The organism is Chryseobacterium balustinum (genome assembly GCF_900168205.1).
GTDB lineage: Bacteria > Bacteroidota > Bacteroidia > Flavobacteriales > Weeksellaceae > Chryseobacterium > Chryseobacterium balustinum.
Map to the genome: position 1 here is coordinate 1 of NZ_FUZE01000011.1, position 115,343 is coordinate 115,343.

A 115,343-nucleotide genomic window follows, 5' to 3' on the forward strand; every position below is an offset into this window, starting at 1 on the left:
AAATCTGAAAATCTAAAAGTATCAGATAAATCTGATATCGAAGAACCGGCACAACAAAAGAAGGCTAAGAAATCTTGGAAGCAAGTTCTAAATATCACCACAAAATCAGATTTAAAAAATGAAACTAAAGGTTCGACGAAGTGGTTAACGAGTCAAATAGATTCATTGAAAACACTGCTTAAAGATTATAGCAGTGTGAAAAATGCACGGAAAAATGAGTTTGAAAAACTGAAAGATTCTTTGATGCTGCAAGCACTGAATAGAGTAGAAGAGGCACAGCAATCATCAAAAAAACAAAACTTTTCTACAACGTATGATTTCGTAGATGAACCGGCGGCATCTTTTTCAAAAATCGTAATGCCCCTTAAAAACAAAATTACAGTTACGTCTTCTTACGGGACAAGAACACATCCTATTTTCAGAACAAAAAAAAACCACAACGGTATCGACTTAAAAGCCAGTTATGAAAATGTTTATTCCGTTTTGGACGGAATTGTTACTGCAACAGGTTGGGATTCTAAAGGCGGTGGAAATTACATTAAAGTAAAACATTTTAACCGTTTCGAAACCTCGTACCTACATCTCTCAGAAATATATTATCGAGTTGGAGAAAAAGTAAAAGCGGGATTCATCATTGGAAAAAGTGGGAATAGCGGAAACTCTACGGGTCCACATCTGCATTTTTCGGTGAAAGAATTTGGACAGAGCATCAATCCTTCTCATTTCTTAAATGACCTCATAAAAGTAAACAATTTAATAGCAAACCATTATGAACACTAATACTTTACCAACAGACGAACTAAAAAAATACGGAATTATCAATGAAGATCTGTCATTCTCTAAAAAACTGAATGCAGATGATATTCAGAAATTTCTGAAGGGATACACCATTGTTGCAGACCACGACGAAAACAGGGCTACTTTTCAGCTTACAGATAATAACACCCAATTGAAAGTTATCTTTTTAGAAAGAGACAAAAGTATTTCTGAAATTCTTGTAAACAGTAAAAATAATATTCAATATACTGATGTCAAGAATGTTTCTAAATCTGCAAATGAACTGAGTTTCGAAAAAAAAGCCTTCATTTTTGACAAAGAAACCGAAAAAGTTGTTGAGTTTGACTTCATCAAAAACGCTACGGAGCTTACTGCCATCATTGCTGATAAAAAGGATACAGAAGAACTAAATCGATATAAAAATGAATTGCTGAAACTGAAAAGTTATCTTTTGGACAAGATAGACCAGTATCCTGAAATATCCAAGGAGATAACGAATGATCTCAGCATCGTGTCCAGAGAGATCAATTCCGTGAACAGCATATCTAACAACCAAAAACAAATTTCCAAAGCAGATAATTCCGACATTCAACTGAATGTGAACGACCCGGATGTGTATCAGGATGCCAATCAAAGAAGAGACGATGACCAGGAGCATGACGAAGAAGTGGAGAAATCAAGAAAGTTTAGAAGGTAAATAAAATGGAAATTAATCTGACCTGGTTTGATAAAAATATAGTTCCGAGAACGAAGGCTTATAAAAATTTTGTGAAGGAAATTGAAAATACTTCACCTGAACAGTTTTTTCGGGACGGAGAGAGGCTGTTTACCGATAAAGAGAAAAAGTTTATGTCCATTCACCAATCTAAGGGAAGAGAAGTTATCATAGGCTCAAATTTTACATTGAAAACAATTTTCAAATCAAATCAGGGTTTCCCTATTGAGGATAAATTTAATACTACCGCTGAATTAGTAAGATTTATTGAAAAGCAGCAACTAGCCAATAAACAGTTGATTTTGCAAAATAACAGGGAGTCTACTGAAATTACTATAAGTAATGAGTCAATAAAGCAGAAATTTCTTTCTGATCTCTGGGCTCAGGAATTGGAGAAAAAAACTGATTTAAGTTCCGGTTTGACCTATACTCAAATTGATGAAAAGCAAGCTCATCATTATCGAAATTATGAAGTAGAAGCCGCAAAGTTATCATTAGAAGTGGTCAATCAAATTGAAAAGACTGATCTGGAAGAAAATGCAGACTTTTTTTCAGATGAAGGCTTTAAAGAAAATTTAATCCCTGCATCTGACCTTCCGGATGGCAGGGTATGGCGCGGCTACGATGATGGGAGCGGATCTCTGAAAAGCCCAGATGGTCACAGTTACTACAGCTATGATCTGCAAACGCAGGAATATAGATTACCGTATGGCGGCAAAGAATGGACAGGTATGAGAGATTTTTATAATGAACCACAAACTTTGCACGACTTTAAAATATATGCGGAAGGAGACCTAAAGGAAAAAGCAGTCAAAAATAATCTTTATCCGAAACTTTCCGAAGAGGAAAAAAATGATATTCTCAATTACAGGATCTATATGAAAGAAAACGAATTCATACTGGAGAACTTGCAGATCACAGCGAACCAAAGAAAAGCTTATTCAGAAAAAATGGAATTCGGAACAACAGATGGAGATTATTCTCTTACACAAATGGACACAATCCCAAATGTTATTGATGGTCATACGTTGTCAAAAAATGACAAATACGAATTGGCTTTCGGCCTATTGGAAATACCGGAATATGGGGAATCCTACGAATTATTGGATAGCGGTGAAATTTTAAAAATCTATCTGGAAGAAGATAGTTTACCAAAAAATCGAATATTAACAATCAACGAAATAAAATTTAACAATCAAAACCCAAACATTATGGAAAACAACAAAGAATTTGATCAGGTACAATACCTAAAAGACCAAATGAAATACCTCGGTTTCGGAGAGGGTGAAAAACTTCACAAAGATATTGAAGAAGGAATTAAATCTGCCAAACAAGATTTTGAAATTAAAACCACGTCCGACAAAACCTTGCCTGAAAACAAAGTAGATTTTACATTGAAATTTAATAAATCGGAAAACGGAGGCGTTTTTCTCAATTCTTATAATGCAACTCTTGAAAATGAAAAAGATGAAAGCATCTCTCATAATTTTTATGTAAACAAGGAAAATACATTTACAGCAAAGGAAGCCGTCAATCTTCTGGAAGGTCGCACTGTGAAAATAGAGTTCACCAATCCAAAAACAGAAAAATTAGAACCTGCCTTTGTAAAGCTCAATTTCGAAGAACCGAAAACTGAAAAAGGAAATTATAATTTCCAGAATTTTTACAAAAATTACGGCGTTGATACTGCCCAGATCATCGAAAAATCCAAACTGATCTTCGATAAGCCTGAATGGAAGGAAAGTACCATAAAATCTTTGGAAAAAGGAAATATCGTCAAGGTAAAATTTGAATTGGACGATAAAGTGGTAGAAGGCAAAGCGGTGCTGAATCCGCAATACAAAAATCTGAATCTGTATGATTCCGATATGAACAGAATCAACACCAATAAAACTTTGGAAGGCTTGGAACAGGATAACAAGCACGAAAAAAACAATGTGAAGGAACAAAGCATTAAACGATAGATAAGACTTACAACCCATCATTTATTTCCCAGCGGTAAGTCAAATTAATTAGGCTGCCGCTTTTTTAATCCCTATTTCTATGAAAAAACTTTTAATACTACCCAGCTTGTTATTTCTTTTTGTAAGCACTTCCTGCCACAAAGAAATCAAATTCGAAAAAGGAGGAATCGATGTTGTCTCCAATGTATATTTTGATGTTTCCAAAAATCTGAACAACATCCAAAGTTTTCATTTGTCAAGCCTTAGTTATTCAGGAGATTCCATTATAGAAAGGATTCCGGATGCTAATGCTCCCGAAATAACCCAACAGATTTATTTCATTAAAGATTCATTGTGCTATACTATTGAAAATGAAAATCCCGGCAAAATTATTCTGTCAGACATTATAAATAAACAAAAGCCGCTTTCGGTTGAAAAGAAAAAAGGAGGAACATTGTTTTCTCAGGAAAAAATCCCCAATTACAGAAACAGAAAAAATTTGAGTGATACGGTTTTGTTTAAGAAAAAATACAAACGATTTGAAATCAACTCACCTTGGATGTACACCCGGTTTTACATTTATCCAACTGATACTATTTTACCGTACTCTATTTACAAACACGCGGAAAAGGACTACTACGGAAGGCTCGAAAGGATTGATTCTTACAATAAAAAATCTGACATATTTGTAACCCTTCAGTTGATACCGAGAAAAAACTGGGACAGTGAAGCCAAAGAAATTTTTGAATTTAACCACTTCATAAAAAACAGAAAAAAGTGAAAGATGAAGATTTTTTTAATGAGATAAATGATGACATTTCTGTAGTTGAAGGAAATAAAAAGGAACTTATTGTTTTCACAAACAGTAAGGATATGCTTTCATTCTTGGAGCTTCTTCAATTGAACAAGCAGGTCAATAATAGAACATTGATTACCCTTAATTCAGGTTCAAATAGCAAAAAGTTTATCAATAGATACCAGAATTATGATGGCAAAATGTTTCTTTGTTTTACCGGGGATAGAACGGGAAATGCAATAACCAGAAAAATTCTTACAGAATTTAATGGCAAAAATATCAAAGACGTTCGTCCGTTATATGAAATTTCTGAAAATGGGAATCAACACCTGACTGAATATTTAGAGAATAAACTCAAGCTTCAAGATAAAAATACTAATTTAGTTGAACCAAAAATTTCTGAAAATGAAAGCAATGCAATTGAATACGGAAGAACATCCGATTCTCAGCAAGTGGGAAACGAAACACCTGAACACAACACTGGAAAACTTAGCCCTAAGATCCAATCCGAGCAAAACGGAAGTTACGGAAGCGGACAAGCAGTGGGCAGCAACAATGCTGGAAATGGACTTGCAGGCACAGAGCGGAGCAATTTGGGAAACCGAGACCGAGGAAGAGGATCCTATGACGACTCACAACAGAATAATGTTGGAGAGACTCAAGGACGTTCCGTGGGCGGAATCGTATCCGGGAGAACTGTATCCGATAGAAGAAGACCCAATGGAGGACTTTCCGAGGTAAGTGAAAATTCAACAAATAATGTAGAGTTAGATACTATTATTTCAAAATATAAAGGGCAAAAACTGAATAATGATCAAGTTGCAGAAGTAGTTTCTGCAACTTGTTTTGTTTCCGACAATCACAAAATCTTTCTGAAGAAAAATCTTAACATCACTTATGACTTAATAGAAATTTGCAACCAATTCCAAAGTGGCGGAACGGCAAAAGAAGGAAGAGGGATTTTAGACGAATATTATACGCAGGATAAAATTGTTGATACAGTTCATAATTTAATTAAAGACCATTTTAAAACTCAAAAAGAAATTTCCGTTTTAGAACCAAGTGTTGGAACTGGAAATTTTAATTATGCTATTCAAGAGCTATCTGTAAATTCTAAAATTACAGGATTTGAAATCAATGAGACCACCGCAAAAATTGCCAAGATTCTGCATCCCGAAGCTGACATCAATCTTCGTTCGTTTGAAACTGAATTCATTGATGAAAAAGGAAATAAAAAGGACTTTTCTCAGCAATACGATTTGGTCATCGGGAATCCGCCCTACGGTGAACACCGTGGGCTTTACAAAGGTTTGGGAGAAGAACCGAAAATTGCTAAATATGAAGATTATTTCGTTAAACGGTCTTTGGATTCTTTAAAACCAAACGGCGTTTTGGCGATGGTACTGCCGTCATCTTGGCTGAACCGTCAAAGCAATTTGAAAAATGCCAATATTTTGGAAGGTTTCCGCTTGCCCAACGGAGCTTTTGCAGGAACACAAATAGGAACAGACATTATCATTCTAAGAAAAAACACTCAAAATATCTCTACTGATATTTCTAATTATTTCGATAATAACCCAGCAAGAATTTTGGGAGAAACCCGAGAAAAAACCAACCGTTTCGGTCGATTAGAAAAATATATTCACGGAAATTTAGATGAAGCTTTATTTAAGATTGAACAGTTTAAAAATAGGAAAGAAACCCAGCGGATCGGAAATCTGTTTGAAGATTTGTTTTTAGAGGAAGATCATACAGTTCCTGTACTAAAAGAAGGAATTGCAGAAATAAAAGATTCTGCGAGGATCGAAAACCACAATAAAAATGAAGTAAGTGTAACAGAAACTCAAGAAAAAATTGAATTGGTACTTTTTAAACTGAATAACATCAAGTTTAAATCTCCAACAATTACGACTGAAATTGGCAAATATGAAAAACTACAAAAAAAGCTGATCACAAAATCAGAAGCATTTTCAGAGGAAAAATTAAAAGAACTGATTGAGAAAAGTGATAGAATAATTTCTATTCACAATACGAGAGCCGGGAACGAATATCAACTTCAAACAAAACCGGAAATAAAGAAAGGTGTTTTAAAATATCAATTCTCCAAACAGGATGAAATTGTAAATACTTCCTTGCAAAATAGTTCTGATATTACCAAAGAACAAATTGAAGCATTCAGAGATACCTCTTATAACGGCACATTAAATAATCGCGGAAAGCACTATCAATTTGCGAACTTCATTGATGGAAATTGGGTTCACGATTTTTATTACACTGAAGGAAATATTTACTCGAAACTGGAACAATTAGAGAGGGATTTTTCTGATAAAAATGCAGTTGGAGGAACAGAAAACCAATACGAAAAACAAAAATCATTATTAGAAAATGTTCTACCAAAAGCGAAATCGCTAGATGAGATTTATATCAGTCCGAACCACGAGTTCGTACACAAATTTGAGTTAGGTCAAATAGAGAAAGACCAATATAATCATGTTACAAAACGTACCGAATCAGTCATTGTAAATTACAATCTTGCAGAAAGATTCAAAGATTTTGTAGGCACTTTGTCAAGTGAAGCCTTTGCGGGTTCTTCAGCTTGGGAAGTGCGAAGTTTTGTAGATAACGAAACAGTTACAGGAAGCGATAAAGAGAGGAATGCGTTAGTCAGAGAAAGGCGAAAAGCTGCTGCGAATGATTTGTTTTACAAGTTTGTTCGGGAAGAACTTTCCGATGATATTAGAAATCGTTTTGTAAAAGACTTCAATCGAAACTACAATAACATTCACGTTCCGGATTATTCTAAATTCCCATTATTTTCCAGAATCTATCTGCATTTCAAAGGTCATGAATTGCGTTTGACCGAAGTTCAGAAGGCAGGAATCGGAAGACAGACCACAAAAGGAGTAGGGTTATTAGCGCACGAAGTGGGTTTTGGTAAAACATTATCAGGAATTCTTTCTATGCACGAAGCAATGGAGAGGGGAAATGCGAAAAGACCAATCATCGTAGTTCCGAATGACAGTATTTTGAAACAATGGGTGGAAACGATTTTTGAAACGATTCCCAATGGGAAAGTTAATGTTTTAGGGAATTTGGGGAAAGATTATGATCTCTCAAAATTTGACAACAAAGACGGAGAAATTACCATCGTTACTTATGAGGGCTTTAATAATATCGGGTTTTCATCAGAAATAACCGAAGAGCTTTCTTCAAAATTCAGCTACATCTCTTCAAGCGAAATGAAAGGCGTTACCCATACGGAAAGGGACATCCAAATTGAACTTCAAAAAGAAAAGGAGATCGAGGGAAAAATGAAGCGTGGAAAAGTATATGATTGGGAAGATTTTGGATTCGACCATTTGACTTACGACGAAGTTCACAATGCCAATCACATTGTAGGAAAAGTAAAAATTGAAGACCGAAGATTTGCTTCCGATTTTAGAAGTCAAAACCAACAGACTTCCAAACTGGGAATCAATACCTGGATGGCTGCGCAATATATTCAAGACAAAAATGATGGCAGAAATGTAACACTACTTTCCGCAACGCCTTTTACGAATAAACCTTTGGAATATTATTCCATTCTTTCTTTAATAGCAAATAAACGTTTGGAAGAATCGGGATATTTCAATGTCAATACTTTCTTCGAGACCTTTATGGAAGCGGATAATGACATGGAGATTGACGCAAAAGGTGATGTGAAGTTTAAAGCCAATGTTCGGAGATTTAAAAACAATTCGCTGTTTCAACAATTACTTTCGGAATTCATTGATATAAAAGGAGAAGAAGACAATCCTGAATTGATTCGTCCCAACAAAATCAACAAAGAGTATAAAATTGATCAGAATGATCTGACAAAAGAACAATATGACTTGCTCAATGAAAATTTCAGTGAAAGTGAAAAGGGAGCAATTCTAACGCATATTCTCAATGCCCGTTTAATTGCGATTTCGCCGTATTTATCACCATACTATGATGATGAAGAGCCTTATGTAAAAGAATTTATAGAAAATTCTCCCAAGCTGAAACAGACGATGGATTTAATTCATCAAAATAAAAAAGACATTCCGGAATCCGGACAAATCATTTATTCTGAATTGGCGGTTGCTCAATTTCCAAAACTAAAAGAATATCTCATTAAAGAAATCGGTTACAAACCCGAAGAAATCGGAATTATCGCCGGAGCGACCAATAAAAATCAAAGAATTTCTATTCAAAATGATTTTAATGAAGGAAAAATAAAAGTTGTTATCGGCAGTGAAGCCATTCAGGAAGGAATGAACCTTCAGGAAAATACCACAGATGTGTATATGCTTACTTTACCCTACAATTTCACGTCTTTGCGACAGATCGAAGGACGAGCGTGGAGGCAAGGAAATAAAAACGAAAATATGAGAATCAATTTTATGCTGACCAATGACAGTATTGATGTTTTTATGCTTCAAAAACTGCAATCCAAACAGGCAAGATATTTAGAAGCAATGAAAAAAGGTGCGGATGTTTTGGATATTTCGGACATCAGTACACAAGAGCTTAAAACATCCATCATTACCAATCCCGAAACCCGAGCCAACATTGAAATCGAATTAATGAAAAAAAGGATTGAAAGTGAGAAAAACAAGCATCTCGCAGATAGTGCTTTTGTTCTGAGGAAATATGAAGATTTCTTAAAAGTGAAAGAATTAATAGCTAAAGCTGAACATTCCTACAATAGGATCGAAGGATATTCAAAAAATGAAGATGTAAATTCTGACTACTGGAGAACACAGTTACCTTCTTATCAAAGGACAATTGATTTACATAAAGCTCAAGTTCAAGAAGTGATTGAAAATCTTGCTGCAAAAGGGGTTAATGTTGCAGAAATTGAGAAGCAAACTAAAGCTACTGAAGAGAAGATTTCTGAATTGGATAAAAAGTTGGAAGAACTACCCGAAACGAAAGAGAATCTAATAGCAAAATATAAAATTGAAAAACAGAATAATTCCAACAACTCGAAGACTGACTTCAAATCAGAACGAGCAGCCGAAAACAAAATGATTTTCAAATTAGATAATGAAGCTTCAATTACATCTTCAAAACCTGAGAATTTATTGAATTATTTAAATATAATGAGAGAAGGCGAAAATTATCAAAATTCATATTTAGGTAAAAGGCGATAAAAGTTAACTAAGTTTTTAGTAATTTTTGAGTTGTCCTGTTGTTAGTTAACATAGTTAGGGCTAACCAAAAATGATTACTTGCCGAGCAGATTTTACTTGCAAAGACTTCTATGATGAGGTTCATGCTGTCCACTACAAAAGATTAGAAAACACGATGTTTTCTAATCTTTTTGGGATAAAGATGATATATCAGCTTGTAGAAAACTTCTCCTAACCTTAGATGCAGCTATTTTAAAAATGTTTTAAAAGATTAAAATAAGTACATAGTTACAACACAATTCGTTCACTATTAGATCCAAAAATACATTTTAGCCCAAAATCAGTGTTTATCTAATTTTAATAATCCAGATTGCTCTTGAATAGCCTCCCGCACCAAATCCATATAGTTTTATTCAAAAATATTATAGATTTTTATTGAATAAAACTACCGACAATTCTATTTCTTAAACTAATAAATCATCAGTGATAATAGTAAGTTGAAATTGAGTTTAAAAGATTTCATGTAGTAAAGATTAACAATGGCTAAAAGGGAAATAATAAAATATCCGATTACTGAAAGCTCAAATAAATTTGAGCTGGAGTCGGTTATGAAATTTCAGGAATTGCCATTAAATGTAGCTATAAAAATGCTAAAGGATTCAGGCACTATCGTTTCTGATGACGAGGCTGCTGAAATTTTACTATTTTTTCATACAATGGTTAAAATTACCATCAAGGAGTTTTTATCACCTGAAGATTAATTCGTACTTTAGTGATTACAAAGTATTTAAATCTTACATTATTCTATTCTTGTAAAGATTCTCTTATCCCACTTTTAAATAAAAAATTATGAAAGTTGCTGATCTATATATTCGCGTGTCAACTGACGAACAAGCAGATAAAGGGTATTCACAACGTGATCAGGAAGAGCGTTTACGCAAACATTGTTCTTCCCTGAACATAACAATTGACAAAATCATTTATGAAGATCATTCTGCCAAAACTTTTGAGAGGCCTGAATGGAAAAAATACCTGTTTAATATTAGAAAAGGAAGAGGTTCTAGACAGAACAAATTCTTATTTTTCACAAAATGGGATCGATTTAGCCGTAATACCAGTGAGGCTTATCAGATGATATCCAACCTTAATAAATTGTGTATTACGCCTCAGGCTATTGAACAACCATTAGATCTACGTGTACCCGAAAATAAACTTTTGTTAGCAATATATTTATCAACGCCTGAGGTAGAAAATGACAGGAGGGCATTGAATGTAACGTATGGGATGAGAAGAGCAATTAAAGAGGGTAGAATGATGGGTATCGCTCCATATGGTTACATCAACAGATGTACAGAAGACGGTCGTAAATATGTAGCTGTTAAAGAGCCTGAAGCAACAAATATGATATGGGCCTTCAAGCAGGTTGCGAAAGGACATCTACCTACAGCAGTTATTCTAAAAGAAATGAACAGGAGAGAAGGCAGAAAGCTGACGAAAAATTCATTTATGGATGGGTTGAGAAATATAGCCTACTGCGGAAAATTATTTCTAAAGGCGTACAACGACGAGGAGGAAAAAATTGTTGAAGGAAAACATGAGGCACTGATCTCTGAAGAACTTTTCATGAAAGTTCAAAGGGTTCTTCATCGTAAAAGCAATAAAGATGATTTTTTACCGGCAGGAAGAATAATAAATGAAGAACGGTATCCTTTAAGAGGATTATTACTTTGTCCAAAATGCGATAAAACTCTTACAGCCAGTAGTGCTAAGGGCAGAAGCAAGCATTACTACTATTACCATTGCACAACCTCATGTGGTTTCAGGCATAATTCTGAAATAGTTAATGATCTTTTTGTCGAAGAACTATCAAAATTTAGATTCAGCATCGGTGCTGAGAAAATATTGAAAACAATTTTAGAACAGAACTTTTCAATAGTTTCAAATGGTCTAAATGATGAAAGAAAGGTTTTGCAGAATAAACTTAATGCTATCGAAGGAAGAATTGACAAAGCGAGAGATATGTATCTTGAAGATAAATTGGATGAAGAAGATTTTAAAAGGATTAAAATGAAGTATAAAGTGGAAATTGAAGAAATTAACTTTAAATTAAATTCATTAAAAAATTCTGGTCATACAGATGATATTGAAAAGAAGATGAGTCAAGCATTAAATGCCATTGTAAACATCTCTGAAAGATATAATAACGCAAGTACAATTGACAAACGCGCAATTGTTGGTTTGATATATCCTGAAAAGTTAACATTCGACGGCGAGTATTTTCAAACCACAAAAATCAACAGTTTAGCTGGTAATATTGCCTTGATTAACAAGGAGTTAGGAAATAAAAAAAACCGACAAAGAAGTGAAAAAACTTCAAATGTCGGTCTTGTGACCTCGACAGGATTCAAACCTGTAACCTTCTGAGCCGTAATCAGATGCGCTATTCAGTTGCGCCACGAGGCCGTTGTTTCCTTATTGTTTAAAGGTTTGCAAATATAGTGCTTTTTTAGTTTCTTTGAAAGATGAAAGCAAATTTTTTACTGATAATCGCATTTTTATTTCTAACCCACTGTAAAAGAGAACAAAAAATATCATCTTCAGATTGGGTAATTGTTTCCTCAAGACTACAATTTAAGGATGATGGAGCAAAATTTGATCTAAAATCAGGTAATTTTAATTATAGTTTTGAAAAAAATAAAGTTCCTTTCCGTAAAATTATACTTTTAAATGCAAGTTTAATGGGATTTGTTTCTGAACTTAAAGCTGAAAATTTAGTTATTGGAATTGCAAGTCCGGAATATATTTACTCAGAAAAAATTGATAACTTATTGAAATCGGGAAAAATTCAAAACGTCGGCAACGAACAGAAATATGATGTAGAAAAAATAATTTCGATGAAACCGGACGCTATTTTTACAAACTACATTGCGAGTTTTGATAATACGTACCAACTTTTGAAAAACAATAATATTCAGGTGATTTTTTTAGATGAATATATGGAGCAAAGCCCAATGGTAAAGACTTCTTATATTAAACTATTTGGAAAACTTTTAGGAAAAGAAAAAGAAGCGGCAGAAAGATTTAATCAAATTCAGAAAGATTATAATGATTTAAAAAAAATAGCTTTACAATCAACTTCAAAACCTAATGTTTTAGCAAATGAAATGTATGGCGATGTTTGGTATATGCCGGGTGGAAAAACATTTACGGCCAATTATATTACAGATGCAAACGCTAATTATATTTTAAAAGATAATACTGAAGAAAAAGCTGTAACGATGAGCTTTGAAGAGGTTTTTGCTAAATCTAAAAACATTCAGTATTGGGTAAACGCAGGAAATCATTTATCGAAAAAAGAGATGCTGAATATCAATCCTTTTTATGGGAAACTGGAAGTTTTCAATAAAGGAAAAATTTATGGTCTTTCAGGAAGAGAAAAACAAAAAGCTAACGACTTTTTTGAAAGTGGAGTGGTACGTTCAGATTTGGTTTTAAAAGACTATATCAAAGTATTCCATCCTGAACTTTTACCCGATTATCAACTGATTTACATGAATGAAGTACAGTAACTCGCAGTATTTTTATATTTTTGCGTCAAGTTTTTAGCTTATGTGGAAAAAAATAAAACAATTTATTTTTATTGTTCTGATTTTGAATGTAGTTTTCATCGTGTGGGGAAGATTTTTCAATCCACCCATCACAATTACACAAATCGGTGGTCTTTTTGAATACGGAAAATTGCACCGTGATTATATTTCTTACGATGAAATGGGAGCTAATGTGAAAAAAGCGGTCATTGCTTCAGAAGACCAGAAATTTTTCAATCATAATGGTTTCGATTATACAGCAATCGAAAAAGCCATGAAAAATAATGAGAAAGGTAAAAAACTGAGAGGTGGAAGTACAATTTCTCAGCAAACTGCTAAAAATATTTTTCTCTGGCAAGGCAGAAGCTGGGTGAGAAAAGGGCTTGAAGCCGTTTATACATTCATTATCGAAAAAGTTTGGACGAAAGATATTATTCTTGAAAGATATCTGAATTCTATTGAAATGGGACAGGGAGTTTTTGGGGTAGAAGCTGCTGCGCAGTACTATTTTGGGAAACCTTCCAAAGATCTTAACACTTCGGAAGCAGCCTGGATTGCAGCTGTTTTACCTAATCCTAAAAAATATGATCCCAAAAATCCATCTCCTTATTTGAGGAAGAAGCACAATTGGATTATGAGACAAATGAGGAATGTAACTTTGAAATAGTATCTTTGCACTAATGAAACTGTTGAGTTCAAGTACAAAAAATTTCGAATCTGTCCTTAAAAAGTATTTTTCTTTTAAGAATGAGACTACTTCGTTGGAGCCTTTAGCTGAGTTTTTGGAGGCAATAAAGAAGACAGATTTTAAAAATGTTCTTAATTTTTTAAAGTCAAATCCGAACTCTGTAAATCATTTCAGGCAATATATTTACAATATTTTTGAAGAAAGACCTTTCAACCTTTCTTTAACGGAAGCCAATATTCTATCAGAAAACGCCTTCTTTCCTGAACTTAAGAAAAGAATTTTAAATAAAATTTTACCACCCGTAGAACACGAAAAAACGGTTTGGTATCTTATTGATAATGTCAGTTTCAGTCCAAAAAAAGATCTTGAGTATTTACACAATATTCCTGAAGATGAGGTTAATGAGTTTCTGAGCATTTTAGGAATTTCAGATTTTATTGAAAAAGCTAATGTGAAAAGCGAACTGATATTTTCGATGAATATTCTTTCGTGGCGTGTTACCGGGATGGCTCTTGAAGTTGATGTGGTAAGAATGGCTCCTGAATACAGAAATTTCGACAATCCTTTTTTGGCATTGCAAAATGAGTTAGAAGCTTTAGCTGAAGATTTTAAAATTAATCCTGAAATTCAGCTTCACTCAAAAGACAGCCGTTACAAGCAGATTAAAATTTACGCTGAGCAATGTCAGGATTTTGTAAATATTGCTTTTAAAAACTCTTCAAAATACGGTATTTCAGGGAAAATTAATCAATCTCTACTTAAGATTCGTCAACAGACACAGAGAATCTCTGAAATTGTCAATTTATTGATTATCGATCAGCCAGAAGATATTGTTATCAAATCTAAACAGTTGATCTTTAATATTCTGAATTATAAATCTCATAAGAATAATATTTCAGATCTTATCAATGACAGTACCCGTTTGATTTCGCATTTGATCACCAATCATACTGCAGAAACCGGAAGTCATTACATCACCTCAAGTCGTAAGCAGTACATGAAAATGTTCTACAAAGCAAGTGGTGGCGGAATTATTGTTGGTGCATTATGCGTTTTAAAAATGCTGTACGGCTTTATGCCCGGAAGTGACTTTTTCCATGCGTTTTTATATTCATTAAATTATGCAATGGGATTTGTAATGATTTATCTGATGGGCTTTACTTTAGCAACAAAACAGCCGGCAATGACCGCTGCAACGATGACCAAAGTTTTGTCTGAACAGGAAAGTACAAAAAATAATTATACCGAATTTGCTGATTTGGTTTCGAAATTATTCCGAAGTCAGTTTATTGCTTTTGTAGGAAATGTACTTCTTTCTTTTCCGATTGCGTTGCTGATTATTTATGGTTTAGATGTTTTCTTCTCGCAAAATTTGGCGGTAGAAAAATCTGATAAATTGCTTAAAGATCTCGATCCTTTTGAATCTAAAGCAATTCTACACGCTTGTATAGCCGGTTTTTATCTTTTTATTTCAGGCATTATTTCAGGGAATATCGGGAACAATTCCGTGTTTTATCAGATTCCGGATCGAATTGCCAAAAATCTTCCGATAAGAAGGATGTTTGGGGCTCGTTTTGCCAAAAGTCTTTCAAAATATTATGCTAAAAACTGGGCAGGGATTATTTCTAATTTCTGGTTTGGAGTTTTTCTTGGTGCAACAGCGCCAGTCGGTTTATTTTTCGGTCTTGATCTCGATATTCGTCATATTACTTTTGCTGCCGGAAACTTTGCAATCGGTTTATACGGAAAAGATTTTACGGTAGATTCTTCAGTGTTCTGGATCTCATTTATTACCGTTTTTATCATAGGATTTTTCAATTTCTTGGTAAGTTTCAGTTTGTCTATGTTTTTGGCATTCCGATCAAGAAAAATGAATTTTGGCGAAGTAAGAGAGATTTATCGTGCAATTTTCAGATATTTCCTAAGAAATCCTTTAAAGTTTTTCATTCCTTTGCAATCGACTTTTGATTTGAAAGCAAATAATTTGGTACAGAATTCAATTCCTACAAAATCTGAAGATCAATAAATTTTTCTTCTCCGAATTTATCCTGAAACTTTTTTAGGTAAAAGCTCTTTCTCATTTTAAAATCGTTTTTCAGCAGAGGCGAATTGATTCTAATCTGAATAATTTTATCGTCTAAATTTACACTTACAATTTCCTGAAAAAGACTTTCATCAAGATAATCTTCGAGGAAATCTTTAACTTCAAAAGCAACCAGCTTATCTTCAAAACCATGAATTCTGGCAAAAGATTTTACCAGTTCAGAAGATTGAAATTCTCGTTTTTTATTTTTTTTCATAAAAAAAAGCTGCATTGAAGCAGCTCTAGTTTTAAATACAGACTGGGAGAAACGGACACTGTACTTTAGGTTCTGTCCATACTGCACACTCATTCGTTCCGCAGTATACTGCACAACATATTTCCCCTCCTACACCAGATCCCTGAATTTTCATTAGGTTTTGTCTGGATAATTTCTTTGATGAAAGAATTTTTTTCATTATAAATATAATTTAGTGAAACAAATATATTAATTAAATCTCAAATATTATACTCTCTTCATTAATCTTCTTAACCACACTTTCAGTACGTTCTCTGTGTGTATCTGTAATGAAAATCTGCCCGAAATTTTCCTGATTGACCAATTTAATTAATTGAGCAACTCGTGTGTCATCAAGCTTATCAAAAATATCATCCAATAAGAGGATTGGCGTTTTATTTGTTAGTTCTTTTATCAAGCTCATTTGAGCTAGTTTTAATGATATTAAAAACGATTTTTGCTGTCCTTGAGAACCTGTTTTTTTAATGAGAACAGAATCCATTTCAAAAAGCAAATCATCTTTATGAATTCCTTTTGAAGTGTAGGTCAGCATTCTGTCTCGTTCTAAACTTTCCACTAAAAGTTCACGAAATTTTCTGTCAGGCTGAGCGGAGTCGAAGCCTTCCAATAAATGAGATTCATAAATAACAGAAACACTTTCTTTTCCACCAGAAATAATCTGATAAAAATTCTGAACAATAGGGTTTAATTTTGCGACAAATTCTCTTCTTTTTTCAAAAATTTTAGTACCGGATTTTGTAATCGGATCATCGTAAATCTCCAATGAATCTTTATCCCAAACTCTGTTTTTTGCAAAATATTTTAATAAAGCATTTCGCTGCTGAATGGTTTTCTGATATTGAATCAAATCATAAAGATATCCTGAATCGGTCTGAGAAATCATCGAGTCTAAAAACTTTCTGCGGCTTTCCCCAGAATCAGAGATAAGGTTTGAATCGTACGGAGAAATCATCACACTGGGTAAATAACCAATGTGATCGGCCATTCTATCGTAACTTTTATCATTCTTTTTAATGACTTTTTTTGCTTCTCTCGGTTGAGATATTTTTAAAGTATCTTCACTGTCTTCATTCTGAATTTCAGCATCAAGGGTGAAAAAATCTTCATCTTTTTTGATGTTGTTAGTATCAGTATTTCCTAAAAAACTTTTTCCTACAGAAAGATAATGCAGTGCATCGAGAATATTGGTTTTGCCAACGCCGTTATTTCCTACAAAACAGTTGATTTGCGGAGAAAATTCAAACTTTTTTTCAGAATGATTTTTAAAATTGTAAAGGGTAAGTTTGTTGATAATCATTTATAAAGTAAAATGTTCGGGATTTTGTCTGGCATCCCAAATTCTTAAAATTCGAATTGTTTCAGGTTTTATAGAGTAATGGATATAATAATTTTCAACTAAAATAGCTCTTATATTCTCAATGTTTGTTTGAATTCCGGAGTCTGGATTTTATGAAATTTGTTTCAGTTTTTGTTCAATTAAAAGATTTAATTTTTTACTGTATACATTTGATTTATTTTTTGAAATCCAAAATTCAAGAACTTCTTTTTTATCAAAAAGAGCTTTAGAAGACCAGACTATTTTAGCCATTCTTTAGTCATTTTTCTTACTTCTTCATCGGTATAAAAATCTCCATTTTCAATGTCTTGTTCAGCTTCTTCAATCATTTTTAGTTGCTCATTGGTAAAGTGAATTTTTGACTGATAAATTGCTGTATTGTCACTTACAATGTTTTTTATATTGTTTTTTTCAAATTCTGAGATGTATTCTTCTATTTTTAAAAGAACTTTAATATCATCAATTCTGATTATTTTCTGAATCAGTCTCAATTTATATTCATTCATATTTTCCATCACTCAAAATTTTAAGTAAAGATAAATAATTAAAAACAAAAAAGGCAAGCCGGAACAGCTTTCAACCCAAAAAGAAAAATACGAATCTCTATTAGAATTCTTTGAAAAATAAACCAGAATATAAGTAAATACCGAGGCTGAAAAAAAGCTCGCAGCAAACTGAATTTTCAAATGAAAAATAGCGAAAATGCAAGCAATGAAAATAAAAACGTAAGCAAGATATTTTGTGTTTTGAATACCAATTAACTTTGGAAATGTCTGAACTGTATCGCTTTTCATATCACGAATATCGAATGGTAAAACTAATGCTGTCACAAAAAAGAAACTGATGAAAAATATAGGAAAATTAAATTCAGGTAAAGTCAGCCATGAATTGACCAGTGCCCAAACTAAACCTACATAAAATACTTTGAGTAAAGGGATTTTCCGGATGTAAGTTTCAAGAAAAAAACTGTTGTATAACAATCCTAAAACCACAATGACAAACCATTTTACCAAACGTATTTCATTATGATTGAAAATAATTAAAGCCGCCGAAATAATTCCAGTAACAATATTTAATAATAAAATTTTGTAAAAATATTTTGTGTTTTGGTATTTCGTGTACAAATAGCCACTGAAATAAGTGATGAATATCAAAAGAGTAGAAGGGAAACGGAATGTGTTTTGCTCAAGCATGAAAAATACTGCGAAAACTGTTCCCATTAAGGATACGTAAAGTTGGCTGTCGATGACAGATTTTTTCAGTACTTTTAAACAATTCATTTATCAAAAATAACACTTATGCAAAGATTTTCCAAGGTTTTGTTCCTTATCCTGTTTTTATCGTGTTTCTCTAATGCTTTCAGTCAGAAGTATTACGATACGCAATGGAAAAAAATACAAGAAAATTATGAAAAGGGAACTTACAAATCAAATCTTCCGCTGGTTTTAGACATTCAGAAACAAGCTATGAAAGAAAATAATACGCTACAGTTGATTCGCTCTCTGAAAGCAGAATTCAGCATTGTAAACCAGACTGTTGATGACGGAAAAAATGATTCGGTATCAAAGTTTTTTGCTAAACTACAAACTACAGAAAAGAATCTGAAAGGCGATGACCTTTTAGTTTACAAGGTTTTGTTATCTGGTTTTATGTTCGATTATTATAATCAGCATTCATGGGAAATCAACGGTAGAACCAATATGAACTCTCAAGACGTTTCGCAAATTGAAACATGGAGCAAGCTTGATTTTAAAAATTATTTAATCCAAAATTTTAAAGAGCTTGACCAGCAATATCAAGCGATGAACAAGCTTTCTTTGGTAAAATATAAAGATATTTTTTCTAATACCGATTACATTGCTTATTTCTCTACTTTGCAGGATTGGTATTCTCTGAAAAAGGTGAATTTCTTGTCGAACAACGAATTGTTTACAAAGAACGAACTTACAGAAAACAGACTTCTAATCAACACAATTTTTGATGAATTAATTGCTAAAAGTACAGGAAATTCAAAGCTTTACTTTATGCATCAGAAACTTTCGGAAAATTGTATTTTTAATTCTTGTAAAGATAAATTAGTACAGCTTCAGAATTTAATGAAAATGAATATTGAAGGTGATTACAAAGTGCTTATTACAGAAGAAATAATAGATGAATTAATTAAAGGGAAAAAAGAAAAAGAAGCGCTTCAGCTTGTCAATTCTATCAAAAATCAATATCCGAAATCTCCTTTTATTGAAAATATTAAGAATAAGGAAAATCAAATTATTAATCCTTTTTTAAACTTCAAATACGAAGAGCAGACTCAGCCTAATCTTCCGATTCATTTGGTTGCAGAGTTTAAGAATGTGAAAGAATTTTCTGTAAATATATATCAAGTGAAAGATAATTTTTTATCATTCATGCAATATGCAAGAAATGCTTACAATGACACCTATTCAAAAGTGAAAAAAACACTCGTAAGAAAAGAAGTTTTTCAGCTGAATGACCCTCAAGATTATCAACTTCATAAAACTTCGATTGAAATGAAGGCACTTCCTTCCGGAATTTATGTTGCCGAGTATGAAGTTTCAGGTTCAAAACCAGAAGAAGGTAATAATCATAACTTTTATTTTTTAGTTTCAAATCATAAAATTATTTATCAGAATATCAACGAAAGCAATAAACTTTCTAATGAATTGAAATTAATCAGTTCTGAAAATGGGAAGTCAATCAATAATGAAAATCTTACATTTTATGAATTTGTAGAAAATAAAACTTTAAATAAAGTTGCCGGTAAAACAGATGAAAAGGGAGTTTTCAAATTTCCGATGACGAATAGTAAAGATTATTACAGAGCGATTTTGATTCAACAGCCAAAAACTAATGATTTTCAGCTGATGCAAATGTATGGTAATAATAGTCGGGAAATATACAATCCGAATAAACAAACCCGTACAAAAGCTCAGATCTTTACGGACAGAGCAATTTACAGACCCGGACAAACTGTATATTTTAAAGTAATTAATACCAAAATAGACAATGAAATAGAATCTGTGGTATCTAATTTAAAACAGAAAATAACGTTGAAAGATGCCAATAATCAGGAAGTTTCGGTGCAGGATTTTACAACCAATGAATTCGGTTCTTATCACGGAAGTTTTATTTTACCAAAAGGAAAGCTGAATGGGAATTTCACAATTTTAACTGATGGAAATTCTAACGGCTACAAATACATAAAGGTTGAGGAATACAAACGTCCAAAATTTGAAGTGACTTTTGATTCTGTAAAAGATGAATATAAATACGGACAAACGATTGAGCTGAAAGGTAAAGCAATGATGTTTTCGGGGGTGGCTTTGAGTAACACCAACGTCAACTACGAAATTAAAAAACAAAACATCCGTTGGAGATATTTCCCTTGGTATCCGAATGATAATGATAACGAAAACTCCATTCTTGGCGAAGTAAAAACCAATGAAAAAGGAGAGTTTACCATAAAATTAGACCTTAAAAAAGACGAAAAAATAGAAGGAATTCAGATTGATAATTATCAAATCAATGCTTCTGCTACCGACATCAACGGCGAAATGCAAACTGCGAATACCAATTTGAAAGTGGCTTCGGTTTCTCATTACATCAAAACGGATGAGATCAAAAATACTTTTGTAGATGAAAACATAAAAGTAAAAGTTGAAACCAAAAATTACAATGAGCAAAATCTTAAAAAATCTTATCAGGTAAAACTTTCAAAACTGGAAACTCCGAACAGGATTTTCAGAGATAACTTCAAAACAGAAGTTCAGAATCTGCCGAAATTTTTAAAAGAAGAGTTTGTTAGCAAATTTCCACATGATTTGTATGATAAAAATGATGAAATAAAAAACTGGAAAACTTCTTCTGTCATTCTGAATGGAGCACAGCGAAGTGAAGAATCTCTCGATCTAGGAAAACTGGAAGCCGGAGATTATCAATTAGAATTATATAATATTGAAGGGAAAGACACGATAAAATCTACTCAAAATTTCAGTGTTTGGGATAAAAAATCTTTGAAACCTACACAGAAAACTTTCTTAACGGTTTTAGAACCAAAAGATGAGGTTTCGAGAGGAGAGAAAGCGAAAGTTTATGTCTATTCGTCAATTCCGAATGCTTTGGTGAATGTTTTCCTGCAAAATGGTTTAGGAAAAACAATTACCGAAGTTCACCAGTTCAAAAACGGAGTGCTTGAATATGAAACTGAAATTCCAAATGATAAAAATGTAACGGGTTTAAATATTCAGTTTCAGTTGGCTTCATTTAATGATATTCAGACCGAAACGGTTGATTTAAAAATTAAAGATACAGAGCAGCCATTGAAAATAGAAACGGTAACATTTAGAGATAAAATAGAACCTAATTCTAAAGAAAAATGGACGGTAAAAGTAGTAGGAAATGACAAAGAAAAAATCAATGCTGAGGTTTTAGCCAATATGTATGATATGTCTTTGGACCAGTTTTCTGTAAATACTTTTAACTGGCAAAAACTGTACAGACCTTATTCATTTATATCTTCTTATGCAATCAATACCGGTCTTGAAGAAAAATATTTTCAAAGCAGAATGGAGTATTTTGATAATAAGGTGGTTGATATTCCTCAGTTTAACTGGTTTGATGGAAATATTTACTTTACAGATTACAGCAGACAATTGGAAACCACAACGGGAATGGTCAGTCAGGAAGGAGTAAAAGCAGCAGCATATTCTGCGCCACCGCCGCCACCAACTGCAGGTGCAAAAGCAAGTACAGTAAGAATGAAATTGCAGAGCTTGAGAGTTGATGATGAAGCAATTGATATTTTAAACTCTGGAAGAAAATTAACTGAAGAGGAAAGAAAACAATATATAGATTCTGATGGAATTTTAGATAATGAAGATTTAAATAAGATAGCAATTCGTCAAAATTTGAACGAAACAGCATTCTTCTATCCAGATTTAAAAACGGATGCTGAAGGAAATGTTAACTTCGAATTCACGTCTCCCGAAGCTCTTACAAAATGGAAATTGATGTTCTTAGCTCATACAAAAGACGCAAGAGCAACAACATTGGAAAAAGAAGTGGTGACGCAAAAAGAGTTTTCTGTTACTCCAAATTACCCAAGATTTTTGAGAGAAGGGGATGAATTGAATCTTCAGTCAAAACTATCAAACTTAACAAGCAAAAAAATGAATGGTTCTGCACAACTGCAGATTTTGGATGCATTTACCAATGAAGACATTTCAGAGAAATTCGGGTTGAGTACTTTGACGGCAGTTTCCGGTTACAATAAAGAACAGGCTTTTTCAGTAAATGAAAACGGAAATTCTGCATTAACCTGGAAAATAAAAGTGCCGAATAATGTTTCATCAATTATTTTAAAAGTCGTTGCAAAAGCCGGACAATATTCTGATGGTGAACAAAAAGCGATTCCGGTTTTACCAAACAGAATGTTGGTGACCGATGCAGTTCCGATTTTTGTAAAAGAAGGCGAAACAAAAACTTTTGTTTTAGACAATCTTAAAAATACAAACTCGACAACCATTTCTAATGTTTCAAATACTTTGGAACTGACGACCAATCCGATTTGGGAAATCATGTTTGCGCTTCCAAGTCTGAAAAATGACCAGAATAGTTCTGCAGATGTAGTCTTTAATAAATGGTTTGCCGATGTTTTGGCTTCAGAAATTTTTAAAGCCAATCCGAAACTGAAAACAGTTTTTGAAGAATATCAAAGCAAAGGGTTATTAACTTCAAATCTTGAGAAAAATCAGGAATTGAAACAATTGTTGCTTGAAGAAACTCCTTGGGTTTTAGAAAGTAAAAACGAACAGGAGCAGATGGCAAAATTAGCATTGTTGTTTGACACGAATAATATGCGAAATGCGATCAATCAGGATTGGAATGATTTCAAAAAACTGCAAAATCCGGATGGTGGTTTCTCTTGGTATCAAGGGTATCCGAGTTCGTACGGAACGTCTCTTTATATTCTTAAAAATTTAGGAAAAATAAACGTTTGGCTAAAAGATAATGTGAAAGACTATCAGTCTTCCGAACAGAAAGAATTGGTGGCAAAACTGATTGGTTATGTTGACAATGAAATCAATAAATACACTGATGTTAAAAGGGAAAATGTAATCAACAACTGGACGTTAGATTATCTTGATACCCGCAATTATTGGGAAAAACAATATCCTTTAAAAGGAAAAGGAGCAACGCTGAAATCTTTAGTAAAACAAAAAGCCCAAACAACCAAAATTACCGATTTTACATTCTTCGGATTGCATCGTGCAGCTTTATTGATGAGCAATTATGGCTTAAAAGATGTTTCGGATAAATTATTAAATTACTTAAAAGAAACTTCAGTAGATTCTAAAACGCAAGGTATTTATTGGAAACAAAATCTTGATGATTGGGGTTGGTTCAGTTCGAAAGTTGTTAATCATGCAGGAGCTTTGGAAGCTTTTAATAAACTAAAGCCAAATGATCAGAAATTCATCGAAGACATGAAAATCTGGTTGATTACCCAAAAAGAAGTCAATTCTTGGGGAAGCTCAAGAGGAACTTCAGAAGTAATTTTCACGATTTTAAATTCAGGAAAATCTTGGACTTCGGCAGAAAGCGACAAAGCAACCATTATTTGGGGCGGAAAAGAACTGAAACCAGAAATTCAGGCGACAGGTTATGTGAAATCTGCTGTGAAAACAGATGTTTTAGATAAGAATTTAGCGACCGTTACCGTTACAAAGCCGGGTGCAGGAATTGTTCAGGGAGGTTTATTTTGGCAATATTATGAAGATTTGGATAAAATAAAATCTTCCGAAAATTATATTTCTGTAGTAAAAGAGCTTTATAAAAAAGTAAAAACGGTAAACGGTGAAGAATTACAGAAAATTTCTCCCGAAACTCCGCTGAAAGTTGGCGACAAAGTAACGGTAAGAATGATTTTGAACACAGATCGTGCGATGGAATTTATTCACATTAAAGATATGCGAGCGGCAGGATTTGAACCGTTGAATGTACTTTCCGGTTATCAATGGAAAAATAGTTTAGGATATTATCAGTCAACCAAAGATGCGTCTACCAATTTCTATATTCAGTATATGCCAAAAGGAAAATATGTTTTTGAATACGATTACGTAGCGAATGCATCAGGGAAATTCTCAAACGGAATCACAACAATTCAAAACTATTATGCACCGCAGATGAATTCACATACAAAAGGTTCGAATGTGGTAATTGTGGAATAGTTTTTGACTCTAAGGAAATTGTAAATTTTAAATCAAACAATTATGAAATTTTTAAAAGCAGTATCTGTAGTATTGATGATGTTTGTAGTAGGTAACGTTTCTGCTCAGAAGAAAAAAACAGAAAAATTTGAAAAGCTTCAGATAGAGATGTTTCCAAAAGCTAAAGAAGGCTTTAAGCAAGTTTATATTCAATTGCCTGTTGCGAAAAACGAAAATGATTTGAAAGTTGAATTTTTTGTAGGTGTTGAAAAATTACTGGATTGTAACAACCATTTTCTAATGGGAAAAGTTACCTCTCAGGATTTGCAAGGTTGGGGTTACAATTATTATGAAGTAGAATCTAACGGAGAAACAGGCGGAACGTTAATGGCTTGTCCGGATCAGAAAAAGACAAAGAAGTTTGTTTCATTACAACCCGAAATTGTAAGATATAACAGCAAATTACCATTGGTTTTCTATGTACCTAAAGACTTAGAGGTTCGATACAGAATTTTGCGTCCCGATGCAGCAATGAAAAAAGCAATTCAGAAATAAATTATTTAAGCTCCATGCACATAGCATGGAGTTTTTTATTTTTACGGTTTTGTTAATAATTCACCGTCCAAATTCAAAAAAAATCTTTAAACGAAACAAAAAAACTGATATATTTGTTTTTAAAGATTTAGACTAAAATGGAAAACGTATTTGACGCAAAAGATGCTCAGAATTATATCAATAGAATAAATAATCTTGTAGAAGAAACGCACGGTTTGTGGGGAAGAATGACGGTAGATCAAATGTTGGCACATTGCTGTGTGTCTTACGAAATGGTTTACGAACCCGAAAAGCACAAAAAACCGGGATCTATTGCCAAGTTTATTTTGAAAACTTTCGTAAAACCAAAAGTGGTGGGCGAAAAAGCTTATCCACATGATTCTCCTACTGCACCTCAGTTTATCATTAAAGAAAGAAAAGATTTTGAAGAAGAAAAAAAGAGGCTGATTGGCTTTATTCAAAAAACACAACAATTAGGAGCTTCAGCTTTTGACGGGAAAGAATCGTTTTCTTTTGGAAAATTAAAATCTCAGGAATGGAATAATATGTTTGCGAAACACCTTAATCACCATCTGAGTCAGTTCGGAGTTTAAAACCACAAATTATGAGAAAAATTTTATTCTTCATCATTTTCATTTCCAATTTTGCTTTTGCGCAGATGCCAAATATTTCCAGCGTTTGGCTCAATAATTCAAAGCCTTATGTAGGAACTATCGGCAACGATAAAGAAGTTATTAAACTTAAAATAAATATTTCTGAGCAGGATAAGAAAAACGATCAGGAATATTTCGTTTCAGGATATACTGTCGTGGAGAATAACTACTCAAAATTTGAAGGAAAACTTAAAATCACCAAATATAAAGATGCTAAGAAAAAAGGTGTTGTTTATGGCGATTATGAGTTGGTAGAAGAAAATAAAGGCAAACATTCCGGAGTTTTTACAGGTAAATTTATTTATACTTTTAAATGGAATAAAACATCCGAAAAAATTCAAAGCCAATACATCGAATTAATTGGCGACTGGAAAAGCTATGACAAAACTTTAGATTTTAAAACACGCTTAAAAAATCAATAATTATGGTAAGAAAAATATTAGCGGTCTTTGCCGGAGTTATCGTAGCTTCCATTTGTATTTGGGCGATTGAAACGCTTAATCATATGATGTATCCTTATCCTGACGGAATGAAGCCGAATGATATGGAAGGTTTTAAAAGCTATATTGAAACCTTACCCTTTTTAGGAAAATTTATGGTGATTGTTGGCTATGCTGTGGGAGCTTTGGTATCGGGATTTATTGCTACTAAAATTTCGAAAGACGGAAAACCTACCGCAGCAATAATTTGCGGAATTGTTTTTCTTGTTTTTACGATTTACAATATGACGGTTTTACCAACACCTATTTGGTTTTGGATTCTCGGGATTTTAGTTTGGATACTGGTTTTAGCGGGATATAAATTAGCTTTAAATAAAAAACAATAAAAAAACATATGAAATTAGGCGTGTTTTCGCTAAGCTTAAGCGTAAAAGATCTGGCAAAATCAAAAGAATTTTACGAAAAATTAGGTTTTTCTGCGATGGGGGGAGGTATGGAAAATAATTATCTCATCATGAAAAACGGAAGTACGTTAATCGGTCTTTTTCAGGCAATGTTTGACGGAAATATGTTGACTTTTAATCCGGGATGGGATGAAAATGCTCAGAATCTTGAGGAATTTGATGATGTAAGAGAAATTCAAAAAAAACTGAAAGAAAGCGGAGTAGAATTAGATAAAACCGCAGACGAAACTACATCGGGTCCGGAACATATTTTCCTGAAAGATCCTGACGGAAATATGATTCTTATCGATCAACACCGTTAATTTGTAATGCGTGTTCCGTGGTTCGATTTCCGAATTCCGCGCCTCGAATCACGCACCTCGAAACCCGAACCTCAATCTCAAATCAAATAAAAACTATATTATGGCAGCAGTAAATGTTTATCTTACCTTCAACGGGAACTGCAGAGAAGCTTTCGATTTTTACAAATCGGTTTTCGGTGGAGAATATCCTTACATCGGAACTTTTGGCGAAATGCCTCCACAAGAAGGAAAAGAAATGTCTCAGGAAGATAAAGACAAAATTATGCACGTTTCTCTTCCGATTTCAAAAGAAACCATATTGATGGGAAGTGATACAGGTGGAGAATGGGCTTCAAGCTTAAAAGTTGGAAATAATTTTTCAGTGTCTATTAATGCAGATTCTAAAGAAGAAGCCGATAAACTTTTTAACGGACTTTCTGCAGGCGGAAATGTTACTATGCCTCTTGCTGACACTTTTTGGGGAGCATATTTCGGAATGTTCGCCGATAAATTTGACATCAACTGGATGGTAAATTATGATGACCCTGCGAAAATGCAACAACATTCTTAAAATTTATACTCCAAATTTGAAATAAATCAAAACAATAACCGGCAATTATCTGTCGGTTATTGTTTTACTATTAAGAAACTAGTTTTTCTTTGCTAAGTGAAATCGAAGATTCGACGAAGTCAAACGCCTTTGCGAACGAAAATATTTTCAAACATTTTAAATAAAACCTTTGCACTCTTTGCGTTTAAAAATATAACTTTAAAAAAAACAAGATGAAATTTACAATTGATGAAATTAAAACCGAACACCAAAAAGTAAAAAGCGGTGCCGATTTTCCGAATTATATTCAACAAATAAAACAACTGGGAGTGTCTCATTACACAACCCTCGTTGCTGATGGAAACACAAAATATTTTGATATTGAAAATAATTTTGCTGAAACAGGAAAAAAATATGATGCTTTAGAAATAACAGAAAATGTAAATCTTGAAAATTTTAAAACCAGATTAAAACTTCATCAACAAGGCGGAACAGATTACCTTACATTTTGTAAAGACTGTGCTGAAAATGGAGTAGAAGGTTGGAAGATGGATCTCAACAAGATGGTCTGCACTTATTTTAATAAAAATCAGAATAATATTTTAGAAGAAAAAGTTCCGTCTTAAAATAATGGGGCAGATATTTCTTTAAAAATTTCGAAATATAATTTTCTTGTTATTATAGATTTTTAATATTAATTTTGTTGAATGTGATAGATGAATAAAATAATTATTCTATCATTTTGAATATTTATTTTGACTTAGAAAATCGAAGCGTTAAGAAAATCAAGGATGTGAACGTTAAGAAAATTCTATTGTTTGAGTGCGGGATAAAATAAGAAATAAAACAACAATCATACATACGCACGAGTTTAGAATTTTTAGTGAGCAGCCTTTATTTTTAGCGAAGAATTTCAAGTCTTGAATTTTTGTTTCTTTTGTTTTAAGACAAAAGAAAAAGTAACAATAAAATTATGAGGTTTTTAAAAAAGTTAGCGGTTTCTGTTTTATGTTTTGGAAGCGTTCTGTCATTTGCTCAGGAAAGTGATTTGGGAGCTTGGTATATGTATTTTGGAAATAATAAAATCAGCAAAAAGCTGAATTTTCATAATGAGATTCAATACCGTAATTTTGATGGAATTGGTGATTTGGAACAATTATTAATTCGTACCGGAATTGGTTATGATTTGACAGAGAATAACAATAATGTTTTGTTGGGTTATGGTTTTATTTTGAGCCAGCCTTACGTAAAAGGTGAAAAGTCAGAAAATATTGAGCATCGTATTTTCCAGCAGTTTATTACAAAACAGAAGTTCGGAAGATTTAATCTGCAACACCGTTACCGTTTAGAAGAACGTTTTTTACAGGATGATTTCAGAATGAGGTTCCGTTATTTATTAGGATTGAATATTCCGATCAACAACAAAGAGATGTTGCCAAAAACTCTTTATGTTTCTGCTTATAATGAGATTTTTCTTAATTTAGACAGTCCTGTTTTCGATAGAAGTCGAGTTTATGGAGCTTTAGGATTTATCATTAATAAAAATATGAGAATTGAAGCAGGATATATGAATCAGCTTCAGGAAAATAAAAACCGTGGACAAATTCAAATCGGTTTTTACAATAACATTCCGTTTACAAGAAATTAAAGTAAAAAAGACTTTGATTCGGTCTTTAAAAACAGAATCTATAAGAGTTTTCAAAACTCAAAAAAACTCAAAATACTTTTTTATAACAACTAAATAATCACAGACCATGATTCACGATTATGTAATTATTTCCATCGCTGTACTTTTATCGGTGATGATTTTGGTGATGGTAGGGCAGAAGCTCAAAGTAGCTTATCCGATTTTTCTTGTGATTGCAGGTTTACTCGTAAGCTTCATTCCGGGAATGCCGCAAATAGAAATTGAGCCCGATTTGGTATTTCTTATATTTCTTCCGCCCATTTTATTTGAAGCGGCCTGGTTTACTTCGTGGCAGGATTTTCATAAATGGCGAAAACAAATATTTTCAATGGCATTCGGATTGGTTTTTTTAACATCGATTGTCGTTGCCTATCTTTCTTCATCAATTATTCCGGGATTGACCGTTGCCATGGGATTTCTTTTAGGTGGTGTAAATTCTCCTCCAGATGCAGTTGCAGCAACTTCTGTTTTAAAAAACATGAAAATTCCTAAAAAAATAACCACCATTTTAGAAGGCGAAAGTCTGATTAATGATGCGTCGAGTTTAATTGTATTTAAATTTGCTTTGGCTGCGGTAATTTCGGGACAATTTATTTTCCGTGAAGCTGTAACCGATTTCTTTACAATGGCGATTGGGGGTGTTGCAGTAGGAATCGGAGCAGGGTTGGTTTTTGGAAAATTTTTAAGATTAATTCCTTCCAATTCCAATATTGATACCGTAATTACTCTGATTGTTCCGTATGTAATGTATGTTGCGGCAGAACATTTTCATTTTTCAGGAGTTTTGGCGGTTGTTGCTGGAGGATTATTGATGTCTTATAATTCGCATTGTTATTTAAGCCATACTTCGAGAATTCAGACCGGAAATGTCTGGAGTGTCATTATTTTCTTAATGAATACCATTATTTTCATTTTGATAGGACTTGAATTGCCAATTGTGGTTGCAGCAATGAAAGATTACACAATTTCAGAAGGTATTTTTTACAGTATTGTGATTGGAGGCGCTATTATTTTTACACGTTTAGCTTACAGTTATGCGATTGTCTACGTTCCAAGACTTTTATCTAAAAAAGTTCGGCAGGAAAATCCAAAACCAGACTGGAAAGAACCTTTTATCATCAGTTTTGCAGCGATGAGAGGAGTCGTTTCTTTGGCAGCCGCACTTTCAATTCCTGTTTATATAAGTCCAGGAGAAGCTTTTCCGCACAGGAATATTATTCTGTTTGTAACTTTTGTAATCATTCTGATTACTTTGGTGGGACAAGGCTTGTTACTTGCTCCAATTTTAAAATTCCTAAAAATTGAAGATGCAGGAAGTGAGCTTCCGGAAGAAAAGCAGGAAGCTATTTTAATGAAAAAATTAAAAGAAACTGCGCTTCAAAAACTGACTTCAGATTTCTCTGAATTATCAGAAAGCAATAGTCTCGTAAAGCATCAAATCTATAAACTGGAAAATGAGATGAAGTTGATAGCTGATAAAGCGCAATGTATGGGCTCTGCAGTAGATTATGCTACCGCAATGAATGAAAATAAAGATGTTTTACGACAAGTTATTCAGGCGCAGAGAAACGAACTCCACCGCATGAAACGTGAGAAAATCTTTGATGACCACGTGATGAGAACTATCGAAATGCAGCTCGATTTCGATGAAGCTAAAATTACTGGATTTGCGCATTAAATTAATGTTAAATTAAATTTAAGATGAAATTCAAATCACTGCAACCCATTTTATGGACCGAAAATTTAGATGAAACAGTTGGTTTTTATCTTTATATTTTAGGTTTTTCACTGAATGAAAGAAATGACGATTGGCAGTGGGTTTCTCTCCAAAAAGATGAAATTCAGATGATGATTTCAAAACCTAATCAACATGAGAAACTAAACGGAATCGGCTTTTCCGGCTCGTTTTATTTTAATGTGGAAAATGTAGATGAGGTTTGGGAAGATTTAAAATCAAAAGCTAATATCTGCTACGAAATTGAAACTTTCGAATGGGGAATGAGAGAATTTGCCATCTACGATAACAACGGATATATTCTGCAATTTGGTCAACCTGCATCAGAAATTAGCAGAGAGGAATAAAATTTGCTATTTTTGATAAAATTTTAGAAATAAAAATGAAAAACAGAATAATTGTAGGTTGTGCAGGATTACTTTTGGCAGCGTCTTTTATGGTAGTATCTTGTAAAGATGACGAAAAAATATTGACTTCTCTGGCTGATTATAACGCATCAATGGAAACTACAGGTTACCATTTTGGCGATAAGTTGGATATTCCTAAAGATGTTTTAGATAACGCAGAAAGTATTACCATCAGTTTTGGCGAAAAAGAATCTACAAGCCTTGTTGTAGACCCAAAATATTTTACATTAGGTGATAATGCCGTGACTTTTAATATTAAAACGAAAGGTGGCGAGACTTTATATCAGGATGCAACCATTAATGTGTACAGCAAAAGCCCCGAGCAAAATTTAAGCTATGAAGTAGTTGCTGAGTATCCTCATGACCCGAATAACTTTACACAAGGTTTTCAGCTTGATGGTAATACAGTATATGAAAGCGAAGGACAATACGGTTCGTCAAGATTAATTACCTACAAACTTGGAGAAAATACTCCGATTAAAGAAACAAAACAACCGGATGATGTTTTTTCTGAAGGAAGTACCATTGCAGGAGATAAAGTGTATCAGCTGACTTGGGAAAACAAAAAAGGATTTGTTTATGACAAAAGCACTTTAAGTCTGGTTTCTGAATTTGCTTATCCGGATATGATGGTAAAAGGTTGGGGCTTAACGTATGACGGAAAAAATCTTATCGCTTCAGACGGGACAAAAAATCTTTATTTTTTAGATAAAAATGATCCTTCGAAAATGGTTAAATATATTTCAGTGGCAGGAAATACTTCAGTGTATGATCAATTAAACGAGCTGGAATATTACAAAGGATTTATCTATGCAAACGTTTGGCACAAACCTATTATTTTAAAAATAAATCCTGCGAACGGTGAAGTGGTAGGGAAATTTGATTTTACAAAAATTGCTGATCCTTTTACTAAAGCAGACAGCGAAAATGTATTGAACGGAATCGCTTTTAAAGGTGATAACATGCTTGTGACTGGAAAAAAATGGTCGAAAATTTATGAAGTTGCCATCAAATAGTTAAAATTGAAAGCAAGTTCAGATTGAATAAAATAAAGTATGTAAATTGGTAGCGTTCCTTTTGGAGCGCTATCTTTGTAAAAAAGTTTTTTTGAAATTAATATCTCTCTTTCTGGTTTTGGTTTTCTGTTCGGTTTCTGCGCAGAAAGTACTTCCTTTTGATACATTAAAGCTTAAGGAAACGAAAGATATGTTTTCAGACGATTATGGAAATCTTTATCTGTACCGAAATAAAGATTTCAGTTTTACCAAATACGATTCTCTGGGAAAACAGTTAGGCAAACTGATGTTTACTGTTCCGTTTAAAGTTCAGGAAATACAAAATCCTTTAACGGTGGCACTTTTTTCTGAAAATGCACAGGAAATGAAATTTGTGGATCAAAATCTTAATGAAATTCAGAAGATTGATTTTAAACAAAAATTCAGCTTTATAAAACATGCTTATGCAGAAGATCTGCAACAGATTTGGTTGCTGGATGAAAGCACAAAACGTCTTCTTCAATATAATTTCAGAAACGAAACAACCATCAATTCTTTTCCTTTTGATGCCAGTTTCGATGAGGTGATTGATCTTTTGGTTTTTGAAACGAAGGTTTATATTTTATCTAAAAATCAGTTCAGAGTGTATAATTTAAAGTTCGAAAAACTCTTTGAAGCTCCTGTAGAAAATGCAAAACGTTTCCGCAGAGAAAACGAAGTGATTTTAATTATTGCTAAAAATACCATATTCAAATATAATCCTGAGAAAGGTTTAACCAAAATCTTTGATGATCCCGACGCACAAATTGTGGATAAAAATTCGTTATCATATTTTGAAATAAAAGGCAACAAACTCTATCTTTACACCCTTGAAGATATCGCTGATATTAAAAAGCTTAAAGAAGCCGAAAACCAGAAAAAAGAACTTGAAAAATCCATCGAAAAATTGGAAAAAGAAAAATCTGAAAAATCAGATATTCTTAAAGTAATGGATGAAATTCAGGATTTGGGCTTTTAGATTTTAACATTTCAAAATAAAGAGACAGAAATATGCATATTGCAGTTACAGGAAACATTGGTGCAGGAAAAACTACTTTAACGACGATGCTTGCCAAACATTACGGTTGGGATGCCCAGTTTGAAGACGTAGATCACAATCCTTATCTGGAAGATTTTTACGCAGACATGAGTAAGTGGAGTTTTGCTTTGCAGATTTATTTTCTGGGCAGCAGATTCCGTCAGGTAAAAGAGATCAGAGAAAGCGGGAAAAATATTATTCAGGACCGTACGATCTATGAAGACGCTCATATTTTTGCAGAAAACCTGAATGATATGAAGCTTTTGTCGGATAGAGATTTCAAAAATTACGCATCACTTTTTGATTTGATGAAAACTTTTGTTTCGGCACCCGATTTGCTTATTTACCTTAAATCTGATGTGCCCAATCTGGTGAAAAAAATCTATAAAAGAGGAAGAGAATATGAAGCCTCGATCAGTATAGAATATCTTTCTAAACTGAATCAGAAGTACGAAAAATGGATTTCAAATTACACAGAAGGCAAATTACTGATTATCGAAGTTGATGATCTTGATTTTGTAGAAAGACCGGAGGATTTTGGATTTGTTTTGGAAAAAATAGATGCCGAACTGAACGGTTTGTTTTAAAATAATTTAGCTTAAATTTTATTATGATGATTAAGGTCTTACACAACGGAAACTGTTCAAAATCAAATGCTGTTTTAGAGTATTTGGACGAAAATGGTGTTCAGTTTGAAATCATCAATATTGTGGAAGATCCTCTAAGTGTTTTGGAACTGAAAACAGTTTTAAAAAAATTAAATCAAAGCGTTTTTCATATCATCAGAAAAGAAGAGAAATTATATCTTGAAAAATTTGCAGGAAAAGATCATACGGAAGAAGAATGGCTTCAGATTTTATCTGAAAACCCGTCTTTGATACAGAGACCAATCATTATCAAAGGCTCGGTTGCTATGTTGGGAAGACCTCTCGAAAATGTGAAATTCTTTATAGAAAAATAGATTTAAGAGTAATTTTAAATCTTATAAAAAGAAAAAGGTTAGTTTATGAAAACTAACCTTTTTTTATTGGGATTTTATTCACTTACAATAAAATTACGCCTTCAATTTTTGCAACTTCCTGATAAATACGGACTACCTGATCCGCATCCAAAACAAAAGCGTTGATATTGCATGCGGTATATTTTCCGTTTTTACTTTCGCGGTTTCCCAGTGTAAACTTTATACCGTCGAAAACTTTATAAATTTCTGTAAGCTTAGCATCATCCGTAGGGATAATGAATTTAAACAGATAATCTTCCGGAAAATCATGATTGTTCTCTAGTTTTTCCTTTAATGATTTATAAAATTCTTCAGGATTTGTGTTTTCATTTCCTTGTAATATTTCCATTTTCTTCCTTAATTATATATAAATTTAACAAAAATTCATTTACTTTCCAAATGGAGCAAGTAAAGACGCTGAATTTTGCTTTTCATGATCTTCGATGATATTAAAAAGACCGTTTACAATTTGTTCTGAAGCCAACATACTCAATCCACCCGCGTTGACATTGGTTTTATTTCCACCCAAAAGGCTTCCTAAAAGATTGCTCCCCGATAATGCCGTATTGATGGTTTTTACGATACCGTATTTATTGAGTTCCTCTTCAACTCTTGGCGCAATAGCTTGAACCAATTGGGTCTGAGTTTTTTCTTTCAAAATTAATGTAGCCGTTCCTTTTTCACCCTGAATAATCCTTGTTACATCTTGCGCATTAAGGCTGTTAACTGCTGTTTCCAAAATAGGTTTTGAAATATTTACCGTGTAAACAGCAGCTTCAGCAATGTATTGTCTCTCTTTAGCCACAATAGAAGGAGCTATTTTTTCTAAAGTAGTGTTGATGTCTCTTAACTCTTTTGGTAAAGCTTTATCAACTAAATTATTTTGTAGAAATGCTTCTTTGTTACCGTAAATATTGGCTCCTTTATTGATTCCGCCTAATAAAACTCTTTTAATGACTGCTAATCCTAAATCTGTAGTAGCAAGTGTAGAGCAAGAGTTTAAACTTGTGGTAATCACTGCACCCGTTCCGAAGATTAGTGCAGCGGCTATAATATATTTTTTCATTTTCAATTTTTTTACTATTGTCAAATAACGCTCCAAAGGTAAAGACAAATGTGTATTTAACAAAAAATTATTTGTTTCACAAAAAATCAGATTTTATGCTGTGAATTATAGTTCATTTTACTACCAAAGTTCAGATTGTATAGATTTGAGACATTAAAAGCGTTTTTTGGGTGATTTTTGCTTGAAAAAAAGCTTTGCTTCAATGTGAAATATTCATTTATATTAAAATTTTCAATTGTGTAATTTATTAAAATTTAGTTTTACTTAACATATTTCACAAATTAACAACCATTTAATAAATTATTTAACTAAATTTAACATCAGTTGATATTTTTTATATTTTTGACCAAAGTCTTCTTTTGAGAAAATAAGATTTGCCAAAAGCTGATTTTTACACAATTGATTATACAAGATAAAATTAAACTATATGAAACAAACTAATTTAAAGTACTCTTGTCTTATTGCCGTTCTCTATTTTGGGATGAATGTCAATGGGCAGGTTGCTCCTAAAGACACTGTGACGAAAGAGCAGAAAATTGAGGAGGTGGTGATGATTGGATATGGTAGTCGTAAAAAAGTAGATAATACGACTTCGATTAGCTCAATCAGTGCCGAAGAAGTTACTAGAACAAAAGTTTTAAATGCTTCACAAGCTATTCAAGGAAAAGCAGCTGGGGTGCAGGTTACAGCTTCTGATGCGCCAGGTTCTACTCCTACCGTTATGATTAGAGGTTTAGGAACTGTCCTAGGGGGGAGAACTCCATTGTATGTTGTAGACGGAATGTTTACAGATAATATCAATAATATTAATTCTAATGATATCTTAACGTATGACGTCTTGAAAGACGCTGCGGCTTTAGCTATATATGGTAATAGAGCTGCAAATGGTGTTATTATTATTACTACAAAATCGGGACGAGGAAAACTTAGTGTTTCTTACGATGGCTTAATTGGAATAAGAAATCCTCTGAAAACTATTAAAATGGCAAATGCCTCTGAGTTTGCTAATTATAATAATGCAGGTAGTAAAAGTGACTATTTAAATCCAAATCAACCCTATGATACAGATTGGTTTAAAGAGATTACAAGAACTGGAGTTTATAACCAACATAATGTTTCGATCTCTGGATCATCAGAAGCTGCAAAATATTTTTTTAGTTTTGGGAATTATGAAGAAGAATCTATCCTAAAAGGAACTAAATATAACAGAACAACCATAAGAACAAATAATGAGTTTAGAATTGCTAAAGGTATCAGATTATCTCAGACTTTGAGTGCTACATTTACCAATGATACACCTAAATCATTTGGAGCTTTTACCAACGCCTATAAACAATCTCCATTAGTTCCTGTATATTATCCTAATGGAAAATATGGACAGCCAATTATTGATAAATCTAATGGTAATATTGGATATGAAGGTGGAAGATTTAACAATGTAGGAAATCCGGTTATGCAGCTTGCTTATGATAATCAAGAAGGAAAAAATTTCTTATTGCAAGGAGGTTTAAAATTAGACATTGATATTGTTAAAGATTTAAAGTTTACATCTCAATTTAGCGGAGAATATAATAATTATAAATATTATAATTTTGTAAATTCTAAATCCTTCTGGCTAGATAGTGATCCGATGAGAACTGAAAGCCAATATTCTTCAACATCGCCATTAACCAGATTAACAAATAGAACTCAAAACTATTATAATTGGTTACTGAATAATTATTTAACGTATACTAAAAAAGTTGGAGATCACGATATCGAAATTGTAGCTGGTACAGAAGCTTCTGTGAAAAATGGTCTTGAGACTTTAATTATGAATAGGAAAGATGTTCCTGTTTCACAAGATTATTGGAACCTTAGTGGAGTTGATTATTATGGTAGCTTATATAGTGATAATGAGACGAAAGCTCTTGAATCGATAAAAGGCAACAGAAATACAACAATTTCTTATTTTGGAAGACTTCAATACAAATTTATGAACCGTTATTTATTGAGCGGAACAATCAGAAGAGATGGATCCTCTCAATTTGCTGATGGTAATAAATGGGGAACATTTCCATCGTTTGGTGCCGGTTGGGTTGTATCTGAAGAAGACTTTATGAAAGATGGTTTCTTTAGTTTATTAAAACTTAGAGGAGGATGGGGTAAAATAGGTAATCAAAATGTACCTCTAAATTATTTACCACTTTCACTAGGGGCTACTTACAATTATGCATTTGGTAGTTCTCCTGTAAGTAATGGTGTTACAATTAATAAAGGATATGATCCGGATTTAGGATGGGAGATTACTGAAGAATCTTCTTTAGGACTAGATTTTGGTATCTTAAATAATAGATTAACTGGTACTTTTGATGTTTACAACAGAAAAACGAAGAATCTTATTTTGGGTGTAGTGCCATATTTAGCAACAGGGATTTCTGAAGTAAATTATTCTCATATGGGAAGTGTTGTGAATAAAGGTGCTGAAGTAAGTTTTAACTGGGCTGATAAGGTGGGTGAAGACTTTTCATATTCAATTGGTGCAAATTATTCTTATAATAAAAACAAGCTTGCAAGTATTGATCTTTCTAAACCAGTTTCTCAAATTGTAGGAGGAAACCTAGGTAACGGAGTAGATACAAAACTTTTCAATGCCTCAGCTGTAGGCTATGCTTTAGGTAGTTTCTATTTATATGAAGCAGATGGTTATGATGCAAATGGTAATTTAAAATTCAAAGATTTAAATGGTAATGGAGTTACTGGAAGTGCAGATCCGGGAGATAAGCGTTTCTTTGACTCTTACATACCAAAATCTACATTAGGAGTTAATATTTCAATGTCTTATAAAGATTGGGATTTTGCTCTTAGTGGTTATGGAGCTTTTGGATTTAAAGTATATAATGGCAAGAAAGCTCAAAGAAATGGTGGTGAAAATGTTGAGGCTTCTGTAGCTAATGATTTTTGGACACCAACAAATACAAATGCAGCAAATCCTGTTAACCCAGCTAATATTCCGATTGCATCAACATTCTATTTAGAAGATGGAGATTATTTCAGAATCAATAATATTTCGGTAGGGTATACATTTAAGAATGTTACTGACTACATGAAATCCATTAAGCTTTACGTAAGTGCTATTAATCCTTTTGTATTTCAAAAATATTCAGGGTATTCTTCAGAATTGTCAGGATATAATCCTGCTGATACAACGGCAGAAGGTGATCCGTACAAACGTGCAGGGATAGAATTAGATGCTTATCCTACATTGAGATCTTTTGTATTTGGTGTTAACCTAAATTTTTAAAAAATGAATAAGAAATATATTATAGCAGCCGCTTTTTTAATTTTAGGAGCTGTTAATCAAAGTTGTAGTGAGGATTTTATTGATGTATCACCTACAGAATCTATTCCAGAATCTGCTCTTGGTGAAATATATAATAATAACGAAGGAGCAAATAGTTTAGTAACAGCTATTTATGCTAAATTCTTAGACTGGAATATGAGTACTTTTGCTTGGATTGGGGTAACATCTATTGTTTCAGATGATGCAGATAAAGGTTCTAGTGCAAGTGATTCTGGTTCAGATAAAGATATTTTAGACGCTTTGAGCTTTACTGCATCAACTCCATCATTCAAAGAGTTATTCGCTTCCAATTACCAAGGGATTAATAGATGTAATCAAGCATTAAAATATCTTCCTCAATTAGATAAAGCTGATCCACAACTACGTGAAAGATTAGCTGGTGAAGCTAAATTTTTAAGAGCATTTATGTACTTTACTTTAGTGAAATCTTTTGGAGGAGTTCCTTTGGTAGATCATGTTCCGATAACAGGTGTTGAAGCTGATAAATTAATGACGCTTACAAGAAAAAGTAAAGAAGAAATTTATGCATTTATAGAAAAAGATCTTAAAGAAGCTGCACAAGTTTTACCAACAGGGACTGGAGGGCAAAGAGCAACAAAAGGAGCTGCTCATGCACTTTTAGCTAAGGTTTATTTATACCAGAAAAAATGGCAATTAGCTGTAGATGAGAGTAATTTAGTTACAGGTTATTCCCTTACTCCAAGTTTTCAGGAGATTTATAAAGTTTCAGGAGAAAATAATGCTGAATCAATCTTCGAAATTAATGGTAGTGGAGGAACAGCAGGAAGAGCAATTCAACAATACAGTCAAGTGCAAGGAGCAAGAGGTACTACAGGTTGGGGATGGGGATTTGCAACTCCTACTCAAGGTCTATATGATGCTTACTCTATAACAGATACAAGAAGAGATGCTACAATTATTCATAGAGATATGACTTTATATGATGGATATTATGTAGGTCCAAATACAGATAATAAATTTTATAATTATAAAGCTTATTCTTCAAACTACAGAGATCAGGCTTCTACAGATGTCAATATTCGTTATCTTAGATATGCTGAGATTCTCCTAATAAGAGCCGAAGCTATGAACGAATTAGGGCAGACGTCTGCGGCTATTCCTTTCTTAAACCAAGTAAGAAATAGAGCTAATATAGGAGATACTCCTGCTACTTCTCAAACTGATATAAGATTAGATATCTGGAAGCAAAGAAGATTAGAATTCGCTTTTGAACATGACAGATGGTTTGATTTAGTAAGAACAGGTCAAGCTGTAGCAGCTATGGCAGCTGACGGTGGAAAAGTATTTAAAGTTGGTAAGCATGAGTTGTTCCCACTTCCACAAGATTTTATTATGGAAGCTGGTGGATTATCAGCTCAAAACCCTGGTTATTAATAATCAAAATATATGAGAGGAGAATGAAAGTTCTCCTCTTCTTTTAGTATCTAAGTCTAAAAAATGATATAATGAAAAGGATAATACTCTCAATCGCAGCGACATCATTACTTATTGTCTCTTGCAAAAACTCTCAAGTTTCAAAACAAGAATCTACTCAAAAATCAGTTGTAAAATCTAATATTACAGATGAGCAATTGATGAATAAAGTTCAAAAAGATGCCTTGAAATATTTCTGGGATTATGCGGAACCCAATTCTATGTTGGGCAGAGAACGTTATCACGAAGACAATATCTATCCGGATAACGACAAACATGTTATTACTACTGGAGGTTCAGGTTTTGGTTTAGCAACTATTTTAGTGGGTGTTGAGAGAGGTTTTATTTCAAGAAAAGATGCGGTGAAAAGGTTGACAACCGCAATGGACTTTCTTGCAAAAGCAGATCGTCATAAAGGAGCTTGGTCACACTGGATTAACGGAGAAACAGGAAAAACCGTTCCTTTCGGAAAAAAAGATAATGGTGGAGATTTAGTAGAAACCGCATTTCTTACCACAGGAATTATTCAGGTGAGAGAATATTTCAAAAACGGAAACGCTGAAGAAAAAGCGCTTGCCAAAAAATGTGATGAGCTTTGGAAAGGTATTCAGTGGAACTGGTACACCAAAGGCGGTGAAAAAGTACTGTATTGGCATTGGTCACCAGAATATCAGTGGGAAATGAATTTTCCTTTAGAAGGATATAATGAGTGTTTAATTACCTACATTTTAGCAGCCTCATCGCCAACATATTCTATTGATGCCGAAACATATGAGAAAGGTTGGACGAGAAACGGAACTTACCTTTCAGACAAAGAAAAATACGGTCTTCCGATGTATGTAAAGCACAACGGAGCCGAAGAATATGGTGGGCCATTATTTTGGGCACAATATTCTTACATCGGTTTAGATCCTACCAATTTATCAGATAAATTAATTAAAAACTATTTCGATTTAAATAAAAATCAGGTACTTATTGATTACAAATACTGTGTCGAAAATCCAAAACAATGGAAAGGTTACGGACCAAATTATTGGGGATTAACGGCTGGTTATTCAAGAAACAAAGACGGAAGTGTTGGTTACGATGCCCACTTCCCGCAAAACGATCATGGAGTAATCACTCCAACAGCGGCTTTGAGCAGTTTCCCTTACTCACCGAAAGAATCTATGGACTTTTTGAGATTTATTTATACTCAAAAACCTGAATTCATCGGTTCTGCAGGACCTTACGATGCTACTTCAATTCATTATAACAATTGGACGACGCCAAGGTATTTAGCCATCGATCAGGGAACTATCGCTCCGATGATTGAAAATTACAGAACAGGATTTTTGTGGAAATTATTCATGAATGCTCCTGAAATTCAAAAAGGATTAAAAAAATTAGATTTTAAATCAGAAAAATACAATATTAAATAGTTTTTAGGAGCTATTTCCCGCTATCCGCTTTATCTTTTGTGTTTGTTACGACCTCCGCTTCGCTCCGGTCGCAAAACAAAAGGGTGTCGCTCCTATCGGGGCTAAAAGATGCAGTAAGAATAGAATATTTATCAATAGAAATGGGCTTTAGCCCGTTTAACCAAAAATAAAATCAAACGGCTATAGCCAAAACCTAAAGAAATATGAATTTAAAACTAAAATATTTACCCCTTTTGCTTTTGCCATTTTCTTTAAGCTTACATGCTCAGGAAATCAAAGCAGAACTGAATAAAGAAGTTAAAAGAGTAGAAAAAATCTCATATATTTTAGATTATCCTCAAAAAGCAAAAGGAAATGTTCCTTTGATTGTATTTCTTCATGGTTCAGGAGAAAGAGGTAATAATCTGGAATTGGTAAAAGCGCACAGTCCTTTTACTTACAAAAATCTGATTAAAGAACCTGTGGCAATTTTAGCGCCTCAATGTCCTGAAAATACGTGGTGGGATACGGTAAGCGTTTATAATTTAATTAAAGAAATTCAGAGTAAATATAAAATTGATGCTTCCAGAATTTACCTTACAGGGCTTTCTATGGGAGGTTGGGGAACACTGAAACTCGCAATGGAGCATCCCGAAATGTTTGCTTCCGTAGTTTCTGTTTGTGCACCGACTGATCGTGTGATGTATGCGAATATTCATCAGTACAAAAATTTAAACATGAAGATCTATCATGGCGGAATGGATGATGTCGTGTTGCCGGAAAATGCATTCAACTTTTACCAACAACTTCATCCGGTTAATCCATCTGCAGAATTGACGATCTTCCCAAATGATAACCATAATTCATGGGATTCTACTTATTCAAATCCAGCATTGTATGAATGGATGTTGTCTAAGAGAAAAGAAAAATAATTGAATTAAATAATAAAAATCTTTGAAAAATTAACTATTTAGTTTTTCTTTGCTTTAAATAGAATCATTGATAAAAAATATAATTTAAGAAATAAGATATATGAAATCGAAGATTCACGAATTCCTTAAAAAAATGAAGTAGTATGAGTAAAAATTTAATTGTAATTGCGACTTTAGCATTAGCTCCTATGTTTTCGGCGCAGGAAATGGTTACAAAGCCGGTTCAGTCTTATCAGACCGTACAATATCAATCAAAGAAAAAGGCTTTTGTTGATGCTCTTTTAGCTAAAATGACCTTAGATGAAAAAATCGGACAGCTTAATTTACCGAGTTCAGGTGATTTTACAACTGGTTTGGCTAAAAGTTCAGACATCGGAAAGAAAGTTGAGCAAGGATTAGTCGGTGGATTGTTCAATATAAAAGGTGCTGAAAAAATTAAAGCGGTACAAAAAGTTGCCGTTGAAAATAGCCGTCTGAAAATTCCACTAATTTTCGGGATGGACGTCATTCACGGTTACGAAACTACTTTCCCGATTCCATTAGGTTTAGCGGCTTCATGGGATATGAATTTGGTACAGCAATCAGCAAGAGTTGCAGCAAAAGAAGCAGCAGCAGACGGAATCAACTGGACGTTCTCGCCAATGGTTGATATTTCCCGTGAACCAAGATGGGGAAGAGTTTCTGAAGGTTCTGGTGAAGACCCGTATTTAGGAAGTGAAATTTCTAAAAATATGGTGTACGGTTACCAAGGAAAAGATTTGGCAAACGGAACCAATATTTTGGCTTGTGTAAAACATTTTGCGTTATACGGAGCTGGTGAAGCAGGTAGAGATTACAACACGGTTGATATGAGCCACGTAAGAATGTTCAACGAATATTTTCCACCTTACAAAGCAGCTGTTGATGCTGGAGTAGCTTCTGTAATGGCTTCTTTTAATGAAGTTGACGGAGTTCCCGCAACAGGAAGCAGATGGTTACAAACTGAGGTTTTAAGAAATCAGTGGAAATTCAAAGGTTTTGTAGTGACCGATTATACCGGAATCAACGAAATGGTAGACCACGGAATGGGAGATCTTCAACAGGTTTCTGCCTTAGCTTTAAAAGCCGGAGTTGACATGGATATGGTAGGTGAAGGTTTTTTAACAACATTAAAAAAATCTTTAGCTGAAGGAAAAGTAACGCAGGCTGAAATTGATATGGCTGCAAGAAGAGTTTTAGAATCTAAATATGATTTAGGTTTATTCGACAATCCTTACAAACATGGTGATGCAAAACTAGCTGCAAAAGAAGTTTACAGTTTAGAAAACCGTAATATCGCAAGAAGTGCAGCAGCTCAGTCGATGGTTTTAATGAAAAATGAAAACCAGGTTCTACCTTTGAAAAAATCAGGAACTGTTGCAGTAATCGGTCCATTGGTCAACAACTCAATGAATATGGCTGGAACTTGGAGTGTGGCTACAAAGCATGCTGTTTCTGTTAACTTAATGCAGGGTCTTCAGGCTAATTACGGAAAAGATGTTAAATTTCTTTCTGCAAAAGGCGCCAACATTGATTACGATGCTAAATTAGAAGAAATTTATGCAGCTCACGGTAAGAAAACCGACAGAGACAACCGTTCAAAAGAAGCATTATTAAAAGAAGCGGTTGATATTGCCAACAAAGCTGACGTTATTGTTTTAGCAATCGGGGAATCTGCAGAAATGAGCGGAGAATCTTCTTCAAGAACTGAAATTACAATTCCTCAGTCTCAGGTTGATTTGTTGAATGAATTGAAAAAAACAGGGAAACCAATCGCAATGGTACTTTTCACAGGTCGTCCTTTGGCGTTAACCAATGTGAAAGATGCTCCTGATGCTATTTTGAATGCGTGGTTCGCAGGTTCAGAAGCTGGAAATGCAATTGCTGATGTACTTTTCGGTAAGGTAAACCCTTCTGGAAAATTGCCGATGACGTTCCCGAGAAGTCTTGGTCAGGTTCCGATTTATTATAATGCTAAAAATACAGGTCGACCATTAAGTCAGGAATTAACTGATAAATGTGAATACCAAAGATTCCGTTCTAATTATATGGATGAGTGTAATACACCTCTGTACCCGTTTGGTTATGGATTGAGCTATTCTAAATTCAATTATTCCGATATAACGGTTTCTAACGCTAATCCAAAAGGAAATCAATCAATCCAAGCTTCGGTTACTGTGACAAATTCAGGAAACTATGATGGAGCAGAAGTGGTGCAGTTATACATCAGAGATATGGTGGGAACGATTACAAGACCAGTAAAAGAATTAAAAGGATTCCAAAAAGTAATGTTGAAAAAAGGAGAATCTAAAAAGATTACTTTCGACATCACTCCAGAAAGTCTGAAATTCTACAACGGAGATTTAAAATATGACTGGGAAGCCGGAGAATTCGATATCATGATTGGTACAAATTCTGAAGAGGTGAAACATTCAAAAATCAACTGGACGAAATAATTTGTATAAGCCGCTCAAAAAGAGCGGCTTTTTTTATATCTTAGAAGTACAAATTATTAAATATGAAAAAAACAATTTTATTCAGTGCAATGTTCCTTGGTTCATTAGTTTTTGCTCAAAAAGCCCCGATTGTAGGAGGCGACAGAGACGTTCACGGTTGTATGCCTTCTGCAGGTTATACTTATTCTCAACTCAGAAATAATTGCGTAAAAGTTTTTAATCAGAAAATAAAACTGAAAGAGGTAAATCCAGAAGGAAGTTCCACATCAATGACGGCAGTTATTTTCAGTAAAAATATGAAGAAAGCCGAGATTTTTATTCCACATCAAAGTGCAAAAAGTATTATTCTTGAAAGAGAAGGAAATGGCAAGATCTGGAAAAGCGGAAGTTACATCAAAGAAAGCTATGTTTTAGTTCCGTACAAGAAAAAAGGATATCAAATTAAAAAAGATGATGTAGTAATTTATCAATAAAACAAAAAGCAGGAAGCCAAAATGGTTTCCTGCTTTTATATTTATCTTTAAAATTTGTAGCTTTTTCCGGCTATCCACTGTATCTTTTTTGCTACAACCTGCGCTTTGCTTCGGTTGCAACAAAAAAGGATGTCGTTTCTATCCGGGCTAGTAATGATATTTTACAAATAAACCTCACAGGTTTTCAAAACCTGTGAGGTTTGATTACAAAAAAACTAAATTACCCTGCAACAACTTCTTCAGCATACACTACACCTTCATAACAAGCATTGTAGATCGCTTTCAATTCATCCAAAGTAGGAACTCTTGGGTTGAAACCTGTACAAGGATCTACCAAAGCATTGTTGGCGATGTAATCTAAGTTTTTATCCCAATCTTCTCTTGAAATTCCGAATTCTTTAATTCCTGATTGGTTGTTAACTTCAGAACGTAAAGTTTCAATTGCTTGCGCCAACTCTTCAGTAGTTTCTTTACCAATTACTCGTGCTAGATCTGGAAAACGACTTGTAGCAGCTGAGTTATAACGAATCACATTCGGAAGGAAGATCGCATTAGAAGCACCATGAGGAATTCCGTACAATGCGCCAACTTGGTGAGACAAAGAGTGTACAATTCCTAACCAAGCATTATTGAACGCCAAACCTGCCATAAATGATGCATCATGCATATTTTGACGAGCTACAATATTGTTAGGGTTTTCTACAGCTTCTTTTAAATTATCAAAAACGATCTCTAAACCACCTTTTGAAAGTGCATCAGCAATATTGTTATCGATATTTGAAACATAAGCCTCTACACAATGGGTCAATGCATCAAGACCAGTATTTGAAGTGACGTGAGCCGGCATTGAAGCGCAGATCTCACCGTCAATGATCGCAACATCAGGAGTCAATTCATAAGAAACTACAGGATATTTTACTCCTTTTTCTCTGTCGGTAATTACGGCAAGTCCAGTCGTTTCAGTACCTGTTCCGCTTGTAGAAGGAATAGCGATAAATTTTGCTTTGTTTCTAAGAACTGGTACTGTAAAAGGTTTGATCAAGGCATCAAATTCTACATCAGGATATTCATAAAACACCCACATGATCTTTGCTGCATCAATTGCTGAGCAACCTCCTAAACCGATGATCCAGTCTGGTTGAAAAGCATTGATAACTTCAGCACCTTTCAGACAAGTTGCAGATGACGGATCTTCTTCTACACCTTCAAAGATCTTAGTTTCAATTCCTGCTTCAGTAAGATAGGCAACTGCTTTATCCAGCGTTCCGCTTTTTCTCATTGAGCTTCCTCCGGTTACGATCACTGCTTTTTTACCTTTAATATTTGCCAATTCAGAAAGACTTCCTGCTCCGTGGAAAACTTCTCCTGCAATAAATAATTTGCTCATTTTTCTTTTTTAATTTTAATAGAGCAAAATTAGACAAGCCAAAACGAGTGATGTTATACAAACAAGACTATGCGTTATACATTTGCGCCAGTTCTTGTTGAAGTTCGGTCGGAGTTTCCTTGAGTTTTGCTTTTACAAACTTGTTGAGTGCGGAAGGAGAATTAAAACCAAGATCGAAAGCAATTTCTTTATGAGAAAGATCAGAAAACATCAGTTGACGTTTTATTTCCATTAAAATTCGGTTGTGAATGGCCTGAATTGCCGTTTCCCCACAATGTTTTTTTGTGATCGAATTTAATTTTTTTGTAGTAATTGCCAACTCTTCGGCGTAATACTGAACGGTTCTGTACTGTTTATAATGCTCGTTCAATAATTTTTTAAATCGAACGTAAATTGGTTTGTCGGCTGAATCATTGTTTAAAATAGGATGCAAACCGTGAACGGATTCAATTAAACCTAAAAGGAAAATTTTAATTTGAAATCTCGCTTGTTCTTTTTTTATCAAACTCGGATTTTCATAAATTCCTTTGATAATTTTTATCGCATTTAAACTTTGTTCAAAATCTTCTTGAGATAAAATAGTACAGTTAAGTTGGGTCGAAAGGTTGACATTATAAGTACTCAACTCGTTTTTCAAAATATCTGAACAGAATAATATTTCTTCGAACAGAATGATTTTACCTTTTAAATCTTCACTTATATCTGAAATAAAATGAACCTGCTCAGGAAATAGCACAGAAATTTTTCCTGCCTTTAGAGAATGGATCTTATCTTCAATATGAACCTGAAGTTTTCCATTTTCTATAACAACAATAAAGAAATGGTCTTTTTTGTGAGGTTTAAAATATTGGTTTAAATTTTCCTCATTCAAATCAAAAATACGGAATGAAAGATTTTTATCTTCAAGTTTTTGGATGTTTTTTTTGATTTCCAGTTTCTTCATGGTTCCCATTTCTAAGCTTTGTTTTAAAACGAAGCGACAAATTTAGACTAAAACATAATTAACCTCCAAAACACATTGTTTTTAGAAAAGCTATTATCAATTTTTATCACGGAATAATTTAAAATAAAAAAACTTTAAACCTTATTTTACCACAAAAGAATCAAAAGAAATGATTTAGGAAAGAGTAATTCAAAAGTTTACAAAATATGAATTTTAGTTTATTATCAGTTTTGCTGGCTTTTGAATAACTTATTTCCGTACGAAATCTTTTGATTCTTTTGCGGTTAAAAAATCTCATATACTAAAAAGTACACAATTAATTTCACAAATTAGCGATAAATAATGTAACGTTTTGTGTAGGTGAAGCGTCTTATATTATATCGTTTAACCAAATCCATGAAATATGAATTTAAATTCCAAAATTTTAGGTATTACACAAGTGGTAATCACAAGCCTCATGATAAATGCACAAACTACTGAAAACAAATTACCGGGCGACCCGACATTGGTTTCATCAAAAGCTACAATAGAAAAGCTTATTTCCTACGACAAAGGAAACTTTAAATACAAAGTGGAAGATTATTTTGCAAGACCGAAAGCTTCACAATTTAAAATTTCTCCAGACGGGCTTTATTTATCTTACAAAGAAAAAGATAAGGACAGCAAAAATCATGTCTATGTAAAAGATTTAAGATCGGGAAAAATTACAAAGGCGTTGGTAGAAAAAGATGATTTGATAAGAAGCTACGGCTGGCTCGATAAAAAGCGTTTGTTTTACACACAAGATAAGGGTGGAAACGAAAATATCCATTTGTACGCCGCTGATATTGACGGAAAAAACTTAAAAGACTTGACTCCTTTTGAGGGAATTACGTTAAATTCTGTAAGATTGATTAAAGATACAGAGTTTGTTATTGTGAGCATGAACAAGAACAATAAACAGATCTTTGAACCGTATAAGATCAATTTTAATACAGGCGAAATTACACAGTTGTATGAAAATAAAGATGTAAAAAGTCCGATTGATGATTATCTTTTCGACAGACAGGGCAATCTGAGAGGCTACACCATTCTTGAAAATGGTTTGACGACCAAACTGTTTTATAAAGATTTGCAGACGGGTAAATTTAATCTTGTTAAAGCGACCGATTGGAAAGATACTTTTAGCGTAATTAGTTTTAATGATAATTCTAAAAACAAAGATGAGGTTTATCTGGTAACCAATCTTGGGAGTGATAAATCGAGAATTGTATTGTATGATTTGAAGAAAAATGCGATCATTAAAGAAGTCTATTCTAATCCTACTTTTGATGTTTCTTCAATAGCACAAGCTGGGAAAAGCAGAAATTATGAGCTAGATTACATCAGCTATAACGGAATTAAAAATGAAACGATTCCTGTAAGTAAATTCTACAAAGAAATTCATGATAAGCTGACTTCCGAATTTGGTGATAAACAGTTTGGAATTGCTTCTTCAGACGATAAAAACGAAAAATTATTGGTCGTTGTTGACAGTGATAAACTGTATGGAAAGTATTATGAATACGATACAAAAACCAAAACGACCAAGCTTCTTTTTGATTTGATGCCTCAGTTAAAAGAGGAAGATATGGCAGAAATGCGCCCAATTCAGTTTAAAAGCAGAGACGGACTTACCATTCACGGATATATTACACTCCCGAAAGCAGCTTTGAACGGTGAAAAAGTTCCTTTGATTGTCAATCCTCATGGTGGACCGCAAGGAATAAGAGATGATTGGGGTTTCAATCCTGAAACACAGTTGTTTGCTAGCAGAGGATATGCTACTTTGCAGGTTAATTTCAGAATTTCTGGTGGTTACGGAAAAGAGTTTCAAACATCCGGATACAAACAAATCGGCCGTAAAGCGATGGATGATGTAGAAGACGGTGTAAAATATGCGATTGAGCAAGGCTGGATTGATAAAAACAAAGTAGCAATCTACGGCGGAAGTCATGGTGGTTACGCTACATTGATGGGATTGATTAAAACTCCTGATTTGTATTCTTGCGGAGTTGATTATGTAGGAGTTTCCAATATTTTCACGTTCTTCGATTCTTTCCCGGAATACTGGAAGCCGTATAAAGAAATGGTAAAGCAGATCTGGTATGATTTGGATAATCCTGAAGAAGCAAAAATAGCAAAAGAAGTTTCGCCGGTTTTTCAGATTGATAAGATTAAAAAGCCATTATTTGTGGTTCAGGGAGCGAATGACCCAAGAGTAAACATCAATGAATCTGACCAAATCGTTAAAGCTTTAAGAAGCAAAGGATTTGAAGTTCCTTACATGGTAAAATATGACGAAGGACACGGTTTTGGAAAAGAGCCCAACAGAATTGAGTTTTATAAATCGATGTTAGGTTTCTTTGCTGAGAATTTCAATAAATAAATTGCATCCAAGTTGATAAAAAAAGAACGGAAAGTATTTTGCTTTCCGTTTTTTTTATTTGGAAGAGTGAGACAAAAATATATATTCCTCAATGTTTAGACGTACAGAATTCCCCTCCTTTGGAGGGGTGGATTAATTTTCAAAGAAAATTGAGACGGGGTGGTTTTTAGCCCGGATAGAAACGGTTACCCCACAGCAAGCGATGGAAAAAGTGAAGGAGCGAGGAGTAATAGTGGATAGCCGGATAAGCTTCTGAAAAAAATATTGCGGCAAAAACACGATTAACAAACGAAAAATTGAAAATCCAAAAAAATATTTTAAATTTATTAAAGTAAAACAAACAGCACAGTCGTCCTAGCAATATGGAGATTGTCGAAAAATTACCAATGCCACAGAAGGAAAAGGAAAACATTATTTCGCAGACCGTAACAAGTTACGGTGGAAAATTGATGTCTTTTATTCGTCCGAAAGTGAAAAATACCGAAGATGCCGAAGATATTCTGCAGGAAGTTTGGTACCAGTTCAGCAGTTTGACCAATCTTTCTGAAATTGTAAATGTTGGCGGATGGTTGTACCGTGTTACTGCCAATAAAATTACCGATAAATACCGTAAAAAGAAAACTGAAAATCTTGAAGATTTTGTCTACGAAGATGAAGACGGAACGTTTTCTATAAAAGATATTCTTCTTTTGGATGACAGCGCAGGACCGGAAGTAAAAATGTTTCAGGATGAAATCTGGAAAAAACTGTTTGAAGCGTTGGAAGAACTTCCGGAAAAACAGAAGCTCGTCTACATGGAAAATGAACTGAACGATAAAACTTTACAGCAAATCGCCGATGAACAGGGTGAAAATATAAAGACCATTATCAGCCGGAAAAATTATGCGGTAAAGCATTTGAGAAACAGATTGAAACAATTGTACGAAGATTTAAATAATTAGAAATAAATAAAATGAACAATAAATATAAAAAAAGCTGGATACTTTTAATTTTATGTCCGCCATTGATTTTCCTTGTCGTTGCATTGATTGTAATGTCATTGTGGAATTGTATTCTTCCCGAAATTATCGGTGTGAAAACCATTAATTATTGGCAGGCAATGGGAATTTTAATTTTAAGTAAAATTCTTTTTGGAGGCTTTCATGGGAAATTCGGACAGGGAATGAGAGATATGAAAGAAAAACATCTGAGACATAAAATGGAAGGAATGTCTGATGAGGAAAAAGAAAAATTCAAAGAAGTCTGGAGACAGAAATGTTCAACCGGATTCTTCAACAGAAATAACGAATAGTTTAAAAATTTTTAGAAGTAGTAAAGTAAAAATAAGAACGAATTCGTCTCTATAAAAAACAAGAAGTAGTAAAATTTAAAATTTAAGAAAATGAAAAATTCAGTATTAAAAGGAGTGTTAGGAGCACTTGCCGTTGCCGGAGTTGCAATAGTTGCTAAAAAAGTAATCGAAAGAAAAAGATTTGTAAGAGGTATTTTTAACGAATACGGAATCAAAGAAAAATCTCCATTCGGATTGGCAGATAAAATCAGAGAAATGGATGAGGAGCAATATCAGGAACTGAAAGGAAAGTTCAAAAAAGAATTTGCGTCAAGATGTTGCAGAAAAGATAACACTTGCGAAGCGTAAGTTTGAAATAACTAAAATTAAATTGTCTTATTCAGGCGCGGGAAGCAAAGCTTCCCGCGCCTGAATTTTTTTGCTATGAATGAGTTTTTGCCACGAATACACAAATTATTTTTACATTAAATCAACACAAAGTTTGTCATTCCGCAGGAATCTCGGCAACAAATCTATAGAATAGCTTAGATCCCTTCGGAATGACAAACTCGACGGAGAATAAACTTCAAAAAATTAAAAGATTCATCTTTGCTGCGTGAAACGCTTTAGTGGACGAAAAATATTTTCAATAATTTAAAAAAAATATTAACCATAGCGTTGAAAAAAAGAGATTGCTTCGCTTTGCTCGCAATGACAAAAATCTTAAAAAATTAAAAGCTGTAGAAAAATATTTCCTTATTTTTGTATTCACTTTCATGAAAGATTACTATTATTTTCTCGGTATTCCTCACGATGCTTCGGATGAAGACATCAAAAAATCCTACAGGAAACTTTCATTAAAATATCATCCCGACAAAAATCAAGACGATGATTTTTTTGCAGACCGGTTCAAAGAAATTCAGGAGGCTTACGAAACGTTAAGTGATAAAGGACGAAGAATTACATATGACCAGAATTTAGAAAGTCTGCAGAAAACTTTCAGATATACCGTTCCACCTTCTATTAAAACTTTTACGGCTAATAAAATTCATGCAAAAAAAGGGGAGGAGATTATCATTACCTGGCAAACTCAGAATGCTGATGTAGTAAAAGTTCTACCGTTTGGATTGGAGAAAGCGTATGGAGAAAGAATTTTTAAAATTACAGAATTTAAAAACGGAAAATTTCAATTGTTGTTGCATGCAACCAATTCGCTTTTGCATAAAACCGTTGTTCAGGGAATTACAATAACCGAAGTTTTTGAATCTGATGGTGAGAAATTCAGAGACAGAGCAGAAGAGCTTTTTAAGTCACAACCAAGAACTGTAACCAATCCTAAAGGACAGCCAAAAATTTTCAGAATTATTCTGGCGATTCTATTTTTAGCTTTAGCATTGTACTTTTTAATCAGCAGTTTGTATAAATAAACTACCTAAACTAATTGGCTGACTACGCTAGTTTTTTTCTTCCCGGGCATTTTTTGCACCTTTTTCCTTTCTTAAACTTTTTGCAGCAAGATTTTTTGTCGCCACAGAACATTTCTTCATTCTTGAAAGAAAATGCCGGAGATAATGGCGGTACTTTAAAAGGAGTGATGATATTCATGTTGCAAATATATTAATTTAGAATAAATATAATTAATATATTTTGATAAATCTGTATTTGCTGACTAGCAAGTAGTTTGAGTAACTTTAGAACGAATTAATTTTGAATTTTCGCATTAAAACTACTCACCAAAATGAGTTGTCAGAAGATTTAATATCAGCTTAACATGAGTTGCGCAATCGGCTAAAAAATCGTAATTTTACGAATCTTTTTTTACAAACAAAATCTAATATAAAAAATGAATACAGAACAGTTTGTGAGCCGTCACATCTCCGTAAACGAAGCCGATAAACAGGCAATGTTGGAAAAAGTTGGCGTTTCAAGTATCGAAGAGTTAATTTCTCAAACCATTCCAGCATCGATCCGTTTAGAAAATGATCTGAACATCTCGGAAGCACTTTCAGAGTACCAAATGCTAAATCATTCGAAAGAATTGGCATCTAAGAACACGGATTATACAAGTTATATCGGGTTTGGATACCACAATACCTTGTTGCCATCGGCAATTCAGAGAAATATCTTTGAAAACCCGAGCTGGTATACAGCGTACACGCCTTATCAGGCAGAGATCGCTCAGGGAAGATTAGAAGCTTTGCTTAATTATCAAACTGTGGTGTGCGATTTGACAGGTTTTGCTTTGGCAAATGCATCTTTGTTGGATGAGTCTACGGCTGCAGCAGAAGCAATGCACATGTTCTTCAACAACAGAACGAAAGATCAGAAGAAAGCAGGAGCTAACAAGTTCTTTATTTCTGATTTAGTTTTACCTCAAACCGTTTCTGTTTTAAGAACAAAAGCTGAAGGTTTAGCAATCGAAATTGTAGTAGGTGATCACAAAACTCATCAGTTTGACGAATCTTATTACGGAGTTTTATTACAATATCCTGGTAAAAACGGAATCGTTTTAGATTATACAGAAGATATTGTAGAGTACAAAAAATTAGATCTACAGGTTGTTGTTGCTTGTGATCCTATGGCTTTGGTTAAGTTGAAATCTCCTGCATCAATGGGCGCTGATTGTGCGGTTGGTACTTCACAGAGATTTGGTATTCCATTAGGTTATGGTGGTCCTCACGCAGCATTTTTCTCTTGTAGAGAAGATTACAAAAGAGATATCCCAGGAAGAATTATTGGGGTTTCTCAGGATATGTACGGAAAACGTGCATTGAGAATGGCTTTGCAAACGAGAGAGCAGCATATTAAAAGAGAAAGAGCAACTTCAAATATCTGTACAGCTCAGGTTCTTTTAGCTGTAATGGCTGGAATGTACGCTGTATATCACGGTCCTAAAGGATTAAACTATATCGCTGATCAGATTCACTTTAAAGCTAATGCATTAAAAGGAGGATTGAAAGCTTTAGGTTATCAGACTGCAGAAGAGCCAATCTTCGACACCGTGAAAATCGTGATGGCTGAAGATGAGAAAGCGAGATTAAACAGATTGATGCTTGATCATAATTTAAACCTTAACTATTTTACAGAAGGTGTTGTAAGTATTGCAATCAACGAAAGTACTACGCTGGAGAAACTGAATGTTTTGATGGCTTCTTTTGCTCAGTTTAAAGATAAGCAGACTTTTAAATTAGAAATAAAAGAAGGATACAGTATTCCTGAAGAAAATCTTAGAAAAGATGAGATTTTAACAGAATCAGTATTCAACAAATATCATACAGAGACCGAATTGATGCGTTACATCAAACGTCTTGAAAGAAAAGATCTATCATTAACTCATTCAATGATTTCTCTTGGATCTTGTACAATGAAACTGAATGCTGCAACTCAGATGTTGCCACTTTCGTGGGCAGATTGGGGAAGTATTCACCCGTTTGTACCGGTAAATCAGGCAGGAGGTTATCAGGAAATGATTAAAGAATTAGAGAAAGATCTTTCTGAAATCACAGGTTTTGCAGGAACTTCTCTTCAGCCAAACTCTGGAGCTCAGGGAGAATATGCAGGATTGATGGTGATCAGAGAATATCACATCTCAAGAGGTGAAGGTCACAGAAATGTGGTATTGATTCCTCAGTCTGCACACGGAACAAACCCAGCTTCCGCAGCAATGGCAGGAATGAAGATTGTTGTTGTTAAAAACCTTGAAAGCGGAGAAATTGATTTCGAAGATTTCAAAGCCAAAACAGAGCAGCATTCTGAGAATTTATCTTGTGTGATGATTACATATCCGTCAACTTACGGATTCTTTGATGCCAACATTAAAGAAATTACTCAACTGGTTCACGATCACGGCGGACAGGTTTATATGGATGGTGCCAATATGAATGCACAGGTTGGATATACAAGTCCTGGAAATATCGGAGCAGACGTTTGTCACCTTAATCTTCACAAAACTTTCGCTATTCCTCACGGAGGTGGAGGTCCTGGAGTTGGTCCAATCTGTGTGGCTAAACATTTGGTTCCTTTCTTACCAACGAATGCAAACATTAATGTTGGTTCTAATGAAGCAATTGCAGGGATTTCTGCTGCACCTTACGGTTCAGGTTTAATCTTAAATATTTCTTATGCTTATATCAAAATGTTGGGAACTTCAGGTTTGAAAAAAGCAACGGAACACGCAATCTTAAATGCAAACTATTTAAAAGAAATCTTAGCAGAACATTTCCCTATTTTATATTCAAATACTGAAGGTAGAGTAGCGCACGAATGTATCGTAGATTTCCGTCAGTTCAAATCTTTAGGAATTGAAGTGGCTGATGTTGCAAAGAGATTGATGGATTACGGTTTCCACGCACCTACGGTTTCTTTCCCGGTTGCAGGAACATTAATGATCGAGCCTACAGAATCTGAAAGCAAGTCTGAAATTGACCGTTTTGCTGAAGCATTAATTGCTATCAAACATGAAATCGATGAGATTGCTAACGGTGAAGCTGATCAGGCAAACAACGTATTGAAAAATGCTCCTCACACTGAGCAATTGGTTATTTCTGATTCTTGGGATAAACCATACAGCAGAGAGAAAGCAGCGTATCCGCTAGAGTGGGTAAGAGATCACAAATTCTTTGCTTCCGTTTCTAGAGTTGATGAAGCTTACGGAGACAGAAATTTAGTTTGTACTTGTGAGCCGATTGAAGCTTATATGTAATTAAAAGTTTTTTAGATATAAAAAAATCCCTTTCAGTGATGAGAGGGATTTTTGTTTTTATAAAATCATTTTTATTGACCGTTTAAAGTTTTATTGACATACTCGGTCCATTCGTATAACGGAATACTTCTATCTAAATAAAAGTCGGGCTGCAATCCTTTTCCGTCTATCGTGAAATCTGGAATACGCATACTTCTGGAAAGGGAATATCCTAATTCAAATTCATTACAAGGCGACGGAACATAATACATATTGGATACATCTAGAACTCCAAAAGTTGTTGTTCCGAATAATTTTACTTTTCTGCTTTGTTTTGCAGCGAGTAAAAACTGCTCATCGGTACTGCCGTTTTTTTGATTAATGATAATTCCTACATTTTTAGGATATTGATGAATGGTGTCGTATTTGGTAATAGTCACCACATTTTCATTAAGATTGACAAACTTTCCCTGCTCTTTTTCTAATTTATCAAATGAATTTTTTGCCCATTTTTTATTTTCTTCATTAAATCCGTATTCAGGTTTGTTGATGAAATCGAGCATTCTCTGATTGTTTAATTTTGTAGATAAATATTCGACACCAACAGTTCTGATAGGATTCGTATAAATCAAGGGAAGGATATTGTTGTAACTTCCATCACTTCCTCCTGTCCCGTTTCTAATGTCGATGATGAGGTTTTCTGTGGAGAGTATTTTATTTTTATTAGCTAGAATAACACTGTCAATTTTTTGTTTCTTAGAAGCCTGAAAAGAAGGAATTCTGAAATACAATGTTGTTTCATTTAATTTTTCAATATAGGGTTCATTGGTATTTAATGATTTGAAATATTTCGCATATTTGGGCTCATCCTCAATTTTAGGATAAATCCTTGAAAGGCTGAAATCTCCAATTTGTAAATTATTTTTCCCGGTTATTGCTATTTCTTTAGATTCTACGGCAGAATGATCACGCATATAATAAACGGAGCTTGTTTTACCATTTGAGAAGTCTAATTTTAGTTTTACCTGTCCTTTTGTCCATGTTTCAGCACCAGATTCTATAATAAATCCTATATATTGATCGCCCTTCTTTTTAATCCCAATCGTATAGGGCTCGGTATCCCAAATGCCTTCATAGTCTGATGTTTTCTTTTTATCTAAATACTTCTTGAAATCTTGTGTATCTACTGGTAAGGTTTCCCAATTTGCAAATTGATTATCAGACTTATTGTTAGCAACCGATTGGGAAGATTGTTGTTTTGAGATGGGTCTTATCGAAACGTGGCCTGAACGGAAAAAAGTCAACCATTCGTACAAAATCGGACTGCAATCACCAAATGTTTTAGCTGATTTTACTTTTTCTGAAATTCTTTTATTGAGATCACTATATGCCTGATCACCTTTTTGTTTTATTGCATATTGAAATCCTGCATCATTTTCTTCAAAAGTTTTTTTCACCCATTCAAAATTTTTTGTGCAATTACAATCTTGAGCGTATGTAGATATTGATAGTAATGTAAATAAAAAGAAGGCAAATGTTGCTTTGATGTTTTTCATGGTTTTAATTTATAATAAAAGGACACTCGGATTCTTGAAATGTTACAGAGTTGCTTATATTTTAGATAATATTTAAAATATAAGCAACTCCAAAAGACATTCTCCAAAAATAATTCTTTTTTTGGGGAAATGCTGATTTAATTCAATACTTCTGGATAAAAGTGCTTAGAAAGAAACTTAGTTTCTACTTGTGAGCCGATTGAAGCTATTACTCAAATCGTGCGATAATTTTCAAAAAAATCATCAATTAATGAATAAAAATCCAGGGTTTTATAAAAATAAGTAATAAAACTATTGTATTTAACGGATTGTTTTTCAGTTGTTTAATAATCTTTTTATTGATTTTTTTTGAAAATTATTAATTAAGCTAACGTTAACAATAAAATATTATCTTGGTATCTTTAAATTTTACAAACAAAAAACGATGAAATTCAATTACAAAAAAACAATACCTGTATGTGTAGGTATTCTTTTTTCAGGACTAAGTTATGCACAAGCTCCAGCCATAGAATGGCAAAAATCTTTAGGAGGAACAGGTGATGAATACGCAAGTTCCATTATTCAAACTGATGATGGAGGTTTTATGATTGCCGGGAGTTCTAATTCAAATAATGGAGATGTAACAGGAAATCACGGAAATTATGATTACTGGCTAACGAAATTAAACCCAACAGGAAATCTCCTGTGGCAAAAATCTTTCGGAGGAACAGCAAGTGATTATGCAACTTCTATTCTTCAAACTACTGATGCAGGATATGTGGTTGCTGGAATTACTAATTCTAATAATGGTGATGTAACGGGAAATCATGGAAATTCAGATGGCTGGATTTTAAAAATAAATTCTGATGCCGGAGTTATTTTTTGGAAAAAAACTTTGGGCGGAACAGATTATGAGGTTATCAGTGAAATAATCCCAACGACAGATGGCGGGTATATATTTGCCGGAACTTCTTCTTCAAACAATGGTGATGTATCGGGAAATAATGGCTATGTAGATTACTGGATTGTAAAAGTAAATTCGGATGGAAATATTCAATGGGAAAAAAATTTAGGAGGAACAGGAGACGACAGAGCAACTTCTATCGTTCAAACTAATGATGGCGGATATGTAGTTTCCGGATATGCAGAAAACAACAATGGTGATGTAACAGGAAATCATGGTGGAAAGGATTATTGGATTTTAAAACTAAACACTGACGGAGGCGTTATTTATTGGAAAAAATCGTTCGGAGGATTATATCAAGAATTACCAATATCTATGGTGAAAACTTCAGACGGAGGTTTTATTTTAGCTGGTTCGACGAACTCTAATGATGGCGATGTATCAGGAAATCATGGAAATGATGATTATTGGATCGTAAAAGTAAATTCAACAGGAGATCTTCAATGGCAAAAAGCTTTAGGAGGAAGTTCAGCTGATTTGGGGTCTTCTATTATTCAAACAACCGATGGAGGATATTTAGTTGTGGGAAGTTCTGCTTCTAATGACGGACAGGTAACAGGACATCATCCTTCTTCAGGCGGTGTCGGAGAAGGTCCTTTTTCTTATGATTGTTGGGCCGTAAAATTAAATTCCACAGGAAGTATTCAATGGAATAAAAGTCTGGGTGGGTCAGGTGTTGATCATGGCAACTCTGTTATTCAAACCACGGATGGAGGTTACATTATTGCAGGAAGTTCAAATTCAAACAATGGCGATGTGACAGGAAATCATGGAGGAGAGGATGTTTGGATCGTGAAACTTGCTCCGGATAATTTGGCCACTAATGAAATTGCAAAAGATGTTACAACAGTTAATGTTTTCCCTAATCCGGCAAAAGACAATGTTACTTTAAAACTTGATTATTTTACACCGTCTATGGAGGTCACAATTACTGATATGGTAGGGAGAACCATTCAAACTCAGAAATTAGAAGGACTGACAACAAAAATAAATACCGATAACCTTAAAAAAGGAACCTATTTTCTTAATTTAACTGGAGGTAGAGAAAATGTAAGCAAAAAATTTATTAAAGAATAATTTGCTTTTTATCAATGTCTGAAAAAAACCTGTCTCGTGCAGGTTTTTTTGGTAATTACTAATCAGAATAACAACATCAGAATATTACCCTAAGATTAATCTTTATGAAGTATTATCGTACTTAGCTCTTGTGTTATCAGAAGAATCCTTAATTTCTATTCTAAAACGATTTCCCAATTTGTAAATAAACACAGAATTGCCACCATATCCTGTAGATTGGCTAATTATTATTGTTCGATACCATTATATTTTTCATATACATTTGCTTCAAAAGTATTACTTACGGTATTTCCTTTAATTTTATTAGCTGTGTAATCAATAGAAATTTTCTCTGGCTTTTAAAATCCAAAACTCCTCACTTTTTCTCTAATGATTTCCAGATTATTAATTTTTTTAAATATAATAAATCCCTTTCAGCGATGAGAGGGATTTTTTTAGTTCACATTTAAAATTACCTTTTTCTGGAGGTAAAGACAATCAACATTGCAATTCCTCCGAAAATAAATGTAATAATTGACACTGTTTTAACTGAAATATCACTTTTCGTCGTGTATTCTTTTCCACACGAATAGAGGAAAAATGCAGTAATTAAAAGATAGCTAAAGAGTAATTTTTTATTCATAAGCGTTTGTTTTTAATTGTTCGTTTTAAATAATTTTTGTTATGAAAAATTACGAATAATTTAAATATTTCGCTAATTTTTCACTATTCTTTACATAGTTGTTTAAATTGTATGATGCTTTTATTACTCCAAAGAATTATTTCTTTTTCTGGATAGAATTTTCCGATTGTGTCCTTGTTGCTCATGTGGAGCTTTTGTTGTTCTATTAACAGATAATCGCTCTCCAATTTCAATCTATAAATAAACTTATTTAATGAAGTTTTGACTTAATTCATTGATTTATAATAAGCAGCAGGATTGTGCAGGATGCTCATATTTGGGTTTGTGGGTAGATTGGTTTATCCAAAAAATTAATATTTATGAAAAATAAATCTTTACTCATTAAGCAGACTTTTACATCTTTACTGCTTTGTGGAATCACATTATCCACTGCTGATTTGAAAGCCCAGACATTGGCATTTCCGGAAGCTACCGGATTTGGTCGATTTACTACAGGAGCTAGAGGAGCAGCAAATCCTCAAATTTATTTGGTAACCAATTTAAATGACAGCGGCGCAGGTTCTTTTCGTGATGCGGTGAGTCAGCCAGGAAGGTTTGTAATTTTTAAAGTGGGAGGTATTGTTAATTTACAATCGGTGGTTGCTGTAGCAGCCAATACCACAATTGCAGGACAAACTGCGCCGGGAGAAGGAATTTTATTTTTAGGACCGAGAGTGTCATTTTCGGGAGCCAATAATACCATTGCACGATATTTCCGTGTCCGTTATGGAGGAACTTCTCAAAATCAGGATGCATCAGGAATTGCGAATGGAGCAAATATTATTTTAGATCACATGACTTTTACCTGGGGTACAGATGAGGTTTTTTCTGTTAACTGGGATAATAACGGAACAAGTCCGGATAATATAACGATCCAAAATTCTATTATCGGACAGGGATTGCATCGTCATAATCATTCTGCGGGTGGTTTAATGCAACCTCCTCCAGGTGGAAAAATCAGCTTAATTGGAAATTTATATATCTGTAATAAAACCCGTAACAATAAAATAAAAGGCATCAATGAATTTGTAAATAATGTGGTGTATAATTGGGGGAATTACGGAAATACTTATGGACATACCCAATCTGGAGAAGCTTACATTATGGGTGGAGATTCTGCAGGCGCTTCGTATGCCAATATCATCAATAATTATTTTATCGGAGGTCCCAATACAAGCAGTACAGTTTCTACACCTTTCAGCGTAGGAAATGCCAACTTTAATTTATATGGTTCCGGAAACTATTTTGACAACAATAAAAACGGAGTTTTGGACGGAACTTTAGTTCCTCAGAATTTAACGGGATATCCTGTTGGAGATATCAATGCGATTCAAACAACTTCGTATGATTATCCGATGAAAAACCCGACCTTGACTGCACAAGGAGCGTATGATAATATTGTTTCAAAAGTAGGAGCATCTTATCCGAGACGTGACCAGGTGGATCAGTTGATGATCTCAGATCTAATGTCAAAAGGAACAACCGCAACTTATGTTTATGTACAAAGTGATCTAACCACTCAGTTTGGTTTTACCAATGGTGGAGCAGGGCACGTTTATGGCGCTCCGGCTCCTTTAGACACCGATAATGACGGAATGCCCGATGCGTGGGAAACTGCAAACGGACTGAATCCAAATGTTTTTGATGCTTTGGCTGTAAGTACAGCGCATGCTCCGTATCTGAATATTGAGGTATATATTAATGGTTTACCCAATACAGCGGCTCCGGATTTTATTATTCCGCCATCCAATTTAAATTTCACAAATCCAGTGACAACGGGAACTCCGGCTTCAAGCTCATTAACGGTTAACTGGAGTGATAATGCGACTAATGAAACGAATTATATACTGGAACGTTCTCCCAATGGTACAGCGTTTACAGTCATTGCAACATTGCCTGCGAATACAACGACTTATAATGAAACGGGTTTGACGCCCAACACTCAATATTATTACAGAGTGAAAGCGGTGAATGCCACAGAATCTTCTGTGTATACTTCAAATTCGTCTATAACTACACCGCCTGTTCCGTCAGCGCCTACCAAAGCAGCTAATCCAAATCCTGCCAATGGTTTTAATGATGTACAGTTAACTAATGGGAATTTACTTTTAAAATGGACAGGAAGTACAAATACCTCTACATATATCGTTTATTTTGGAACAAATCCACAAAATTTAAACAATGTAGCTACAGTTCCTTATTCTGCTGCACCATCATATCAGTTAAGTAATTTAAATACGGCAACTAATTATTATTGGAGAATTGATTCATCTAATGCTTTAGGTTCTGTAACAGGAGATGTTTGGAGTTTCCGTGCATTGACACCAAGTCTTGTTGGAAACTGGCCATTCTCAGAAGCTCCTTTGTCTGGTGAGCAGATTGCAGATTTAACGTCTTATGCCAATCATGGAACATTAAATGTAGCCTATGATAATGCCAATGTGAGAGTTCCCGGAAAAGAAAATTATGCCTTAGATTTGGCAACTTCACCCAATACGCCGTACATAGCGAGTATTCCGCATCAGGATCAGATTTTATTTAATACCAATTCTTTTACAGTTTCTTACTGGATGAAAGCTCCGACAAGCATGATTCCATCGTCTTCGGCGACCAGTCTTTATGTGTTGTGTAAAGGTTCTTTTACCAAAAATACAGCAACAGGAGCCACTGGAAAACGTTTTAATGTAGAAATTAAAGGCGGTCAGTTGCGATATGCGATTGATGATGATGTTACGAAAAAGGAAATTACCTCACCCATTGCTAATTATTTTACCAATAATTGGGTGCATGTTGTAATTCAGAGAGATATTACGGCGCATAAAATGAGAATTTATACGAATGGTGTTTTGAGTGCTGAAGGTGATGAAACCGCAGTTACAGGAATTGGTGAAGCAAGTGATTTGATCATCGGAAATATTGGTGAACTTGAATTTTTATCAACGACCAATGCTCCGGCTCCTTATAAAGGTGTTTTTGACGAACTAAAAATGTACAATTATGCATTGTCTCCAACGGAAATATCTGCTTTATACAATCAGGCGGTGTTGAGAAATGCAGAATTTAGTATCAGTAAAAATGTGGGAACGGTATATCCGAATCCTGTAAAAGATCAGATTTTCATTAAACTTCCTGAATATAAAAGATCAAGTTTAACTGCCACAATTTTAGATATGACAGGAAAAGTAATCGTTAAAGAGAAATTAAATGCTAATGGAAACGGAATATTTAATTTAAATATTGCCGGTAAAAAAGTTTCAGGAAATTATATTCTGAATGTTTCAGGAGATGAATTGAATAGCAATTTTAAAATTATTGTTCAGTAAGAAAATAAGAGCACACTTAGTTTACTTCATATTGTATCAAAAGGAAATCCTTTCAATTTTTTGAAAGGATTTCTTTATTTAAAATACTGAAGTAGTAATGACTATTTGTTTTTAATTCTTTTAATAACTTCAGTTTTATCAAAATCTGGTGGTAATGGTTTAAAAATTTTGTCTACTCTTGTCAAACTATATTTTTTTCTTTGAAACTCTCTTAGTTTATCTATTTCTATAGTGCCTAATACTGTCACATTATTTTCACCACCCTTAAGTTTTACAATATCGATATTATATGATTTGCTTGGTTGACTAATTCTAGTGTCTCCAAAATGACTAGAGTTAACTTGTACAACATAGCAATGAATATCTCGTATTATTGACTCAACTAAATTTGAAAAATAATTTGTATCCTGATTATATTCTATTGCAAATAGTAAATCAATTTTACTTCTAAGTAAACTGCGATGAGTTATATTGGCTAATTCAAAACAGTAAAAAACTGAAAAATATATGTTTTTCCATTTTAATATATGGTATCTATTTTTAAGCGGTTTTGGTATTTCAAAATGATTTCCTTTTATTAATTCTTCTTCACTTGGTGCATAATGATTTTTTAAACGAAATATTATTGTTGCGTCTTTGTATCCGTCTATTTCAACCGGAAGGATTGTAGATATAAAATTAAAAGATAAACTATTTACAGTAATATGTTCTAAACCAGATATTATTAATGTTTGATTTTTTTCTGCATATTTTACAAGGCTAGAAAAGATTTCTATTGGTATGAAAAATTCAGGAAATGCGACTACGTCCGCATTGTTTCGCCTAGTTTCTTTTAGAAACCTCACTAGATTTTGATATCTTGAATTTGATATGTTAGGAGTATTTCTCAATCCCTCAATAATGTTTTTTTCACTAATAAATGTGTTTGCAACTCCTATTTTTGGTTGAAGTTTTTTGTCGTCGGAATTAGTGTGGATTTCCAACAATACATCGTCGCTATTGTTTTGTTTTAATATTTTGTAAAACTTATCCTTGTAATTATCAATATTATCTTCAAAAGTATCCAGAGATTTATGTTTTAAATTTGCTTTTTTAAATCTTTCAAAAGCATAATCTAAAAAATGTTTACTCTCATAGTAATCAGCAATATTAATAAATTCATTCTTAATGTCCTTACTTCTTGTTTTTAAATCGGTGAATAATTGGGAAATTGTACATTCCCAAAATTTGATTGGGCGTGGAGAGTTTACAATTAAATTATCATCAATAGTATATTGCTCTACATTGAAATTTAAACTCAATAAATTAATTGATTTAGTGTAACTTTCTTTAGTATAATTTAGTAGAGGTATTGATACATAATGATGTCTCAACATGTTAGTTTTTCGATAACGCATTGACCAAAAAGAATCCGGACGTGTTATTTCATTAAAGAAGAAATTTACATAATCAGCTTCTAATTTATTACTTCTATATTCAAAGTTCTTTAAAACTTTTTTATTATGTTTTAAAAAATTTGGATTTAGTGACATGACTAATTCATGGGAAATATCTAAAAAACCAATTAATGTATTTATAATATAAATATTTTTGATATTAGTATCCTTAAAAATTTGCGATTTAAGATTAATTTTTTGAATCTCTTCTATACAACGGAAATAAAAATCTACATATTCTGCTGGTTTGTTATTTACAAGTAAATAAGTAAATATCTTTTCCCATAATCGGTAGAATTCGATTATATTTTCACCCTTAAAAAGCTTTAAAAATTTATGTATCTCTTCATCTGAAACGCTTTGTTTGTGTTTGGTTGCTCCAAGAATTTTATTGGTCAAGTAAACTGTTAGACCATATCTGTTTTCTTTGTAGTCTTTTAATGTTCGTACTTTTCCATCCGAATCTGTATAATTTAAATAATATGCATTCTTATCAAAATCTCCAAGCCCATCATTATCATCAGGTAAATCTTTAAATTCACTTGACTTAAAATCTAATTCTTGTTTTAATTTATCAATTACTAAATCTGATTCTTGATAATCAAAATAATACATTAATGTTTTTTGAGATTGACAAATTAAGTTGTCATATTGATCGATTTTTATAACGTTTTTATTATCAGAACCAGGTATGATTTTAAAGAGAGGATGCAATGTCTGCAATAAATATTTATCAACCTTTGATAAATTGAAATCAGATTTATTACTAGTTTCTTCTAGAATTTTTATTTTGTATTCATCAAAGTCGAAGGAATATTTTTCATAAATACCTTTTGAATAATTTTCAATATTTGGTTCAGAAAGAACTATTAATATATCATCAACGTATCTACCGTAGTATGCGGGTTTAAATTTATTAGTTATTATTTTATCAAAATCATTTAAATAATGATTAGCTATAATATATGATGTCAATAGTCCTATTGGTAAGATTGATTTAGAGATTAACTCATGAGAAAAATCATTCGGAAACATATATTTGTTCGCAATCAATTCTGAATAAGTAGTATGTATTTTTCTAAGTATATAATTTATATTATGAGAGGTATCATTTTCAATATTAAAATATTTATCTAAATCAATTCGACAAGAGTGGAAGTAATCTTTTATATCTAAATTTATAAATAGAGCATTTTTTTCGTCATTTAATAAATTTTGTGCAGCTATGATTGATTCATCTCTCCATTTTTGATATTGAGTAAAGTAAGGTTTAAACAATGATGAATTATTTATAACTCCAGTTTTATCTTTGTTCAAAAGTAATCTATTACCCTTACATTCATTAAGTAACTCGGCATCGAATTTGAACCCATGTTCGTTTATCCATAGAACGGAAATTATATGCAGTTCTATAGGCATATCAATAAAAGCCGTAATTTTTTTAGGCATATCAATAAAAGCCGTAATTTTTTCTAACTCATAATTACTTGATTGTTTTTTATTCGTTATAAAGTTTTCATCATTATCTTGTCTATTTAGCTTTTTTGGAAAAAAAACTACTTTTATTGAATTAAATAAGTGTTCAAAAAATTCACTCTTTTCATTAAAATTATTTATTTCTTGTAATAGTTTGTTAAATTTAAATTCTAAATTATCATTAATGTTTTTTTTATTCTGACTAAAAATATCAAAAATATTTTTTTCATTATCTGAGTAAAGTGTTGAAACTTGCCAATTTAGGCTAAAGCCAGTTTTAGTTGTATCTGTTTCAAATTCAACAAGTTTTTCCCTTAAAAATAATTCTGTATTATCGTAATACACATAAGTTTTAAGCTTGCTATAAGCTAATTTGATTTGTTCAATCTCTATATTCATGGCTTGTTTTTATATTTTCGTTCCTAAATTTTGATTTAAATAATACTTAGTTTTTGAATGTATTTTTCTAAAAGTAAATAAAAATTTAACAACAAACAATTTTAATTCAAACCCAAATGAAAAAAGCTGAAGTTCTCACTTCAGCTTTAATAATGCAAAACCATTTTATTTTTTGCGCTATAATTTTTAATGATAATATTACACAATCATCAATATTATTTAATCACCAATTCCGCCTCAAAAACATCCGCAAAATGCTTTCTGATTTTTGCTTTAATATCTTCCATTTCTTCGGCAGTAAGCTCTCTTTCCAATTCTCTTTTTAGAGAAGTGACCTGCTTGTCTTTGATACCGCAAGGAATGATGTATTCAAAATAACGCATATCGGTATTGATGTTTAAGGCAAAACCATGAAGGGTAACCCAACGCGAAGCTTTTACACCCATCGCACAGATTTTTCTGGCGTAAGGTTTTCCGACATCCAGCCAAACTCCGGTTTCTCCGGGAGAACGCTCTCCTTTCAATCCATATTCGGCAATAGTTCTGATAATTACTTCTTCAAGATTTCTCATATATTTATGAATATCTGTAAAGAAATTTTCCAAATCTAAAATCGGATAACCCACAATTTGACCGTAACCGTGATAGGTAATATCTCCACCACGATTTACTTTTACGAAGGTGGCATCTATCTCCTTCAGTTTATCGATTCCGGCAAGCATATTTTCTTCATGACCGCTTTTACCAAGAGTGTAAACATGCGGATGCTCTACCAAAAGAAAATGATTGGAGGTTGTATGTTGCTCGTCGACAGGCAAGTCGCGATTTTTGACTTTGAGATCAATAATGTTTTTCATCAACGTCTCCTGGTAATCCCATGATGGTTGATATTCTTTAACGCCTAAATCTTCAAATTCTACGACTTTATTTTGATGTGTATTCATACCTTTTGTTAACGAACAAATTTAGTGATTTTTAATTTTTTATTGAATTAATAAAATCTATGGCTTTTATTCTCCAATCTTTATCGTTGAGCAAGATGTTGACGAAGGCAGTACCGATGATTCCGCCGTCTGCTTTTTGAGTAACATTTTCAAAATCTTCTTTAGATTTGATTCCAAAACCTATCATTACAGGATTTTTCAGTGGGAGAGACGCAAGTCGGGAAAGGTAGTCTTCATTTTTTAAAACAGCATTCTCATTTCCTGTTGTGGATGAAGAACTTACCGCATATAAAAACCCTGAACTTAAAGAATCCAAATATAAAATTCTTTCATCTGACGTTTCGGGAGTTACCAAAAACGTAAAATTCAAATTGTGTTTTTTTAAAATTTGCTTATAATTTTTTTCAAATTCAACAGGCGGTAAATCAGGAATAATTAAACCTGAAACTCCACTTTCAGAACATTCTTTGCAAAAATTTTCAAACCCGAAACTTAAAACCGGATTGATGTATCCCATTAATATAATTGGAATTTTGATCTCGTTTTTAATAAATCTCAGTTGACAAAGTAAAGTTGAAATTGTCATTCCATTATTTAAAGCCAGTTCATGAGCTTTTTGAATGACAGGGCCATCGGCAACAGGGTCAGAATACGGCATCCCGATTTCCATCATTTCAGCTCCGGAATCTTGAATTAATTTTATAATTTCAGCGGTATCTTCCAGTTGCGGAATTCCTGCTGTGAAGTAGATGTTTAGTTTTTTCATTTTTTTAGAAGTTAGAGATTAGAAGTTAGAAGCTAGATGTTAGAGCGTTGAAATACTAATTTCTAACTACTAACGTCTAATTTCTTTAAGTAAGTTTCCATATCCTTGTCACCACGACCAGAAAGACAAATCACGACAATATCATTTTCGTTGAATTTCTTTTTATCTAAAACGGCTAAAGCATGAGCGCTTTCCAAAGCGGGGATAATTCCTTCCAATTTGGTTAGTTCAAAAGCAGATTGCAAAGCTTCATCATCATTAATACTGAAAAATTCTGCTCGGTTTTCTTTAAATAAATGCGCATGAAAAGGCCCGATTCCGGGGTAATCTAAACCTGCAGAAATAGAATGTGGTTCGATAACTTGTCCGTCTTTGGTCTGCATAACCAAACTTTTACTTCCGTGTAAAACGCCTAAAGTTCCCAGAAAAGTGGTCGCAGCAGATTTCCCTGAATCCACTCCAAAACCTCCGGCTTCTGCAGCGATAATTTTCACATTTTCTTCCTCTACAAAATGATAGAAAGTTCCTGCAGCATTGCTTCCGCCACCAACACAAGCGATGACATAATCAGGAGTTGAACGACCAATGTGCTCGTGAAGCTGTTCCTTAATTTCTTTTGAAATCACAGATTGAAATCTCGCCACCAAATCAGGAAACGGATGAGGACCAACCACACTCCCGATAACGTAATGTGTTGTTGTTGAGTTGTTAATCCAGTCTCTTAACGCTTCATTCACAGCATCTTTCAAAGTTTTTGAACCTGAAGTTGCAGGAACGACGGTTGCTCCAAGCATTTTCATCCTTGCCACATTCGGAGCCTGTCTTGCAATGTCGATTTCGCCCATGTAAACGATACATTCCAAACCAAGGAGTGCACAAGCTGTAGCAGTAGCAACTCCATGTTGTCCGGCTCCTGTTTCAGCAATAATTCTATGTTTTCCCAAACGTTTTGCCAATAAAACCTGCCCCAAAGCATTGTTGATTTTATGCGCTCCGGTATGGTTGAGGTCTTCTCTTTTTAAATAAATCTGAGTCTTGTATTTTTCACTTAAATTTTTTGCTAAATATAACGGAGTGGCGCGACCTACATAGTTTTTCAACAAATCCTGATATTCATTTTGAAAATCTTCAGATTCTATGATTTCAAGATAGTTTTTTTGCAGTTCTTCTACATTCGGAAACAGCATTTCGGGGATAAAAGCACCGCCGAATTCTCCATAATATCCTTGTTCGTCTGGATTTTTATAATTTGTCTTAATCATTTTTGTAATTGATTTCAGGTTGATGTTTTACTTCAAAATTCAATGAGTTGGCAATAAAGCAATATTCGTTTGCTTTCTGATGAAGTTCGATTGCTTTTTCAATCATATCTTTTTCGGCAACCAAAATTTTGGGTTTTAAGATAATCTCTGTGAACTTTCCACTTCCGTTTTCGCTTTCTATCATTATTCCTTCTACAAAATCTATATATTCTAACACCAGAATTTTATTGACCGAACAAAAATGCAAATACCACAAAAGATGACACGAAGAAACGGAAGCCAACAACAAATCTTCAGGATTATGAAGTTCAGGATTTCCTAAAAATGCAGGGTCTGAAGAACCTTTGATTTCAGCTTTTCCATCCACAGATATGATATAGCTTCTTTCATACGAACGATAATTTTTTGTGGATTCACCAGTGTTTCCCGTCCATTTTATTTTTGATTTGTATTGATGGTTTTTCATTTTTTTATCTCAAAATGTTTGTTAAACTGCCATTTTATACTTTTCTATAATTGCTTTTTTATTTCACAAATTATAGTTTCCACGTTTTTATTCTGCCAAATTTCAATCTCTCGAGTTGCTTTTTCTTTATTAAAACTATGCGTTTTGTTTTTCCATTCATAGTCTTTGATTACACGTAAAATTGCTTTATTGTATGAAACTATTGCTGTTTTATAAATCTCAGCTTTTTTAGATATAATTTCAAGAGTCAAACCATTCAAAATAGCATTTTTTAGAATTAACTTTTTCAATTCTAATTCTTCTTTTTTCTTTCTGGGTTCATTTCTCGGAGCAAAAGATGGCATTTTTATTTATAATATAAGATTGTTTAAACTGACGAATTAATATGATATTTAATATTTTATTAATGATAAGAATTCTTTTATTTTTAATAAATCTTTAATTCCAGGCTCAATTTCAAATTTTGAGTTGATATCGAGAACAGTTGGTTGATGGTTGATGGTTGACAGTTTATGGAAGTTTTCCAAAGAAATTCCGCCGCTTAAAAAATAAGGAAGAGGGATTTTTATTTCGTTAAGAACATCCCAGTCAAACGATTTTCCAGTTCCGCCAAACGATTTAGAATCAGTGTCGAAAAGAATATATGCAATGTCATTCTGAATGGAGCGAAGTGAAGTGAAGAATCTTTCAAGAGATTTTTCCTTCGTCGGAATGACAAAGTCAGAGCCGATTCGTATCACTTTTATAATTCCAACTTCAGGTTTTAATTTTTTTCTCAATTCCAAAATAAAATTATCACTTTCATCGCCGTGAAGCTGAATAAAATTTAAATCTGATTTTTCAGCAATTTCTATTATTTTATCTGCATTTTCATTGACAAAAACTCCAACTTTTCCTGAGTGTTTAATCTTGGAAATATAGTTTAAATTCAAATGATTCAAAACATATCTTGGCGATTTTTCATAAAAGATGAAGCCAAGGAAATCAATCTTTAACGCCACTAATTCACGAATTTGATCGAGCTGAGTCAAACCGCAAACTTTAAGCTTGGGTTGATAGTTTTTGGTTGATGGTTGTTGGTTCTCAATCATTGCTAAATTGCTAAACTGTTATATTTTTACATTAGAAACGAATTCAGAGAATTTGTTTCCAGGGTTTTCACTTTTCATAAAATATTCGCCCATTAAAAAACCGTTGAATCCTTTTTCTTTTAAATATTTAAAATCATCTTCGTTATAAATTCCGCTTTCGGCAATGGATAAAATATTTTCAGGAAGCTGATTTTTTAGATTAACAGAATGTTGTAAATCAACCTTGAAATCTTTTAAATTTCTGTTGTTAATTCCTACAAAATCAATAGTTGCATTGATGTGTTGAAGTTCTTCTTCGGTGTGGATTTCCAATAAAACTTCTAATCCTAATTTATGAGAAAGTTCTGTAAATTCCTGAACCTGAGTTGGCGAAAGATAAGCTGCAATCAATAAAATAACATCGGCTCCGATTGATTTCGCTTCATAAAACTGATATTCATCAACCATAAAATCTTTTCGTAGAATCGGAATATTGATATGATTTCTTACACTCAAAATATCATCAAAACTTCCGCCGAAAAAATCTTTATCAGTTAGTATAGAAATTCCGCTTGCTCCAAATTTTTCATAATCGGAAGCAACTTCTAAAGTCGAAATTTGATTATTAATAATACCTTTTGAAGGTGACTGTCTTTTAAATTCAGCAATAATTCCTGATTTTGATTCTAAAGTTTCTTTCAGGGAAAAAGTTTTTCTTCCAAAAAATTCTGAATTTTTAAGTTGCGCCACAGAAGTTTTAGATTTTGAATCTTTTATTTCCTGTTTTTTTCTTTCTATGATTTTGTCTAAAATATTCATTCTGTTAGGTTGATGGTTAATGGTTGTTAGTTGATGGACTTTTGTAGCATAAAAAAACTATCAACCATCAACTAATAACTGTAAACTATTCAAGGCTTTTCCTTCAAACAAACTTTCTTTTGCTAAAGTCAAGCAATCCTCATAAGTTCCAAATTTATTGGTGTGATGTAGGGCAACTGCCGCATTTGCTAAAACCACAGCGTTTTGCGAATCTGTACCTTTTCCATCTAATATATTTTTGAAAATTTGTGCAGTTTCTTCAATCGTTTCTCCTGCTTTTATATTTTCAGAATCAACCGATTTAAAACCTAAATCCTCTGCCGAATAAATATTTTCACCGCTTTTGGTGATAATCTTGCTGTCTTGAGTGAGGCTAATTTCATCGTATCCATCCATTCCGTGAACTAAAACAAATTCCTGATTTTCTTTTTGAAGCAAATATTGATAGAGTCTTGCAATCTCCAAATTATAAACTCCAATCACAGAAAACTGTGGTTTTGCCGGGTTTACTAACGGACCGAGTAAGTTGAAAAAAGTACGCAACCCTAAAGATTTTCGCAATGTACCTACAGACTGTAATGCCGGATGAAAATAAGGAGCGTGAAGAAAACAGATATTCGCTTTCTCTAAATCCTGATTAAGTTCGTCTGAAGTTTTTTTGAACCGATAACCTAAAGCTTCTAAAACATTGGATGAACCCGTAACAGTTGATGCACCGTAGTTTCCGTGTTTGGTCACTTTTTGTCCGGCTCCTGCAACAACAAAACTTGCCAGAGTAGAAATGTTGATGGTGTTTTTTCCGTCACCACCTGTTCCGACAATGTCAATGCTATCGTTAGTATTCAAATTAACCGGAACCGCCATTTGAAGAAGTGCTTCTCTAAAACCTTTCAGTTCATCTAAAGTAATATTCCGCATTAGAAAAATACTGATAAAGGAAGTGACTTCAGTAGCGTTAAATTTATTTTGAGCAATCTCAATCATAATAGCTTTTGCCTGCGATTTTGACAAAGTATGATGATTGAAAAGATATTCTAATATTTCTTTCATAATATGAATGAGTTGTTGGTTGATAGTGATTGGTTGTTAGTTTAAAAGTGTTTTTAGAATAATTTTCTATCAACTATCAACTAAAATCTATTAACCAATTAAAAAATTTCTAATAATGGTTTTTCCATCGGGTGTTAAAATACTTTCAGGATGGTATTGCACGCCGTGAACATCAAATGTTTTATGTTTCAAGCTCATAATCATTCCTTTGCTGTCTGTACTGGTAATTTCCAATTCGTCAGGGAAATTTTCAGGATTAACTGCCCAGCTGTGATATCGGCCAACTTCTAAAGTTGGAGGTAAATCATTGAAAATTTTATGCTTGCTGATTTGGATTGCTTCCGTTGCAACACCATGATAAATCTCTGTGAGATTGATTAAACTTCCGCCAAAAGCTTCCGCGATTGCCTGTTGACCAAGACAAACTCCTAAAATACTTTTTGTTGGTGCATATTTTTTGATTACATCTAATAAAATTCCTGCTTCTTCGGGAATTCCTGGTCCTGGAGAAAGAATGATTTTGTCATACTTCTCAATTTCTTCTAACGAAATCTCATCATTTCGGTAAACATCAACTTTTTGATTCAGAATTTGCTCAATCATTTGAACAAGGTTGTAGGTAAAGCTGTCGTAGTTATCAAATACGAGGACTTTGGTTGATGGGTTTATATTTGTCATTTTTTCTATATTTTTTAATTGGATTTTATCCAATTCTATGTTAAATCGTCCTTTCAGGACTCATTATTATCTGTTTTTGATATTTTTTCTCACCTCAATTTTCAAGTTATGGCAAAATTGCGACCCGGCTTGAGCGGAACTCCTTTTTGTTATTGCGATTGCTGAAAAATTCTAAAGATTGTTTCACTTTGTTCGCAATGACAAAAAGAGTGGGAGCGGAAGACGGAATTTGTCGCCATAAAGGTCTTAAACTAATCTCTCCGCTTTTTCAACCGCTTTTTTCAAAGCATTTAGTTTATTATTAACTTCTTCCAGTTCATTTTGAGGAATTGATTTTGCTACCAAACCTGCTCCTGCCTGATAAAATAATGTGTTGTTCTTGCTTAAAAATGTTCGAATCATAATGGCCTGATTACAGTCACCATTTAAGCCAATCATTCCGATGCAACCGCCGTAATAACCACGCGAATCTTTCTCGTATTCATTAATAAGCTGAAGGGCTTTGTATTTTGGCGCTCCGCTTAAAGTTCCCTGTGGGAAAGTATCAGAAACAATGTTAAAAGGGTTGGTGTTTCCTTCCAATTCAGAAGTAACTTCACTCACCATGTGAATAACATGAGAGAAAAGCTGAATTTCTTTCAATTTGGTTACAGTTACATTTTTTCCTTTTTTTCCTAAATCGTTTCGGGCTAAATCTACCAACATTGTATGTTCGGCATTTTCTTTAGGGTCTTTTTTTAAAGCTTCTGCAGATTGTAAATCGGTTTCAAAATCTCCGCTTCTTTTAAAAGTTCCTGCAATAGGATGGATGATGGCTTTATTGTTTTTAATAATTAATTGACTTTCAGGACTTGAGCCGAATAATTTGTAATTTCCGTAATCGAAAAAGAATAAATAAGGCGAAGGATTGATATTTCTCAAAGCACGATATACATTAAACTCGTCTCCTTTAAATTTCTGCTCAAATCTTCTGCTCAAAACCAATTGAAAAACATCACCTCTTTTGCAGTGTTTCTGAGCTTTATCTACGAGCTCCAAATATTCTTCATCAGTAAGATTTGAGGTTTCGGAACCGTCTTTTTCAAATGGATAAACAAGGGTATTTTTATTTTTAATTAAATCCTGTAACAACAGCATTTCAGATTTTACTCCGTCGATTTGATTTTCTATAAGATGCATTTCATCATTAAAATGATTAATTGCAATCACATATTGATACAGTCTGTAACGAAGAATCGGGATTTCAACTTCTTTGCTTTGAGGTTTAAAACTTATATTTTCAAAAAGTGGAACGGCTTCAAAACTTGTGTATCCAAAAAGACTTTGTGCAGTTTCTTCTATGTTGTCGTTTGTTTTTTCACAAACAAAAACTTTAGAAAAATCGTTTAGTAAATCGGTGACTTTAATGTTTTCCAGAGATTTTTTCTCCGGATTTTCATTGGGGAATTTCACTTCATATTCATGAAGATTTTTGATTTCAATTCCGGCAATCGCGTTTACAGCAATGAAAGAAAAGTTATTGTCGATATTTTTTGAATCTGAACTTTCAAGCAAAATCGTGTCGCGGAATTTATCTCTTATCTGAAGATAAATATTCATCGGGGTTTGCAGGTCGCCCAATGTTTTTTTTGAGGTGGTTTTTATATTGATTGTATTCTTAAACATTTTATATTTTTTTTAAGTAATGAACAAAAAAAAGACTTCAACGCAATCGTCAAAGTCTCTGTATATTTTTCTATAGAATTCTAGTTGTAATTTTAACAACACGACAATAGCATCAGACCCGACGAAGAGTTTGAGTGCCACCACCAATTTTTGTTGTTAGAAATAATCATGGGACAAATGTAGAAATTTTTTTATAATCAAAAACAAAAAATTAGATAAAATTTATTTTCAGTTTCTTGGAATCGGTTTAAATATGATTTAAAATAGCTTTAAATCTCGTATTTGAAACTTTATTTTTATATTTTTGTGACCAAATTAGAAAAACAATGAAAAAAGTATTGGCAATCGTATTCTTAGGAAGTTTAGTAGCAGTAAGCTGTTCAAAAAAAGCTGACAAATCTTTGCAAGACAGCAATATTATGTTAGAAGAGCCTGCAGCACCTACTGTTGTAGATTCTACAGCTAAGAAAACTGATTCTACACCGGCTCCGGCTGTAACACCTGCGCCTGCAACAGATTCTACAGCTGCAAAATAATGAAAAAACTGTTTTTGACAGGATTGATAAGCTTATTTATTGTTTCCTGTTCTAAAAAAGAAGATTCACAAGCTTTATCAACAGATTCTACAGATATTTCTACTCCTGTAAATAACAATGTTTCGGGAAAAGATTTAATTGAAGGTTCTGATTGTATGGCTTGTCATAATGCTGTGGAAAGAACGATAGGCCCATCTTATAAAGAAATTGCGGAGAAATATTCTGAAAAAGATATCGAAATCTTGGCTTCAAAAATTATTGAAGGCGGAAGCGGTGTTTGGGGAAGTGTACCTATGCAGCCACACCCGCAAGTTTCTAAAGATGATGCCAAAAAGATGGTAGAATATATTTTAAGTCAGAAAAAATAAATGACTGCCGAAAAATCAACTCTGCACCCAAGAAATCTGCACAGAAATTCTTATGATTTTGAACTGCTGATTTCTTGTGTGCCTGAATTGAAACATTATGTTTTTATCAATTCTTACGGTACTCCAACCATTAATTTCAGTATTCCAAAAGCCGTAAAACTGTTGAATAAAGCTTTATTACAGCATTTTTATGCAGTTAAAAATTGGGATATTCCTGACCAGAGTCTTTGTCCGCCAATTCCTGGACGTGCAGATTACATTCATTATCTCGCAGATTTATTGGTTGAAAATTCTAAAGAAACTCCAAAAGGTATTTCCGTAAAAGGTCTCGATATTGGAACCGGAGCCAATTTGGTATATCCTTTAATTGCGCATCAATCTTATGGTTGGCAAATGTTGGGAACCGATATCAATCTAAAATCTTTGGAAAATGCTCAGAAGATTTTAGATGAAAATCCTGATTTTTCATCCCATATTCAGTTGAAATTTCAACCGGATTCAAATTTTATATTCAAAAACATTCTTTCTCCAGAAAATAGATTCGCATTCTCCATGTGCAATCCGCCTTTCCATGATTCTGAAGAATCTGCGATGAAAGGAAATATCAGGAAGACAAAAACTCTTAAAAAATCAAAGACTCCAAAAACCAATCTCAATTTCGGAGGACAACAATCTGAGTTGTGGTGTGAAGGTGGTGAATTCGCTTTTATCTCAAAAATGATTGAAGAAAGTGCTTTATTCTCATCCCAAATTCTTTGGTTTACGTGCTTAGTTTCAAAACAAGAAAACCTTTCTAGGCTGACTTCACTTTTAAACAAAGTAAAAGCTGTTGAGGTGAAAACAATCGATATGGCGCAAGGTCAGAAAATCAGCAGAATCTTAGCGTGGACATTTATTCCAAAAGAAAAAAGGGAAAATTGGTTTTAAAATTTTAATTATTCGGGCAGCTATTTCCGCCTGTAGTTTATCCTGAGCTTGTCGAAGGGCTCCCAATCTTTTGTTCGTCGTTTCTCCTCACAAAAGGATTTCCGCTCAAGTCGGGCTGCATTTTGGCATAATAAAATAATTTTTCACAAGATTAGAAAGGTTTTTATTTTGTGAGCTTTAAAAGAGAAACAAGCTCAAATTCAATCCAATATAAAACTTTTGTAACTTTTGACAGTGCCGAATCTAAAGATTTGTGGTAAAATAAAATTCCAGTTTCATAAACGCTTAAAATTCACTATTTTTGCAATTCGAAAAAATTGAATTACAATGCAATTATCAGAACAGGAAATCATTAGAAGAGAAAAGCTGAATAAGCTTGTTGAAATGGGAATCAATGCATTCCCTGCAGAAGAATACAACGTTACAGATACTACAGAATCTATAAAACAGAATTTTTCTGAAAGTAAACAGGTGAAGATTGCGGGAAGATTGATGTCTCGTAGAATTCAGGGGAAGGCTTCTTTTGCTGAATTGCAAGATTCTACAGGGAAAATTCAGGTATATTTCAACAGAGACGAAATCTGTACAGGCGAAGATAAAACTTTATACAACGACGTTTACAAACACCTTTTAGACATCGGTGATATTATCGGTATCGAAGGAGAATTGTTCACAACTCAGGTTGGTGAAATGACGGTTTTGGTAAAAAACTTTACGTTACTTACCAAATCATTACGTCCGCTTCCGCAGGCAAAAACTGATGAAAATGGAGTAGTGCATGATGCATTCAACGACCCTGAAATGAGATACAGACAGCGTTATGTAGACTTAACGGTGAATCCACAAGTGAAAGAAATTTTCGTAAAGAGAACAAAATTGTTCAATGCGATGAGAACTTTCTTTAACGATTCAGGTTATTTTGAAGTTGAAACGCCAATCTTACAGTCAATTCCTGGTGGAGCTGCTGCAAGACCGTTTATTACACACCACAATGCTTTAGACATTCCTTTATATTTAAGAATTGCGAACGAATTATATCTGAAAAGATTAATCGTTGGTGGGTTTGACGGGGTTTATGAATTCTCAAAAAACTTCAGAAATGAAGGGATGGACAGAACCCACAACCCAGAATTTACCGCAATGGAAATTTATGTAGCCTATAAAGACTACAACTGGATGATGGATTTCACAGAGAAATTATTAGAATTCTGTGCAACTTCTGTAAACGGAAATTCAGAATCAACTTTCGGTGAACATACAATCAGCTGGAAAGCTCCTTATCCAAGGGTTTCTATGACGGAAGCGATTCAAAAATATACAGGTTTTGATATTACAGGAAAATCTGAACAGGAATTATTCGACTTTGCAAAATCTATCGGAATCGAAGTAAACGAAACGATGGGGAAAGGAAAATTGATTGACGAAATTTTTGGTGAAAAATGTGAAGGAAACTTCATTCAGCCGACTTTCATTACCGATTATCCAATCGAAATGTCGCCTTTAACTAAAAAGCACAGAAGCCAGGAAGGTCTTACTGAGCGTTTTGAATTGATGGTTTGTGGTAAAGAAATCGCAAATGCTTATTCAGAATTAAATGACCCTATTGACCAAAGAGAGCGTTTCGAAGAGCAATTAAAATTAGCTGAAAAAGGAGACGATGAAGCAACCGGATTTATCGACGAAGATTTCTTGAGAGCTTTAGAATATGGGATGCCACCAACTTCTGGTTTAGGAATCGGAATGGATAGATTGATTATGTTCTTAACCAACAATCCGTCAATTCAGGAAGTTTTATTCTTCCCGCAAATGAGACCGGAAAAATTGGTTCCTCAAATCGAATTGGGAGAAGATGAAGAGATTATTCTTGATATTTTAAAGTCTGGTGAGCAAATTGCTTTGGCTGAAGTGAAAACGATGAGTAAATTATCCGGTAAAAAATGGGATAAGGCTTCTAAAACTTTAACGAAAGGAAACTTGGTGAAAGTAGAGAAGATTGACGACGTTGTTTTGATGAAATTGGCTTAAGCTTAATTATCAAACAAAATTATTTTTAAATTCCTGAAATTATTTTCAGGAATTTTTTTGTTTATTACAAACGATAAGACGGTATTTTTCCGTTGTAAAGAAAACTCAAACCCGATGAAATACTTTGTTCTGTTCTTTTTAATTTCAACAGGATTGAATGCGCAAATGATGACCTCTGTTTATTTTGTACACAATTCTTACGAACTAAATCTTGAATCTAAACAAAAACTGGATAGTTTAGCACAATTGAAAACCAGCCTAAAATTCAAAATTTTTGGAAACTGCGATTCTTCCGGAACGAATGAATATAATAGTAAACTTTCGGAAAACCGTGCAAAAACCGTTCGTAATTATCTTCAGAATAAAATTTCAGAAAACATCCAATTAATCAATGTTGTTGGTTTGGGTGAGGAAAAACAAATCAATGACAACAGTACCGACGAACTGCGTGGAAAAAACCGCAGAGTCGATATCTTTATTGAAAAAGCTTTTGTTCCGGGAGAGAAAATTTCAAGAAATGCTTTGCCTAGTTTTTTAAGTACGGAAATTTCTCAGATGAAAGTAAAAGATACTTTTGCGCTTCCGAATGTCAATTTTGTTGGAGGTCGTCATGTTTGGCTTCCGAAAGGACAATCTGAAATCGTAAAACTTTTAAAAATTCTGAAAGAAAATCCTACATTAGAAATCGAATTGCAAGGACATATCTGTTGCGATTACGAAAATTTTGATGGTGAAGATTTAGATTTAAAAACATTCAATCTTTCTTTTACCAGAGCCAATGCAATCAAAGAATTTCTGTTGAAAAATGGAACAGATTCTAACAGAATTATTGCAAAAGGACTCGGTCATTTGAATCCTGTCGCATATCCCGAAGAAACAGAATTAGATAAGACTAAAAATCGAAGAGTAGAAGTGGTTTTACTGAAGAAATAAGGCTTTAAAATTTAAGATTGTTAAAAATTATTCAAACTCAAATATTTTTTATACATTTAAAATGGCTGAAATAGTCAATAAAAACACAATCTTAATCTATGTTTGATCTCAACAAAGCTATAGAGCTAATCGATGAAAAACTTGACCTTTGGTTCCGGGAAATTGCAAAAATTTTACCCAATCTGCTTTTGGCAGTACTTATTTTGATAATTGGGTTCTTCATTGCAAAATGGATCAGGAAAATAACGGTAAAAATTTTCGGTAAAATTTCCTCTAATCATACCATAACCAATCTTTTCAGTACATTTATTTATATCACTGTTCTCGGTATCGTGTTTTTTACGGCGCTGAGTATTTTAAAACTCGATAAGGCAGTGACCTCAATTCTTGCGGGTGCCGGAATTTTTGGGTTGGCTTTGGCTTTTGCATTTCAGGATATTGCAGCCAACTTTATTTCAGGAATTTTTATTTCGTTCCGTAAACCTCTGCATATCGGTGATATTGTTTCGGTTAAAAATTATATGGGAAAAGTAATGGAGGTGAACCTTCGTGATACCGTTATCAAAACTTTTCAGGGGAAAATGGTTATTATTCCGAATAAGGATGTCTTTCAGAATCCGGTAGAGAATTATTCACTCCTTGGCAAACGTCGTCTTGATCTGAAAGTGGGTGTCTCTTATGATGCAGACCTTGAAAAAGTGGCTCAGGTGGCTTTAGATGCTTTAAAAAATATTGAAGGTCTTGCTCCTGAAGAAGAAATTACCCTTTTTTATCAGGAGTTCGGTGATAGTTCGATCAACTTTACAGTCCGTTTGTGGTGCAAATCTACAGAGCAGATAGATTATCTGAAAATGGGACATGAGGCGATTATTTCCATAAAAAAGGCTTTTGATCAGCACAAAATAAGCATTCCGTTTCCTGTCAGAACGCTTGATGTAAACTGGCCGGAAAAACTGTAGTGATTTTCCTGGGTTTAAAATGATCAAAATTTAAAATCAATTATTTCTTTGATGCTTTTGAAAACGAAAACATCAGATAAAACAAAAAAGGAAGAATAAAAAGCGATCCCAAAACCAAAGCCCAGCCTAATGCTGTAATAGTCTTTGGAGCTGCAATATGCTTCAGTAAAGAAAGGTGCTGCCCGTTTCCTAATAAAATAATATCCGGATTGTGCTGATAAGTTGCAGCCACTAAAATCATAATGATCTGAAACCCAGCTAAAGCTCTTACCGGAAGCAGTTTTTTCTTATGCATCGCTCTTAAAATTAAACCTAAAGCAATGGTTGCAAAACTAATAGACATAACCCCAAGATATTTTGAGAAAATCCATTTTGTTAAAGGAATATCCGAAAGATAAGCTGCTAAAAACACCAATAATCCCGTAATAACTACAAAAATCATTGTTTGATGCGATTTGTGAATCATTAATTCTAATTCTAATCTATCGCTGGTTTCCCGTAAAGAAAAAATAGACGCTAAATAGGCACAAAGTGAAACGGTGAATAATCCCACTGCAACACCGAACCAATTAAGCCAGCTGAAAACATATAAATCTAAAAAGTTATTTGCATCAGGGTTTATCGATTGTGAAACGGTTGCAGCCGCTATTAAACCCAAGAAAAAAGGTGTTAACAAACTTGCATAATAGAAAATCTGCGTATAAATAATCTGCCATCGATCTTCTACCGCATCATAATGTCTAAACGTAAATGCTGTTCCTCTCGCAATAATCCCAACAAGCATCAATACCAAAGGAATATGGAGATAAGTAGAAAGGGTGGTATAGATTTCAGGAAATCCTACAAATAAAATAACAATGGCAATGATGAGCCACATGTGATTGGCTTCCCAAACAGGAGCAATCGACTCGTACATTATTTTTTCGGTGTACTTTCTGTTTTTCTTTTTGGTCATCAATTCTACGATTCCGGCTCCGAAATCTGCGCCACCCAAAATCACATAAAGACATACGGAGAGCCATAGAAAACCAATTACAACGTAGATCATGATTTTTTGTTTTTAGAATTAAACTGAGGGTCTGTAGGATCGTAAAGTTTGGGAACCATTTGTATCTGTCTTCTCAAAAGAAATATAATAATTAATGACAATGAAATAAAAATTGCTGTGAAAAAATAAAATGAATACTGAATTCCCGGCATTGGTGTAACTGCATCAACCGTTTTCATAATTCCGTAAATAATCCATGGTTGTCTGCCAACTTCTGTGACTGTCCAGCCTGCTTCCAAAGCAATATATCCGAAAGGTGTAGCAAAAAGAAATGTTTTTAACAGCCAGTTTTTTGTCAGCCAATCTTTTTTGAAAAAGAAAGCATAAAGATAAAGAGATCCAATGGAAATCATGACAACGCCAAAGAAAATCATAATCTGAAAAGCATAATGCACAACGGCAACAGGGGGCCATTCATCTCTTGGAAAATCATTCAATCCCTTTACTTCGGCATTAAAATCATTACTCACCAAAAAGCTTAAAACTTTTGGAATTTTTATAGCATATTTAATTTCCCCTTTTTCTTCATCGGGAATTCCACCCAATACAAAAGCTGCTCCTTTTTCAGTTTCAAAATGAGCTTCCATTGCCGCTAATTTTATAGGCTGTCTTTCTGCCACAGATTTTGCAGCAACATCACCACTCAAAGGAGTACCGAAAGCTCCAATCATTGCAAAAGCTGCAGCAATTCTAAATGCCTTAGTGTGAAATTCTACATTTTTCTTTCGCATAATTAAAAAAGCATGAACTCCCGCAACCGCAAATCCAGTCGCACAAAAAGCGGCAACCGTCATGTGTAATGCCTGTGGAAACCAAGCGTCATTAAACATTGCTTTTATAGGGTCTATATTGACGTATTGTCCATTGATATAGTCAAATCCGGTTGGTGAATTCATCCATGCATTTGCTGCAACCACTAAAATGCCTGAAGCTAAACCGCTTAAGCCAACTAAAAATCCGCAAAACCAGTGAAACCATTTATTAAATTTATCCCAACCATAAAGAAAAAATCCAATGGCAATCGCTTCAATAAAAAATGCTGTTCCTTCAAGAGAAAACGGCATTCCGAAAATAGGTCCGGCGTGTTTCATAAATCCCGGCCAGAGCAATCCGAGTTCAAACGAAAGCATTGTTCCGGAAACCGCCCCGGTTGCAAATAATATGGCAACGCCTTTGCTCCAGGCTTTGGTAAGACCTTTGTAAATTTCGTTTCCGGTTTTGAGGTATTTCCAATGGGCAAATGCCATCAAGAAAGGCATTACCATTCCGACGCAGGCGAAGATGATATGAAAACCTAAAGAAAGCGCCATTTGGGCGCGTGCAGCAATAAAGTCATCCATAAAATTTAATTTTTCAGTTTAAAGTTAAGGATAAATTGCTGAGATTAAATATGATTTAAAACATTCCAGTCAATTCAAATTTGGATTGTAACTTTATTGTTTTTTTTCCTGAATGAATCGCTCAAATTTTAGGATAAATTCTGATATTTTAAGATGTAAATTACTTTGATAAGTCGAAAAAAATCACGATATTTGTGGGTCTTTGCATTAAGCAAATTTATTCAATTTATATGAGTCAAAAACAATATACAGCTAGTAGTATCCAGGCATTAGAAGGCATGGAGCACGTTCGACTAAGACCATCTATGTACATTGGTGATGTAGGAGTGAGAGGTCTTCATCATTTGGTTTATGAAGTAGTAGACAACTCTATTGACGAAGCGCTTGCAGGTCATTGCGATACAATATTAGTTACAATACATAAAGGAGAGAGTATCTCTGTAAAAGATAATGGTAGAGGGATTCCTGTAGATTTCCACGAAAAAGAACAAAAATCAGCTTTAGAGGTTGTAATGACCAAAATCGGAGCGGGTGGAAAATTTGATAAAGATTCTTACAAAGTTTCTGGTGGTCTTCACGGGGTTGGTGTTTCTTGTGTGAATGCACTTTCTACCTTGTTGGTGGCTACAGTTAGCCGTGACGGTAAATTATACCAGCAAAAATATTCTGAAGGTAAAGCTTTGGCTGATGTTGCTGAAATAGGAACTACGGATGAGAGAGGAACTGAGGTTTTCTTCCAACCAGACGGAACTATTTTCCAGGAATTGGTGTATAATTATGATACATTGGCTTCAAGATTAAGAGAACTATCTTTCTTGAATAAAGGTATTACAATTACACTTGTTGACGAAAGAGAAGAAAATGAAGACGGCACTTTTGCGTTTGAAGTTTTCCATTCTGAAGGTGGTTTGAAAGAATTCGTAGAATTCATCGACGGAAACCGTGAAGCAATCATGGAAAATGTAATTTTCATGGAAGGTGAAAGAGACGATATTCCTGTAGAAGTGGCGATGCGTTACAATACATCTTTTAACGAAAATCTTCACTCTTACGTTAATAATATCAATACTCATGAAGGAGGAACTCACTTGGCAGGTTTTAGACGTGCTTTGACGAGAACATTGAAGAAATACGCAGATGATTTAGGTATTCCTGCAAAAGAAAAAGTAGAAATTACCGGAGATGACTTCCGTGAAGGTTTAACGGCTGTAATTTCTGTAAAAGTAATGGAGCCTCAGTTTGAAGGACAGACAAAAACTAAATTAGGAAACTCTGAAGTTTCTGGTGCAGTTGATAAGATTGTAGGTGAAATGCTTACCAACTTCTTGGAGGAGAATCCAAACGAAGCAAAAATTATCGTTCAGAAAGTTGTTTTGGCTGCAAAAGCAAGACAGGCTGCGAAAAAAGCTCGTGAAATGGTTCAGAGAAAATCTCCGATGGGAGGTTCTGGTTTACCAGGTAAATTATCTGACTGTTCATCAAAAGATCCTGCAGAATCAGAATTATTCTTAGTCGAGGGAGACTCGGCAGGTGGAACTGCAAAGCAGGGGAGAGACAGACACTTCCAGGCTATTCTTCCGTTGAGAGGTAAGATTCTGAATGTTGAGAAATCAATGCTTCATAAAGTTTACGATAACGAAGAGATTAAAAATATTTATACCGCTTTAGGTGTATCTGTAGGAACTGAAGAAGATAGCAAAGCCTTAAATATGGCGAAGTTAAGATACCATAAAGTAGTGATCATGACCGATGCCGATATTGACGGTTCTCACATTTCTACTTTGATTCTTACTTTCTTCTTTAGATTCATGAAAGAAATGATTGAAAATGGGTATATTTATATTGCACAACCACCTTTATATTTATTAAAGAGAGGAAACAAAAAAATATATGCTTATAATGAAAAAGAGCGTGAAGAGATAACTTTACAAATGTCTCCGGACGGAAAAGGGGTAGAAGTTCAGCGTTATAAAGGTCTTGGGGAAATGAACCCAGAACAGCTTTGGGAAACTACTTTAAATCCTGAACACAGAATTCTAAAACAGGTAACGATTGATAATGCTGTTGAAGCGGATTCAGTTTTCTCAATGTTAATGGGTGATGAGGTTCCACCAAGAAGAGAATTTATCGAGAAAAACGCAAAATATGCTAAGATTGATGTTTAATCGTCTTTATAAATAATATTTCAAAGGCTCCATTTTTTATGGAGTCTTTTTTTGTTATTAAGATCTAATAATTCTCATATTCATGATAATTTTTTAACATTTAAATTACAGTAATATCTAAGGGGAATATTGCAAGCGCAAATTACCCGAAAGAATATTATCCTGCATTCAAGAAGATCTGGAAAGTAATTTCAGATTACGAAAGTCAGGTCATGAGTTTGATTAAAAAATAAGCAATTATTGATGCAAATTTTAAAAACCATTCATTTTGTGAATGGTTTTTGCATTCTAGTCGAAAAATAAATTATTATGGAAAATAAAGTTGTAGTAATACTGTTCTCCGCTGCCTTCCTTTTGTCTGCCTGTAAAAAGACAGAATCAAAAACAGCTGTTACAAACACTGAAATAAAAAGCCCCGAAAAATTCACAATAGATTCTCTTAAAGTAAACGATTCAGTGAAGATTAACGATAAACTTTCTGTTAATTACGCTTCAAAAGTATTGGTTTTCCCAACTTTAAAAGATAAAGCGCTTTTAGATAGTATTTATTATGATAAAACTGGGATTACAGACTATTCAAAACAAGGATTACAAAACTTTTTAGATAAAGATAAAACTGAATTTTACACATCTGTAAAAGAGGACAGTAAAGAATGGATTTCAGATATACAAAATCCGCAAACTTGGGAAGCTGGTGCATTTATGAAACTGATTTCTCACAACAACGATTTTCTTCAGATTGAATATTTACATACTTCATATCAAGGCGGAGCGCATGATAATTATTCTTTCGATGCAAGAGTTTTTGACTTGAAAAATAATAAAAAATTAAATTTAAAGGATATTACCACAATGCCAAAAGCAAGATTGGAAGAGCTTTTAATGAAAAATATTGATAAAATTCCAAGTGGAACAACAGATTCTGATGGTCCGGTTAAAAATTCAGATATGCTTTTGGTGGATGTTATTCCTGCAAATAAAGACTTTTACTTTGATGATAAAAACCTTTATTTTCATTACAGTCCTTACGAAATTGCAGCTTTTGCAGCCGGAGATATTGTAATTCCTGTCTCTTGGAAAGAGCTCGATGGGACAATTAATCCGGAATTTAAAAAGAGAATGAAAATTAACTAATATTAATGCTTCCAAATCAGGAAGCATTTTTTACTTTTGTGGCAATGGAAAGAGTCGCCTTTATCATCAATCCTTTTTCGGCAAAAAAAAATTATCAGCCATTTCTGAACGAGCTTAAAAGTAAAATACAAAACCCTTTGTATTATATTTCTGAGTCTATTTTGGGAACTGATGATTTTATGGAAACACATTTCGATGAGGTTGACTTTTTTGTGGCCATCGGAGGAGACGGAACAATTTCTACAGTTGCTAAAAAATTAATCAATACAGAAAAAGTTTTAGCTATTTTTCCTGCAGGATCGGGAAATGGGTTTTCTAATGAAACGCAGTTTAGTAAAAATTTAGATGAATTATTAAATAAATTAAAGGCTAAAAAATCTCGAAAAATAGATACTTTTACCGTAAATGACAGGCTTTCTATCAATGTTTCTGGAACTGGTTTCGACGGAAAAGTCGTTAAGGAATTTGAAAAAACGAAACGCGGATTTAAAAATTACATTAAAGTTTCTTTGAAGACTTTTTTTAATTATAAACCAATCAAACTTAAATTTTTTGACGAAAATTATAAGCAGCATAATGGTAAGTATTTGATGGTCAATATTGCAAACACCCGTCAATTTGGTAACAACGCTTACATTGCGCCTATGGCGAGTAAAAGTGATGGTTTGGTTGATATGGTTTTGGTGAAAAAATTTCCGTTGACTTATTCGCCGCTTTTTGCGTTCAGAATGTTTACCAAAAAACTGAAAGAAGATGATTACATCACGTATCTTCCTGTTTCAGAAATCGAGTTTAAAGTAAATACCAAAAACTGGCATCTCGACGGGGAATATAATAAAATAAAATCTCCGATTCATGTGAAAGTTCAGCCTTCAAGTTTGAATATTTTAATTTAAAATCATTGTGAAATAAAAAGCCTTCCGCGAGGAAGGCTAAAAACACAAATGATGAAAAAATTATCATTACGATAATAATGTACTACAAAGTAAGTACTTAGAACTTATATTTTTTATGGTTTTAATCATATTTTGAAATTATCTTTAAACTTCCAGTTTTTTCTCGATTTCATTAGGATTGGCAAGACAGTATTGAAGCTGTTCCTTATCCAATTGTTTTTCCCAATTCGCTACAACCACGGTTGCTACAGAATTTCCGATGACATTGGTTAAAGCACGACATTCACTCATAAATTTATCGATTCCTAAAATCAAAGTCATTCCTGCAATCGGAATTTCCGGAACCACGGCCAAAGTTGCCGCTAAAGTCACAAAACCAGCTCCTGTAACTCCTGCAGCTCCTTTTGAACTTAGCATCGCTACCAAAAGAAGCATCAGTTGTTTTTCAATAGAAAGATCAATATTTAAAGCTTGTGCAATAAATAATGAGGCAAGAGTCATGTAAATATTGGTGCCGTCAAGATTAAAAGAATATCCTGTAGGAACTACCAAGCCTACAATTGCTCTGGAACATCCTGCTTTTTCCATCTTTTCCATTATTCCGGGAAGTGCAGATTCTGATGAACTTGTTCCTAAAACCAGCAGAAGTTCTTCTTTTAGGTAGTACATCAGTTTAAAAATATTAAAACCATTGTACCAAGCAACAGCTCCCAAAACCAAAACGACAAATAGGATAGAGGTGATATAGAAAGTACCTACAAGAAAAATTAAATTTAAAACGGAAGCTAAACCATATTTTCCAATCGTAAAAGCCATTGCTCCGAAAGCTCCGATCGGCGCTAGTTTCATCAGCATATGAACGATTTTAAAAATAGGAGCAGCCAAAACCTGTAAAAATTCTGTGACTTTTCCGCTTTTTTCTTTCGTTAAAACCAAAGCTATTCCCATTAAAATAGCAACCAAAAGTACTTGGAGAATATTATCTCCAATCAACGGACTGAATAGTGTTTCCGGAATAATATTCATAATAAATCCGGTAAGCGTAGTGTCGTGTGCTTTCTGCTGATATTGAGAAACGTCTCCCGATAAACTTGCAGGATCAATGTTTAAACCTGCTCCAGGCTGAATAATATTTCCTACAACTAAACCGATAATTAATGCTAATGTTGAGAACGTGAAAAAATAGAGCATTGCTTTTATAGCAATTCGGCCCACTTTTTTCAGGTCTGTCATATGGGCAATTCCTAAGGTTAGGGTAATGAAAATGACCGGAGCAATAATCATTTTAACCAATTTGATGAAACCGTCGCCTAAAGGTTTCATTTTTTCGCCTAATTCCGGGTAGAAATTCCCTAATAGAATTCCTAAAGTGATGGCAATAATTACCTGAAAATAGAGTTGCTGGTAGAATTTTTTCTTTTTCAAAAGAGATGGATTTACTTTTTTAAGAACGAAAAATAAGAAAATAAATTTTAAGTAGATTATTCTACTGCAACAGAATCGTCACCACGACCATCTGCAACAGCATGAATATTTCTGTTATCATCTATGACAATCATTTCCGTTCTTCCCAATTGATTCACTCTTTCAGCTTTATAACCTAATTTTTCTAAATCTTTAATCGTTGCTTCCGGAAAATTCTTTTCAAAAGATACTGTTTCAGGAAGCCATTGATGATGGAATTTTGGAGAATTAACAGTCATATTGGTATTCAATTTAAAATCAATCACATTCACAATCGACTGATAAACAGAAGTCGGAATGGTAGTTCCGCCCGGAGTTCCTACAACCATATAAGGTTTTCCGTTTTTCAAAACAATGGTTGGTGTCATCGAAGAAAGCATTCTTTTATTAGGCTGAATTGCATTTGCTTCACCGCCAACTGCACCAAACATATTGGGAATACCTGGTTTTATAGAGAAATCATCCATTTCGTTATTTAAGAAAAAACCTGCTCCCGAAACAACAACTTTACTTCCGTACAAACCATTTAGCGTTGTGGTAACAGCAGCTGCATTTCCATCTTTGTCAATCACTGAAATATGTGTGGTTTCCGTAGATTCTTTGGGTTGATTAATGACTTTTCCAACTTCCGAACTTGGCGTAGCTTTACTAAAACTAAAACTTTTCCATCTGTTTTTCAAATAATCATCAGAAATTAAATAAGCTGTTTTATCCTGAATAAAATCGGGGTCACCCATATATTCAGCTCTGTCGGCAAAAGCTCGCCTTTCTGCTTCCACCATAATTTGCACTGCCTGTGTAGAATTTTGCTGGTATTTTTCTAGATTTTCATAACCCGACATCTTTAACATCTGTGCTAAAAGAATTCCGCCGCTTGAAGGTAAAGGCATCGAAACAATATTATTTTCTTTGTAATCAAATTCAAGTGCTTTTCTTTCGGCAACTTTATAGTTTTTCAGGTCTTCTAAAGTGATGATTCCGTTTTCTTTTTTCATTTCTGAAACCAGAAGTTCAGCAGTTTTTCCTTCATAAAACCCTTTTAATCCTGATTTTTGAATTAATTTTAAAGTTTCTGCCAATTCTTTCTGTATCAGAATGTCACCTGATTTCCAAACCTCGTTTTTTACAAATGCATTGGATGTTTTATTATATTTTTGAAAATATTCTTTATGTAAATTTAATAATCTGGCTTCCTGTTCGGTAATAGCAAAACCCTTTTCAGCCAAATCAATGGCAGGTTGAATCAGTTTTTCCATCGGAAGATTGCAATGTTTTAAAGTTGCAAAAAATCCCGCCACACTTCCAGGAATTCCAACCGCTAATCTTCCGTTTTGAGACAAATCGGTATTGGCTTTTACGTTTTTGCTGAGGTACATATTTTTGGAAGCGTTTTTAGGAGCTGTTTCACGGTAATCGAGCGTAAATTTTTCTCCGCTATTTTTTACACCTACCAAAAATCCGCCACCGCCAATATTTCCGGCTTGAGGATAAACAACAGCTAAAGCGTATTGTGTAGCGACGACTGCATCATAAGCATTTCCACCGATTTTAAGAATTTTTGCTCCGGCTTCACTTGCCAAAGGATGCGCAGAAACTACAACTCCTTTATTTTTCACTTTAACTTCTTTTACAATATTAATATCAGTGTACTGTGCTGAAAGCGAGCAAGAAAGCAAAATGAAGGAAATAATAATTTTTTTCATTTGTAAAAATTGTAATCGAATTTACAATTTTGTTTTAAAATAGGGTCTAAAATTTCTATTTTTGCTTTTATCATAATAATAAAAAGTAAAATGGAGTCTTATACGGAAAAAATATTGATTACAGGTGCTTTAGGGCAGATCGGAACTGAGCTTACCAATAGATTGGTAGAGATACATGGAGCTGATAATGTGGTTGCTTCGGGTCTTGACAGATACCAAAAAGGTATTACTTCAGCCGGACATTACGAAAGAATGGATGTTACCAACACGCAATTGGTAAGACAGGTCATCAAAGATTACGAAATCACAACCGTGTATCATTTGGCTTCTCTTTTATCAGGAACATCAGAAAAGCAGCCGATTTTCGCATGGAAACTAAATCTTGAGCCACTTCTTCAGTTTTGTGAGCTTGCGAAAGAAGGTTTGCTTAAAAAGATTTTCTGGCCAAGTTCTATCGCTGTTTTCGGGAAAGGAATTCCAAAAGAAAATGTAGGTCAGGATGTAGTTTTAAATCCTACAACAGTGTACGGTATTTCTAAAATGGCAGGTGAAAAATGGTGCGAATATTATTTTGATAAGTATGGAGTAGACGTAAGAAGTATCCGTTATCCGGGTTTAATTTCTTGGAAAACTCCTGCAGGTGGAGGAACTACAGATTATGCGGTTGAGATTTTCTACGAAGCGATTGAAGAAGGAAAATATACAAGTTTTATTTCTGAAAATACAGGAATGCCAATGTTGTATATGGATGATGCGATCAATGCAACTTTACAGTTAATGGATGCTCCAAAAGAAAGCCTTACGGTTCGTTCTTCTTATAATTTGGGCGGAATGTCTTTCACTCCGAAAGAATTGGCAGCAGAAATCAAAAAAGAAATTCCTGAATTTGAGATTGATTACAAACCGGATTTCAGACAGGCGATCGCAGATTCCTGGCCGGCTTCAATTGATGATTCTGTTGCTAAAAAAGATTGGGGATTATCTTACGATTTCGGAATTTCTGAGATGTCGAAAGACATGATCAAAAATTTAAAAATAAAATTGAATAAAAATTAATCTGTTTATCTACAACCTGTCATAATTACTTGCGTTCTTTGCTGAGTGAAACGCCTTTGCGAACTTAAAAACAGTTAGTTTTGAAAAAAAGCTTTGCGAACTTTGCGTTGAAATCAAGTATTATGATAAATCACAGAGAGTCGAAAATTAATTAAACTGAAGTAACTTTTGATTAAATTAGTTTAACATTTTATTAATGATTAGTTTCATCTAAAATTATACTGAATGATATTGCTTACTTTTAACATCGTAAACTTTGAAGCTGGAACCAAAAACAGCATCACTATTTCTGATGATGAAAGAGTGAAAATTACCGAAAGTAATACTAAAGCAATTCTCAGGATTTTAGATCTTCACGATATAAAAGCAAGTTTTTTTGTAGAAATTTCTATTGTAGAAAAACTTCAGAATTTAATAAAAGCAATTTCTGCTCAAGGGCATGAAATTGCTTTTTATAATAAAGATTCGAGTCTCGAAAAAATTAATCACGTAAAAAAATCTATTCAGGAATTTCTTGAAAAACAGATCAAAGGAATTCGCCAAAAAGACAACCAATTTTCATTGGAAGAATTAAAATCTATAGGTTTTAATTATATCTCAAATATTGATCACGGAGACATTCTGTTTCCTTTTAAACGTTTAAAAAGAACCTCCGAAATTATCGAAGACAACGGACTGAGTATTGTTCCGGAAAGTATTTCGCCATACAGTCAGTTGCCTTATAATGATTTTGTTTTTCAAATTTTGCCGATGCAGTATTACCAGAATATGGTTTTTGAAACCTTGAAAAATGATGATTTTGTATTGGTTTATCTTGAATCTTGGCAATTTATCGACATCAACAAATATCAGTTTAAAGTTCCGTTTTACCGAAGTTTTTATTTGGGGAAAAAGATGGAAGATAAACTCGAAGCTTTTCTTTCATGGATTAATGAAAAGGAATTGGCGACTTCAAGAATGAAAGATTATATCTTTTAGATAGGTTGCAGGAATTAGGTTTTAGGGCTTAGCTAAAACTTTAAACTAAAAATATTGAATTTTTTTAACCCAATTCAAAAAGAGTAATTTCCGGTAAAACCCCAACTCTTCCTGGATAACCTAAAACTCCGAAACCTCTGTTTACATATAGCATTTTCCCTTCACTTTCGTACAAATCTGCCCATTTCGGATAACGGTATTGTACAGGTGACCATTTTATATTTTTTAAATCTAAACCAAACTGCATTCCGTGCGTGTGACCTGAAAGCGTCAAATGAATGTCTTTAGGATGTTTTTTTACCACATAATCGAAATGAGTAGGGTCGTGGCTCATTAATATTTTTGTGGCATCTTGCGGTACGTTTTCTAAAGCTTTATCAATATCTCCATATTGTGGAAATGGCTTTAATCCCCAGTTTTCAACACCCAAAATGTAGATTTTTTCACCGTCTTTCTCAATAATTCTGTTTTCATTACGAAGCATATCAAAACCGGCTTGTCTTTGATAGCCAATTAAGGTTTCAAGGTTTTTATTTTGTTCGTCCTTAGAATTCCATTTTACATAATCCCCGTAATCATGGTTTCCTAAGACGGCAAATTTCCCGTCTTTCGCTTTAATTTTAGAAAACAAAGGAATGAATGGTTTGAATTCATCTGCAACATTATTCACCATATCTCCGGTAAATAAAACTAAATCTGGATCTTGCTCATTAATTAAATCAATGGCGTGTTGTAATTTGCTTGGATCAGAAAAACTTCCGCTGTGAACATCAGAAATTTGAATGACTTTATATCCTTTAAAACTTTTGGGAAGGTTAGCGAATTTTACTTTTACTCTTCTTACTTTATGACGGTATTTTCCAAACGTGATTCCGTCTATGAAAAGTGCAGAAAGCACACCGCCTAAACCTAATCCCATTAAGCTTAAAAACTTTCTTCTTTCTGGGAAAAAATTTTCCGTAGGCCTTGTTAATCCTACCAAATAACCTCCTGTTCTGAAAATATCGTCAACCAATAAAAACAAAACGATGAAAATTTTAGGTAAAATAAAAATTAAAAATAAAGAGATCGTTATCTGAGCTCTTTCTGTACTTCGGTCGCTTCTTTGGAAATGACTGACTTCGTAAGCAAAAACACCATAAACAGCCAAAGATAAAACGATATAGCCAAGTCTTACCCAGAAATTATCTGTTAAGATTCTTATTGCCTGAAAAATGTAAACTTCTAAAAATAAGAAGATTGCGGCTATAAATAAGAAGTTTTTTTGCATAATCAGGTTTAAAAAAAGCACAAAAAATAAATTTCCTGTGCTTTTTATATTGTTTAATTAATATTCTTATGGAAATTTATAAACGATTGCATTGATGTTCATTCCGGCTCCAACCGAAGTCATCACAATGTTCCCTTTATCTTTAAACGTATGACCCTCCATTTTTCCTTTAATTATTAAATCAAACATGGTAGGAATTGTTGCTACAGAAGTATTTCCCAAATCCTGAACTGTCATAGGAGATACAGAATGATCGTAATCTTTTACATCATAAAGCTTGTGAAGTCTGTCTATCATTGCGTAATCCATTTTAGCATTCGCTTGGTGGATCAATATTTTATCGATGTCTTCAATAGACAATTTTGCATCTTCGATGGTTTCTTTAATAGCTCCAGGAACATTTTTAAGAGCGTACTCATAAATTTTTCTTCCCTGCATTCTTACAAATAAACGAGTCTGATCTGATTCTTCGTTGATAGAAGGTCCGTTTGCAAGATAATTTAATTCAGGACCATTATCACAGATTGTATTATGAGCAATGATACCTACATTTTCTTCGTCAGTTGCCTTTACCACAACAGCTCCGGCTCCATCTGCGAAAATCATTCTATTTCTGTCATGAGGATCGGTTACTCTGCTCAAAGTTTCTGCTCCAATGACAAGAATTGTCTTTGCTACGTTCGCTTTAATTAAATTATCTGCCAAAATCATGGCTTCAACCCATCCGGGGCAACCGAAAATCATATCATAAGTAATACATTTTCTGTTTTTGATGCCTAGTTTATTTTTAACTCTTGCTGCCATAGTTGGCATAAAATCTACATAACCATTAGTGGTAACTTCACCAAAATTACTGGCGTAGATAATATAATCAAGCTCTTCCTGATCTACATTTGCATCAGCAATAGCAATTTTTGCAGCTTCAAAACCGATTTGTGAATTTGAAAGATCTTCGTCAATAAATCTCCTGTTTTCTATTTCTGTAATTTCAACAAATTTTGCAATAGTTTCTTCAACAGGCTTGTCAATCTTTACTCCTTCGTCCGTATAAAACTCTGAATCTAAGAAAAAATCTCTTCCAATTACTCTATTCGGAAGATAAGATCCGGAACCAATAATGATCGTATTTGGCATTCGCTTATGTAATTTTTTAAAGACGCAAAGTTAATAATTAATATTAATAAGAAAGAATTAAAAATATTATTAAATTTGCAAAAATTGTTTCAGCCAATCTATGAAAAACAATCCGTCTTTAAAAGGTTTAATTATTGCCGCTGTTGTATTTATCGGTGCTTTTGCCGTGTACAACTTCTTTTTGGCAAAGAAAAACTATTACCTTGTAGATAATCCTACTCCCAATACTTACTATTTTAAAATTAATAATGGCTCTGAAGGTGTTATTTCGGCAGGTCAGTTTGTAAAGGTAGATTTACAAAAAGGAAAAAATTCTATTAAAGTTTTTGATCAGAATAAGAAAATGCTTTATGATTCTGCTTTTGAGGTTAATAAAATTCGTGGTCTTTTAAATATTGCCCATAAAGATTATTATATTAATGAGCAATATTATGGATACAATCTTAAAAAAGATTCATTACTTTTGGCGTTAGATAAAACCATCATTGATGGAAAACAATATTATGGGGGTGCTAAACGTTTTAATAAACTCTATACAGAAGATTTTTATTATAATGTAGATGAAGATTATGATCAGATGATCAAAAATATTCAGAAAGTAGAATCCCGTACAAAGATTTTCCGCAAGCAGGATTATCTTAATTATTACAAAGAATATTATAAGTTTTAAGTTTTGACAAAAGATATCAACCAAGTAACGCCCTACAATTCTGAATCTAGCAAAAAGAGTCAGGTAGAGGATATGTTCGACAATATTGCGCCTAAATACGATTTATTAAACCACGTACTTTCTATGAAAATAGATGTGCTTTGGAGAAATAAATTAGTAAAATGGATGAACCATGATGCTCCAAAAGAAACATTGGATGTCGCAACAGGAACCGGTGATTTAGCAATTGCCGTAGAAAAAGGAACCGGAGCAAAAGTTGTGGGATTAGATTTGTCGCAACAAATGTTAAATGTTGGCATTATTAAAATAAAAAAACTTAATTTAGACGGCAAAATTTCCATGCAAAAGGGTGATGCAGAAAATTTACCTTTCGAGGACAATAGATTTGATGCTGTTTCCGTTGCTTTTGGAGTGAGAAATTTTGAAAACCTTACTAAAGGTTTGGCAGAACTGAGAAGAGTAGTTAAAGAAAACAAAAGTGTTTATATTCTTGAGTTTTCAAAGGTAGAGGGTTTTTTAGGACCATTTTATATGTTTTATTTCAAAAATATATTGCCGGCAATCGGCAGATTGATCTCTAAAGACAACAGGGCGTATACTTATCTTCCCGATTCTGTAAATGCATTTCCTTTTGGAGAAAAGATGAGACAAATTCTTTTAGATACAGGATTTAAAAAAGTAGAATACAAAAAATTAAGTTTAGGTATAGCCACAATTTATAAAGCAACAAAATAACCTATGAATAAATTTCTATTAAAAGCTCTGGTTTTAGCCTCAGTTAATATTGCATTCTTTGCAGATGCTCAATTTAGAACCCGTAACAGGATGGACAAGTTGGAAGACTTCGACCAAAAGACAGTCAGCTGGGGTTTCTATTTGAATGCAAATATGATAGACTACAAAATTGTGTTTAATCCTCGATACGGGATGTATGAGAATCATAATCTTGTATCTTCTAAAGAAAGCACAAGTTTTGGAGCAGGTCTTATTGCCAAGTTTAGATTGAATGATTATTTAGACGTAAGGGTAGAGCCGGGTTTGCAGTTTGCTCAAAGACAATTGACTTTTAATACAGATACTAATTCAATGTATAAAGATGGAAGTTTGACTAACGCTCCATTTATTCCTATCGCTTTAACAGATAAAGACAGAATAAGAGAAATTAAATCTACTTTAATTGATATTCCTGTGATGCTAGAATTACACGGGCAAAGATGGTACAACTCAAGACCATATGTTGCAGCTGGTGTAAATTACATTGTTAATCTACAGTCAAACTCAGACTCTCCAGATGATAATATGCAGCAGGTTTTCAGATCTACAACGCATAATTTTGCTTGGTCTGCAGAAATGGGAATTCAATTCTATTTTAATAAATTTAAATTAACTCCAGCAGTAAGAGGTACATTCTTTATGAATAATGAGATGGTTGCAGATAATGCTACTACGCCTCCATATTGGTCTGCAGCAGTTTCTACATTACAAACAAGAGCGGTTATGTTTGTATTGAAATTTGAATAAGATAATATAAAATTAATATAAAAAGGAGGTGCTTGGCATCTCCTTTTTTATTTTTGACAAAATATAGAGATTATTATTTTCATCGGTACTAATATTTTCCTATTTTTGCTAATAGTTAGAAAATTTATAAACCTGAAATGCTTCAAGAATTAGAAAATAATTTTTCAGAAATAGAAAAAAAGATTTTGAGCCTCCAAAAAAGTTATCAAAATTTATCTGAAAAATATTTAGAATTAAATAAAGAGCATACTGAGCTGAAGGCGAAATATGATGAAGAAAGGAAAAAAAATCAGGTACTGGCAGAAGAACAAAAAAATATAAAATTGTATTCAGCAATATCAGGAAATCCTGAGCACAATAGACTTATGAAAAACCATATCAACAGATTGGTAAAAGAAGTAGACTTTTGTATTGCACAGCTTCAAAATAGTGGATTATAATGGAGGTAAGGAGAATAACCATCAACATTGCAGGAAGAGTATATCCGCTAAATGTACCCGCAGCAGAAGAAGAAACTCTGCGTAAAGTGGGGAAGCAAATTGAAAATATGATTAAAGATTTTGAACAAAATTTTGATGTAAGAGATAAACAAGATGCTTTGGCAATGTGTGCCCTAAAATTGGGAACCAATGCAGAAGTAGTTGCTCTGAATCATGATAAAAATATAAAATCAACCAACGAAAGATTAGCAGAAATTAATCAGTCGCTGGACGATATAGGAAAATAGAATTTTTTCCGGAAAAAACTGCCTACAGTAATTCTAACACATTAAGGTAAACTCAACACTAAACAATTAATGTTCGAAAGTCTTTTCAATGGCGTGCTGCACTACGCAGATTACAGAGAGAAGGAATCAGATCAAATCGTGGAGATCAGGAGTTTACTCTAAATCTATGAATTGCTGTGGGTTTTTTTATTTTTAAATTAACAAGACAATTAAAAACTCAATATATATATGACAACAGCCATAATAGTAGGCGTTATTTGCTTAGTAATCGGTGCCGTAGCAGGGATGTTTTTCTCTAAAAGTTCACTGAATACAAAAGCTAAATTCATTGTAGATGATGCAAAAAAGAACGCTGAAAACCTTATAGAAAAAGCTAATGTACAAGCTGAATCCATAAAAAAGGAAAAAAACCTTCAGGCTAAAGAAAAATTCTTAGAACTAAAGTCACAGCATGATTCAGATATTCAGTCTCGCGAAAAGAAAATGCAGGATGCTGAAAAAAGAACGAAAGACAAAGAAAATAAGCTGAATGACGAACTTAGTAAAGCCGGAAAATTAGAAAAGGATCTTGACAGACAGATTGCTGATTATGCTAAGAAAAATGAAATTTTAGAAAAAAAGCAAAGCGATTTAGAGCAGGCAACTGCAAAAAAAGTTGAAGTGCTGGAGAAAATCTCAAACTACACGGCAGAAGAAGCTAAAGCAGAATTGGTAGAAACCATGAGAGCAGAGGCTAAAACCAGAGCTCAGGCGCACGTTCAGAGCATTATGGAAGAAGCTCAGTTGAATGCTAAAAGTGAAGCAAGAAAAATCGTTATTCAGACGATTCAGAGAATTGGTACAGAACAAGCGATTGAAAACTCAGTTTCGGTATTTAATATTGAATCTGATGAAGTAAAAGGTAGAATTATCGGTAGAGAAGGTAGAAACATCCGTGCTTTGGAAGCAATGACTGGTGTAGAAATCATCGTTGACGATACTCCGGAAGCAATTCTTCTTTCATGTTTTGACCCCGTAAGAAGAGAGATTGCAAGATTATCACTTCATAGGTTGGTTACAGATGGTAGAATTCACCCTGCAAGAATTGAAGAAGTTGTAGAAAAAACAAGAAAACAAATCGAAGAAGAAATTATTGAGGTTGGTAAAAGAACTATTATTGATTTAGGAATTCACGGGCTACACCCAGAGTTGGTAAAAATCGTTGGTAGAATGAAATACCGTTCTTCTTACGGTCAAAACCTTCTACAGCACTCAAGAGAAGTTGCCAACATCGCTGCAACGATGGCTGCAGAATTAGGATTAAATGTAAAATTAGCTAAAAGAGCAGGTCTTTTACACGATATCGGTAAAGTTCCTGAGCAGGAATCTGAGCTTCCACACGCTCTTTTAGGAATGCAGTGGGCAGAAAAATATGGTGAAAATGCAGAAGTTATCAATGCAATTGGAGCTCACCATGACGAAGTGGAAATGACTTCTTTATTATCTCCAATCATCCAGGTTGCCGATGCAATTTCAGGAGCAAGACCAGGAGCAAGAAGACAGGTTTTAGAATCTTATATCCAAAGACTAAAAGATCTTGAAGCTGCAGCATTAAGTTTTGAAGGAGTTTCTTCAGCATATGCAATTCAGGCAGGTAGAGAATTAAGAGTAATGGTAGAAAGCAATAGAATAAACGACGAAATGTCTTCTCAGCTTTCTTATGATATTTCTGAAAAAATTCAAAACGAATTAACGTATCCAGGACAGGTGAAAGTTACGGTAATCAGAGAAACAAGAACGGTAAATATCGCGAGATAATATATTTTATTCATCAATAATACGAAAGACCTTTCAAGAAATTGAAAGGTCTTTTTTAATGAAAACTTATTAAGATCAAATTATTTTTATGAATTCTTATTTTTTAATTAAATTATATGTAAACATTTAATAATATTTTTTGTTTTATTTTGGTTTGTTGGTGAATTATATTTAAATTTGATAATCAAACTATATTAATTGAAAAACAAATCACATGACAAACAACATTTTAAAAAACGCGAAAAAATTAAAACAAGCTGATCTTAAAAACATCGTAGGAGGAGTAAGCGGAAACCCTGATTTATCTCTTTGTGGATGCGATTGCGCAGGAGCTGTTACAGGTCCTTACTATTGTACACAGTATATAGCTTGCCCTCAAGTGTATACTTGCAAAGATGTATATTAGATCTTGATATTAAAAAATATGGATCTGCCCCAAAACTGAGGCAGATTTTTTTATTTTCAATGTCATATTTTATTCTTTATATATTTTTCTAAGTTGATTCATACTGTAAATATCGTAGATACTCAATTTTTAAATTCAATGATGTGTAATGATTTGAAAATATTTATTATTTATTTACGTTCTATTTAGAAATGATATTTAAATTTAATCATCAAACTATATTAATTAAAAAACAAATCACATGACAAACATTTTAAAAAACGCGAAAAAATTAAAGCAGGCTGATCTTAAAAACATCGTCGGAGGAATTAAAGTTGGAAACCCAGATCTATCTCTTTGTGGATGCAGTTGCACAGGAGCCGTTACCGGACCTTCATATTGTACACAATATATGGGCTGCCCGCAAGTTTATAACTGTAAAGACTAAAATATTAAACCCCTTCTAAAGATAATTTGGAAGGGGTTTTTACTTTAAAAATAAATCTTTACAAAAAAGGTTTCATTTCATCCTCGATCTGTGTTCTCAAATCCATAAGGCGTTTTGCGTATTTTTCCTGTTGTTTTTCTTCTTCAGTTTCAGGAATCCATTTCGGAACAGGAAGCTTCTTTCCATTTTCATCTACGGCTACAAATACAATGATGCAATGCGTTTTCTTATCAAAAGTAGGCTGTTTCAAGTTTCTTGAGAAAACATTGATCGCAATATGCATACTCGAAGAACCAGTGTAAATTACCTGTGCTTCTACTTTTACAATTTCACCGATCTTAATAGGTTCGTAGAAACGGATTCCACCCACGTAAACTGTCACAGAATAATTTCCGCTCCATGTTGTTGCGCATGCGTATCCGGCTTGGTCGATCCACTTCATCACACTTCCGCCGTGTACATTTCCACCATAATTTACATCTGAAGGCTCAGAGATAAACTGAAAAGTAACAGGTTTGTTATCCATTTTTTTTAATTTTAATAAAGGTATTTAATAATTTTCAGAATTTTATATTTAGCCTTACTTTTGAAGATTAAATTTTAATTATGAAAAAAGTTTTTCATCTTAATACCTGCGACACTTGCAGAAAGATCTTAGCGCAGTTTGATTTATCAGATTGGGAAAAAAGAGAAATAAGAAAAGAGCCGATCACCAAAGAAGAGCTTGAAGAAATGTATAAGCTTACAAAGTCTTATGAAGCATTATTCAGCAAAAAATCTACGCAGATTAAATTGAGAGAATTAGATGTAAAATCGTTGCAAGAAAATGATTTTAAAGATTTGATTTTGGATCATTATACTTTCCTAAAACGTCCGGTTTTTATTACTGATAAAGAAATTTTTGTAGGAAATGATAAGAAGAATATAGAAGCTTTGAAAGTATTTTTTGGAGTGGAGTAGTTTTACAACAAATTCACTAATGGTAAAGATTTTTTTTGAAGAATATACCCAAACCCGATAGGTTTTCTAAATGAATAGAATGAATCATAAAATTTACATAATATTATTTTTGACATTTATTAATTTACTTTGTTCTCAGGATTTAAAACAATTTAAGAACATTCAAGAATTAAATAATGAAGAGTTAAAGATTTATAAGATTATAAAAGATGTTGTAAATGAATCACATAAGACAGAAGGTGTTTCTTTTTTTGATATTTATTCTGTAACAGAAGACGAACATTTTTTTTATTTTGAAACCTACATTTATGGAAAGCCTGAATTTCAAAATTGTAGAAAACAGTATTTAAGTGCTACTTATTTAATATCATTTTCTTTAGAGAAGGTAAAAATAATTGATACAAGTAAAGGAGAGTGGGTCACAAATTCTCGAAGAACCTCTTCAGAAGATATAACTTATTCCTTAGATATATTAGATGGTCGTAAAAACAATAATTCATTTCGTAAAAATTATATTAAAAGACTTTTAAGTAAAACACCAATTTTAAATTCAAAATATAAGCGAGCGATCTATGATGAAAGTTTGACTAGAAATAAAATTGATGAAAGTTTATATAAAAATGTAAAACAGGTTTCCTATGTAGATCAAAAAATTGCGATTTCATATGAGAATAATAATTATGGGATAAGAAATAATAAAGAAGAAATTTTGCTTCCTTTTGAATATCAAGATATACAATTGACTAAATCCGGAATTTTAGTTTCCAAAGAAAATAAATATTATTTTTTAGATCATATTACTTTTAAGAAATTTAGTGATGATTATGAAAAAGTTAATTTTACACTTGATTGTTATAATTTTTTTGGTGAGGATGTAATGGTAGTTAAAAAAAATGGAAAGTTTACCATTTTAAATATGGAGTTAAAACCTTTGTTGCCAAATTTTTATAAGGAAATAAAAGTAGTTCATAAACTAATTTTAGCGAAGAATGAAGATGGAAAATTAGTTTTAATAAAGCCAAATCCTCTAAGAGAAACAAATATTGTATATGACGATATAAATAATATTGATGACAATTTTATAATTGTTAAAAATGATAATAAATACGGAATAATTGACCAAAATGGAAATAAGATCGTTTCAATAGAATATGATAAATTGGAATATGATCATAATTCAAAAAGTTTTATTGGAAGCAAAAACCAAAAGGAATTTTTATTTCCTCTCAATAATCTTACATCTTTAAAGAAATAAAGATAATTCGAGTAATAAAATACAATTGACTGAGGTTACAAAATGAGTGATTTGTATCAAATTAATATTAAAAAACCGCTTCATCAATAATGATAAAGCGGTTTTGTATATTTAAAAAATATCTGACTATACAAATGGCATTTTTACCACTTTTGCAGGGATATTTTTGTTTCTTACCTGAATAAAGATTTCAGTTCCCAATTTGAAATGAGGCTTGTCAACATAAGCGATTCCCAAACCTATTTTTTTCATCGGTGATTGAGTTCCTGAAGTTACTTTCCCGATTACATTTCCTTCTGCGTCTACCACAGGATAATCATGTCTTGGAACACCTTTGTCTGTCAGCTCGAAACCAACCAGTTTTCTGGTTACCCCTTCTTCTTTTTGTTTTGCGAAAATTTCTTTAGAAACAAAGTCTTTGTCAAACTTCGTGATCCAGCCTAATCCGGCTTCCATAGGAGAGGTTGTATCATCGATATCCATTCCGTAAAGGCAGAATCCTTTTTCTAGTCTTAAAGTGTCTCTTGCAGCCAATCCACAAGGAATAATTCCTTCTTCTGCTCCGGCTTCAATGATAGCATCCCAAAGTTTTTCTGCAGATTCGTTGTTGAAATAAATTTCAAAACCACCACTTCCTGTATATCCAGTGTTTGAAATGATCACATCGCTAACGCCAGCAACGGTACCAACGGTAAAGTTGTAATAAGGAATTTCTGAAAGGTTAGTTTCTGTTAATTTCTGAAGAATTTCAGTCGCTTTCGGTCCTTGAATTGCCAATAAAGACATTTCGTCTGAAGCATTGGTCATTTTTGCACCGAAACTGTTGTATATTGAGATATGATTCCAGTCTTTATCAATGTTTGAAGCATTTACCACTACAAAATATTTCTCATCTTCCATTTTGTAAACGATAAGGTCGTCTACAATTCCTCCATTTTCGTTTGGAAGGCAAGAATACTGAGCTTTTCCATTTTCTAAAACATCCACATTGTTGGTTCCCACAAACTGCAAAAGATCTTTTGCACCTGCTCCTTCAATGAAAAACTGTCCCATGTGAGATACGTCAAATAATCCTGCTTTTTCTCTTACTGCAAAGTGTTCTTCCGTTACTCCGGAATATTGCACAGGCATTTCAAATCCTGCAAAAGGTACTATTTTCGCTCCTAAAGAAACGTGTTTGTCGTACAATGCTGTTTTTTTCATAGGTAGATTTATTTCTATTTTTTTATTTTAAAACTTTCAAAAGTTTCGTTAAAAACTTTCATGTAGTTTCCGTTCCAGTGTTTTTGTTGGCAATTGATGCTTACAAGAAAAAAGTTTTTATCTTTCTGATATAATTTTGTAAACCAGAATAGCTTTTCTTTTTCATCAAAATATTCATACTGATATTCTGAATATCCTTTTTTAGTGCCTGTAATTTTTACTTTTTTCTCGTCATCCTGAGAGTTATACAACGCCAGAATAAATTTTTTCACTTCTGTTTTGGGTAAATCCAAATCATGATATTCTGAAATTGTAATTGCACCGATTTCATTGGTGGGGAAGATGTTTACAATTCCATCGTCATTCGTTGCCTTCCAGGTATCGGGCATTGTGATTGAATAATTTTCGCTTTCATAAAGCTCAGTTCCCAATTTCTGAGCATGCGAATAAACGCTCAGTAAAAATGTGGTCATTAATACAATTTTTTTCATCGGTGTGTTTTTAAAAATGATGCTTATATTCTTCCAGAATGATTTTAAACCATTCTGTAAATTGTTCGGGATGTTCAGAAATTTCTTTGTCTAAATTTTCTAACGAAATATAACGGACTTCCTCAACTTCATCTTTATTTAAATTAAATTCTGAATGATAAGTTCCGGTAAAAACATGGTCGAGCTCGTGCTCCCAAAGTCCGCCTCCAACGTCTGCTTTATAGATAAAATGAAATTTTTCTGAAAGTTCGGAATCAATTCCCAGTTCTTCATTTAATCTTCTTTTTGCTGCTTCAAGATAGGTTTCTTCAATTCTGGGGTGCGAACAAACTGCATTGGTCCATTGGTGAGGAGAATGGTATTTTTCTGCAGCTCTTTTCTGCAACAACATTTCACCGTTTTCATTAAATAAAAAAACTGAAAAAGCTCGATGAAGTAAGCCATTAATATGAGCCTGCTGTTTTTCCATCAAACCTAAAACTTCATCTTTAGGATTTACCAATACTACGAATTCTTCCATTCCTACAAATTTAAGTTTAAAACGTGATTTTGTAAAATAAATGTTTAGTTTTTTTAATTATTTATGAAATTTTAGCTTTTTTGAATACATAAAATACTAATGATGTTTATGAAAAATGTAACGAAATAATAGTTTTTGTTGATTTTAAATTTGATTTTGTGTTAAAATTTTAACATAAACTAAGATTAATATGACTGTTTGGATGAGAAAGTGTAACTTTGCACTTTAAAATTTTGAACGATGGAGCTAGATTATATTGAGCATATCAGTCCGATTCTAAAAGATGGAATTAAAAATTATCTTATTGATATCGACGGAACAATTACAGAAGATGTTCCCAACGAAGAGCCGGAAAGAATGGTGACTTGCGAGCCTTTTCCTGATGCTTTGGCAACTGTGAATAAATGGTACGACGAAGGGCATCAGATTTGTTTTTTCACTTCAAGAACTGAAAATTTAAAACAGATTACCATTGATTGGTTAGACAAACATGGCTTCAAATACCACAGCGTCTTGTGTGGTAAACCAAGAGGAGGAAATTATCACTGGATTGATAATCACCTGGTAAGAGCTACAAGATACAAAGGCAAATTTACCGACTTGGTAGAGAAGCAGGTAACAATAGAAGTTTTTAAAGAAGATTAAATCATACGGAAGATTTAAAGATTAAACGAAAGGTGAAAACCAAAAATTCTTTTAATTTTTAAATCTTTTTACATTTTAAATAGATTATAAGTTAGTTATGAAAGTTTTAGCAAACGACGGTTTAGATCAATCTGGGATTGATGCATTAACTGAAAAAGGCTTTGAAGTAATTACTACAAAAGTTCCGCAGGAGCTTCTTTTAGATTACATCAATGAGCACAAGATTCGTACAGTTTTGGTAAGAAGTGCGACACAGGTAAGAAAAGATATTATTGATAATTGTCCGTCATTGGAAATCATCGGTAGAGGTGGAGTAGGAATGGATAATATTGATGTAGATTATGCAAGAGAAAAAGGAATTCATGTGATTAATACGCCCTCTGCTTCTTCAGAATCGGTTGCAGAATTGGTTTTTGCCCATTTATTTTCTGGAGCCAGATTTTTGCAGGATTCAAACAGAAAAATGCCTTTGGTTGGAGATACCGAATTTGCATCGCTTAAAAAAGCTTACGCTGCAGGTATTGAGTTGAAAGGAAAGACCATCGGAATAGTTGGAATGGGAAGAATCGGTCAGGAAGTTGCTAAAATCGCTTTAGGTTTAGGAATGAGAGTAATTGCTGCTGATAATATGGTTGGGAAAGCAAGTATTAAAGTAACTTTCTACAACAATCAGTTCATTAATGTTGATATCGAAACTGAACCTTTGGAGCAGGTTTTAAAGCATTCAGATTTCATTACACTTCACGTTCCGGCTCAGAAAGAAGGCTATATGATTGGTAAATCTGAGTTTGAAATGATGAAAGATGGTGTTGCTATCGTTAACTGTTCAAGAGGTGGTGTGATTGATGAAACTGCTTTAATTGAAGCTTTAGATTCTGGGAAAGTAAGATTTGCAGGGCTTGATGTTTTCATTAATGAACCGACTCCTTCAAAAGAAATTATTACGCATTCTAAAATTTCTGTAACGCCGCATACCGGTGCTTCAACTTTGGAAGCTCAGGATAGAATTGGACTTTCTTTGGCAGAGCAGATTTCAAGTATTTTTCAGATTCAGTAAAAATATTTTTTTATCATGATAAAAAAATCCGCCGCAACTTTTAGTTGCGGCGGATTCATTTTATGTAATATTTTTATTATTTCTTTTTTAATTCATCACGAATTTCAGAAAGTAATTGTTCTGTAGTTGTTGGTGCAACAGGCTCTGCCGGAGTTTCAGCTTCAGTTTTTCTCATTCTGTTGATTGTTTTTACAAGCATGAAAACAACCAATGCAAGAAGTATAAAATTGATCGCTACCGTAATGAAATTTCCGTAAGCAAAAATTGCAGCATCCGGAGCAAGTTCTTTAGCTTTTGCCAATGTTGATCCCGCAGGAATATTTTCAGCACCTTTTCCTATTGCGAAATAAATACTGCTAAAGTCTGGTTTTCCAACGATTGCAGCAACGATAGGCATGATTAAATCATCAATCATACTCGTTACAATTTTTCCGAAAGCCCCACCGATAATTACACCGACTGCTAGATCAAAAGCATTCCCTTTAACGGCAAATTCTTTAAATTCTTTAATAAATCCCATAATTTATATTTTTAATTGTTTTAAACAAAAGTATCATTTAAAAATAATAAATCTTAAATGTTTTGGGTATTTTTTTTGCTTTAAATTATCAGAAATTATAATTAAATTGAAAAAAAACGATCAAAATGAAAATTTTTACTGTAGAAAACATCAGATTAGCTGATCTTTATACCATTCAGAATGAGCCGGTTTCGTCTGTTCAATTGATGGAAAGAGCTTCTTCACTTTGTGCAGAATGGATTTTTTCAAATTGTAAACATCATACAAAATTTGCAATATTTTGCGGAAACGGTAATAATGGTGGTGATGGTTTTGCCATTGCGAGAATGTTGTATCTGAAAGGCTTTGATATAGAAGTTTTTATCAATAAAGAGCAGTTGAAATTCTCTGATGAAGCTTTAATTAATTATAAAAGACTGAAAGATATTTCCGGAATTTCATTGAGAGATTTTAATGAAACTTTAAGATACAATTTTGATGAAAAAACAGTATTCATCGATGCGCTTTTCGGAACCGGATTATCAAGAAAGCCGGAAGGAATTTTTAAAAAGGTGATTGAAGTTTTAAACTCAAAAAATAATCCTAAAATTTCAATTGATATTCCGTCAGGACTATTTACAGATCAAATCAATCATGAAAATTCAACCATATTTAAAGCTGATTATACATTGACTTTTCAATTCTGGAAAAAAACTTTTCTTCATCCTGAAACTGGAAGTTTTGCCGGAAAAGTTATTGTTTTAGATATCAATTTAGCTCAGGAATTTATTGAAAATACTCCAACCGATGATTTTGTAATTGATGATGAAGTTATTCTAAATATTTTTAAAGTAAGACAAGATTTCGCCCATAAAGGCACTTATGGAAAATCAATTATTGTTGGCGGAAGTTATGGAAAAATAGGAGCTGTAGTTTTGGCTACAAAATCTGCTTTAAAAACGGGTTCAGGGTTAACGTTTGTTTTGGCACCGAATTGTGGGTGTGAAATTCTCCAAACAAGCGTTCCGGAAGCAATGTTTATTGATGGTGGTGAAAAAAATATTAGACAAATTAAAGCTCAGGAAAATACTGTTTTTGGAATTGGCCCCGGTTTAGGAACAGAAAAAGAATCGGAAAAAGCTTTGCTGGAATTTCTTGAAAATCATCAATCTCCTTTAATTTTGGATGCAGACGCTTTAAATATTATTTCTAAAGATAAGAGCTATTTAAAATTAATTCCGAAAAAATCAATTATTACACCACATCCGAAAGAATTTGAAAGACTTTTCGGAACAACGGAAAATTCATTTGAAAGATTAGATTTAGTCAAAACAAAAGCAAAAGAATTAAACATTTGTATTGTTTTGAAAGATCATCATACGCAAGTGGTAACTCCAGAAGGAACAGTTTTTTACAATATCACCGGAAATTCAGGTTTGGCAAAAGGCGGAAGCGGAGATATTCTTACAGGAATTATCACTTCACTTTTAGCTCAAAAATATACTGAAGAAGAAGCTACGATTTTAGGAGTCTGGCTTCACGGAAAAGCTGCAGATTTTGCTGCCGAAAAATACTCTACAGAAGCGATGCAACCCACAGATGTAATCGATGAGATTGGTAATGTCTTTCTTTATTTAAACAAAAAAGCCACAACTCAGTTGTGACTTTCAGATTTTTATGTGTTTAAAAATTATTCAGGTTTTGCATTTTCAGCTTCTGTAATTTTTAAATTTTTAGAATAAAGCATAATGATAAATCCTGCAATCATAAATGGAATTGATAAAACTTGTCCTGTATTTAATCCTGCAAAAGAAATAAACTCGTCACCTTGTGGCTCTTTCAGGAATTCTACAAAGAATCTGATTGCCCATAGAATGATGAAGAATAAACCAAATAACCATCCTTGCTGATATTTTTTGTCAGTTTTTCTGTATAAAGTCCAAAGTAAAATAAACAATAAAACGTAACCTATCGCTTCAAATAACTGAGTCGGATAACGCGGAATCGTCACACCATATTCACTGCTCTGTTGTGGGAAAAGGATCGCAAATGGTGAACTAGGATCAACTGGTTTACCAATGATTTCAGAGTTGAAAAAATTTCCCATTCTTACAAAAGCTCCACCTATCGCAACTACAATTCCTAATCTGTCATACACCCAAAACGGATTTTTCTTGATGATTTTAAACGAATAATAAAGCGTCGTTAGAATTACAGCAATCGTTGCTCCGTGACTTGCCAATCCAGAAAAACCGGTAAATTTAAAACCGTTTTTTGTACTGATCGGTAAGAAAACACTCCAGAAATCTTCTTTAAATAATTCAGGCTGATAAAAAATAACGTGTCCCATTCTTGCTCCTAGAATGGTGCCAATTAATGTCCAGGTAAAAATAGGTTCTACATATTTCAGGTTTACATTATCTGTTTGATACATTTTTGTCATTAAAACATATCCTATCCCAAATGCAAAAATAAACATCAAGCTATAAAAATGCAGCGTAAAAGGTCCCAATTGAATTCCGGGAGTGATATCCCAAATCTTAAATGGAGTTTCTAGTGAAACTGTATCGGTTGGGGTGACTGCTTTTTTAGTTTTTAATGCATATTTGAGTGTTTCAATCTTATCTTCAGAAATGTTTGAATTTTCTACAAGCTTAAAATCTTTATCAAAAAACTGATAGTTTGCGTTCTTGTAATTATTGATAAGAATTGCATTAGAATGATAAGGATCTGCTTCAACATTGGCTTTGGTGAAAATAACCAAAGTATTGTCATTGGTCACTACATCAGCAAAATTATTGATATTTCTAAATTCTGTACTTGCATAAATTTTTACAGGTAAGTCTGCAGAATTGATTTTTAATGTTCCGTCAGATAAACTGTCTTGATGATTCTGTGCAAAAAAACATTGGGTAACCAATGCAAACAGCACAAGATAAATTCGGAAGAAAGTATTACTCATTTTTATTTGTTTATTATTGAATATTTTATTTTTTTGGAGGAACAGGGTCATAACCGCTTCCACCCCAAGGATGACATTTTGAAATTCTTTTTACACCCAGCCAAAATCCTTTAAAAATACCGTGAACCTGCAGAGATTCTACCATATAATGTGAACAGGTAGGTTCGTATCGGCAATTCTTGGGAAGTAAGGGCGAAATAAACCATTGGTAAAATTTAATGAGAATTACCAAAGGTGAAGTGATGATTTTGTTAAATGAAAATTTCAAAACATTGCAAAAGTAGGGTAAAAAATTGAAATTTAGTTTAAATTTGTTTGAAGTTTCAGACTGTAAACAGATGATTGGTTGGATAAATTAATAGCTTTATGAATTCTGTTTACTTTCACCAAATATTTAAAATTCAAATAGATAAAATCTTGAATCATAACACTCCTTTAGCAGAAAGATTAAGACCAAAAACCTTAGATGAAGTTTTAGGGCAGGAACATCTAACCGGTGAAAAAGGTACGATCCGAAAGATGTTGGAAAACGATGCCTTGAATTCTCTTATTCTTTGGGGGCCTCCCGGAACAGGAAAAACTACTTTAGCGGAAATTATTTCTGAAAAATCGGGACGTAAGTTTTTTAAACTTTCGGCTGTTTCTTCGGGGGTGAAAGATGTACGAGATGTGATAGATGATGCTAAAAAGCAGAATCTTTTCTCAGGAAAATCGCCTATTCTTTTCATTGATGAAATTCACCGTTTTAATAAATCTCAGCAGGATTCTCTTCTTCATGCTGTAGAAAAAGGTTGGGTGGTTCTTATTGGTGCAACGACAGAAAATCCAAGTTTTGAAGTGGTTTCGGCATTACTTTCTAGAAGCCAGGTGTATATATTAAAGGCTTTAAGCCATGAAAAGCTGGAAGAGCTTATTGATATTGCATCAGATAGATTTAATAAAGATGAAGGAACTGATTTTACGATTAAAGAAAAAGAAGCTTTCATTCAGTATTCTGGTGGTGATGGCAGAAAGCTTATTAATTCTGTAGAGTTGGTCTTAAATCAGTTTAAAAATTCTGATAATAAAGCAATTTCAAACGATGATGTGATGTCGATTCTTCAGGAAACGATGGCGCTTTATGATAAAAATGGCGAGCAACATTATGATATTATCTCAGCTTTCATTAAATCAATGCGTGGAGGCGACCCAAACGGAGCAGTGTATTGGTTGGCAAGAATGATTGCAGGTGGGGAAGATATTAAATTTATCGCTCGAAGAATGCTTATTCTTGCTTCTGAAGATATTGGTTTGGCAAACCCGAATGCTTTGGTAATTGCGAATAATTGTTTTCAGGCGATTAACGTTATTGGAAATCCAGAATCGAGAATTTTACTGAGTGAAACGGCGATTTATCTTGCAGTGTCTCCAAAAAGTAATTCAGCTTATATGGCAATTAATGATGCATTAGCCTTTGTGAAGAAAACCGGAAATCTTCCTGTTCCTTTACATTTGAGGAATGCTCCGACAAAGCTGATGAAAGATTTAGATTACGGAAAGGAATATAAATATGCCCATTCTTTTGAAGGAAATTTTGTGAATCAGGATTTTCTGCCGGAAGAAATAAAGGATGCCAAATTCTATGAGCCCGGAAATAATGCCACCGAAAAGAAAATCTACGAAGAGCTTAAGAAAAAATGGAATAACAAATATTAGTCATAAAAAAAACGGATGTTCAAAAGAGCATCCGTTTTTAAATATAATTTGATTTTATTATTTTGCTGTAGTCGTAATGAATACAGATTTTACACCGTTATAATCCTTAACTTCTACTTGTTGTGCAATTTCTGCATATATTCTCATATTGGTATCTTTAAACTCATATCCTTCAATGATTACAGGAGTATCTTTAGGAAGATTGTGCTGCTCGTTATATTGCGCTAAGCTTACATTATCTAAAGGACCTACATTGTTTTTAAACTTAACCTCAGTAAGGCCTTGGTCTGCAATAAAGCTGAATTTTTTAAGTTTTTGAGGTAAATTAGCCGCTTTGTATGCCTGCTTACTTTGTACATATTCTTTTTGGTTTTCAAACAATGTTGTTGTACCCACCATATCTCCTAAAACAGCAAATTTTACCTTTGTATTTTTCTGAGCAAATAATGTTGCAGATGCAAAAATAAATAGAGAATATAGAATTTTTTTCATAGTTAATAATATAAGTGTTAAAAACGTGATAAATATACTTACTTTTTGTAAAATATCAAGGAAAATTTTAAATTAATTGTAAAATATTGATGGATAATAGTTTTTGGAGCGATTCTAAATATCTTCATCTATAGAATTTTCATTTTTTTCTACCAAATTCTTAAGCATGTTTTTAAATTTTTGAAACATGAATGAACTCAGCAACAAAATAATTCCTAAAATAATAAAAGCGATAATTCTTGAAACGTTATCCATTTGCCAAACATCATAAAGATATAATTTGAGAATGGTAATGCCGAGTAAACCAAAACCTATTTTGTTGAGTTCCGGGATGTTCTTTTTCAGACCTGCGAAAATAAATCCACAAGATAAAACTGCCCAAATAATAGGAAGATACAGGATACTGAAATATTCCTGCAGTTGAAAGATATTCTGATAAGTCGTGTTATTCGAGAAAATATAAATTCGATAAATCTCAAAACTTACAGAAAGGATGCAGACAATTGAAACAAGTAAATAACCAACTTTTTGCTTTAAAAATTCTGATTGTGGGGTGAGTTTTATATTTAAATATACAAGTGGTGCCAAATAAATCAAATGAATCCAATAGAAACTCAATCCAATTTCCTTTGCTATTATTGCAAGTACAATTTGTGAATTTGTAATGTGTGCAATAAATAAAAATAACAAACCATAAATCAGCAGATTTTCTAAATCTCCAGAAATGCTTAATCTTTTCTTTAGTATTAACAATAAACTTGTGAAAACAATGCTATACAAAAAGCTGTACGTAATGATAACAACAAAATGTTGCGAAGAAAGCTGATAAAGCAATTCAAATAAAATAGAAAGGTAAATCACTCCAAAGCATAAAACTTTAAAAGCGTTTTCAAAAAACTCGACATCGCTTTTTTCTTTGGATTCTTTCTTCAGTAAAATTAAATTGAAGAAACAACTTGCAATAACCACTAAACTCGTCAGAAAAACAGGATTTAAAATTAGAGTTAAATGTTTTTCATTATTTATATATTCAGTCCAGGTCATTATTTGAGACAAAATAACCAAGGGGAAAAGCAGATAGAAAAATATTTTGAAAATATTGTGATTGGTTTTTTTCCATATATATAATAAAAGCGATGCTTCAATCGCCCAAACACTTGTGATGAGGTGGGTTTTAAATTGTAATGCAACAGCTAAAGTCAAAAGACTGATGCCAATTCCTGCAAAAACTGAATAATTTCTTTCAAACTTTTTATTCTGATATTCTCTGAACGCAAAAAATATATTGATGAGCGCAAAACTGAGTGGGAAAATACTTAACGGTTCGTATTTTAAAATAGAGAAAATATAAACCAATCCAAGGGTGCTCGAGAAATTAATCAGAACCAACATCAAAATGTCAAGTTTAGAAAGCAGATTTGTTTTAAGGTAATTCTGAAGCGCAAAAGCGTAGAATACAATGTAAGTAACAATATAAAATATAATACTTGTGAGATCGGTTTTCTCAATAGTCCAGAAATAAAGATAGATTGCTGTGAAAATAAAAGCAATCCAGCCTACACTTTTCCAGTTTTTCAAATAAACGGTAATCAGCATTCCGATATTTAAAAGAGATAAATAAGTGAAAAGGAAAATATAATTGCTTTGTCCGGTACTGATCATCAACGGCGCAAGAAATCCTCCGAACAATGAAAAAATAATCAGCGTCTCGCTGTTATAGCGATAAGAAAGGGCAATTGAGAGCAGAGTTATCGCACAGGTAATTACAAATGCCGTGCTCTGTGTAAACAAATGATATTCTCTGAATGCAATGGTTGTCGTAAAATAGAGTACGGAAATTCCTCCGCCCATAATGATAGACGAGAAAACGGTGTAGTTTTTTCTGATGAAATGTGCGGTGATGATAAGAATAAATCCTGCCAAAAAACCAATTCCCATTCTTGCGCTTTCACCGATCCAGTTTTTATCGATGGCGTATTTTACAAAATATCCTATTCCTAAAACTAAGGTAAAGATCCCAATGATCGTAAGAATATTTTGTTTGATGAAATCAGAAAGTGGGGTCAGCCAATCCTTTTCAGGTTCAGAATTACCTTCAATGGTTTCAGGAATTGGTTTTTGTTCAACTTTATTTCCATTATTGAGTAAAGTTTCAGACTTAATAGTTTCCGTGGAGGTTTGTTCTTGTTTTTCAATTTTGGCTTTGTCTTTTGATAGTTCAGAAATTTTCTGTTCCAGAATTTGGATTTTTCTGTTCAGCTTTTGATGGACTAAGACAATCAGTATAATTAG

100 protein-coding genes and 1 tRNA gene (1 of these 101 running past the window's edge) are annotated in these 115,343 nt (G+C 33.4%); 64 read left to right on the plus strand and 37 right to left on the minus strand.

Annotated elements, in window-relative coordinates; all coding sequences use genetic code 11:
- The 7 genes from B5X64_RS13200 to B5X64_RS13230 form a co-directional block, all read left to right on the plus strand.
- Positions 1-780: M23 family metallopeptidase (locus B5X64_RS13200; RefSeq protein ID WP_139377610.1), on the plus strand; the 780-nt coding region annotated here is incomplete at its 5' end.
- Positions 770-1,474 carry a hypothetical protein gene (locus tag B5X64_RS13205; protein WP_079465702.1) on the plus strand — a complete coding sequence of 235 codons (705 nt, stop codon included), beginning with the start codon at positions 770-772 and terminating at the stop codon, positions 1,472-1,474. The genes B5X64_RS13200 and B5X64_RS13205, both read left to right, overlap by 11 nt.
- Positions 1,475-1,479: 5 nt before the next feature.
- A complete protein-coding gene (locus B5X64_RS13210) occupies positions 1,480-3,456 on the plus strand; it encodes a hypothetical protein (protein ID WP_079465703.1) in 1,977 nt (658 codons plus the stop codon).
- Positions 3,457-3,535: 79 nt separating this feature from the next.
- Positions 3,536-4,216 carry a hypothetical protein gene (locus B5X64_RS13215; protein WP_066680659.1) on the plus strand — a complete coding sequence of 227 codons (681 nt, stop codon included), beginning with the start codon at positions 3,536-3,538 and terminating at the stop codon, positions 4,214-4,216.
- Positions 4,213-9,390 (plus strand): Eco57I restriction-modification methylase domain-containing protein, encoded by a 5,178-nt coding sequence (locus B5X64_RS13220; RefSeq protein ID WP_228418913.1) that lies wholly within the window; start codon positions 4,213-4,215, stop codon positions 9,388-9,390. The genes B5X64_RS13215 and B5X64_RS13220 overlap by 4 nt, the downstream gene beginning before the upstream one ends.
- Before the next feature lie 518 nt (positions 9,391-9,908).
- On the plus strand, positions 9,909-10,130 hold the full coding sequence (locus tag B5X64_RS13225) for a hypothetical protein (protein ID WP_055983646.1): 222 nt from the start codon (positions 9,909-9,911) through the stop codon (positions 10,128-10,130).
- 115 nt (positions 10,131-10,245) lie between these two features.
- Entirely contained in the window at positions 10,246-11,793 is a 1,548-nt protein-coding gene (locus B5X64_RS13230) for a recombinase family protein (protein ID WP_249414792.1), read from the plus strand.
- Here B5X64_RS13230 and B5X64_RS13235 read toward each other — a convergent pair.
- Positions 11,759-11,832, minus strand: a tRNA-Arg gene (locus B5X64_RS13235). The two genes, B5X64_RS13230 and B5X64_RS13235, sit on opposite strands and share 35 nt — an antisense overlap.
- 59 nt (positions 11,833-11,891) lie before the next feature.
- Here B5X64_RS13235 and B5X64_RS13240 point away from each other — a divergent pair.
- The 3 genes from B5X64_RS13240 to B5X64_RS13250 are packed head-to-tail and all read left to right on the plus strand — an operon-like array spanning position 11,892 to position 15,670.
- A complete protein-coding gene (locus B5X64_RS13240) occupies positions 11,892-12,938 on the plus strand; it encodes an ABC transporter substrate-binding protein (protein WP_079465705.1) in 1,047 nt (348 codons plus the stop codon).
- Between the two features lie 40 nt (positions 12,939-12,978).
- A complete protein-coding gene (gene mtgA, locus B5X64_RS13245; RefSeq protein WP_079465706.1) occupies positions 12,979-13,623 on the plus strand; it encodes a monofunctional biosynthetic peptidoglycan transglycosylase in 645 nt (214 codons plus the stop codon).
- A 13-nt stretch (positions 13,624-13,636) separates the two neighbouring features.
- A complete protein-coding gene (locus B5X64_RS13250; protein WP_079465707.1) occupies positions 13,637-15,670 on the plus strand; it encodes a recombinase in 2,034 nt (677 codons plus the stop codon).
- On the opposite strand, the gene B5X64_RS13255 is transcribed toward B5X64_RS13250, so the two are convergent.
- From B5X64_RS13255 to B5X64_RS13270, 4 genes are all read right to left on the minus strand, one after another.
- Entirely contained in the window at positions 15,648-15,944 is a 297-nt protein-coding gene (locus tag B5X64_RS13255) for a hypothetical protein (protein WP_079465794.1), read from the minus strand. The two genes, B5X64_RS13250 and B5X64_RS13255, sit on opposite strands and share 23 nt — an antisense overlap.
- Before the next feature lie 232 nt (positions 15,945-16,176).
- The gene (recF, locus tag B5X64_RS13260; RefSeq protein ID WP_079465708.1) at positions 16,177-17,280 is read right to left on the minus strand and encodes a DNA replication/repair protein RecF; all 1,104 of its coding nucleotides are present in this window, start codon (positions 17,278-17,280) and stop codon (positions 16,177-16,179) included.
- A 278-nt stretch (positions 17,281-17,558) separates the two neighbouring features.
- Positions 17,559-17,834, minus strand: coding sequence for a hypothetical protein (locus tag B5X64_RS13265; protein WP_079465709.1), 276 nt, complete (start codon positions 17,832-17,834; stop codon positions 17,559-17,561).
- A 3-nt stretch (positions 17,835-17,837) separates the two neighbouring features.
- Positions 17,838-18,599 carry a UbiA prenyltransferase family protein gene (locus B5X64_RS13270; RefSeq protein ID WP_079465710.1) on the minus strand — a complete coding sequence of 254 codons (762 nt, stop codon included), beginning with the start codon at positions 18,597-18,599 and terminating at the stop codon, positions 17,838-17,840.
- Between the two features lie 18 nt (positions 18,600-18,617).
- Here B5X64_RS13270 and B5X64_RS13275 point away from each other — a divergent pair, with 18 nt between their 5' ends.
- From B5X64_RS13275 to B5X64_RS13345, 15 genes are all read left to right on the plus strand, one after another.
- The gene (locus tag B5X64_RS13275; protein ID WP_079465711.1) at positions 18,618-24,563 is read left to right on the plus strand and encodes an alpha-2-macroglobulin family protein; all 5,946 of its coding nucleotides are present in this window, start codon (positions 18,618-18,620) and stop codon (positions 24,561-24,563) included.
- Between the two features lie 42 nt (positions 24,564-24,605).
- Positions 24,606-25,097 carry a serine protease inhibitor ecotin gene (gene eco / locus B5X64_RS13280; RefSeq protein ID WP_079465712.1) on the plus strand — a complete coding sequence of 164 codons (492 nt, stop codon included), beginning with the start codon at positions 24,606-24,608 and terminating at the stop codon, positions 25,095-25,097.
- 137 nt (positions 25,098-25,234) lie between these two features.
- A complete protein-coding gene (locus B5X64_RS13285) occupies positions 25,235-25,690 on the plus strand; it encodes a DUF1569 domain-containing protein (protein ID WP_079465713.1) in 456 nt (151 codons plus the stop codon).
- Positions 25,691-25,701: 11 nt separating this feature from the next.
- Positions 25,702-26,172 carry a hypothetical protein gene (locus tag B5X64_RS13290; protein WP_079465714.1) on the plus strand — a complete coding sequence of 157 codons (471 nt, stop codon included), beginning with the start codon at positions 25,702-25,704 and terminating at the stop codon, positions 26,170-26,172.
- A gap of 2 nt (positions 26,173-26,174) precedes the next feature.
- Positions 26,175-26,576 (plus strand): hypothetical protein, encoded by a 402-nt coding sequence (locus B5X64_RS13295; protein WP_079465715.1) that lies wholly within the window; start codon positions 26,175-26,177, stop codon positions 26,574-26,576.
- A gap of 8 nt (positions 26,577-26,584) precedes the next feature.
- Positions 26,585-26,956, plus strand: coding sequence for a VOC family protein (locus B5X64_RS13300; protein ID WP_079465716.1), 372 nt, complete (start codon positions 26,585-26,587; stop codon positions 26,954-26,956).
- A 100-nt stretch (positions 26,957-27,056) separates the two neighbouring features.
- Entirely contained in the window at positions 27,057-27,506 is a 450-nt protein-coding gene (locus B5X64_RS13305; protein WP_079465795.1) for a VOC family protein, read from the plus strand.
- A gap of 212 nt (positions 27,507-27,718) precedes the next feature.
- Positions 27,719-28,111 carry a DUF1398 domain-containing protein gene (locus tag B5X64_RS13310; protein WP_079465717.1) on the plus strand — a complete coding sequence of 131 codons (393 nt, stop codon included), beginning with the start codon at positions 27,719-27,721 and terminating at the stop codon, positions 28,109-28,111.
- A 347-nt stretch (positions 28,112-28,458) separates the two neighbouring features.
- The gene (locus tag B5X64_RS13315; protein WP_079465718.1) at positions 28,459-29,133 is read left to right on the plus strand and encodes a DUF2490 domain-containing protein; all 675 of its coding nucleotides are present in this window, start codon (positions 28,459-28,461) and stop codon (positions 29,131-29,133) included.
- A gap of 106 nt (positions 29,134-29,239) precedes the next feature.
- On the plus strand, positions 29,240-30,850 hold the full coding sequence (locus B5X64_RS13320; protein WP_079465719.1) for a Na+/H+ antiporter: 1,611 nt from the start codon (positions 29,240-29,242) through the stop codon (positions 30,848-30,850).
- A gap of 23 nt (positions 30,851-30,873) precedes the next feature.
- Positions 30,874-31,254 (plus strand): VOC family protein, encoded by a 381-nt coding sequence (locus B5X64_RS13325; RefSeq protein ID WP_079465720.1) that lies wholly within the window; start codon positions 30,874-30,876, stop codon positions 31,252-31,254.
- 35 nt (positions 31,255-31,289) lie between these two features.
- On the plus strand, positions 31,290-32,330 hold the full coding sequence (locus B5X64_RS13330; protein WP_079465721.1) for a glutaminyl-peptide cyclotransferase: 1,041 nt from the start codon (positions 31,290-31,292) through the stop codon (positions 32,328-32,330).
- Positions 32,331-32,421: 91 nt separating this feature from the next.
- On the plus strand, positions 32,422-33,327 hold the full coding sequence (locus B5X64_RS13335) for a hypothetical protein (RefSeq protein WP_079465722.1): 906 nt from the start codon (positions 32,422-32,424) through the stop codon (positions 33,325-33,327).
- 32 nt (positions 33,328-33,359) lie between these two features.
- Complete coding sequence (locus B5X64_RS13340) at positions 33,360-33,974, plus strand: deoxynucleoside kinase (protein WP_079465723.1); 615 nt, start codon at positions 33,360-33,362, stop codon at positions 33,972-33,974.
- 23 nt (positions 33,975-33,997) lie between these two features.
- Positions 33,998-34,348 carry an ArsC/Spx/MgsR family protein gene (locus B5X64_RS13345; protein WP_079465724.1) on the plus strand — a complete coding sequence of 117 codons (351 nt, stop codon included), beginning with the start codon at positions 33,998-34,000 and terminating at the stop codon, positions 34,346-34,348.
- 82 nt (positions 34,349-34,430) lie between these two features.
- Here B5X64_RS13345 and B5X64_RS13350 read toward each other — a convergent pair whose 3' ends face one another.
- Together B5X64_RS13350 and B5X64_RS13355 are read right to left on the minus strand one after the other, a co-directional pair.
- On the minus strand, positions 34,431-34,736 hold the full coding sequence (locus tag B5X64_RS13350; protein ID WP_079465725.1) for a DUF493 family protein: 306 nt from the start codon (positions 34,734-34,736) through the stop codon (positions 34,431-34,433).
- A gap of 39 nt (positions 34,737-34,775) precedes the next feature.
- The gene (locus B5X64_RS13355) at positions 34,776-35,453 is read right to left on the minus strand and encodes a DUF4197 family protein (protein WP_079465796.1); all 678 of its coding nucleotides are present in this window, start codon (positions 35,451-35,453) and stop codon (positions 34,776-34,778) included.
- Positions 35,454-35,880: 427 nt separating this feature from the next.
- Between B5X64_RS13355 and B5X64_RS13360 the strand changes: the two genes are divergently transcribed.
- The 6 genes from B5X64_RS13360 (at position 35,881) to B5X64_RS13385 (ending at position 45,509) form a co-directional block, all read left to right on the plus strand.
- Complete coding sequence (locus B5X64_RS13360) at positions 35,881-38,736, plus strand: SusC/RagA family TonB-linked outer membrane protein (RefSeq protein WP_079465726.1); 2,856 nt, start codon at positions 35,881-35,883, stop codon at positions 38,734-38,736.
- 3 nt (positions 38,737-38,739) lie between these two features.
- On the plus strand, positions 38,740-40,191 hold the full coding sequence (locus B5X64_RS13365) for a RagB/SusD family nutrient uptake outer membrane protein (protein ID WP_079465727.1): 1,452 nt from the start codon (positions 38,740-38,742) through the stop codon (positions 40,189-40,191).
- 71 nt (positions 40,192-40,262) lie between these two features.
- Entirely contained in the window at positions 40,263-41,651 is a 1,389-nt protein-coding gene (locus B5X64_RS13370; RefSeq protein WP_079465728.1) for a glucoamylase family protein, read from the plus strand.
- A gap of 203 nt (positions 41,652-41,854) precedes the next feature.
- Positions 41,855-42,562, plus strand: coding sequence for a carboxylesterase family protein (locus B5X64_RS13375; RefSeq protein WP_079465729.1), 708 nt, complete (start codon positions 41,855-41,857; stop codon positions 42,560-42,562).
- A 143-nt stretch (positions 42,563-42,705) separates the two neighbouring features.
- Complete coding sequence (bglX, locus tag B5X64_RS13380) at positions 42,706-45,036, plus strand: beta-glucosidase BglX (protein ID WP_079465730.1); 2,331 nt, start codon at positions 42,706-42,708, stop codon at positions 45,034-45,036.
- A 62-nt stretch (positions 45,037-45,098) separates the two neighbouring features.
- On the plus strand, positions 45,099-45,509 hold the full coding sequence (locus B5X64_RS13385) for a hypothetical protein (protein ID WP_079465731.1): 411 nt from the start codon (positions 45,099-45,101) through the stop codon (positions 45,507-45,509).
- A 220-nt stretch (positions 45,510-45,729) separates the two neighbouring features.
- Here B5X64_RS13385 and B5X64_RS13390 read toward each other — a convergent pair whose 3' ends face one another.
- Positions 45,730-46,896, minus strand: a complete 1,167-nt coding sequence (locus B5X64_RS13390; protein WP_079465732.1) for an iron-containing alcohol dehydrogenase — start codon at positions 46,894-46,896, stop codon at positions 45,730-45,732.
- Positions 46,897-46,963: 67 nt separating this feature from the next.
- Positions 46,964-47,839 (minus strand): AraC family transcriptional regulator, encoded by an 876-nt coding sequence (locus B5X64_RS13395; protein ID WP_079465797.1) that lies wholly within the window; start codon positions 47,837-47,839, stop codon positions 46,964-46,966.
- Between the two features lie 403 nt (positions 47,840-48,242).
- Between B5X64_RS13395 and B5X64_RS13400 the strand changes: the two genes are divergently transcribed.
- From B5X64_RS13400 to gcvP, 6 genes are all read left to right on the plus strand, one after another.
- Positions 48,243-50,246, plus strand: a complete 2,004-nt coding sequence (locus B5X64_RS13400; RefSeq protein ID WP_074229308.1) for a S9 family peptidase — start codon at positions 48,243-48,245, stop codon at positions 50,244-50,246.
- A 386-nt stretch (positions 50,247-50,632) separates the two neighbouring features.
- Positions 50,633-51,187, plus strand: coding sequence for an RNA polymerase sigma factor (locus B5X64_RS13405; protein WP_228418915.1), 555 nt, complete (start codon positions 50,633-50,635; stop codon positions 51,185-51,187).
- 11 nt (positions 51,188-51,198) lie between these two features.
- Positions 51,199-51,537 (plus strand): hypothetical protein, encoded by a 339-nt coding sequence (locus tag B5X64_RS13410; protein ID WP_079465733.1) that lies wholly within the window; start codon positions 51,199-51,201, stop codon positions 51,535-51,537.
- A gap of 90 nt (positions 51,538-51,627) precedes the next feature.
- On the plus strand, positions 51,628-51,885 hold the full coding sequence (locus tag B5X64_RS13415; RefSeq protein WP_079465734.1) for a hypothetical protein: 258 nt from the start codon (positions 51,628-51,630) through the stop codon (positions 51,883-51,885).
- Positions 51,886-52,292: 407 nt separating this feature from the next.
- On the plus strand, positions 52,293-52,943 hold the full coding sequence (locus tag B5X64_RS13420) for a DnaJ domain-containing protein (RefSeq protein ID WP_079465798.1): 651 nt from the start codon (positions 52,293-52,295) through the stop codon (positions 52,941-52,943).
- 416 nt (positions 52,944-53,359) lie between these two features.
- Positions 53,360-56,218, plus strand: a complete 2,859-nt coding sequence (gene gcvP / locus B5X64_RS13425; RefSeq protein WP_079465735.1) for an aminomethyl-transferring glycine dehydrogenase — start codon at positions 53,360-53,362, stop codon at positions 56,216-56,218.
- Positions 56,219-56,289: 71 nt separating this feature from the next.
- Here gcvP and B5X64_RS13430 read toward each other — a convergent pair whose 3' ends face one another.
- The gene (locus tag B5X64_RS13430) at positions 56,290-57,753 is read right to left on the minus strand and encodes a S41 family peptidase (protein WP_079465736.1); all 1,464 of its coding nucleotides are present in this window, start codon (positions 57,751-57,753) and stop codon (positions 56,290-56,292) included.
- A 424-nt stretch (positions 57,754-58,177) separates the two neighbouring features.
- On the opposite strand from B5X64_RS13430, the gene B5X64_RS13435 reads away from it, so the two are divergent.
- Positions 58,178-59,773: a T9SS type A sorting domain-containing protein gene (locus B5X64_RS13435; protein ID WP_079465737.1), complete on the plus strand. Its 1,596-nt coding sequence runs from the start codon at positions 58,178-58,180 to the stop codon at positions 59,771-59,773.
- 451 nt (positions 59,774-60,224) lie between these two features.
- On the opposite strand, the gene B5X64_RS22820 is transcribed toward B5X64_RS13435, so the two are convergent.
- Positions 60,225-60,395 (minus strand): hypothetical protein, encoded by a 171-nt coding sequence (locus tag B5X64_RS22820; RefSeq protein ID WP_164463404.1) that lies wholly within the window; start codon positions 60,393-60,395, stop codon positions 60,225-60,227.
- A 359-nt stretch (positions 60,396-60,754) separates the two neighbouring features.
- Here B5X64_RS22820 and B5X64_RS13440 point away from each other — a divergent pair, with 359 nt between their 5' ends.
- Positions 60,755-63,757, plus strand: a complete 3,003-nt coding sequence (locus tag B5X64_RS13440; protein WP_079465738.1) for a LamG-like jellyroll fold domain-containing protein — start codon at positions 60,755-60,757, stop codon at positions 63,755-63,757.
- 101 nt (positions 63,758-63,858) lie between these two features.
- Here B5X64_RS13440 and B5X64_RS13445 read toward each other — a convergent pair whose 3' ends face one another.
- The 11 genes from B5X64_RS13445 to B5X64_RS13495 all read right to left on the minus strand — a co-directional run bounded on the left by B5X64_RS13445 (position 63,859) and on the right by B5X64_RS13495 (position 75,788).
- Positions 63,859-67,068: an RNA-directed DNA polymerase gene (locus B5X64_RS13445; RefSeq protein ID WP_079465739.1), complete on the minus strand. Its 3,210-nt coding sequence runs from the start codon at positions 67,066-67,068 to the stop codon at positions 63,859-63,861.
- A 215-nt stretch (positions 67,069-67,283) separates the two neighbouring features.
- Positions 67,284-68,012: a lipoyl(octanoyl) transferase LipB gene (lipB, locus tag B5X64_RS13450; RefSeq protein ID WP_079465740.1), complete on the minus strand. Its 729-nt coding sequence runs from the start codon at positions 68,010-68,012 to the stop codon at positions 67,284-67,286.
- 31 nt (positions 68,013-68,043) lie between these two features.
- Positions 68,044-68,778: a tryptophan synthase subunit alpha gene (gene trpA, locus B5X64_RS13455; RefSeq protein WP_079465741.1), complete on the minus strand. Its 735-nt coding sequence runs from the start codon at positions 68,776-68,778 to the stop codon at positions 68,044-68,046.
- Between the two features lie 62 nt (positions 68,779-68,840).
- Positions 68,841-70,040: a tryptophan synthase subunit beta gene (gene trpB / locus B5X64_RS13460; protein WP_079465742.1), complete on the minus strand. Its 1,200-nt coding sequence runs from the start codon at positions 70,038-70,040 to the stop codon at positions 68,841-68,843.
- Complete coding sequence (locus tag B5X64_RS13465) at positions 70,033-70,506, minus strand: OsmC family protein (protein ID WP_079465743.1); 474 nt, start codon at positions 70,504-70,506, stop codon at positions 70,033-70,035. Before B5X64_RS13465 ends, trpB begins: the two co-directional genes overlap by 8 nt.
- A 44-nt stretch (positions 70,507-70,550) precedes the next feature.
- On the minus strand, positions 70,551-70,850 hold the full coding sequence (locus B5X64_RS13470) for a hypothetical protein (protein ID WP_079465744.1): 300 nt from the start codon (positions 70,848-70,850) through the stop codon (positions 70,551-70,553).
- 48 nt (positions 70,851-70,898) lie between these two features.
- Positions 70,899-71,597 carry a phosphoribosylanthranilate isomerase gene (locus tag B5X64_RS13475; RefSeq protein WP_079465745.1) on the minus strand — a complete coding sequence of 233 codons (699 nt, stop codon included), beginning with the start codon at positions 71,595-71,597 and terminating at the stop codon, positions 70,899-70,901.
- 18 nt (positions 71,598-71,615) lie between these two features.
- On the minus strand, positions 71,616-72,395 hold the full coding sequence (gene trpC, locus B5X64_RS13480) for an indole-3-glycerol phosphate synthase TrpC (RefSeq protein WP_079465746.1): 780 nt from the start codon (positions 72,393-72,395) through the stop codon (positions 71,616-71,618).
- A 60-nt stretch (positions 72,396-72,455) separates the two neighbouring features.
- Entirely contained in the window at positions 72,456-73,445 is a 990-nt protein-coding gene (trpD, locus tag B5X64_RS13485; protein ID WP_079465747.1) for an anthranilate phosphoribosyltransferase, read from the minus strand.
- A gap of 90 nt (positions 73,446-73,535) precedes the next feature.
- Positions 73,536-74,123, minus strand: coding sequence for an anthranilate synthase component II (locus B5X64_RS13490; protein WP_079465799.1), 588 nt, complete (start codon positions 74,121-74,123; stop codon positions 73,536-73,538).
- A 246-nt stretch (positions 74,124-74,369) separates the two neighbouring features.
- A complete protein-coding gene (locus B5X64_RS13495; RefSeq protein WP_079465748.1) occupies positions 74,370-75,788 on the minus strand; it encodes an anthranilate synthase component I family protein in 1,419 nt (472 codons plus the stop codon).
- Positions 75,789-76,114: 326 nt separating this feature from the next.
- Between B5X64_RS13495 and B5X64_RS13500 the strand changes: the two genes are divergently transcribed.
- From B5X64_RS13500 to B5X64_RS13525, 6 genes are all read left to right on the plus strand, one after another.
- Positions 76,115-76,324, plus strand: coding sequence for a hypothetical protein (locus tag B5X64_RS13500; RefSeq protein WP_079465749.1), 210 nt, complete (start codon positions 76,115-76,117; stop codon positions 76,322-76,324).
- The gene (locus B5X64_RS13505) at positions 76,324-76,692 is read left to right on the plus strand and encodes a c-type cytochrome (RefSeq protein WP_079465750.1); all 369 of its coding nucleotides are present in this window, start codon (positions 76,324-76,326) and stop codon (positions 76,690-76,692) included. The genes B5X64_RS13500 and B5X64_RS13505 overlap by 1 nt, the downstream gene beginning before the upstream one ends.
- Positions 76,693-77,619, plus strand: a complete 927-nt coding sequence (rlmF, locus tag B5X64_RS13510; RefSeq protein ID WP_079465751.1) for a 23S rRNA (adenine(1618)-N(6))-methyltransferase RlmF — start codon at positions 76,693-76,695, stop codon at positions 77,617-77,619.
- 327 nt (positions 77,620-77,946) lie between these two features.
- Positions 77,947-79,644 (plus strand): lysine--tRNA ligase, encoded by a 1,698-nt coding sequence (lysS, locus tag B5X64_RS13515; RefSeq protein ID WP_079465752.1) that lies wholly within the window; start codon positions 77,947-77,949, stop codon positions 79,642-79,644.
- A 114-nt stretch (positions 79,645-79,758) separates the two neighbouring features.
- Positions 79,759-80,577, plus strand: coding sequence for an OmpA family protein (locus B5X64_RS13520; RefSeq protein ID WP_079465753.1), 819 nt, complete (start codon positions 79,759-79,761; stop codon positions 80,575-80,577).
- A 98-nt stretch (positions 80,578-80,675) separates the two neighbouring features.
- Positions 80,676-81,536: a mechanosensitive ion channel family protein gene (locus B5X64_RS13525; RefSeq protein ID WP_079465754.1), complete on the plus strand. Its 861-nt coding sequence runs from the start codon at positions 80,676-80,678 to the stop codon at positions 81,534-81,536.
- Positions 81,537-81,576: 40 nt separating this feature from the next.
- Here the strand turns inward: B5X64_RS13525 and B5X64_RS13530 are convergent, their stop codons facing one another.
- Entirely contained in the window at positions 81,577-82,584 is a 1,008-nt protein-coding gene (locus B5X64_RS13530) for a cytochrome d ubiquinol oxidase subunit II (RefSeq protein WP_079465755.1), read from the minus strand.
- Positions 82,581-83,924, minus strand: a complete 1,344-nt coding sequence (locus tag B5X64_RS13535) for a cytochrome ubiquinol oxidase subunit I (protein WP_079465756.1) — start codon at positions 83,922-83,924, stop codon at positions 82,581-82,583. Before B5X64_RS13535 ends, B5X64_RS13530 begins: the two co-directional genes overlap by 4 nt.
- A 230-nt stretch (positions 83,925-84,154) precedes the next feature.
- Here B5X64_RS13535 and gyrB point away from each other — a divergent pair, with 230 nt between their 5' ends.
- From gyrB to B5X64_RS13550, 3 genes are all read left to right on the plus strand, one after another.
- Complete coding sequence (gene gyrB / locus B5X64_RS13540) at positions 84,155-86,089, plus strand: DNA topoisomerase (ATP-hydrolyzing) subunit B (protein ID WP_079465757.1); 1,935 nt, start codon at positions 84,155-84,157, stop codon at positions 86,087-86,089.
- 309 nt (positions 86,090-86,398) lie between these two features.
- Entirely contained in the window at positions 86,399-87,223 is an 825-nt protein-coding gene (locus B5X64_RS13545) for an RsiV family protein (RefSeq protein ID WP_079465758.1), read from the plus strand.
- A 5-nt stretch (positions 87,224-87,228) separates the two neighbouring features.
- On the plus strand, positions 87,229-88,119 hold the full coding sequence (locus tag B5X64_RS13550) for a diacylglycerol/lipid kinase family protein (protein WP_420808112.1): 891 nt from the start codon (positions 87,229-87,231) through the stop codon (positions 88,117-88,119).
- 144 nt (positions 88,120-88,263) lie between these two features.
- On the opposite strand, the gene B5X64_RS13555 is transcribed toward B5X64_RS13550, so the two are convergent.
- Together B5X64_RS13555 and ggt are read right to left on the minus strand one after the other, a co-directional pair.
- Positions 88,264-89,544 carry a dicarboxylate/amino acid:cation symporter gene (locus tag B5X64_RS13555; protein WP_079465759.1) on the minus strand — a complete coding sequence of 427 codons (1,281 nt, stop codon included), beginning with the start codon at positions 89,542-89,544 and terminating at the stop codon, positions 88,264-88,266.
- A gap of 56 nt (positions 89,545-89,600) precedes the next feature.
- Positions 89,601-91,286 carry a gamma-glutamyltransferase gene (gene ggt / locus B5X64_RS13560; RefSeq protein ID WP_079465760.1) on the minus strand — a complete coding sequence of 562 codons (1,686 nt, stop codon included), beginning with the start codon at positions 91,284-91,286 and terminating at the stop codon, positions 89,601-89,603.
- Positions 91,287-91,376: 90 nt separating this feature from the next.
- On the opposite strand from ggt, the gene B5X64_RS13565 reads away from it, so the two are divergent.
- Together B5X64_RS13565 and B5X64_RS13570 are read left to right on the plus strand one after the other, a co-directional pair.
- Entirely contained in the window at positions 91,377-92,342 is a 966-nt protein-coding gene (locus tag B5X64_RS13565; protein ID WP_079465761.1) for an NAD-dependent epimerase/dehydratase family protein, read from the plus strand.
- Positions 92,343-92,567: 225 nt separating this feature from the next.
- Positions 92,568-93,320 carry a polysaccharide deacetylase family protein gene (locus B5X64_RS13570; protein ID WP_079465762.1) on the plus strand — a complete coding sequence of 251 codons (753 nt, stop codon included), beginning with the start codon at positions 92,568-92,570 and terminating at the stop codon, positions 93,318-93,320.
- 64 nt (positions 93,321-93,384) lie between these two features.
- On the opposite strand, the gene B5X64_RS13575 is transcribed toward B5X64_RS13570, so the two are convergent.
- Positions 93,385-94,590 (minus strand): metallophosphoesterase, encoded by a 1,206-nt coding sequence (locus tag B5X64_RS13575; protein WP_079465763.1) that lies wholly within the window; start codon positions 94,588-94,590, stop codon positions 93,385-93,387.
- A 66-nt stretch (positions 94,591-94,656) separates the two neighbouring features.
- On the minus strand, positions 94,657-95,724 hold the full coding sequence (locus B5X64_RS13580; RefSeq protein WP_079465764.1) for a 3-oxoacyl-ACP synthase III family protein: 1,068 nt from the start codon (positions 95,722-95,724) through the stop codon (positions 94,657-94,659).
- Between the two features lie 100 nt (positions 95,725-95,824).
- Here B5X64_RS13580 and B5X64_RS13585 point away from each other — a divergent pair, with 100 nt between their 5' ends.
- The 8 genes from B5X64_RS13585 to B5X64_RS13620 all read left to right on the plus strand — a co-directional run bounded on the left by B5X64_RS13585 (position 95,825) and on the right by B5X64_RS13620 (position 101,272).
- Positions 95,825-96,394 carry a hypothetical protein gene (locus B5X64_RS13585; protein ID WP_079465765.1) on the plus strand — a complete coding sequence of 190 codons (570 nt, stop codon included), beginning with the start codon at positions 95,825-95,827 and terminating at the stop codon, positions 96,392-96,394.
- A 3-nt stretch (positions 96,395-96,397) separates the two neighbouring features.
- A complete protein-coding gene (gene ubiE, locus B5X64_RS13590; RefSeq protein ID WP_079465766.1) occupies positions 96,398-97,129 on the plus strand; it encodes a bifunctional demethylmenaquinone methyltransferase/2-methoxy-6-polyprenyl-1,4-benzoquinol methylase UbiE in 732 nt (243 codons plus the stop codon).
- 3 nt (positions 97,130-97,132) lie between these two features.
- Positions 97,133-97,915 carry a type IX secretion/gliding motility protein PorT/SprT gene (gene porT, locus B5X64_RS13595; RefSeq protein ID WP_079465767.1) on the plus strand — a complete coding sequence of 261 codons (783 nt, stop codon included), beginning with the start codon at positions 97,133-97,135 and terminating at the stop codon, positions 97,913-97,915.
- 137 nt (positions 97,916-98,052) lie between these two features.
- Positions 98,053-98,355 (plus strand): hypothetical protein, encoded by a 303-nt coding sequence (locus tag B5X64_RS13600; RefSeq protein WP_079465768.1) that lies wholly within the window; start codon positions 98,053-98,055, stop codon positions 98,353-98,355.
- Positions 98,355-98,642, plus strand: coding sequence for a cell division protein ZapA (locus B5X64_RS13605; protein ID WP_079465769.1), 288 nt, complete (start codon positions 98,355-98,357; stop codon positions 98,640-98,642). Before B5X64_RS13600 ends, B5X64_RS13605 begins: the two co-directional genes overlap by 1 nt.
- A gap of 228 nt (positions 98,643-98,870) precedes the next feature.
- Positions 98,871-100,439, plus strand: a complete 1,569-nt coding sequence (gene rny, locus B5X64_RS13610; RefSeq protein ID WP_079465770.1) for a ribonuclease Y — start codon at positions 98,871-98,873, stop codon at positions 100,437-100,439.
- Between the two features lie 214 nt (positions 100,440-100,653).
- The gene (locus tag B5X64_RS13615; RefSeq protein ID WP_079465771.1) at positions 100,654-100,845 is read left to right on the plus strand and encodes a hypothetical protein; all 192 of its coding nucleotides are present in this window, start codon (positions 100,654-100,656) and stop codon (positions 100,843-100,845) included.
- 241 nt (positions 100,846-101,086) lie between these two features.
- The gene (locus B5X64_RS13620) at positions 101,087-101,272 is read left to right on the plus strand and encodes a hypothetical protein (RefSeq protein ID WP_074229264.1); all 186 of its coding nucleotides are present in this window, start codon (positions 101,087-101,089) and stop codon (positions 101,270-101,272) included.
- 58 nt (positions 101,273-101,330) lie between these two features.
- Here B5X64_RS13620 and B5X64_RS13625 read toward each other — a convergent pair whose 3' ends face one another.
- Positions 101,331-101,798 carry an acyl-CoA thioesterase gene (locus B5X64_RS13625; RefSeq protein ID WP_066677263.1) on the minus strand — a complete coding sequence of 156 codons (468 nt, stop codon included), beginning with the start codon at positions 101,796-101,798 and terminating at the stop codon, positions 101,331-101,333.
- Positions 101,799-101,878: 80 nt separating this feature from the next.
- Here B5X64_RS13625 and B5X64_RS13630 point away from each other — a divergent pair, with 80 nt between their 5' ends.
- The gene (locus tag B5X64_RS13630; protein ID WP_079465772.1) at positions 101,879-102,232 is read left to right on the plus strand and encodes an arsenate reductase family protein; all 354 of its coding nucleotides are present in this window, start codon (positions 101,879-101,881) and stop codon (positions 102,230-102,232) included.
- Between the two features lie 79 nt (positions 102,233-102,311).
- The gene (locus tag B5X64_RS13635) at positions 102,312-103,487 is read left to right on the plus strand and encodes a WG repeat-containing protein (protein ID WP_164463405.1); all 1,176 of its coding nucleotides are present in this window, start codon (positions 102,312-102,314) and stop codon (positions 103,485-103,487) included.
- A gap of 126 nt (positions 103,488-103,613) precedes the next feature.
- Here the strand turns inward: B5X64_RS13635 and gcvT are convergent, their stop codons facing one another.
- Genes gcvT through idi form a run of 3 tightly spaced genes read right to left on the minus strand, consistent with a single transcriptional unit; the run spans position 103,614 to position 105,701 of the window.
- The gene (gene gcvT, locus B5X64_RS13640; RefSeq protein ID WP_079465774.1) at positions 103,614-104,690 is read right to left on the minus strand and encodes a glycine cleavage system aminomethyltransferase GcvT; all 1,077 of its coding nucleotides are present in this window, start codon (positions 104,688-104,690) and stop codon (positions 103,614-103,616) included.
- A gap of 14 nt (positions 104,691-104,704) precedes the next feature.
- On the minus strand, positions 104,705-105,181 hold the full coding sequence (locus tag B5X64_RS13645) for a hypothetical protein (protein WP_079465775.1): 477 nt from the start codon (positions 105,179-105,181) through the stop codon (positions 104,705-104,707).
- Between the two features lie 10 nt (positions 105,182-105,191).
- Positions 105,192-105,701: an isopentenyl-diphosphate Delta-isomerase gene (idi, locus tag B5X64_RS13650; RefSeq protein ID WP_079465776.1), complete on the minus strand. Its 510-nt coding sequence runs from the start codon at positions 105,699-105,701 to the stop codon at positions 105,192-105,194.
- Between the two features lie 240 nt (positions 105,702-105,941).
- Between idi and B5X64_RS13655 the strand changes: the two genes are divergently transcribed.
- Both B5X64_RS13655 and B5X64_RS13660 read left to right on the plus strand, forming a co-directional pair.
- Positions 105,942-106,346 (plus strand): LNS2 domain-containing protein, encoded by a 405-nt coding sequence (locus B5X64_RS13655; RefSeq protein ID WP_076559648.1) that lies wholly within the window; start codon positions 105,942-105,944, stop codon positions 106,344-106,346.
- A gap of 97 nt (positions 106,347-106,443) precedes the next feature.
- On the plus strand, positions 106,444-107,403 hold the full coding sequence (locus B5X64_RS13660; RefSeq protein ID WP_079465777.1) for a D-2-hydroxyacid dehydrogenase: 960 nt from the start codon (positions 106,444-106,446) through the stop codon (positions 107,401-107,403).
- A gap of 76 nt (positions 107,404-107,479) precedes the next feature.
- On the opposite strand, the gene mscL is transcribed toward B5X64_RS13660, so the two are convergent.
- Positions 107,480-107,923, minus strand: a complete 444-nt coding sequence (gene mscL / locus B5X64_RS13665) for a large conductance mechanosensitive channel protein MscL (RefSeq protein ID WP_079465778.1) — start codon at positions 107,921-107,923, stop codon at positions 107,480-107,482.
- A gap of 125 nt (positions 107,924-108,048) precedes the next feature.
- Here mscL and B5X64_RS13670 point away from each other — a divergent pair, with 125 nt between their 5' ends.
- Entirely contained in the window at positions 108,049-109,566 is a 1,518-nt protein-coding gene (locus B5X64_RS13670) for an NAD(P)H-hydrate dehydratase (RefSeq protein ID WP_079465779.1), read from the plus strand.
- Positions 109,567-109,592: 26 nt separating this feature from the next.
- Here B5X64_RS13670 and lgt read toward each other — a convergent pair whose 3' ends face one another.
- Together lgt and yidD are read right to left on the minus strand one after the other, a co-directional pair.
- Entirely contained in the window at positions 109,593-110,441 is an 849-nt protein-coding gene (gene lgt / locus B5X64_RS23050) for a prolipoprotein diacylglyceryl transferase (RefSeq protein WP_262511470.1), read from the minus strand.
- Positions 110,442-110,889: 448 nt separating this feature from the next.
- Positions 110,890-111,132, minus strand: coding sequence for a membrane protein insertion efficiency factor YidD (gene yidD / locus B5X64_RS13680; protein ID WP_079465780.1), 243 nt, complete (start codon positions 111,130-111,132; stop codon positions 110,890-110,892).
- Between the two features lie 149 nt (positions 111,133-111,281).
- Here yidD and B5X64_RS13685 point away from each other — a divergent pair, with 149 nt between their 5' ends.
- Positions 111,282-112,559 (plus strand): replication-associated recombination protein A, encoded by a 1,278-nt coding sequence (locus B5X64_RS13685; RefSeq protein WP_079465781.1) that lies wholly within the window; start codon positions 111,282-111,284, stop codon positions 112,557-112,559.
- Positions 112,560-112,616: 57 nt separating this feature from the next.
- On the opposite strand, the gene B5X64_RS13690 is transcribed toward B5X64_RS13685, so the two are convergent.
- Positions 112,617-113,051 (minus strand): hypothetical protein, encoded by a 435-nt coding sequence (locus tag B5X64_RS13690; protein WP_066677241.1) that lies wholly within the window; start codon positions 113,049-113,051, stop codon positions 112,617-112,619.
- 114 nt (positions 113,052-113,165) lie between these two features.
- Positions 113,166-115,343 carry the 3' portion of a DUF2339 domain-containing protein gene (locus B5X64_RS13695; RefSeq protein WP_079465782.1) on the minus strand. It continues 24 nt past the right edge of the window, so the window shows 2,178 of its 2,202 coding nt (coding positions 25-2,202); the start codon falls outside the window, past its right edge — the gene reads right to left on this strand; the stop codon is at positions 113,166-113,168.

What these genes read in the sequence shown, in the direction of transcription:
- B5X64_RS13360 (WP_079465726.1), top strand. Translation starts at nt 35,881, where the DNA reads ATGAAACAAACTAATTTAAAGTACTCTTGTCTTATTGCCGTTCTCTAT.
- B5X64_RS13465 (WP_079465743.1), bottom strand. Translation starts at nt 70,506, where the DNA reads ATGAAAAACCATCAATACAAATCAAAAATAAAATGGACGGGAAACACT.
- recF (WP_079465708.1), bottom strand. Translation starts at nt 17,280, where the DNA reads ATGATTATCAACAAACTTACCCTTTACAATTTTAAAAATCATTCTGAA.
- bglX (WP_079465730.1), top strand. Translation starts at nt 42,706, where the DNA reads ATGAGTAAAAATTTAATTGTAATTGCGACTTTAGCATTAGCTCCTATG.
- B5X64_RS13300 (WP_079465716.1), top strand. Translation starts at nt 26,585, where the DNA reads ATGAAATTAGGCGTGTTTTCGCTAAGCTTAAGCGTAAAAGATCTGGCA.
- B5X64_RS13215 (WP_066680659.1), top strand. Translation starts at nt 3,536, where the DNA reads ATGAAAAAACTTTTAATACTACCCAGCTTGTTATTTCTTTTTGTAAGC.
- B5X64_RS13575 (WP_079465763.1), bottom strand. Translation starts at nt 94,590, where the DNA reads ATGCAAAAAAACTTCTTATTTATAGCCGCAATCTTCTTATTTTTAGAA.
- B5X64_RS13410 (WP_079465733.1), top strand. Translation starts at nt 51,199, where the DNA reads ATGAACAATAAATATAAAAAAAGCTGGATACTTTTAATTTTATGTCCG.
- B5X64_RS13550 (WP_420808112.1), top strand. Translation starts at nt 87,229, where the DNA reads ATGCTTCCAAATCAGGAAGCATTTTTTACTTTTGTGGCAATGGAAAGA.
- gyrB (WP_079465757.1), top strand. Translation starts at nt 84,155, where the DNA reads ATGAGTCAAAAACAATATACAGCTAGTAGTATCCAGGCATTAGAAGGC.
- B5X64_RS13315 (WP_079465718.1), top strand. Translation starts at nt 28,459, where the DNA reads ATGAGGTTTTTAAAAAAGTTAGCGGTTTCTGTTTTATGTTTTGGAAGC.
- B5X64_RS13285 (WP_079465713.1), top strand. Translation starts at nt 25,235, where the DNA reads ATGGAAAACGTATTTGACGCAAAAGATGCTCAGAATTATATCAATAGA.
- eco (WP_079465712.1), top strand. Translation starts at nt 24,606, where the DNA reads ATGAAATTTTTAAAAGCAGTATCTGTAGTATTGATGATGTTTGTAGTA.
- B5X64_RS13320 (WP_079465719.1), top strand. Translation starts at nt 29,240, where the DNA reads ATGATTCACGATTATGTAATTATTTCCATCGCTGTACTTTTATCGGTG.
- trpC (WP_079465746.1), bottom strand. Translation starts at nt 72,395, where the DNA reads ATGAATATTTTAGACAAAATCATAGAAAGAAAAAAACAGGAAATAAAA.
- lipB (WP_079465740.1), bottom strand. Translation starts at nt 68,012, where the DNA reads ATGAATACACATCAAAATAAAGTCGTAGAATTTGAAGATTTAGGCGTT.
- B5X64_RS13340 (WP_079465723.1), top strand. Translation starts at nt 33,360, where the DNA reads ATGCATATTGCAGTTACAGGAAACATTGGTGCAGGAAAAACTACTTTA.
- B5X64_RS13440 (WP_079465738.1), top strand. Translation starts at nt 60,755, where the DNA reads ATGAAAAATAAATCTTTACTCATTAAGCAGACTTTTACATCTTTACTG.
- B5X64_RS13255 (WP_079465794.1), bottom strand. Translation starts at nt 15,944, where the DNA reads ATGAAAAAAAATAAAAAACGAGAATTTCAATCTTCTGAACTGGTAAAA.
- B5X64_RS13265 (WP_079465709.1), bottom strand. Translation starts at nt 17,834, where the DNA reads ATGGAAAATATGAATGAATATAAATTGAGACTGATTCAGAAAATAATC.
- porT (WP_079465767.1), top strand. Translation starts at nt 97,133, where the DNA reads ATGAATAAATTTCTATTAAAAGCTCTGGTTTTAGCCTCAGTTAATATT.
- idi (WP_079465776.1), bottom strand. Translation starts at nt 105,701, where the DNA reads ATGGAAGAATTCGTAGTATTGGTAAATCCTAAAGATGAAGTTTTAGGT.
- B5X64_RS13345 (WP_079465724.1), top strand. Translation starts at nt 33,998, where the DNA reads ATGATGATTAAGGTCTTACACAACGGAAACTGTTCAAAATCAAATGCT.
- B5X64_RS13390 (WP_079465732.1), bottom strand. Translation starts at nt 46,896, where the DNA reads ATGAGCAAATTATTTATTGCAGGAGAAGTTTTCCACGGAGCAGGAAGT.
- B5X64_RS13660 (WP_079465777.1), top strand. Translation starts at nt 106,444, where the DNA reads ATGAAAGTTTTAGCAAACGACGGTTTAGATCAATCTGGGATTGATGCA.
- B5X64_RS13535 (WP_079465756.1), bottom strand. Translation starts at nt 83,924, where the DNA reads ATGGATGACTTTATTGCTGCACGCGCCCAAATGGCGCTTTCTTTAGGT.
- B5X64_RS13505 (WP_079465750.1), top strand. Translation starts at nt 76,324, where the DNA reads ATGAAAAAACTGTTTTTGACAGGATTGATAAGCTTATTTATTGTTTCC.
- B5X64_RS13490 (WP_079465799.1), bottom strand. Translation starts at nt 74,123, where the DNA reads ATGACAAATATAAACCCATCAACCAAAGTCCTCGTATTTGATAACTAC.
- B5X64_RS13435 (WP_079465737.1), top strand. Translation starts at nt 58,178, where the DNA reads ATGAAATTCAATTACAAAAAAACAATACCTGTATGTGTAGGTATTCTT.
- B5X64_RS13545 (WP_079465758.1), top strand. Translation starts at nt 86,399, where the DNA reads ATGGAAAATAAAGTTGTAGTAATACTGTTCTCCGCTGCCTTCCTTTTG.
- B5X64_RS13205 (WP_079465702.1), top strand. Translation starts at nt 770, where the DNA reads ATGAACACTAATACTTTACCAACAGACGAACTAAAAAAATACGGAATT.
- B5X64_RS13630 (WP_079465772.1), top strand. Translation starts at nt 101,879, where the DNA reads ATGAAAAAAGTTTTTCATCTTAATACCTGCGACACTTGCAGAAAGATC.
- trpD (WP_079465747.1), bottom strand. Translation starts at nt 73,445, where the DNA reads ATGAAAGAAATATTAGAATATCTTTTCAATCATCATACTTTGTCAAAA.
- B5X64_RS13395 (WP_079465797.1), bottom strand. Translation starts at nt 47,839, where the DNA reads ATGAAGAAACTGGAAATCAAAAAAAACATCCAAAAACTTGAAGATAAA.
- B5X64_RS13325 (WP_079465720.1), top strand. Translation starts at nt 30,874, where the DNA reads ATGAAATTCAAATCACTGCAACCCATTTTATGGACCGAAAATTTAGAT.
- B5X64_RS13210 (WP_079465703.1), top strand. Translation starts at nt 1,480, where the DNA reads ATGGAAATTAATCTGACCTGGTTTGATAAAAATATAGTTCCGAGAACG.
- gcvT (WP_079465774.1), bottom strand. Translation starts at nt 104,690, where the DNA reads ATGAAAAAAACAGCATTGTACGACAAACACGTTTCTTTAGGAGCGAAA.
- B5X64_RS13385 (WP_079465731.1), top strand. Translation starts at nt 45,099, where the DNA reads ATGAAAAAAACAATTTTATTCAGTGCAATGTTCCTTGGTTCATTAGTT.
- B5X64_RS13530 (WP_079465755.1), bottom strand. Translation starts at nt 82,584, where the DNA reads ATGATCTACGTTGTAATTGGTTTTCTATGGCTCTCCGTATGTCTTTAT.
- B5X64_RS13690 (WP_066677241.1), bottom strand. Translation starts at nt 113,051, where the DNA reads ATGAAAAAAATTCTATATTCTCTATTTATTTTTGCATCTGCAACATTA.
- B5X64_RS13250 (WP_079465707.1), top strand. Translation starts at nt 13,637, where the DNA reads ATGAAACTGTTGAGTTCAAGTACAAAAAATTTCGAATCTGTCCTTAAA.
- B5X64_RS13405 (WP_228418915.1), top strand. Translation starts at nt 50,633, where the DNA reads ATGCCACAGAAGGAAAAGGAAAACATTATTTCGCAGACCGTAACAAGT.
- B5X64_RS13270 (WP_079465710.1), bottom strand. Translation starts at nt 18,599, where the DNA reads ATGAATTGTTTAAAAGTACTGAAAAAATCTGTCATCGACAGCCAACTT.
- B5X64_RS13370 (WP_079465728.1), top strand. Translation starts at nt 40,263, where the DNA reads ATGAAAAGGATAATACTCTCAATCGCAGCGACATCATTACTTATTGTC.
- mtgA (WP_079465706.1), top strand. Translation starts at nt 12,979, where the DNA reads ATGTGGAAAAAAATAAAACAATTTATTTTTATTGTTCTGATTTTGAAT.
- B5X64_RS13430 (WP_079465736.1), bottom strand. Translation starts at nt 57,753, where the DNA reads ATGAAAAACATCAAAGCAACATTTGCCTTCTTTTTATTTACATTACTA.
- B5X64_RS13295 (WP_079465715.1), top strand. Translation starts at nt 26,175, where the DNA reads ATGGTAAGAAAAATATTAGCGGTCTTTGCCGGAGTTATCGTAGCTTCC.
- mscL (WP_079465778.1), bottom strand. Translation starts at nt 107,923, where the DNA reads ATGGGATTTATTAAAGAATTTAAAGAATTTGCCGTTAAAGGGAATGCT.
- B5X64_RS13495 (WP_079465748.1), bottom strand. Translation starts at nt 75,788, where the DNA reads ATGTTTAAGAATACAATCAATATAAAAACCACCTCAAAAAAAACATTG.
- trpB (WP_079465742.1), bottom strand. Translation starts at nt 70,040, where the DNA reads ATGATTAAGACAAATTATAAAAATCCAGACGAACAAGGATATTATGGA.
- B5X64_RS13570 (WP_079465762.1), top strand. Translation starts at nt 92,568, where the DNA reads ATGATATTGCTTACTTTTAACATCGTAAACTTTGAAGCTGGAACCAAA.
- B5X64_RS13625 (WP_066677263.1), bottom strand. Translation starts at nt 101,798, where the DNA reads ATGGATAACAAACCTGTTACTTTTCAGTTTATCTCTGAGCCTTCAGAT.
- B5X64_RS13615 (WP_079465771.1), top strand. Translation starts at nt 100,654, where the DNA reads ATGACAAACAACATTTTAAAAAACGCGAAAAAATTAAAACAAGCTGAT.
- B5X64_RS13240 (WP_079465705.1), top strand. Translation starts at nt 11,892, where the DNA reads ATGAAAGCAAATTTTTTACTGATAATCGCATTTTTATTTCTAACCCAC.
- B5X64_RS13585 (WP_079465765.1), top strand. Translation starts at nt 95,825, where the DNA reads ATGAAAAACAATCCGTCTTTAAAAGGTTTAATTATTGCCGCTGTTGTA.
- B5X64_RS13620 (WP_074229264.1), top strand. Translation starts at nt 101,087, where the DNA reads ATGACAAACATTTTAAAAAACGCGAAAAAATTAAAGCAGGCTGATCTT.
- B5X64_RS13525 (WP_079465754.1), top strand. Translation starts at nt 80,676, where the DNA reads ATGTTTGATCTCAACAAAGCTATAGAGCTAATCGATGAAAAACTTGAC.
- B5X64_RS13605 (WP_079465769.1), top strand. Translation starts at nt 98,355, where the DNA reads ATGGAGGTAAGGAGAATAACCATCAACATTGCAGGAAGAGTATATCCG.
- B5X64_RS13445 (WP_079465739.1), bottom strand. Translation starts at nt 67,068, where the DNA reads ATGAATATAGAGATTGAACAAATCAAATTAGCTTATAGCAAGCTTAAA.
- B5X64_RS13635 (WP_164463405.1), top strand. Translation starts at nt 102,312, where the DNA reads ATGAATCATAAAATTTACATAATATTATTTTTGACATTTATTAATTTA.
- gcvP (WP_079465735.1), top strand. Translation starts at nt 53,360, where the DNA reads ATGAATACAGAACAGTTTGTGAGCCGTCACATCTCCGTAAACGAAGCC.
- B5X64_RS13420 (WP_079465798.1), top strand. Translation starts at nt 52,293, where the DNA reads ATGAAAGATTACTATTATTTTCTCGGTATTCCTCACGATGCTTCGGAT.
- B5X64_RS13645 (WP_079465775.1), bottom strand. Translation starts at nt 105,181, where the DNA reads ATGAAAAAAATTGTATTAATGACCACATTTTTACTGAGCGTTTATTCG.
- rny (WP_079465770.1), top strand. Translation starts at nt 98,871, where the DNA reads ATGACAACAGCCATAATAGTAGGCGTTATTTGCTTAGTAATCGGTGCC.
- B5X64_RS13355 (WP_079465796.1), bottom strand. Translation starts at nt 35,453, where the DNA reads ATGAAAAAATATATTATAGCCGCTGCACTAATCTTCGGAACGGGTGCA.
- B5X64_RS13330 (WP_079465721.1), top strand. Translation starts at nt 31,290, where the DNA reads ATGAAAAACAGAATAATTGTAGGTTGTGCAGGATTACTTTTGGCAGCG.
- B5X64_RS13415 (WP_079465734.1), top strand. Translation starts at nt 51,628, where the DNA reads ATGAAAAATTCAGTATTAAAAGGAGTGTTAGGAGCACTTGCCGTTGCC.
- B5X64_RS13350 (WP_079465725.1), bottom strand. Translation starts at nt 34,736, where the DNA reads ATGGAAATATTACAAGGAAATGAAAACACAAATCCTGAAGAATTTTAT.
- B5X64_RS13375 (WP_079465729.1), top strand. Translation starts at nt 41,855, where the DNA reads ATGAATTTAAAACTAAAATATTTACCCCTTTTGCTTTTGCCATTTTCT.
- lysS (WP_079465752.1), top strand. Translation starts at nt 77,947, where the DNA reads ATGCAATTATCAGAACAGGAAATCATTAGAAGAGAAAAGCTGAATAAG.
- rlmF (WP_079465751.1), top strand. Translation starts at nt 76,693, where the DNA reads ATGACTGCCGAAAAATCAACTCTGCACCCAAGAAATCTGCACAGAAAT.
- B5X64_RS13470 (WP_079465744.1), bottom strand. Translation starts at nt 70,850, where the DNA reads ATGCCATCTTTTGCTCCGAGAAATGAACCCAGAAAGAAAAAAGAAGAA.
- B5X64_RS13305 (WP_079465795.1), top strand. Translation starts at nt 27,057, where the DNA reads ATGGCAGCAGTAAATGTTTATCTTACCTTCAACGGGAACTGCAGAGAA.
- trpA (WP_079465741.1), bottom strand. Translation starts at nt 68,778, where the DNA reads ATGAAAAAACTAAACATCTACTTCACAGCAGGAATTCCGCAACTGGAA.
- B5X64_RS13580 (WP_079465764.1), bottom strand. Translation starts at nt 95,724, where the DNA reads ATGCCAAATACGATCATTATTGGTTCCGGATCTTATCTTCCGAATAGA.
- ggt (WP_079465760.1), bottom strand. Translation starts at nt 91,286, where the DNA reads ATGAAAAAAATTATTATTTCCTTCATTTTGCTTTCTTGCTCGCTTTCA.
- B5X64_RS22820 (WP_164463404.1), bottom strand. Translation starts at nt 60,395, where the DNA reads ATGAATAAAAAATTACTCTTTAGCTATCTTTTAATTACTGCATTTTTC.
- B5X64_RS13365 (WP_079465727.1), top strand. Translation starts at nt 38,740, where the DNA reads ATGAATAAGAAATATATTATAGCAGCCGCTTTTTTAATTTTAGGAGCT.
- B5X64_RS13400 (WP_074229308.1), top strand. Translation starts at nt 48,243, where the DNA reads ATGAATTTAAATTCCAAAATTTTAGGTATTACACAAGTGGTAATCACA.
- B5X64_RS13565 (WP_079465761.1), top strand. Translation starts at nt 91,377, where the DNA reads ATGGAGTCTTATACGGAAAAAATATTGATTACAGGTGCTTTAGGGCAG.
- B5X64_RS13225 (WP_055983646.1), top strand. Translation starts at nt 9,909, where the DNA reads ATGGCTAAAAGGGAAATAATAAAATATCCGATTACTGAAAGCTCAAAT.
- B5X64_RS13600 (WP_079465768.1), top strand. Translation starts at nt 98,053, where the DNA reads ATGCTTCAAGAATTAGAAAATAATTTTTCAGAAATAGAAAAAAAGATT.
- B5X64_RS13655 (WP_076559648.1), top strand. Translation starts at nt 105,942, where the DNA reads ATGGAGCTAGATTATATTGAGCATATCAGTCCGATTCTAAAAGATGGA.
- B5X64_RS13290 (WP_079465714.1), top strand. Translation starts at nt 25,702, where the DNA reads ATGAGAAAAATTTTATTCTTCATCATTTTCATTTCCAATTTTGCTTTT.
- B5X64_RS13670 (WP_079465779.1), top strand. Translation starts at nt 108,049, where the DNA reads ATGAAAATTTTTACTGTAGAAAACATCAGATTAGCTGATCTTTATACC.
- B5X64_RS13275 (WP_079465711.1), top strand. Translation starts at nt 18,618, where the DNA reads ATGCAAAGATTTTCCAAGGTTTTGTTCCTTATCCTGTTTTTATCGTGT.
- B5X64_RS13520 (WP_079465753.1), top strand. Translation starts at nt 79,759, where the DNA reads ATGAAATACTTTGTTCTGTTCTTTTTAATTTCAACAGGATTGAATGCG.
- B5X64_RS13500 (WP_079465749.1), top strand. Translation starts at nt 76,115, where the DNA reads ATGAAAAAAGTATTGGCAATCGTATTCTTAGGAAGTTTAGTAGCAGTA.
- B5X64_RS13310 (WP_079465717.1), top strand. Translation starts at nt 27,719, where the DNA reads ATGAAATTTACAATTGATGAAATTAAAACCGAACACCAAAAAGTAAAA.
- B5X64_RS13475 (WP_079465745.1), bottom strand. Translation starts at nt 71,597, where the DNA reads ATGATTGAGAACCAACAACCATCAACCAAAAACTATCAACCCAAGCTT.